General features: G+C 69.8%; 106 protein-coding genes, 1 tRNA gene and 1 pseudogene (1 of these 108 running past the window's edge). 48 read left to right on the top strand and 60 right to left on the bottom strand.

Translation table 11 applies throughout. The features are described 5' to 3' along the window. Positions 1-1203 carry the 3' portion of a succinic semialdehyde dehydrogenase gene (locus RBS12_RS15465; RefSeq protein WP_307967024.1) on the top strand. The gene continues 516 nt to the left of window position 1, outside the view, so the window shows 1203 of its 1719 coding nt (coding positions 517-1719); its start codon lies off the left edge, out of view; the stop codon is at positions 1201-1203. 55 nt (positions 1204-1258) lie between these two features. Further along, positions 1259-1957, top strand: coding sequence for a type 1 glutamine amidotransferase domain-containing protein (locus RBS12_RS15460; protein ID WP_307967023.1), 699 nt, complete (start codon positions 1259-1261; stop codon positions 1955-1957). 120 nt (positions 1958-2077) lie between these two features. On the opposite strand, the gene RBS12_RS15455 is transcribed toward RBS12_RS15460, so the two are convergent. From RBS12_RS15455 to RBS12_RS15435, 5 genes are all read right to left on the bottom strand, one after another. Beyond that, entirely contained in the window at positions 2078-3946 is a 1869-nt protein-coding gene (locus RBS12_RS15455) for an ABC-F family ATP-binding cassette domain-containing protein (RefSeq protein ID WP_307967022.1), read from the bottom strand. A 73-nt stretch (positions 3947-4019) separates the two neighbouring features. Then, positions 4020-4979 carry a 4-(cytidine 5'-diphospho)-2-C-methyl-D-erythritol kinase gene (locus tag RBS12_RS15450; RefSeq protein ID WP_307967021.1) on the bottom strand — a complete coding sequence of 320 codons (960 nt, stop codon included), beginning with the start codon at positions 4977-4979 and terminating at the stop codon, positions 4020-4022. Between the two features lie 91 nt (positions 4980-5070). Next, positions 5071-5928: a 16S rRNA (adenine(1518)-N(6)/adenine(1519)-N(6))-dimethyltransferase RsmA gene (gene rsmA / locus RBS12_RS15445; protein WP_307967020.1), complete on the bottom strand. Its 858-nt coding sequence runs from the start codon at positions 5926-5928 to the stop codon at positions 5071-5073. A 126-nt stretch (positions 5929-6054) separates the two neighbouring features. After that, positions 6055-7167, bottom strand: a complete 1113-nt coding sequence (locus RBS12_RS15440) for a transglycosylase family protein (protein ID WP_307967019.1) — start codon at positions 7165-7167, stop codon at positions 6055-6057. A gap of 261 nt (positions 7168-7428) precedes the next feature. Further along, positions 7429-8394: a TatD family hydrolase gene (locus RBS12_RS15435; RefSeq protein WP_307967018.1), complete on the bottom strand. Its 966-nt coding sequence runs from the start codon at positions 8392-8394 to the stop codon at positions 7429-7431. 130 nt (positions 8395-8524) lie between these two features. Here RBS12_RS15435 and RBS12_RS15430 point away from each other — a divergent pair, with 130 nt between their 5' ends. The 4 genes from RBS12_RS15430 (at position 8525) to RBS12_RS15415 (ending at position 13737) form a co-directional block, all read left to right on the top strand. Next, positions 8525-8728 carry a hypothetical protein gene (locus RBS12_RS15430; RefSeq protein WP_307967017.1) on the top strand — a complete coding sequence of 68 codons (204 nt, stop codon included), beginning with the start codon at positions 8525-8527 and terminating at the stop codon, positions 8726-8728. Positions 8729-8867: 139 nt separating this feature from the next. Further along, positions 8868-9905 carry a MoxR family ATPase gene (locus RBS12_RS15425; RefSeq protein ID WP_307967016.1) on the top strand — a complete coding sequence of 346 codons (1038 nt, stop codon included), beginning with the start codon at positions 8868-8870 and terminating at the stop codon, positions 9903-9905. A gap of 5 nt (positions 9906-9910) precedes the next feature. Next, a complete protein-coding gene (locus RBS12_RS15420; protein WP_307967015.1) occupies positions 9911-11287 on the top strand; it encodes a DUF58 domain-containing protein in 1377 nt (458 codons plus the stop codon). Further along, positions 11281-13737 carry a DUF3488 and transglutaminase-like domain-containing protein gene (locus tag RBS12_RS15415; protein ID WP_307967014.1) on the top strand — a complete coding sequence of 819 codons (2457 nt, stop codon included), beginning with the start codon at positions 11281-11283 and terminating at the stop codon, positions 13735-13737. The genes RBS12_RS15420 and RBS12_RS15415 overlap by 7 nt, the downstream gene beginning before the upstream one ends. Positions 13738-13874: 137 nt before the next feature. Here RBS12_RS15415 and RBS12_RS15410 read toward each other — a convergent pair whose 3' ends face one another. Continuing rightward, a complete protein-coding gene (locus tag RBS12_RS15410; protein WP_307967013.1) occupies positions 13875-15368 on the bottom strand; it encodes an NAD-dependent succinate-semialdehyde dehydrogenase in 1494 nt (497 codons plus the stop codon). 323 nt (positions 15369-15691) lie between these two features. After that, positions 15692-16543 (bottom strand): 16S rRNA (cytidine(1402)-2'-O)-methyltransferase, encoded by an 852-nt coding sequence (gene rsmI / locus RBS12_RS15405; protein ID WP_307967012.1) that lies wholly within the window; start codon positions 16541-16543, stop codon positions 15692-15694. 32 nt (positions 16544-16575) lie between these two features. Between rsmI and RBS12_RS15400 the strand changes: the two genes are divergently transcribed. After that, on the top strand, positions 16576-18249 hold the full coding sequence (locus RBS12_RS15400; protein WP_307967011.1) for a phospholipid carrier-dependent glycosyltransferase: 1674 nt from the start codon (positions 16576-16578) through the stop codon (positions 18247-18249). 4 nt (positions 18250-18253) lie between these two features. On the opposite strand, the gene RBS12_RS15395 is transcribed toward RBS12_RS15400, so the two are convergent. The 5 genes from RBS12_RS15395 to RBS12_RS15375 all read right to left on the bottom strand — a co-directional run bounded on the left by RBS12_RS15395 (position 18254) and on the right by RBS12_RS15375 (position 22887). Beyond that, the gene (locus RBS12_RS15395) at positions 18254-19303 is read right to left on the bottom strand and encodes a TIGR01906 family membrane protein (protein ID WP_373886536.1); all 1050 of its coding nucleotides are present in this window, start codon (positions 19301-19303) and stop codon (positions 18254-18256) included. A gap of 198 nt (positions 19304-19501) precedes the next feature. After that, positions 19502-20755, bottom strand: coding sequence for an Ig-like domain-containing protein (locus RBS12_RS15390; protein WP_307967009.1), 1254 nt, complete (start codon positions 20753-20755; stop codon positions 19502-19504). Between the two features lie 15 nt (positions 20756-20770). After that, the gene (ahcY, locus tag RBS12_RS15385) at positions 20771-22264 is read right to left on the bottom strand and encodes an adenosylhomocysteinase (protein ID WP_307967008.1); all 1494 of its coding nucleotides are present in this window, start codon (positions 22262-22264) and stop codon (positions 20771-20773) included. Next, positions 22265-22462 (bottom strand): hypothetical protein, encoded by a 198-nt coding sequence (locus tag RBS12_RS15380; RefSeq protein WP_307967007.1) that lies wholly within the window; start codon positions 22460-22462, stop codon positions 22265-22267. Between the two features lie 35 nt (positions 22463-22497). Next, positions 22498-22887, bottom strand: a complete 390-nt coding sequence (locus RBS12_RS15375; RefSeq protein WP_307967006.1) for a DUF3499 domain-containing protein — start codon at positions 22885-22887, stop codon at positions 22498-22500. 104 nt (positions 22888-22991) lie between these two features. Here RBS12_RS15375 and RBS12_RS15370 point away from each other — a divergent pair, with 104 nt between their 5' ends. Next, the gene (locus RBS12_RS15370; RefSeq protein WP_307967005.1) at positions 22992-23555 is read left to right on the top strand and encodes a metallopeptidase family protein; all 564 of its coding nucleotides are present in this window, start codon (positions 22992-22994) and stop codon (positions 23553-23555) included. Positions 23556-23605: 50 nt separating this feature from the next. Here RBS12_RS15370 and RBS12_RS15365 read toward each other — a convergent pair whose 3' ends face one another. Genes RBS12_RS15365 through RBS12_RS15355 form a run of 3 tightly spaced genes read right to left on the bottom strand, consistent with a single transcriptional unit; the run spans position 23606 to position 29230 of the window. After that, positions 23606-25195: a DUF5719 family protein gene (locus tag RBS12_RS15365; protein WP_307967004.1), complete on the bottom strand. Its 1590-nt coding sequence runs from the start codon at positions 25193-25195 to the stop codon at positions 23606-23608. Continuing rightward, positions 25179-28652: a glycosyltransferase family 2 protein gene (locus RBS12_RS15360; RefSeq protein ID WP_307967003.1), complete on the bottom strand. Its 3474-nt coding sequence runs from the start codon at positions 28650-28652 to the stop codon at positions 25179-25181. Before RBS12_RS15360 ends, RBS12_RS15365 begins: the two co-directional genes overlap by 17 nt. Positions 28653-28663: 11 nt before the next feature. After that, the gene (locus RBS12_RS15355) at positions 28664-29230 is read right to left on the bottom strand and encodes a WhiB family transcriptional regulator (RefSeq protein ID WP_307967002.1); all 567 of its coding nucleotides are present in this window, start codon (positions 29228-29230) and stop codon (positions 28664-28666) included. Between the two features lie 249 nt (positions 29231-29479). On the opposite strand from RBS12_RS15355, the gene RBS12_RS15350 reads away from it, so the two are divergent. Beyond that, positions 29480-30199: a TIGR03089 family protein gene (locus tag RBS12_RS15350; protein ID WP_307967001.1), complete on the top strand. Its 720-nt coding sequence runs from the start codon at positions 29480-29482 to the stop codon at positions 30197-30199. A 5-nt stretch (positions 30200-30204) separates the two neighbouring features. Here the strand turns inward: RBS12_RS15350 and RBS12_RS15345 are convergent, their stop codons facing one another. After that, entirely contained in the window at positions 30205-30759 is a 555-nt protein-coding gene (locus RBS12_RS15345; RefSeq protein WP_307967000.1) for a GtrA family protein, read from the bottom strand. Between the two features lie 213 nt (positions 30760-30972). On the opposite strand from RBS12_RS15345, the gene RBS12_RS15340 reads away from it, so the two are divergent. From RBS12_RS15340 to manA, 3 genes are all read left to right on the top strand, one after another. Next, positions 30973-32166: a 5-(carboxyamino)imidazole ribonucleotide synthase gene (locus RBS12_RS15340; RefSeq protein WP_307966999.1), complete on the top strand. Its 1194-nt coding sequence runs from the start codon at positions 30973-30975 to the stop codon at positions 32164-32166. Next, positions 32163-32744 carry a 5-(carboxyamino)imidazole ribonucleotide mutase gene (purE, locus tag RBS12_RS15335; protein ID WP_307966998.1) on the top strand — a complete coding sequence of 194 codons (582 nt, stop codon included), beginning with the start codon at positions 32163-32165 and terminating at the stop codon, positions 32742-32744. The genes RBS12_RS15340 and purE overlap by 4 nt, the downstream gene beginning before the upstream one ends. A gap of 64 nt (positions 32745-32808) precedes the next feature. Continuing rightward, the gene (gene manA / locus RBS12_RS15330; RefSeq protein WP_307966997.1) at positions 32809-34086 is read left to right on the top strand and encodes a mannose-6-phosphate isomerase, class I; all 1278 of its coding nucleotides are present in this window, start codon (positions 32809-32811) and stop codon (positions 34084-34086) included. Positions 34087-34154: 68 nt separating this feature from the next. On the opposite strand, the gene RBS12_RS15325 is transcribed toward manA, so the two are convergent. Together RBS12_RS15325 and glpX are read right to left on the bottom strand one after the other, a co-directional pair. Next, positions 34155-35258, bottom strand: coding sequence for a peptidoglycan bridge formation glycyltransferase FemA/FemB family protein (locus tag RBS12_RS15325; protein ID WP_307966996.1), 1104 nt, complete (start codon positions 35256-35258; stop codon positions 34155-34157). A gap of 89 nt (positions 35259-35347) precedes the next feature. Next, positions 35348-36385, bottom strand: a complete 1038-nt coding sequence (gene glpX / locus RBS12_RS15320) for a class II fructose-bisphosphatase (protein WP_307966995.1) — start codon at positions 36383-36385, stop codon at positions 35348-35350. 269 nt (positions 36386-36654) lie between these two features. Between glpX and RBS12_RS15315 the strand changes: the two genes are divergently transcribed. The 4 genes from RBS12_RS15315 (at position 36655) to RBS12_RS15300 (ending at position 40139) form a co-directional block, all read left to right on the top strand. Beyond that, the gene (locus RBS12_RS15315) at positions 36655-37242 is read left to right on the top strand and encodes a DUF4245 domain-containing protein (protein WP_307966994.1); all 588 of its coding nucleotides are present in this window, start codon (positions 36655-36657) and stop codon (positions 37240-37242) included. Between the two features lie 103 nt (positions 37243-37345). Continuing rightward, positions 37346-37948, top strand: a complete 603-nt coding sequence (locus RBS12_RS15310; protein WP_373886535.1) for a carbonic anhydrase — start codon at positions 37346-37348, stop codon at positions 37946-37948. A gap of 48 nt (positions 37949-37996) precedes the next feature. Next, positions 37997-39427: a class II fumarate hydratase gene (locus tag RBS12_RS15305; RefSeq protein WP_307966992.1), complete on the top strand. Its 1431-nt coding sequence runs from the start codon at positions 37997-37999 to the stop codon at positions 39425-39427. A gap of 232 nt (positions 39428-39659) precedes the next feature. After that, a complete protein-coding gene (locus RBS12_RS15300; RefSeq protein WP_307966991.1) occupies positions 39660-40139 on the top strand; it encodes an NUDIX domain-containing protein in 480 nt (159 codons plus the stop codon). A 43-nt stretch (positions 40140-40182) separates the two neighbouring features. Here RBS12_RS15300 and RBS12_RS15295 read toward each other — a convergent pair whose 3' ends face one another. Together RBS12_RS15295 and RBS12_RS15290 are read right to left on the bottom strand one after the other, a co-directional pair. Further along, entirely contained in the window at positions 40183-40467 is a 285-nt protein-coding gene (locus RBS12_RS15295) for a hypothetical protein (protein WP_307966990.1), read from the bottom strand. A gap of 3 nt (positions 40468-40470) precedes the next feature. Next, a complete protein-coding gene (locus RBS12_RS15290; RefSeq protein ID WP_307966989.1) occupies positions 40471-40986 on the bottom strand; it encodes an A24 family peptidase in 516 nt (171 codons plus the stop codon). A gap of 86 nt (positions 40987-41072) precedes the next feature. Here RBS12_RS15290 and RBS12_RS15285 point away from each other — a divergent pair, with 86 nt between their 5' ends. After that, positions 41073-41774, top strand: a complete 702-nt coding sequence (locus tag RBS12_RS15285; RefSeq protein WP_307966988.1) for a GNAT family protein — start codon at positions 41073-41075, stop codon at positions 41772-41774. Positions 41775-41777: 3 nt separating this feature from the next. Here RBS12_RS15285 and RBS12_RS15280 read toward each other — a convergent pair whose 3' ends face one another. The 4 genes from RBS12_RS15280 to RBS12_RS15265 form a co-directional block, all read right to left on the bottom strand. Then, the gene (locus tag RBS12_RS15280) at positions 41778-43112 is read right to left on the bottom strand and encodes a PhoH family protein (RefSeq protein WP_307966987.1); all 1335 of its coding nucleotides are present in this window, start codon (positions 43110-43112) and stop codon (positions 41778-41780) included. A 227-nt stretch (positions 43113-43339) separates the two neighbouring features. Continuing rightward, on the bottom strand, positions 43340-44101 hold the full coding sequence (locus RBS12_RS15275; RefSeq protein ID WP_307966986.1) for an isoprenyl transferase: 762 nt from the start codon (positions 44099-44101) through the stop codon (positions 43340-43342). A 29-nt stretch (positions 44102-44130) separates the two neighbouring features. Further along, positions 44131-45504 (bottom strand): GGDEF domain-containing phosphodiesterase, encoded by a 1374-nt coding sequence (locus tag RBS12_RS15270; protein ID WP_307966985.1) that lies wholly within the window; start codon positions 45502-45504, stop codon positions 44131-44133. Positions 45505-45542: 38 nt separating this feature from the next. Next, positions 45543-47354 (bottom strand): EAL domain-containing protein, encoded by a 1812-nt coding sequence (locus RBS12_RS15265; protein ID WP_307966984.1) that lies wholly within the window; start codon positions 47352-47354, stop codon positions 45543-45545. Between the two features lie 325 nt (positions 47355-47679). On the opposite strand from RBS12_RS15265, the gene RBS12_RS15260 reads away from it, so the two are divergent. Genes RBS12_RS15260 through RBS12_RS15250 form a run of 3 tightly spaced genes read left to right on the top strand, consistent with a single transcriptional unit; the run spans position 47680 to position 50078 of the window. Beyond that, entirely contained in the window at positions 47680-49131 is a 1452-nt protein-coding gene (locus RBS12_RS15260; protein ID WP_307966983.1) for a glycosyltransferase family 2 protein, read from the top strand. Further along, on the top strand, positions 49128-49358 hold the full coding sequence (locus RBS12_RS15255; protein WP_307966982.1) for a hypothetical protein: 231 nt from the start codon (positions 49128-49130) through the stop codon (positions 49356-49358). Before RBS12_RS15260 ends, RBS12_RS15255 begins: the two co-directional genes overlap by 4 nt. Positions 49359-49406: 48 nt before the next feature. Then, entirely contained in the window at positions 49407-50078 is a 672-nt protein-coding gene (locus RBS12_RS15250) for a hemolysin III family protein (protein ID WP_307966981.1), read from the top strand. A 2-nt stretch (positions 50079-50080) separates the two neighbouring features. Here the strand turns inward: RBS12_RS15250 and RBS12_RS15245 are convergent, their stop codons facing one another. Continuing rightward, complete coding sequence (locus RBS12_RS15245; protein ID WP_307966980.1) at positions 50081-52186, bottom strand: thioredoxin domain-containing protein; 2106 nt, start codon at positions 52184-52186, stop codon at positions 50081-50083. A gap of 182 nt (positions 52187-52368) precedes the next feature. On the opposite strand from RBS12_RS15245, the gene RBS12_RS15240 reads away from it, so the two are divergent. The 3 genes from RBS12_RS15240 (at position 52369) to RBS12_RS15230 (ending at position 55603) form a co-directional block, all read left to right on the top strand. Next, positions 52369-52830, top strand: coding sequence for a hypothetical protein (locus tag RBS12_RS15240; protein ID WP_307966979.1), 462 nt, complete (start codon positions 52369-52371; stop codon positions 52828-52830). Positions 52831-52973: 143 nt separating this feature from the next. Next, positions 52974-53438 (top strand): hypothetical protein, encoded by a 465-nt coding sequence (locus RBS12_RS15235; RefSeq protein WP_307966978.1) that lies wholly within the window; start codon positions 52974-52976, stop codon positions 53436-53438. Continuing rightward, a complete protein-coding gene (locus RBS12_RS15230) occupies positions 53435-55603 on the top strand; it encodes a bifunctional polysaccharide deacetylase/glycosyltransferase family 2 protein (RefSeq protein WP_307966977.1) in 2169 nt (722 codons plus the stop codon). The genes RBS12_RS15235 and RBS12_RS15230 overlap by 4 nt, the downstream gene beginning before the upstream one ends. Positions 55604-55609: 6 nt before the next feature. Here RBS12_RS15230 and RBS12_RS15225 read toward each other — a convergent pair whose 3' ends face one another. Continuing rightward, positions 55610-55996: a hypothetical protein gene (locus RBS12_RS15225; RefSeq protein WP_307966976.1), complete on the bottom strand. Its 387-nt coding sequence runs from the start codon at positions 55994-55996 to the stop codon at positions 55610-55612. 36 nt (positions 55997-56032) lie between these two features. After that, entirely contained in the window at positions 56033-56932 is a 900-nt protein-coding gene (mca, locus tag RBS12_RS15220; protein ID WP_307966975.1) for a mycothiol conjugate amidase Mca, read from the bottom strand. 18 nt (positions 56933-56950) lie between these two features. Here mca and RBS12_RS15215 point away from each other — a divergent pair, with 18 nt between their 5' ends. Together RBS12_RS15215 and greA are read left to right on the top strand one after the other, a co-directional pair. Further along, positions 56951-57400, top strand: coding sequence for a DUF4307 domain-containing protein (locus RBS12_RS15215; protein WP_307966974.1), 450 nt, complete (start codon positions 56951-56953; stop codon positions 57398-57400). A 210-nt stretch (positions 57401-57610) separates the two neighbouring features. After that, positions 57611-58102, top strand: coding sequence for a transcription elongation factor GreA (greA, locus tag RBS12_RS15210; RefSeq protein ID WP_307966973.1), 492 nt, complete (start codon positions 57611-57613; stop codon positions 58100-58102). A 163-nt stretch (positions 58103-58265) separates the two neighbouring features. On the opposite strand, the gene RBS12_RS15205 is transcribed toward greA, so the two are convergent. The 3 genes from RBS12_RS15205 to RBS12_RS15195 form a co-directional block, all read right to left on the bottom strand. After that, positions 58266-58862: a rhomboid family intramembrane serine protease gene (locus RBS12_RS15205; protein WP_307966972.1), complete on the bottom strand. Its 597-nt coding sequence runs from the start codon at positions 58860-58862 to the stop codon at positions 58266-58268. Between the two features lie 4 nt (positions 58863-58866). Further along, positions 58867-60120 carry a threonine ammonia-lyase gene (ilvA, locus tag RBS12_RS15200; RefSeq protein WP_307966971.1) on the bottom strand — a complete coding sequence of 418 codons (1254 nt, stop codon included), beginning with the start codon at positions 60118-60120 and terminating at the stop codon, positions 58867-58869. 148 nt (positions 60121-60268) lie between these two features. Continuing rightward, a complete protein-coding gene (locus RBS12_RS15195; protein ID WP_307966970.1) occupies positions 60269-61222 on the bottom strand; it encodes an aldose 1-epimerase family protein in 954 nt (317 codons plus the stop codon). A 137-nt stretch (positions 61223-61359) separates the two neighbouring features. Between RBS12_RS15195 and RBS12_RS15190 the strand changes: the two genes are divergently transcribed. From RBS12_RS15190 to galK, 3 genes are read left to right on the top strand one after another with little or no spacing between them, the layout of a single operon-like run. Beyond that, positions 61360-62142: a DeoR/GlpR family DNA-binding transcription regulator gene (locus tag RBS12_RS15190; RefSeq protein WP_307966969.1), complete on the top strand. Its 783-nt coding sequence runs from the start codon at positions 61360-61362 to the stop codon at positions 62140-62142. Continuing rightward, positions 62139-63272 (top strand): galactose-1-phosphate uridylyltransferase, encoded by a 1134-nt coding sequence (gene galT, locus RBS12_RS15185; protein WP_307966968.1) that lies wholly within the window; start codon positions 62139-62141, stop codon positions 63270-63272. Before RBS12_RS15190 ends, galT begins: the two co-directional genes overlap by 4 nt. Continuing rightward, complete coding sequence (gene galK / locus RBS12_RS15180) at positions 63269-64426, top strand: galactokinase (RefSeq protein ID WP_307966967.1); 1158 nt, start codon at positions 63269-63271, stop codon at positions 64424-64426. The genes galT and galK overlap by 4 nt, the downstream gene beginning before the upstream one ends. Positions 64427-64495: 69 nt before the next feature. On the opposite strand, the gene RBS12_RS15175 is transcribed toward galK, so the two are convergent. Next, a complete protein-coding gene (locus RBS12_RS15175; RefSeq protein WP_307966966.1) occupies positions 64496-65395 on the bottom strand; it encodes a Bax inhibitor-1/YccA family protein in 900 nt (299 codons plus the stop codon). A gap of 171 nt (positions 65396-65566) precedes the next feature. On the opposite strand from RBS12_RS15175, the gene RBS12_RS15170 reads away from it, so the two are divergent. The 9 genes and pseudogenes from RBS12_RS15170 to RBS12_RS15130 all read left to right on the top strand — a co-directional run. Further along, a complete protein-coding gene (locus tag RBS12_RS15170; RefSeq protein ID WP_307967042.1) occupies positions 65567-65905 on the top strand; it encodes a co-chaperone GroES in 339 nt (112 codons plus the stop codon). Between the two features lie 290 nt (positions 65906-66195). Next, positions 66196-67500, top strand: coding sequence for a branched-chain amino acid ABC transporter permease (locus tag RBS12_RS15165; protein ID WP_373886534.1), 1305 nt, complete (start codon positions 66196-66198; stop codon positions 67498-67500). A gap of 9 nt (positions 67501-67509) precedes the next feature. Continuing rightward, entirely contained in the window at positions 67510-68478 is a 969-nt protein-coding gene (locus RBS12_RS15160; protein WP_307966965.1) for a branched-chain amino acid ABC transporter permease, read from the top strand. Then, entirely contained in the window at positions 68475-69593 is a 1119-nt protein-coding gene (locus RBS12_RS15155; RefSeq protein ID WP_307966964.1) for an ABC transporter ATP-binding protein, read from the top strand. Before RBS12_RS15160 ends, RBS12_RS15155 begins: the two co-directional genes overlap by 4 nt. A 3-nt stretch (positions 69594-69596) precedes the next feature. After that, a complete protein-coding gene (locus RBS12_RS15150; protein ID WP_307966963.1) occupies positions 69597-70385 on the top strand; it encodes an ABC transporter ATP-binding protein in 789 nt (262 codons plus the stop codon). A gap of 212 nt (positions 70386-70597) precedes the next feature. Further along, entirely contained in the window at positions 70598-71254 is a 657-nt protein-coding gene (locus RBS12_RS15145; protein ID WP_307966962.1) for a hypothetical protein, read from the top strand. A gap of 130 nt (positions 71255-71384) precedes the next feature. Next, positions 71385-71735 carry a metalloregulator ArsR/SmtB family transcription factor gene (locus RBS12_RS15140; RefSeq protein ID WP_307966961.1) on the top strand — a complete coding sequence of 117 codons (351 nt, stop codon included), beginning with the start codon at positions 71385-71387 and terminating at the stop codon, positions 71733-71735. Beyond that, on the top strand, positions 71732-72250 hold the full coding sequence (locus RBS12_RS15135; protein ID WP_307966960.1) for an SRPBCC family protein: 519 nt from the start codon (positions 71732-71734) through the stop codon (positions 72248-72250). The genes RBS12_RS15140 and RBS12_RS15135 overlap by 4 nt, the downstream gene beginning before the upstream one ends. Positions 72251-72279: 29 nt before the next feature. Further along, positions 72280-72372 (top strand): annotated as a pseudogene (locus tag RBS12_RS15130) (recombinase family protein); the annotation flags it as partial. A 115-nt stretch (positions 72373-72487) separates the two neighbouring features. Here RBS12_RS15130 and RBS12_RS15125 read toward each other — a convergent pair. After that, positions 72488-73852 (bottom strand): ABC transporter substrate-binding protein, encoded by a 1365-nt coding sequence (locus RBS12_RS15125; protein WP_307966959.1) that lies wholly within the window; start codon positions 73850-73852, stop codon positions 72488-72490. 218 nt (positions 73853-74070) lie between these two features. On the opposite strand from RBS12_RS15125, the gene RBS12_RS15120 reads away from it, so the two are divergent. The 3 genes from RBS12_RS15120 to RBS12_RS15110 all read left to right on the top strand — a co-directional run bounded on the left by RBS12_RS15120 (position 74071) and on the right by RBS12_RS15110 (position 75065). Then, a complete protein-coding gene (locus tag RBS12_RS15120) occupies positions 74071-74349 on the top strand; it encodes a DUF3892 domain-containing protein (RefSeq protein WP_307966958.1) in 279 nt (92 codons plus the stop codon). Positions 74350-74544: 195 nt separating this feature from the next. After that, entirely contained in the window at positions 74545-74811 is a 267-nt protein-coding gene (locus RBS12_RS15115) for a type II toxin-antitoxin system Phd/YefM family antitoxin (RefSeq protein WP_307966957.1), read from the top strand. After that, complete coding sequence (locus RBS12_RS15110) at positions 74775-75065, top strand: type II toxin-antitoxin system RelE/ParE family toxin (RefSeq protein WP_373886533.1); 291 nt, start codon at positions 74775-74777, stop codon at positions 75063-75065. Before RBS12_RS15115 ends, RBS12_RS15110 begins: the two co-directional genes overlap by 37 nt. 41 nt (positions 75066-75106) lie before the next feature. Here the strand turns inward: RBS12_RS15110 and RBS12_RS15105 are convergent. Continuing rightward, a tRNA-Leu gene (locus RBS12_RS15105) sits at positions 75107-75180 on the bottom strand. Between the two features lie 137 nt (positions 75181-75317). On the opposite strand from RBS12_RS15105, the gene RBS12_RS15100 reads away from it, so the two are divergent. Then, positions 75318-76673: a hypothetical protein gene (locus RBS12_RS15100; RefSeq protein ID WP_307966955.1), complete on the top strand. Its 1356-nt coding sequence runs from the start codon at positions 75318-75320 to the stop codon at positions 76671-76673. 114 nt (positions 76674-76787) lie between these two features. Here the strand turns inward: RBS12_RS15100 and RBS12_RS15095 are convergent, their stop codons facing one another. The 17 genes from RBS12_RS15095 to RBS12_RS15015 all read right to left on the bottom strand — a co-directional run bounded on the left by RBS12_RS15095 (position 76788) and on the right by RBS12_RS15015 (position 96463). Continuing rightward, a complete protein-coding gene (locus RBS12_RS15095; protein WP_307966954.1) occupies positions 76788-78206 on the bottom strand; it encodes an NAD(P)/FAD-dependent oxidoreductase in 1419 nt (472 codons plus the stop codon). Positions 78207-78238: 32 nt separating this feature from the next. Next, complete coding sequence (locus tag RBS12_RS15090; protein ID WP_307966953.1) at positions 78239-79621, bottom strand: S8 family serine peptidase; 1383 nt, start codon at positions 79619-79621, stop codon at positions 78239-78241. A gap of 3 nt (positions 79622-79624) precedes the next feature. Beyond that, positions 79625-80596, bottom strand: a complete 972-nt coding sequence (locus RBS12_RS15085) for a Ppx/GppA phosphatase family protein (RefSeq protein ID WP_307966952.1) — start codon at positions 80594-80596, stop codon at positions 79625-79627. Next, positions 80593-81306, bottom strand: coding sequence for a DUF501 domain-containing protein (locus RBS12_RS15080; protein WP_373886532.1), 714 nt, complete (start codon positions 81304-81306; stop codon positions 80593-80595). The genes RBS12_RS15085 and RBS12_RS15080 overlap by 4 nt, the downstream gene beginning before the upstream one ends. Positions 81307-81336: 30 nt before the next feature. Beyond that, complete coding sequence (locus RBS12_RS15075) at positions 81337-81957, bottom strand: septum formation initiator family protein (RefSeq protein ID WP_307966951.1); 621 nt, start codon at positions 81955-81957, stop codon at positions 81337-81339. A 221-nt stretch (positions 81958-82178) separates the two neighbouring features. Beyond that, positions 82179-83459 carry a phosphopyruvate hydratase gene (eno, locus tag RBS12_RS15070; RefSeq protein WP_307966950.1) on the bottom strand — a complete coding sequence of 427 codons (1281 nt, stop codon included), beginning with the start codon at positions 83457-83459 and terminating at the stop codon, positions 82179-82181. Positions 83460-83574: 115 nt separating this feature from the next. Beyond that, a complete protein-coding gene (locus RBS12_RS15065; RefSeq protein ID WP_307966949.1) occupies positions 83575-84321 on the bottom strand; it encodes a MazG nucleotide pyrophosphohydrolase domain-containing protein in 747 nt (248 codons plus the stop codon). Between the two features lie 26 nt (positions 84322-84347). Next, positions 84348-85490: an adenosine deaminase gene (locus RBS12_RS15060; protein ID WP_307966948.1), complete on the bottom strand. Its 1143-nt coding sequence runs from the start codon at positions 85488-85490 to the stop codon at positions 84348-84350. Further along, positions 85483-86256, bottom strand: a complete 774-nt coding sequence (locus RBS12_RS15055; RefSeq protein ID WP_373886531.1) for a DedA family protein — start codon at positions 86254-86256, stop codon at positions 85483-85485. Before RBS12_RS15055 ends, RBS12_RS15060 begins: the two co-directional genes overlap by 8 nt. A gap of 169 nt (positions 86257-86425) precedes the next feature. Then, the gene (locus tag RBS12_RS15050; protein ID WP_307966947.1) at positions 86426-87730 is read right to left on the bottom strand and encodes a thymidine phosphorylase; all 1305 of its coding nucleotides are present in this window, start codon (positions 87728-87730) and stop codon (positions 86426-86428) included. Positions 87731-87759: 29 nt separating this feature from the next. Further along, positions 87760-88182, bottom strand: a complete 423-nt coding sequence (locus RBS12_RS15045; protein WP_307966946.1) for a cytidine deaminase — start codon at positions 88180-88182, stop codon at positions 87760-87762. Continuing rightward, positions 88169-89641: an ABC transporter permease gene (locus RBS12_RS15040; RefSeq protein WP_307966945.1), complete on the bottom strand. Its 1473-nt coding sequence runs from the start codon at positions 89639-89641 to the stop codon at positions 88169-88171. Before RBS12_RS15040 ends, RBS12_RS15045 begins: the two co-directional genes overlap by 14 nt. 19 nt (positions 89642-89660) lie before the next feature. Further along, complete coding sequence (locus tag RBS12_RS15035; RefSeq protein WP_307966944.1) at positions 89661-90938, bottom strand: ABC transporter permease; 1278 nt, start codon at positions 90936-90938, stop codon at positions 89661-89663. Beyond that, on the bottom strand, positions 90931-92571 hold the full coding sequence (locus RBS12_RS15030) for an ABC transporter ATP-binding protein (protein ID WP_307966943.1): 1641 nt from the start codon (positions 92569-92571) through the stop codon (positions 90931-90933). The genes RBS12_RS15035 and RBS12_RS15030 overlap by 8 nt, the downstream gene beginning before the upstream one ends. 157 nt (positions 92572-92728) lie before the next feature. Beyond that, positions 92729-93844 (bottom strand): BMP family ABC transporter substrate-binding protein, encoded by a 1116-nt coding sequence (locus RBS12_RS15025; RefSeq protein ID WP_307966941.1) that lies wholly within the window; start codon positions 93842-93844, stop codon positions 92729-92731. A gap of 185 nt (positions 93845-94029) precedes the next feature. Beyond that, a complete protein-coding gene (locus RBS12_RS15020) occupies positions 94030-95229 on the bottom strand; it encodes an amidohydrolase (RefSeq protein WP_307966940.1) in 1200 nt (399 codons plus the stop codon). A gap of 79 nt (positions 95230-95308) precedes the next feature. Next, positions 95309-96463, bottom strand: coding sequence for a sugar phosphate nucleotidyltransferase (locus tag RBS12_RS15015; RefSeq protein ID WP_307966938.1), 1155 nt, complete (start codon positions 96461-96463; stop codon positions 95309-95311). Between the two features lie 252 nt (positions 96464-96715). Between RBS12_RS15015 and sdhC the strand changes: the two genes are divergently transcribed. From sdhC to RBS12_RS14995, 4 genes are all read left to right on the top strand, one after another. Continuing rightward, on the top strand, positions 96716-97093 hold the full coding sequence (sdhC, locus tag RBS12_RS15010; protein WP_307966937.1) for a succinate dehydrogenase, cytochrome b556 subunit: 378 nt from the start codon (positions 96716-96718) through the stop codon (positions 97091-97093). Positions 97094-97098: 5 nt separating this feature from the next. After that, positions 97099-97584, top strand: a complete 486-nt coding sequence (locus RBS12_RS15005; protein ID WP_307966936.1) for a succinate dehydrogenase hydrophobic membrane anchor subunit — start codon at positions 97099-97101, stop codon at positions 97582-97584. A 73-nt stretch (positions 97585-97657) separates the two neighbouring features. Continuing rightward, on the top strand, positions 97658-99445 hold the full coding sequence (gene sdhA, locus RBS12_RS15000) for a succinate dehydrogenase flavoprotein subunit (protein ID WP_307966935.1): 1788 nt from the start codon (positions 97658-97660) through the stop codon (positions 99443-99445). Next, the gene (locus RBS12_RS14995) at positions 99445-100227 is read left to right on the top strand and encodes a succinate dehydrogenase iron-sulfur subunit (protein WP_307966934.1); all 783 of its coding nucleotides are present in this window, start codon (positions 99445-99447) and stop codon (positions 100225-100227) included. Before sdhA ends, RBS12_RS14995 begins: the two co-directional genes overlap by 1 nt. Positions 100228-100287: 60 nt before the next feature. On the opposite strand, the gene RBS12_RS14990 is transcribed toward RBS12_RS14995, so the two are convergent. From RBS12_RS14990 to RBS12_RS14955, 8 genes are read right to left on the bottom strand one after another with little or no spacing between them, the layout of a single operon-like run. Then, positions 100288-101658 carry a YihY/virulence factor BrkB family protein gene (locus RBS12_RS14990; RefSeq protein ID WP_307966933.1) on the bottom strand — a complete coding sequence of 457 codons (1371 nt, stop codon included), beginning with the start codon at positions 101656-101658 and terminating at the stop codon, positions 100288-100290. After that, positions 101576-102166 (bottom strand): 2'-5' RNA ligase family protein, encoded by a 591-nt coding sequence (locus RBS12_RS14985; protein ID WP_307966932.1) that lies wholly within the window; start codon positions 102164-102166, stop codon positions 101576-101578. Before RBS12_RS14985 ends, RBS12_RS14990 begins: the two co-directional genes overlap by 83 nt. 4 nt (positions 102167-102170) lie before the next feature. Then, a complete protein-coding gene (gene trpS / locus RBS12_RS14980) occupies positions 102171-103229 on the bottom strand; it encodes a tryptophan--tRNA ligase (protein ID WP_307966931.1) in 1059 nt (352 codons plus the stop codon). Positions 103230-103247: 18 nt separating this feature from the next. Beyond that, a complete protein-coding gene (locus tag RBS12_RS14975; protein ID WP_373886530.1) occupies positions 103248-104105 on the bottom strand; it encodes an exodeoxyribonuclease III in 858 nt (285 codons plus the stop codon). Positions 104106-104114: 9 nt separating this feature from the next. Next, positions 104115-104624: a hypothetical protein gene (locus RBS12_RS14970; protein WP_307966930.1), complete on the bottom strand. Its 510-nt coding sequence runs from the start codon at positions 104622-104624 to the stop codon at positions 104115-104117. Between the two features lie 53 nt (positions 104625-104677). After that, positions 104678-105508, bottom strand: coding sequence for an ABC transporter permease (locus RBS12_RS14965; RefSeq protein ID WP_307966929.1), 831 nt, complete (start codon positions 105506-105508; stop codon positions 104678-104680). Then, on the bottom strand, positions 105505-106347 hold the full coding sequence (locus RBS12_RS14960) for an ABC transporter permease (RefSeq protein WP_307966928.1): 843 nt from the start codon (positions 106345-106347) through the stop codon (positions 105505-105507). Before RBS12_RS14960 ends, RBS12_RS14965 begins: the two co-directional genes overlap by 4 nt. Continuing rightward, complete coding sequence (locus RBS12_RS14955) at positions 106340-107266, bottom strand: ABC transporter ATP-binding protein (protein WP_307967037.1); 927 nt, start codon at positions 107264-107266, stop codon at positions 106340-106342. Before RBS12_RS14955 ends, RBS12_RS14960 begins: the two co-directional genes overlap by 8 nt. A gap of 242 nt (positions 107267-107508) precedes the next feature. On the opposite strand from RBS12_RS14955, the gene RBS12_RS14950 reads away from it, so the two are divergent. Beyond that, positions 107509-107958 carry a CHRD domain-containing protein gene (locus RBS12_RS14950; RefSeq protein WP_307966927.1) on the top strand — a complete coding sequence of 150 codons (450 nt, stop codon included), beginning with the start codon at positions 107509-107511 and terminating at the stop codon, positions 107956-107958. Between the two features lie 80 nt (positions 107959-108038). On the opposite strand, the gene RBS12_RS14945 is transcribed toward RBS12_RS14950, so the two are convergent. Then, positions 108039-108944 (bottom strand): bifunctional methylenetetrahydrofolate dehydrogenase/methenyltetrahydrofolate cyclohydrolase, encoded by a 906-nt coding sequence (locus tag RBS12_RS14945; RefSeq protein WP_307967036.1) that lies wholly within the window; start codon positions 108942-108944, stop codon positions 108039-108041. 8 nt (positions 108945-108952) lie between these two features. Beyond that, the gene (gene glyA / locus RBS12_RS14940) at positions 108953-110260 is read right to left on the bottom strand and encodes a serine hydroxymethyltransferase (protein WP_307966926.1); all 1308 of its coding nucleotides are present in this window, start codon (positions 110258-110260) and stop codon (positions 108953-108955) included. Positions 110261-110562: 302 nt separating this feature from the next. Between glyA and RBS12_RS14935 the strand changes: the two genes are divergently transcribed. Both RBS12_RS14935 and purU read left to right on the top strand, forming a co-directional pair. Next, a complete protein-coding gene (locus RBS12_RS14935) occupies positions 110563-111711 on the top strand; it encodes an NAD(P)-binding domain-containing protein (protein WP_307966925.1) in 1149 nt (382 codons plus the stop codon). A 19-nt stretch (positions 111712-111730) separates the two neighbouring features. Then, entirely contained in the window at positions 111731-112579 is an 849-nt protein-coding gene (purU, locus tag RBS12_RS14930; protein WP_307966924.1) for a formyltetrahydrofolate deformylase, read from the top strand. Positions 112580-113144 lie beyond the last annotated feature (565 nt).

Here is a 113144-nt window from a genome sequence, read left to right as displayed (position 1 = left end):
TACGCCCGCACCGCGCCGGGCCTGCTCGCCCCGAAGCGGCGCGCGGGCGCATTCCCGATCCTCACCCACACCACGGAGCTCAGACACCCGAAGGGCGTCGTCGCGGTCATCTCGCCGTGGAACTATCCGCTGAGCATGGCAGCGGGAGACGCAATCGCCGCCCTCATGGCGGGGAATGCGGTCGTGCAGAAGCCCGACACGCAGGCCGGCCTCACCGCGCTGTGGGCCGCGGATCTGATGCGCGAAGCCGGACTCCCGGCGGGGCTGTGGCAGATCGTGATCGGCCCGGGCAGCAGCATCGGCGGGGCGCTCATGCAGAACGCCGACTACGTCATGTTCACGGGGTCGACGGCGACCGGCCGGCAGATCGCCCGCGACGCCGGGGAGCGGCTAATCGGCGCGTCGCTGGAGCTCGGCGGCAAGAACGCCATGCTCGTGCTCGACGACGCCGACCTCGACCGTGCCGTGGACGGGGCGATCACCGCGTGCTTCCCGTCCGCCGGGCAGCTGTGCGTGTCCATCGAGCGCCTCTATGTCGCCGACGCCGTGTACGAGCAGTTCGTCTCCGCGTTCGCCGCCCGCACCCGCGGGCTCTCCATCGGCGCCGCGTACGACTACAGCAAGGACGTCGGCAGCCTCACCACCCCGTCCCAGCTCGAAACCGTCACCGCCCACATCGCGGATGCCGTCGGCAAGGGCGCCCGGGTGCTCGCCGGAGGCCACGCCCGCCCGGACCTGGGTCCGCTGTTCCACGAACCCACGATCCTCGAAGGCGTCACGGACGAGATGACCTTGTTCGGACACGAGACCTTCGGCCCTGTCGTGTCCGTCTACCGCGTGCAGGACGACGACGAGGCGATCGCCCGCGCCAACGCTTCCGTCTACGGCCTCAACGCCTCCGTCTGGTCCCACAGCTCCGCCCGAGGCCGTGCGGTCGCCGCCCGGCTGCATGCAGGAACGGTGAACGTGAACGAGGCGTTCGCCGCTGCCTGGGGCAGCGTCGACGCGCCGATGGGCGGCATGGGCGACTCCGGCCTCGGCCGCCGTCACGGTGCCGACGGCCTGCTCAAATACACCGAGGCGCAGACCGTCGCCCAGCAGCGCCTGCAGGGCTTCGCGCCTCCGCCCGGCATCGTCTGGGACCGCTGGGCGCGGATCCTCACGAGCGCCCTTAGGGCGATGAAGGCCTTCCGCCGCCGCTGACCGCCCCCGTCACAGAACGCCGTCACAGAACCCCTCACGAGAAGGAGCCACTCTCATGACCACCGTGCTCATGGTCCTCAGCGCCGCCGACCGCTGGACGCTCAACGACGGAACCATCCACCCCTCGGGGTTCTGGGCCGAGGAGTTCGTCATCCCCTACGAGACCTTCACGGCCGCCGGGTGGGACGTCACCGTCGCCACCCCGGGCGGGGTCCGTCCCACCGTCGACCGGCTCAGCCTCGGGATCTCCGGCGGCCTGCCCACCACCACCCGCAAACTCGAAGCGAAGCTCGATGGCCTCGCCCGCGTGCTCGACGCCGTCCGCAACCTCTACGAGCTGAACGCCGACGAGTTCGATCTCGTCTTCTACCCCGGCGGGCACGGCCCCATGGAGGACCTCGCCTATGACGCCGTCTCCGGAGCCCTGCTCACCCGCCGGCTCCACGAGGACAAGCCGCTCGCGCTGCTCTGCCACGCCCCCGCCGCGATCCTCGCCGCGACCAACCCGGACGGCAGCAACTCATTCGCCGGACGGAACATGACCGGGCTCTCCAACCGCGAAGAACTCCTGAACCGGTTCGCGAGGAAGGCCCCCTGGCTGCTTGAGGACCGGATGAAGGAGGTCGGCGTGAACTACGACAAGGGGTTCCTGCCGCTGCGCCCCCACACGATCAAGGACCGCAACCTCTACACCGGGCAGAACCCGCAATCCTCGAAAGAGCTCGCCGAGCGGCTCGTGAAGGACCTCGGCTGAGCCTGGGCCACTGGATGCGTCCCTGCCAAGAATCGACTGCTCCGTAGCTGTCGTTACGAGACCTCAAAACGACAGTTACGGAGCAGCGGATGGAGGTGGGGCTGCCAATGATTCGTTGGACTACTCAAGCACCTCGGACGCCTCGAGCCACACGAGCTCAAGCTCCTCCTTCTCGGCAAGGAGCGCCTGAAGCTGCGCGTTGAGCTCGCCGAGGCGTCCGTAGTCCTCGGCGACGCGGGCCATCTCCTGGTGGAGCTTCGCCTCCTGCTCGCCGAGCTTCCCGAGCTGGCGCTCGACCCGGTTGAGGTCCTTGCGAGCTTGGCGCTTCTCGGCCTCGCTCGCGCCGGATCCGGTGGCCCCCCGTACGCCTTCCGCGGCAGCCGACGCCCCGCCGTCGCCCGTTCCGGTGCCCGCCGCGGCCGCCCCCGAAGCGGCGGCGGCTCCCGAGGCGAGCGCCGCTGTCTCCTGCTCCGCACGGAGGCGCAGGTACTGCTCGACTCCGCCGGGCAGCGCCCGCACAGCGCCGTCGCCCAGGAGCGCGAGCTGGTGGTCGGTCACGCGCTCGAGGAGGTAGCGGTCGTGGCTCACGACGACGAGCGTCCCCGGCCACCCGTCGAGCACGTCCTCGACGGCCGCGAGGGTGTCGGTGTCGAGATCGTTCGTGGGCTCGTCGAGCATGAGCACGTTGGGCTCGCCGACAAGCAGCCGGAGGAGCTGGAGGCGGCGCCGCTCGCCGCCCGAGAGCTCGGACACGCGCGTCCACTGCTTCTGGTTCGTGAAGCCGAGCTGCTCGACGAGCTGCCCCGCCGTGAGCTCCTTGCCGCCGACGGCGAACGTCTGCTTCTCCCGCTGGATGACCTCGACGACGCGCAGGTCCGCGACGTCGTCGAGCTCGCGCACGTCCTGGCTCAGGACGGCGGTGACCACGGTCTTGCCGCGCTTGACCCGGCCGGACGTTGGCTCGATATCCCCCGAGAGGAGGCGGAGCAGCGTCGACTTCCCCGCACCGTTGACGCCGACGACGCCGACGCGCTCGCCGGGCGCGAGGCGCAGGGTCACGTTGTCGAGGAGAGGCTTGTACCCCGACGACGCGGGGTCGCCGTACGCGAGCGTCACGCGCTCCAAATCCACGACATCCTTGCCGAGCCGCGCCGTCGCCATCTTGGACAGCGCGACGGCGTCCCGGGGCTCGGGCACGTCGGCGATGAGCGCATTCGCGGCCTCGATGCGGAACTTGGGCTTCGACGTGCGGGCGGGGGCGCCGCGGCGAAGCCACGCAAGCTCCTTCTTCATGAGGTTCTGCCGCTTGGTCTCGACGACGGCGGCCATGCGGTCGCGCTCTGCCCGCGCGAGGACGTACGCGGCGTACCCGCCCTCGAACGGCTCGACGATGCCGTCGTGGACCTCCCACGTGTCGGTGCAGACCTCGTCGAGGAACCAGCGATCGTGGGTCACGACGAGGAACGCGCCCTCGTTCGCCCGCCAGCGGCCCTTGAGGTGCCGCGCGAGCCAGGCGACGCCCTCGACGTCGAGGTGGTTGGTGGGCTCGTCCAGCATGATGACGTCGTGCGGCTCGATGAGGAGCTTCGCGAGGGCCACGCGGCGCCGCTGGCCGCCGGAAAGCGAATTAACCCGGGCGTGCCAGTCGACATCTTCGACGAGGCCCGCCATGATCTCTCGGATGCGAGGATTCGCGGCCCATTCGTAGTCGGCGCGGTCGCCGACGATGGCGCGCCCGACGTCGAGGTCGCCGTCGAGCACGTCGCCCTGGTCGAGGTAGCCGACGTTTAGCCCTCGCCGCCATGTGACCCGGCCGTCGTCGGCCGCGACGCGCTGCGCAAGGAGACGCATGAGCGTCGACTTGCCGTCGCCGTTCCGCCCGACGACACCGATCCGGTCGCCTTCGTTGAGCCCGACGGTCACGCCGTCGAGGACGGTCCGGGTGCCGAAGGAGATGCTGAGGTTCTCGCCGCCGAGCAGATGTGCCAAGGATCGCTTCCGGGTGGGGGGTGGGTGTCTAGACGTGGGTGGGTGTCTAAAGGGTGGGCGGGTGCAAAAGTATCTACAGCAGGGTATCGCTCAGGATCCGCGCGCCGGGAACCGGGCCGTGCACGGCGAGCGCCTCGACGCCCCGGTGCGCGAGCGCGTCGGCAAGCTCCGCCGCGGAATCCGCGTCCTCGGCGAGGAGCGCGACGGTCGGCCCGGAGCCCGAGACGAGCGACGCGAGGGCGCCGTGCGAGTCCCCCCATCCGAGGGTGTCGCGCAGGTCTGGGGCGAGCGAGACCGCGGCCCGCTGGAGGTCGTTGAGGAGCACGTGGCTCAGGGCGTGCGCGTCGCCCGCGCGGACAGCCGAGAGGACGCCGGCCTCGACGTCGGTCGGCTCCTCGGCCTCGATGCCCTCAGCGGCACGGAGCCGGTCCAGCTCGCGGAACACCGCGGGCGTGCTGAGCCCGAAGTCCGCGAGGACGAGTACCCAGTCGAGGCGTTCGGTCGCGAGCGCGGGCGAGAGGCGGTCGCCGACGCCGAGGCCGACGGCGGCGCCTCCTAGGAGCGCGAACGGCACGTCGGCGCCGAGCTCGGCGGCGAGATGTGCGAGCTCGTCGCGCGAGAGCCCGCCGTCCCACAGCGCGTTGCACGCGAGGAGGGCGGCTGCGGCGTCGGCGGATCCCCCGCCCATGCCCCCGGCGACGGGGACGCGCTTCGTGATCTCGAGGTGAACGCCGGTCGGACGTTCGGAGACCTCCGCCATGAGCGCAGCCGCCCGCACCGCGAGGTTGCGCTCGTCGAGGGGAATCTCGAGTTCGTCGATGTCGAGCGTGCTCTCGGGGCTCAGGCTCACCGTGATGCCGGGGGCCTCGGTCGCCGTCGCCCGGACTTCCTCGAAGAGCGAGACCGCGAGGTAGACACTCGCAACGCTGTGATATCCGTCGGGCCGCGGCGGCCCGACGCGGAGCGAGACGTTGACCTTGCCGGGCGCCTTGGCGCGGACCGATCGACGGCCGCTCCCGCTTCCTGAACGCATGTGCCCTAACCTACTAAACGTCTCGGCAATTGTTGGCTTGAGCAGGGTCACGGGACCCGCCACCCTGCTCAAGGCAACAATTCCGCCATGGTCACAGCGCGGCGTGTCGCTGTTCGGCGATGCGCACGAACGCATCGATGCCGAGGGTCTCGCCGCGCGCGCTCGGATTGACGCCTCCTGCGACGAGGATGCGCTCGGCCGCGGGCCCACCTCCCGCCCAGCCGGAGAGCGCGGCCCGGAGCGTCTTGCGGCGCTGGGCGAACGCGGCGTCGATGACGGCGAAGACTTCGGCGCGCGTCGCCGTCGTCTGCGGGGGTTCGCGGCGCTCGAAGGCGACAAGGCCCGAATGGATGCGCGGAGCGGGCCAGAAGACGTTAGTTCCGATGACGCCGGCCTTGCGCATCGTCCCATACCACGCGGCCTTGACGCTCGGAACCCCGTAGATCTTGGAACCGGGATCGGCGGCGAGGCGGTCGGCCACCTCGTCCTGGACCATGACGAGGCCGTGGCGCAGGCTCGGGAAGTGCTCGAGCAGATGGAGCACGACGGGCACCGCGACGTTGTAGGGGAGGTTGGCGACGACGGCGCTCGGCCGGGCGGGGAGGTCGGTCACTTTGAGCGCGTCGGCGAGCACGAGATCGAAACGGCCGACGGCGTCGGGGCGCCAGTGCGCGACCGTCTCCGGAAGCTTGCGCGCCAACGTTGGGTCGATCTCGATCGCGACGACCCGTTCGGCGGCATCGAGTAGCCCGAGGGTGAGCGAGCCGAGGCCGGGCCCGACCTCGAGGACCGTCTCCCCGGCGTCGAGCTTCGCGGCGGCGACGATGCGGCGGATCGTGTTCCCATCGATGACGAAGTTCTGGCCGAGCGTCTTGGTGGGGCGGACGCCGATCTCCTCGGCGAGGGCCCGGATGTCGGCGGCTCCGAGGAGGTGGGCGGGTTCAGTCACCAGAGAATCCTATCCGGAGCGGAGAATCCCGTCCGGGCGGGGCACCAACCCGTTGCGCCGCCACGTCCAGAGGGTCTCAACCCGGCGGACGTGACGGCGCAAGCGGAGGAAAGCCTTACGGACGCGTCAGCGAGACGCCGCCCAGGCGCAGCCCCACGGGGAGAGGCCGGCCTTCGCGTAGTACGTGTTCGCCACGGCGATCTGCTGCTCCCTCGTCGCGAGGGACGCGTTGGGCGCGTACGCCCCGCCGCCGTTCGCCATCCACGACGAAATGTTGAACTGGAGGCCGCCGTAGTAGCCGTTGCCCGTGTTGATGGACCAGTTGCCGCCCGATTCGCACTGGGCGATCTTGTCCCACATGGCCGCGTTCATCACGGCGGGCGCCGCCGCGCCGGTGTTGGCGCCCGGGTCCGGCTGCTTCGTGCCGACGAGGATCTTCTGTGAAACGGGCTGGACCGTGACGTTCTGGGAGGTGAGCGTGCGGCCCGCCTCGTGGCCGTCGACGGTCACGACCTGGTAGGTCTTGACGATCGTTCCGGCGACACCCTGCTGGACGACCTTCGTCTGGCCGACCGGGAGATCCGGGGCGTCGGTCTTCTCCGTGCTGAAGGGGAGGGACTCCGTCACGGTGTCCGCCTTGCCGGCGTCCACGCGTGTCACCTTGAGGACCATGCCGGAGACGACGGGTGCATTGCCCGGGAGCGAGACGTGGTCCTTGTCGGTGAGCGTCAGGCCGAGCTCGTTGAGGAGGTCGGCGACGGTCGGGGCCGCGGTCGTGCGGGTCACCGACTGGCCGTCGACGAGGATCGTGACGTCCTTGGGGGTCGTGATGTTCACGACGCTGCCCACGGGCTCGAGGGACGTCGATCCCGCGAGGGAGACGACGCTGTTGGAGGCGACGCCGAGCTCGTGCACGAGGGCGTCGACGGTCGGGACGGTCGTCTCGACCGTGCGCAGGGCGCCGTCGAGCTTGACCGTGACCTCCTTGGTGCGGTTGACCGTGATAACGGCGCCGCTCGCGACGGCATCCGTGAGCGCGGGCTGGACGGCGTCCGCCGCGTGGACCTCCACATTGGCGCCTCGGACCACCTGGTCGACGGTGGAGGCGAAGGTCGAGATGGTGCTGGTCTTTCCGTCAACGCTGAGCGTGACGGTCTTGGCATTCGCAACGAAGGCGGTCGTGCCCAGCACGAGCGCGCCGACAACGGCGACCTGACCGGCGATCCTGAACGGCTTCACCGTGGCGCTTTCAGCGGAGTATCTGCTCACATGTGCCCTAACCTCGCAGGTCCGGGCACGGGCGGGTCGGACGGGGCACACGGGTGGGCCCGACCCTTCGGCATCGCAGCGTTCAGGGCCTTGTCTCGTCCGTGGGCCTTCCCCGACCCCGGCTGTTGAGTATCGACTGTAATCGAAGCGTTATCAAAACACAAGAAAAAATTACGTTTCCATCACAGCACGGGGCTTTCGGGGCCGCCCGAAGGCCCCGAGGGGCCGCCCTCAGTCCCAGCTTCCGTACGCCGAGACGGTGTTCTCGCCGAGGCGCGTGCACAGCTCGGCGAGGTCCGATCCGAGCACCTCGGCCATGGCGCGGACGGTGTACGGAACCATGTAGCTCGCGTTCGGCCGGCCGCGGAACGGCTGCGGCGTGAGGAACGGCGAATCGGTCTCGACGAGCACCCTAGACGGCTCCGCGATCGCAAGCGCGCGGCGGAGGTTGTCGGCGTTCTTGAACGTGAGCGTGCCCGCGAATGAGAGGAACCAGCCGTTCTCGTTGCAGATGCGTGCCAGCTCCTCGTCGCCCGAGAAGCAGTGGAAGACGACCCGTTCCGGCGCGCCCTCCTCGCGGAGAAGCCGCACGACGTCGTCGTGCGCCTCGCGGTCGTGGATCTGCAGCGTGAGGCCGAGGCGCTTGGCGATGTCGATGTGGCGACGGAACGACTCGCGCTGAATCTCGAGCGCGTCGCCGTGCGTGCGGTAATAGTCGAGCCCCGTCTCCCCGATCGCGCGCACGCGCGGGTGCGCCGCGAGCTCCTCGATCTCGGCGAGCGCCGACTCGAACTCCCCGCGCGCCGCATAGCGCGGCGCGTCGTTGGGGTGGAGGGCGACGGCGCCGAGCAGGCGATCGTCGGCGTCGAGCGCCTCGACGGTAAAGCGCGACGACGGAAGATCGCACCCAACCTGGACCGCCCGGTGCACGCCCACGGCCTCGGCCGCATCCATCGCCTCGCGGACGCCGACCTCGACGAGACCGTCGCGGAAGTTCAGGTGCGTGTGGTTGTCCGCCACGGGAACCGGAAGCGGCTCGGGAGCGGGCGGGTACTCGAGGCGGCGCTTGCGTCCGCTCTCGTCATGCGCTGCCCGCACCTCGCCGGCCACGCCGCGGGGTCCGTCGGCCCCGGCGAGGGGCGCGACGTCGTCGTCCTCGGTCCATCGGTACGCGGCGGGGGGAAGCGAAGCACACATGCCCCCACTCTATGGCGGTTCCGCGGCCGTCAACGCAGGCCTTCCGCGTCATGGATCCCACCCTCGCGCCTCTTGTGAAGCGTGGGCGCCTGCCCGACGTCCGCACCCTAGGCAAGGATCGAGGCTACTCATGGGCGACGTCATCACATCGTGTACCGACTTGGGGATCGGCGAATGGGTCACTGCCGGCCTGCGCGGATGCAGGGTCCGCTTCGCGGGCCGCGTCACGGGCCTGTTCCCCGCTTTGGACCTGTTCTGGGTCCTGGGCGAGGACGGGCTGCGCAGGGCCGTGGACTTCTCCCGCTTCGAGGTCCACCGCGCCGCCGCGCCGTAACCCGTTCCGCGCAATAGGTCACAGGAAGGTCACAGAATCGGTCCGCCCAACTCCGCTCGTTGCGGGTAACGTGGACAGCACACAGGTGTGACCGAAATCTCTCTGGGAGTTTCGGCACCATACGGTCCAAGGGGGACGCATGGACGTGCACCGCACTGGGGTGACCGCGATCACGCCGCTGCGTGCGGGCCCACCGCCCCAGCCCATGCCGCCCACGCGGTTCCGGGCAACGTGCGAGCGGATCCTCGCCTCCGTCGATCGCGTGATCGACGGCAAGGCCGACGCGTCCCGCACGGCCCTCACGGTCCTACTCGCGCAAGGCCACCTCCTCGTCGAAGACGTGCCCGGGGTCGGCAAGACCATGCTCGCGAAGACGCTCGCGCGCACGATCGACTGCTCGGTGAGCCGCATCCAGTTCACCCCCGACCTGCTGCCCAGCGACGTCACGGGCGTATCGATCTACAACCAGGCCACGCGGCAGTTCGAATTCCGGCCCGGCGCCGTCTTCGCGAACATCGTGATCGGCGACGAGATCAACCGTGCCTCGGCCAAGACGCAGTCCGCGCTGCTCGAGTGCATGGAGGAGCACCAGGTCACGGTGGACGGGACGTCGTACGCCATGAGCGAGCCGTTCATGGTCATCGCGACCCAGAACCCGATCGAGATGGAGGGCACCTACCCGCTGCCCGAGGCGCAGCGCGACCGCTTCATGGCCCGCATCTCGATGGGCTACCCGGACGAGGCCGCCGAAGCGCTCATGCTCGAGAGCCATCAGTCCGAATCGCCGCTCCTCTCCGTGCAGCCCGCAGCGGAGGCCTCCGAGGTGCTCGGCATGATCGGGACCGTCAAGTCGGTCTACGTGTCAGACCCGGTGAAGGAGTTCACGGTAGCGCTCGGCCGCGCGACGCGATCGAGCGAGCGGCTCCGGCTCGGGGCCAGCCCCCGCGCGGTCCTTCAGCTCCTGCGGGCCTCGAAGGCCCGCGCCGCACTCGACGGGCGGGACTTCGTGCTGCCCGACGACGTCGCCGCCATGGCGCCTACGGTGCTCACCCACCGCCTCATCCTCGACCGCCGGGCTGCAGGCGCCGGGCTCACGGCGGGCGGCGTGCTCGACGCGATCATTGCCGCCGTCCCCATCCCGTCCGACGGCGCGGCCCGCCTCCGCCGGCAGGACTGAGTCCCATGGCGCTCCCCTCATCGCGCTGGCGCAACGCGGCGTGGCAGGGGTCGCTCACGGCCGCCGGCTGGGGATTCGTCGGCGCGGGCGCCGTCGTGCTGCTTGCCGCGCAGCTCTTGGGGCGCCGGGATCTCCTTCACCTCTCCGTCTTCTTCCTCTTGGTCCCCGCGGCCGCGTGGATCGCGAACCGCCTCTTCCGCCCGGGCCTCATGGTCGACCGCGGGAGCGACCCTCCCGTCGTCCAAGCGGGGCACGACGCCGAGGTGCGCCTCGCGGTGCGGCACGCGGGCGTCCTCGTCGGCCGGCTGACGATGGCCGAGCACCTCCCGGCGTCGCTCGGCGCAGGCCCCGACTTCGCGTACCCGGGGCGCTACGTGAGCGACGACGGCGCGAGCCGCTACCGATACCAGCTCTCGTGCCCGCGCCGCGGCCTGTACGTGCTCGGCCCGGTCGAGGCACGATCGACCGACGTCTTCGGACTCGCCGAACAGCGCACCCGGATCGACGCCGGGACCCGGCTCACCGTCACGCCCGCCCCGGTTCCGCTCGCGGCCTCGGTCCTCTCGGGGCTGCGCGGCATCGAGGGGAGCATCGCGACGCGCATGCAGGCGAACCCGTCCGAGGACGACGTCATGACGCGCGAATACCGCCACGGCGACCCCATGCGTCGCGTGCACTGGGCCGCGACCGCGCGGCACGGCCAGCTCATGGTGCGGCAGGAGGAATCTGCGACGTCGCCCGAGGCCACGATCATCCTCGACCTGCGCCGCGAAGCCTTCCCGATCGCGACCGGGCGGCCAGCTCCCCCCGGCGAATGGGCACCGGGGCCGCCCGAATTCGAATGGGCCGTGACGGCCGCGATGTCGGTCGCGGCCCACCTCGCCGACCTCGACTACACGCTCCGCCTCCTCGACGCAGACGGAAGCCTCGCGCTCTCGCACTCGCCGTCGTCGCCCGAACCGGACTCGCCCGACTACACGGGGCGCACAGGCCTCGCGGTCGTCGCCGCGGGACTCGCGGCGATCCTCCCCCGCTCGAACGAAGCGCAGGCCCATTCGCCGGCGTTCCATGCGCCCGGGCACAGCACGCGAAACGGCGAGGGCTTCGGGGACCTCCTCCTCGACCGCATCGAGGCGCATCGGCTGCGCGGACCGCTCGTGGCGATCCTCGGCCGCACGAGTGCGCAGGACGCGCGGGTTCTCGCGCCCGCCGCGGAGTCGACGGAACGCGCCCTCGCGCTCGTCGTCTCCGACCGGCCCGGGGCGTCCCGCGCCGCCGTCCAGACCCTGCGCTCGGCCGGCTGGCTCGCGGTCGAGGCAACCGCGCGCACGCGTGTCGATGCCGCATGGCTCGCGCTCACGGAGGAGGGAACACCGTGGTGACCGCGCCGCCGCGCCCCGCCCCCGCGCGTCCGGTGCCGCCCCGGCGGGGTCCGCGCTGGAATCCCCGCGGGCTCGCGTGGAAGCCCGCGGCCGTGGGGATGTTCCTCGCCGTCTCGATCGTCGGCGCGTCCGTCTCGTACGACGGCGTGCTGCGCGGCTGGGCGTGGCTCTACCCCATCGTGGTCGTCGTGTTCGCCACGGCGGCCGCAATCGCCGTCGGGCGGCTCGCGCGCCTTCCCGTCGTCGTGCCCTCGGCCGTCGGCCTCGTCGTCTGGGCCTTCTCGCTCACGTTCATGTTCCTGCGGGACACGGCCTTGCTCGGCGTCATCCCGACCGCGCACACGCTCGAGGCCGCGCGCGAGGCGCTCGACGAGGCGTGGAACACCGTTGCGTACGAGGCCGTGCCGGCCGGGCCGAACGTCGGGGTCGTCGCCCTGCTCGCGGGCGCCCTCGGGCTCACGGCCATCGTCGGCGAAGCCATCGCCGTCCCGTGCCGGCTGCCCGCCATCGCGGGCGTCGCACCGCTCTCCGTGCTGGCCGTCCCCGCCCTCCTCAAGCCGTCCGGGCCAGGGGCGTGGGGCTTCGCGGCCGCCGCGGCAGCCTACCTCGCGGCCCTCGCCGTCGCGCGGGCGGACGGGGCCTCGGACCGCACGTCCCGCGAGCGCCGCGCCGGGTCCCCGGAACCCGGCCTGGCGCCTGCGCCGTTCCGCGCGCGACGGGCCGGGTCCGCGGTCTCGCCCACCGGCGTCGTCGCGATCGTGGCCGCGATTGTCGCGGGCTCGCTCGTGCTGCCAGTGCTCATTCCCGGCTTTGAGCGGGGCGCCTTCCCCGAGGGCTCGCGGCTCAAGTACTTCGGCCAGAACGTGGGGCTCAACCCGTTCATCAGCCTCGGAAGCGACTTGAGGAGCGCGCAGGGCGTCGGCATCATCCGCTACGCCACCGACTCGACGAAACCGGTCTACCTCCAGACAGTGACGGTCGACTCGTTCGACGGAACCACGTGGGGTCCCGACAACCGGGACGACACCCGGCAGGGCAACCTCACGGCGATCACGCCCGGGACCGCCCAGACGGCTCCCCTCGTCACGACGACTACGGTCATATCGACCGGAAGCTTCACGAGCCCGTACCTGCCTACGCCGTATGCCCCGGCGTCGATCACGGGCGTGCGCGGCCACTTCGGCTGGGATCCGCTCAACCTGAGCCTCAAGGGCGAGCCGGGCGCGAGCCTGGACCAGGACTACGTCGTCCGATCCGTCATGCCGGACGTCACGCCCGATGTGCTCGACAAGGCGCGCTCCTCGGCGCGCGGCATCGGGCGCGAGAACGGGATCGTGCCGAGCGCCATACCCTCCTTGGTGCGGACGACGGCGGAGACGGTCACGAAGGGTGCCGCGTCCCAGTACGCGAAGGCCATCGCCCTCCAGACATACCTCCGCACGTTCACGTACTCCGAGCAGGCCCCTGTCAACGAGGGCTACGACGGAACGGGCATGGACGTCCTCGAGAAATTCCTCGAGAAGAAGTCCGGGTACTGCATCCACTTCTCGGCCGCGATGGCCGTCATGGCCCGTCTGGTCGGGATCCCGAGCAGGATCGCCGTCGGCTTCGCCCCAGGGCACCCGACGGGCGGATCGGTCGCCGTTTCGGGCGTCGGGGTGCTCCCCGAGTTCGAGGTCGACGCGCGCGACGCGCACGCGTGGCCCGAGCTGTATTTCGAGGGCCTCGGGTGGATTCCCTTCGAGCCCACGCCGTCGCGCGGGGTTCTGCCCGCGTACGCCCAGACGGACTCGCCCTCGGGCGGAAGCACGAACCTCGACAACCTCAACGACGGTCTCCGGCCGAGCGTCGGGCCGACTCCAGCGAGCAGCCCGAGCGCCGCACCGGCTCCCCAAGTGGCCGCGCCCGGCGAGGCCCCCTGGGAACCCGCTGCCGCTCTCGCGGCGGGCGTCCTGGCTCTCGCGGCGCTTCTGGTCCTCCCCGCCGCGGTGCGTGCGGCGCAGCGGCGGCGGCGCCTCGCCCAGGGCGTCGACGGAGCGTGGGAGGAACTTGAGGCGATCGGCCTGGACCATGGGATTCCCCCTAGCCCGTCAGACACTCCGCGGGCCTACGCCGGCCGGCTCGCGGCGTGGGAGGCTGACGACGGCGGCACGGTCCACGAGGCGCTCGCGACCCTCACGCGCGAATACGAGCGCCACGAGTACGGGCGCCCCGGCTATCGCGCCGACGAGGACGCCGCGCGCGCCGCGATCTCGACTCTTTCGCGGGCGAGCCGGGCCGCGAGCTCGCCCGCGGCCCGTGCGCGCATCGCGGCGCTCCCGCCGTCGGCCTTCGCGCGCCCACGGAACGCACTCGGGCGCGCCTCGCAGCGTGCGAGGCGCGCCCTCCGAGAACTCGCAGCGAGGGGCGGACGCCTGTGGCGGGGCCTCAGGAACCGACCGCACCGCTAGCCGTCCAAGGGTCACCACCCGTGGGTGCCCGACCATCCAAGGGTCACCACCCGTGGGTGCGACCCGCGTAAGGTGACCCCTGAACGGTGGCGCACCCGCGTTATGTGACCCCTGAACGGTGGCGCGCGGGCGGATTCCTAGCCCGCGTACGGGTCCGCGATGCCGATGTACTGCGTCGTCGTGTACTCCGCGATGCCTTCGGAGCCGCCCTCCCGGCCGAGGCCGGACTGCTTGACGCCACCGAACGGGGCAGCGGCGTTCGAGATGACCCCGGCGTTGAAGCCGACCATGCCGTACTCGATCTGCTCGGCGACCCGGAACATCCGTGCGTAGTCGCGGGTGAACAGGTACGAGGCAAGGCCGTATTCGGTCGCGTTCGCGAGCCGGATCGCGTCCTCCTCGGTCGCGAACGTCGTGATCGGGGCGACAGGGCCGAAGATCTCGTTCTTCAGGATCTCGGCGTCGTTCGGGACGTCCGCGAGGACAGTCGGGGCGTAGAAGTAGCCGTCGCCCTCGATCGGGGCGCCGCCCGTCGCCACGCGGGCGCCGGACTCGACGGCCTCGGTCACGAGCGCGTGGACGTCCTTGCGGGCGCCGCCGTCGATGAGCGGGCCGACCTTCGAGTCAGACTCGGTGCCGCGGCCCGTCTTGAGCGCAGCCATGGCGGCCGCGAACTTCGCGGTGAACTCCTCCGCGACCGATTCCTGCACGAGGAAACGGTTCGCGGCCGTGCACGCCTCGCCCATGTTCCGCATCTTGGCGGCCATGGCGCCCTCGACGGCCTTGTCCAGGTCCGCGTCCTCGAAGACGATGAAGGGCGCGTTGCCGCCCAGCTCCATCGACGTCCGCAGGACGTTCTGGGCCGCGTCCGCGATGAGGCGGCGGCCCACCGGAGTCGAGCCCGTGAACGAAACCTTCCGGAGACGCGAGTCCTTCATGATCGGGCCCGAGATGCTCGACGCGGACGACGACGAGACGACGTTGAGGACGCCGGCCGGGAGGCCCGCTTCCTGCATGACGGAGGCGAAGAGCTGGGTCGTGAGCGGCGTGAACTTCGCGGGCTTGACGACCATGGTGCAGCCCGCTGCGACGGCGGGGCCGATCTTGCGCGTCGCCATGGCCAGCGGGAAGTTCCACGGCGTGATGAGCAGGCAGGGGCCGACCGGCTTGCGGTGGACGAGGATCTTGTTCTTGCCCTCGGGCGTCGTGACGTAGCGGCCGTAATCGCGCACCGCTTCCTCCGAGAACCAGCGGAGGAACTCGGCACCGTACGTGACCTCGCCGCGGGACTCGGCGAGGGGCTTGCCCATCTCGAGGGTCATGAGCAGGGCGAAGTCGTCGGCGCGCTCGGTCACGAGCTCGAACGCACGGCGCAGGATCTCGGCGCGCTCGCGCGGGGCCGAACGGGCCCAGGCTGCCTGAGCGCCGTCGGCGGCATCCAGCGCGGCGAGGGCATCCTCGCTCGTTGCATCGGCGATCTCGAGGAGGGTCTTCCCGGTCGCGGGATCCTCGACGGCGAAAGTCTTGCCGCCGGCGGCGCCGCGCCACTCGCCGTTGATGAGAAGGCCGGTAGGCACGCGGGCGAGCAGTTCCGCTTCGCGCTCGGGGGTGACAGACGTGACGTCAGACATGTCGGCTCCTTTCGCCGTGCGGGACTCAGCATCGAGTCCCTGGGTTCCCCTCCACGCTAGGCCGGGCGCAGGCCGAGTGTCTACGCACGCCTGCACCACAGAACTACTAGTTCGCTGTACGGCTGCACAACCTGGTCCCGCGAGATTTCGGGGATTCCGCGTGAAAGCCTCCGCGCATCGCCGCATGGCCGCGGCCGACGGCGCGTTCCCGGCCGCCGCCGCCAGCACGACCGTCCCTAGTGCGCATGACCGTCCCTCTTGTCGCGGCGCAAGGGACGGTTATGCGCATGAGGGACGGTCACCGCGCCGCCCCGACGACGAGGTCAGCGGGCGGCCACGACGGCCGCGTAGAGCTCGCGCTTGCTCGCCCCGGCATCGCCTGCGACGGCGGCGACGGCGTCCTTGAGCCGCACCCCGCCGGACACGAGCCGATTCACGGCCTGCACAAGATCCTCGGTGCGGGCGGGGGCGGCCTCGCCCGCACCTTCGACGACGACCGCGATCTCGCCGCGCACTTCGCCGTCCGCGGCCCACGCGGCAAGCTCGGCGGCCGTGCCTCGCAGCACCTCTTCGTAGGTCTTGGTGAGCTCCCGGCACACCGCGACGCGCCGATCCGCGCCGAGCCCCTCGGCGAGCGCGGCGAGCATCGCCGGGAGCCGATGCGGCGCCTCGAAGAACACCATCGTCCGCCGCTCCCCCGCGAGCTCGGCGAAGCGCGCGGCCCGCTCACCCGCTTTGCGAGGGAGAAAGCCCTCGAAGCAGAATCTGTCCGTCGGCAGCCCCGAGAGCGCGAGGGCCGTGAGCACGGCCGACGGCCCGGGCACGGCAGTCACCGTGAGGCCCTCCGCGACGGCCGCCTCGACGAGGCGATATCCGGGGTCCGAGACACTCGGCATCCCCGCGTCGGTCACCAGCAGCACAGTGCCCCCCGCGCGAACGTCGCCAAGGAGCTCGGCCGTCTTCGACGCCTCGTTGTGCTCGTGATAGCTCACAACCCGGCCTACCGGCTGCACGCCCAGGCCCTGGACGAGGCGGTGAAGGCGGCGCGTGTCCTCGGCGGCGATGACATCGGCCTCGCCGAGGAGCTCGACGAGCCGCCGGCTCGCGTCGCCGAGGTTGCCGATCGGAGTCGCCGCCAGCACAACGCGTCCGGGTCCGGCCTCTGTTTCACGCACCAGCCCAGCCTACGCCGGTAGCATGGGCCGAGATGAGCGCCGCCACGGACACCCGCGAACCGCAGCTCGGGTGGAATGCCCGCAAACGGTGGATCACCGCCCCCATGCCCGCCCCGGAGACCGTGCGCGAACTGCGCGAGCGCCTCCTCGGGCCCCTCGACCGCTGGCGCGACTGGCCCCGCCTCGAACGGACCCTCTACTGGGCCGTTCCGCTTGCGACCGCCATCATCGCCGGGATCCTCCGGTTCACCGACTTGGCCCGCCCGCACTCCCTCATCTTCGACGAGACGTATTACGTCAAGGACGCCTACTCGTACCTCCAGTCCGGCTACGAGCGGAACTGGGGCGACAACGCAAACGAGAAGTTCCTCGTCGGCGATTTCAGCGCCCTCCAATCGACGCCCGAGTACGTCGTTCACCCGCCCGTCGGCAAGTGGATGATCGCGTTCGGCATGTGGCTATTCGGCCCGTCGAGCTCGTTCGGCTGGCGCTTCTCGGCAGCCCTCATTGGAACCCTCTCTGTGGCCCTCACGGCGTGGGCGGCCTACAAGCTCTTCCGCTCGGCGGTCCTCGCCGGCACGGCGGGTCTTCTGCTCGCCGTCGACGGCCACCACATCACGATGTCCCGCATCGGGATCCTGGACATCTTCCTCTCCTTCTGGCTCCTCGCCGCCTTCTGCGCGCTGCTCAAGGACCGCGACGACGGACGACGGCGGCTCGCGGCGCGGCTCGGAGCGCTCGCGAGGGTGGGCGGGCGGGATCCAGGGCACGCGCGGCTTCCCGCGACGGCGCTCGCCGCGGGGCCGTGGCTCGGCGTGCGCTGGTGGCGGATCGCCGCGGGCGTGTGCCTCGGGCTCGCCGTCGGCGTGAAGTGGTCGGCCCTCGCCTTCGTCGCGGCCTTTGGGCTCCTGACCGTGCTGTGGGACGCCTCCGCGCGCCGCAGGGCGGGAATCCGCGCGTGGCTGCCGGCCGCCGTCGTCCGCGACGCACCCCTCGCGGCGGTGAGCATCGTCGTCGTCGGCGGACTCGTCTACCTCTCGACGTGGACGGGCTGGTTCCTCTCCTCGGACGGATACTTCCGGCATTGGGCGGACACGCACCCGGATCCGCTGTGGTCGTGGGTGCCCGGCTCGCTGCGTTCCCTCGCGCACTACCACCTCGAGGCGTACGCGTTCCACACCGGCCTGAGCGCATCGCACCCCTACGCATCGAGCCCGTGGAGCTGGCTCGTGCAGGGGCGGCCGACGTCGTTCTACTACGTCGAGCCGAGCGACGGCTGCACGGTGGGCCACTGCAGCTCGGCCATCCTCTCCGTCGGGAACCCGCTCATCTGGTGGGCCGCGACGGCGGCCCTGGCCGTCGCCGTGCTCGTCTGGGCCGGGCGGCGGGACTGGCGCGTCGGCGCCGCGCTGTGCGGAGTCGCGGCAGGCTACCTCCCGTGGTTCATGTACCCCGAGCGGACGATGTTCGCGTTCTACGAGGTCTCGTTCGAGCCGTTCCTGATCCTTGTGCTCGCGTATGTGATCGGACACGTGCTCGGCCGCCCGTCGGACCCGCTGTGGCGCAGGCAAGCGGGAGTCCTCGGGGTCGGGATCTACCTCGTGCTCGTCCTCGTCGTCTCGGCGTACTTCATGCCGATCTGGACGGCCCAGACGATCCCTTACGTCGAGTGGCGCCTCCACATGTGGATGCCGAGCTGGGTGTGAGAACCTACTCCTGAATCGGGGCGCCGTCGCCGTCCGCCGAGCGCCTCTTCATGGGCCACGCGAAGATGATCATGAGCGAGCTCGCGACGAGCACGAGCACCCCGATCGCGATCGCCGAATCCATCCAGAACTGCGACGGGAAGAGCCGGATCAGGGTGTCGGAGAGCTGGAAGCTCCAGTTCCCCTGCGAGAAGAAGATCCGGTGGAAGTCGGTGAAGAACTGCTGCCAGCCGAGGAACGCGAGCACGGCGAGACCGACGACGACGACGAACGTCACGATCGCCCCCGCGAAGAGTCCGCGTCCGAACGCGCCCCGGCGCTTCCGCAGGACCAGATACGCGACGACGAAGAACGCAAGCAGCACGATCCCGGCGCCGTACGCCGAGAGGATGACGAGCTTGACGTCGGCCATGTGGCTGACCTCGGACTCCGTGAAGAGGGAGCTTCCCGACGGCAGAACGAGATCGCCGAGGTAGCGGCGGCCCGCGAAGTTCGAGAGATAGTCGACGGCGTAGGAGCCGTACGTGAGCCGATCGTCGGCAGAGAAGCCGTAGCCGTCCCCCGGGAAGCCGGGGCGGAAGTACTCGAGCCAGAGGAACGCGGGCGTCGCGATGACCCGCACCGCCGCGATGAGCAGGAGGAACGGGAGGAAGATCGCCATGAGCACCTGGAAGACGCGCGGCGCGACCGGGCGGGCGCTCGCTGCCGCATCGCGCTGGGCGGCACGGCGTGCCACCTGGTCCTCGGGGGGACGGACCTGGAGGGCAGTCGTGGGCGACGGCTCCAGATGCGCGGTCGCGGGCGTCTCGGCGGCCGTGGCCTCGGCCGCTCGCCGCCCCTTGCCGGCAGAATCGGCAGAGACACCCTCCCCAGCGGGAGCGGCGTCACCCTCGGCAGAGGGGGCAGTGCGTGAGGGCTCCGCCAGATGAGAGGCCTGAGCCGACGTCGAGGCTGCTGCGGTCCTCATCCATTCGAAGGCGGGATCCTCGGTGTCCTGGGACTCGTCCAGGTTCACCTCCGGCCGCAGCTCATGCCTGTCTTCAGTCACGTCCATCATCCACTCACGCTTCTGTGGGGCCCGCACGCCGCGAGCCCGGTTGGGGGTCTGTCCTGTGTCCCACGGTAGCCGCTTGCGCCCGCCCACAGCGGGCAGGAAGCAGTCCTGTAGCCGAAGCGTTATCGGTATCACGGGCCAAGTGGGCCCAGACTCAGCGTCTCGTCAGCGCACGCCCAGCGTCAGCCGTTGGCGTACTCAGCTGTTCGCGTATTGGGCCCACGGGATGTTCCAGTCCCCGAAGCCGTCGTCGAAGTTGGCGAAGTCGCCCTGCGTGTTGATGATCTGGACGACGTCGCCCGAGGTCATGTTGTTGAAGACCCACGCGGCTCCGTCCGGCCCGAGTCCGATGCAGCCATGCGAGACGTTGATCTGGCCGAGATATGGGATGGCGGTGTCCGTTGCCTGATGGATGAACTCGCCGCTCGGCGTGAGGCGCGTCGCGTATTCGACGTCGAGCTCGCCATAGTTGGCCGGGTCGCCCGGCTTGAGGCCGATCGACGCCGCGACGAAGTGCGCCTTGCGCTGCTTCTCCATGAGCACGAGGTAGCCGCGGGCCGAGGGGAAACGCGTGTCCCCGAGGGTCGCGGGCCACGTGCGGACGGGCTGATCGTTGATGTACGCCGTGAACGTGTGCGCCTGCGCGTCGGCCACGGCGGTGCGCTTGTCGCCGATGTGCACGGTGTTGGTCTTCGAGAAGTTGCCGATCTGGCCGTTCCCGAGATCCACGCCGAAGAGGTCCAGCTTGACCGTGATCGTGCTGTTCGCCGACCAGAAGTTCTCGGGCCGGTAGCGCACCATCGTGTCGCTGTACCAGTGGAACGCGCCGGTCTGGCCCGAGGTCGACGTGATCGTGATGGCCTTCTCGACGGCCTTCTTGTTCTTCACCGGCTCGCTGAACGTGAGCTGGATCGGCTGGGCGACGCCCACACTCATGCCGTCGAGCGGGTACATCGCGGCGTCGGCCTCGTTAGCCGTCGAGACGGTCGCGAACGTCGACGTCGCGGTCGAGGTTCGGCCAGCCGAATCGAGCGTCGTGTAGCTGAGCGTGTAGCTCGTGTTGAACGCGAGCTGGCCGCTCGACGTCCACACGGTCCGCGCCGCGTTGAGGGTTCCCTCGACGTCCTGCCCTGCTGACGAGTGGAGGCTCGCATTGTCGAGCGTTCCGTTCGTCACGGTCACCGTCACGGGCGTTCCGGGGTTGACCTCTTTCGCGCCCGCCGCAGGCACAGCGGCCGCCGTGGCCGGGTTGACCACGGGGAAGGCCGTGCCGGACTGGTTCCGCACCGCCGTCGTCGCCTCTGAGCCGATCGGCGCGGCCTGAAGCGGGCCGACGGCCGCAAGCGTCCCGCCGATTCCCGCGACCGCGAGCACGGCCACGAGCGCGACGATCTTGCCAACGCGCCGACGCTGTCGAGTCCCGTGCTCCGGCACGTCCCCCCTCTTATGCATGCCTTCTATGCTAAATCAGTAACGGTAGTGGTCCGCCTTATACGGCCCGGCCACGTCGAGGTCGAGATAGTCGGCCTGGTCCTTGGTGAGCTCGGTGAGCTCGACACCGAGCGCCTCGAGATGCAGCCGGGCCACCTTCTCGTCGAGGATCTTCGGGAGGACGTAGACCTTCTTTTCGTACCCAGCCTCCCGATCGTCGCGCTTCGTCCACAGCTCGATCTGGGCAATCGTCTGGTTCGCGAACGAGTTGCTCATGACGAACGAGGGGTGGCCGGTCGCGTTGCCGAGGTTGAGGAGGCGGCCCTCCGAGAGCACGATGATCGAGCGCTCGCCGCGGCCACCCTGCCCGTCGTGACCCGGTTGGGCCGGGAAGACCCACTCGTGCACCTGCGGCTTGATCTCGACCTTGCGGACCCCGGGAACCTTCGCGAGCCCGGCCATGTCGATCTCATTGTCGAAGTGGCCCACGTTGCCGACGATCGCCTTGTCCTTCATCGCGGCCATGTGCTCGGCCCGGATGATGTCCTTGCCGCCCGTTGTCGTGATAAAGATGTCGCCCTCGTGCACGACGCTCTCGAGGCGCGCCACCTGGTAGCCGTCCATCGCAGCCTGGAGCGCGCAGATCGGGTCGACCTCCGTCACGATGACGCGCGCGCCCTGCCCGCGGAGTGCCTCGGCGGCGCCCTTTCCGACGTCGCCATACCCGCAGACGACGGCGACCTTGCCGCCGATGAGCACGTCGGTCGCCCGGTTGATGCCGTCGGGGAGCGAGTGGCGGATGCCGTACTTGTTGTCGAACTTGCTCTTCGTGACGGAGTCGTTCACGTTGATCGCCGGGAACAGGAGCTTGCCCTGCTCGGCGAGCTGATAGAGACGGTGGACGCCCGTCGTCGTCTCCTCGGACACGCCCTGGATGCGGCCCGCGATGCGCGTCCACTTGTGCGGGTCCTCGGCCTGGCCCGCGCGCAGGACGTCGAGGATGATCCGGTACTCCTCGGGATCCTCGTCGGTGGGCTGCGGGACGGCGCCGGCGGCCTCGAAGTCCACGCCCTTGTGGACGAGGAGCGTCGCGTCGCCGCCGTCGTCGAGGATCATGTTGGGGCCGAGCTCGGGGTTCTCCGCGGCACCCGGCCACGTGAGGATCTGCTCGGCGGTCCACCAGTACTCCTCAAGGGACTCGCCCTTCCACGCGAAGACTGGTACGCCGAGGGGCGCCTCGGGCGTCCCCGAACCCACGACGACGGCCGCCGCGGCCTCGTCCTGAGTCGAGAAGATGTTGCACGAGGCCCAGCGCACCTCGGCGCCGAGCGCGACGAGTGTCTCGATGAGGACGGCGGTCTGCACCGTCATGTGGAGCGACCCCGCGATGCGGGCCCCCTTGAGCGGCTGGGACTCGCCGAACTCCTCGCGAAGTGCCATGAGGCCGGGCATCTCGTGCTCGGCGAGGCGGATCTGGTGGCGGCCGGCCTCGTGAAGCGAGATGTCGGCGACGCGGTAATCAAAGGTCACTTAGGACTCCTGGTTGAGGGCCGGCGGGAGGAGCACGGGGATGCCGTCCTCGATCGGATAGCGCGGGACGACCCCGTTGGGCCCAGCGGCGCTTGCGACGAGTTCCTCCCCTTCCTGCACGAGGGCGGTACCGGTGACGGGGCACCGGAGCACGGCGAGGATCTCGGGGCTGAGCAGCGGCGAGCTGAAGGACGGCATGGGTCCCAGATTACCGCCCACACAGCATCGAGAGATCAGGGCTGGTCCGGCAGCACGCGGAGGTGGCGGCCTGACGCGATGTCGACCCCGGCCGGGGGCGCAAGCAGCGGCTGCGTCTCGCGCGGGGCGCGCTGAGCGGCCTCGGCGGGAGCGCCGTCGTCGTTGCCCTCGCCGCGGACCGCCTCGGCAAGGGCCAGGAGGTCGTCAGTGCTGGGCTGGCGGGCCGGAAGCGCGAGCCGCAGGACTTCCCAGCCGCGCGGGACGGTGAGCTTGTCCGCGTGCTTCGCGCACAGGTCATAGGTGTGCGGCTCGGGGTAGGTCGCGAGCGGGCCGAGCACTGCGGTCGAATCCGCGTAGACGTAGGTCAGCGTGGCCACCGCAGACTCGCGGCAGGCTGATCGGGAACACAGGCGGACTTCACGCACAGCCAGTACCCTACTCCGCGGCGCGCACGCGCACGGGCAACGACTCGGCGTCCGTGTCGGGGACTCGGTTAGCGTGCGGCCGAGGCCCGGACTACAGTCGATATATGCAGGATCGTTCCACCCCGGGCCCAGCCTTCGGAAATCCAGACTCCGGGTCTTCTGGGTTCGGCGCGACCGGTTCCGACGCAGGGCTGAGCATCCGCTTGGTTCCCCCCGCGGGCGAGCCGGGCGCCGGACGTCGTCGCGGCTTCCGCGAGCGGCACCGCAATCGGCACGGACGCGGGCTGCGCGGCGAGATCATGCCTTCGATCCTTCCTGGGAGCCGCACGCGCGGCGAGCGATTCGAGGACTGGGTCCTCGACTCCGCGGACCGGCTTCAGGAGATCCGCGGCAGCGAGCTCGACGACGTCGAATACGTCGTCGAAGAGATCCCCCCGGGCCTCGAGAAGCTGCTTCGCGAAGGCGGGCGCCCGCCCCAGGGCAGCTTCGCCCGCGCGGCGAAGGGCCGCCCCGCCCGCGTCACCATCTACCGGCGCGTCGTCGAAACCGAGGCCCCCACGGCGGCCGAGGCGCAGGACCTCGTGCACGACGTCGTCGTCGAGTACACGGCGGCGCTGCTCAACGTCGAGCCCGAGACGCTCGATCCGTACTACCGCGGCTACCGCTGACGGGGGCGCTCCCCCCGGCTGAACACTCCCCCGGCTGAGCAGCCAGTGGCTCAGTAGCCGAGCGTCACGGGGATCGACTGGCGGCCGCCGGCCGCCGGAAGGATCGACGCGACCGAGATGCCGTTGCCGTCGCCCTCGAGCAGGACCGAGCCGTAGGCCGGATCCCCCGATGCCGAGATCGAGTAGGCCACGGGCTTCGCGCCGTCGACGGCATCGGGGACGCCCAGCGTCGCCGTCGTGCCGCCCGCGAGGTCGAGAGTAACCGATGAATGGAGCTTGCCGTCGGCCGTGACGGGCACCGCGGTGACCTTGGCCCGCCCGTCGGGTGCGGAGAACACGAGCGTGCGCGACCCGGTGTCGCCCACCGGCACGACGTGGCCGTCGCCGAGGCGCGGCTGCGCACCGGAGATCGCGAAGTCAAGCGGATCCTTCTCGCTCGTGCCCTTGACCATCCGGACGCTCGCCGTGAACGAGACGTCGGAGGACGCCGCGACCGAGTATTTGCCCGCCGGCACCCCCGCGAGCGGGATCTCCGTGACGGTCCCGGCCTTCGCCGTGAAGACCGCCCCCGAGGGCAGCGTCACGGGGCCGTTCGGGCCGAAGACCCGTACTTGCACGACGGCATCCGTCGCGCCCGGGACCGTGATCTGGAGGGCAGCCGTCGCGTCGTCGAAGCCGTTGTGGGACGCGAGATCGCGGGCCGCGGCGGGGTCCTGGAGCTCGATGCCCGTCGCGACCTGGCGATTCGAGGGCCCGCCCACGGGAGTCAGGAAGTCGACGCCTCCCGGCGTGAGCCCGCGCAGCGTGCTCTGCTGGATAACGGCGGCCACGGGGCCGCCCGAGCTGCGCACGCGAACCGACACATTCCGCTGGCCGGGAACAAAGCCGCCGAGGACGAAGGACTTCGTGCTCCCGGGCGGGATCTGGATGCCGCGGCTTCCCGGGGGCGCCTGGCCGATGGGCTGGTCGCCGAAGAAGTCCAGATTCACGGTCGACGGCGTGGTCGTCGGGTTCGTGAGGTAAAGAACGGACGTGCGGCCCACGAGCGTGCTGGCCCCGCCGAGCCAGAGTTCGTTCGCGGGCGCGGCGCAGGACGCCGCGGCGAGGCCGCGGAGGTCGCCGTCGGTCGCGCTGTAGCGCATAAGGGCCGCCGCCGATGACGGGCGCCCCTCGAGCGCCGAGGCCGTGAACAAGGCGGGACCGGTCGAGGCGCGGGCCGCGACGGCCGCGGGCGGAGCCGAAGGCGGTGCGGCGGAGGCGTCCCTGCCGTCCGAGACCTTCTGCTGAACCGTGCCGTTGACGCCGAGGATCGCGCTCGAGGGCATCGCGCCGGACGGCTCCCCGATCACGGCCGCGGTCAGCAGGCTCGACGCGGACTTGCTCGCGGGGCTGAACTGCGGGTCCCCCTGAACGGGCGTCCCCCGGAGCAGCTCGGCGGGCCCGGGGCACACCCCGATCGTCTGGCCGACGGGAACGTCGACGGCGGGCGCGGTCCCCGGCGCGAGCCCAGACGACTGCGGCACGGCGCCGCCCGCGACGGCGAGGCCGGTGCCTGCGGCGAGGACGACGACGCCGGCTGCCGCGCCGAGTGCGCGGCGCACGAACCGCCTCGTCGAGGTCGGTTTAGACGCGCGCGTCATCGGTGCTCCTTGCGTTCTCGGAGTAGCCGGTCCCATCACCGGGATCCGCGGGCTCGTGCGACGTCGATGGGCCCGTGGGCCCGTCGGGTTCGGGGATCTGGCCTGCCGCTGCCCCCTCGGCCGCCCGGCGGCGCTCGCCTTCAGGCTTCTTGGGGGCCTTCGCGCGGCGCCTATCCGCGGATCCCCGCCCGCGGCCCGGGCGCCTCCCCACGTCGCCGCGCACGCGGGTCGGCACGGTCGTGAGCAGGGCGATGACGACGATGAGGGCGGCGAGGATTCCAAGCGGCACCGCAGCGGGCTGCTCGTAGCGCACCTCGAGCTTGCCGCCCGAGGCTGGGAGCGTGAACGCCTGCGACCAGCCTTGCGCCGTCGCTGTGAGTTGCCGGCCGTCCACCCACGCCGACCAATGCGGATCGCTGCGCTCGGCGAGCACGAGGAGCCGCCCGTCCGGTCCGGCGGGAACGCTCGCGTCCACGCTTTGGGCCCCCGAGGCGACGTAGCCGAGCACGGCGCCCTTCGCGTCGACGATGCTCGCACGGTGGGCGATCTCGAGCTGGTTCGCCGCCTCCCGGCTGCGCGGCGTCACGCGCCACAGCCAGCCGACGTCGGTCTGGCCGACGGCGACGAGGCCTGGGACGGCGTCCATCTGGCCGGCCGTCACGGCATCCCCGCTGTCCCGCTGCTGGAGCACGACGAAACCGACTCCGAGGGCGTCGAGGTCAGCCCGCGGATCCACGCCCGACGAGCTTGAGACAATCGCGACGACCCGGCGCACGGTCGCGTCCGCGGGGTCGTCCGCCGCGATCCGCTCCGCACCGAAGTCTCCCGTGACGCGGCTCGACGCGGCCACGGCGGAAAGCGCGTCGAGGGTCGTTCCCGAGCCACGCATGAGCGCCGCGGTGAACCCACCCTGCGGGGTGCTCCGCAGCACGAGCGTCTTGGTCTGCTGGACGCCGAGGCCGAGGTCGCTCGCCGTCGCCGGGAGCGTCCGCGTGCGGCTCGGGGCCACGGACAGCGGGCTCCCGACGCTTCCCGCGGGCACGGCGCCGGGCGCGAGGCCTGCCGCGGCCCAGCGGGCCAGATTCGCGGCGGGGCCGGCGATCAAGAGGACGAGCGCGAGGCCGATCACGGCACCGCCGACGGCTGCGTACGACGCGCTGGGGCGCGTCGGGCCGACGTGGGCGTGGGCCTCGCGCCGTTCGAGCACGGCGTCCATGCCGAGCACGGCAGCCGCAAGAAGACCCAGCACGCCCACACTGACGGCGGGTCCCGCGAACGGCGCGACGAGGCTGTCGCCGGAAACGGAGGTCGGGACGTGCCCGAGGGCCCACGCGACGGCGAGCGCAACGACCGAGAGGAGTCCCGCGACGCGCGCCGACGCGCCCCGCCGTCCCGAGAGGCCGACGATCGCGGCTGCCGCCGCGAGGACAAGCGGAGCCCCCAGCGCAAGCGCGAAGACGAGGGCCCACGGCAGGCCCGCAGGCAGCCACGCGAATCCGCGGATCCCCGAGGCCGCGTCGAACGCGGATGCCTGCCCGAGCGCGAGCTGCCACGGGGCGGCGGGCACGTAGCCGAGCGGCACGCCGGGGTCGGCGAGCCACGCGCGCGGATTGTCTGGCGCCGAGACCCACAGCGGAAGGAAGAGGGCGACCGAGGGGAGGAGAGTGAACCACAGCGAGCGCGCGCGCCCACGCAGCCCAAGGCTCGCCACGAGGACGACGACGGCCGCGAGCGCCAAGAGGCTCGGCGAGCCCGCCGTGGCCCCCGCGAGCGCAAGCCCGCCCGCGGCGGCGGCCGTCCACGACGGTACGCCGCCCGAGCCGGGGAACGGGGTGTGGGACGGGCCCGAGGTCCCGCGGATGCGGGCCCCGCCGACGGCGCGCACCATGCCGAGGGCGGCCCACGGCACGAGGACATGGGCGACGACGGCGCCGAGCCGGCCCTGCGCGACGGCCTCCTGGAGGGAGGGCGCGGCAGCCCACGCGAGCGCGGCCACGATCCGCGGCCAGCGATGGGCCGTGAGGGCAGACGTGAAGGCCCATGCGCCGAGCGCCGCGAGCGCCGGGGCGAGGATGAGAGTCCACGCGACGGGGTGGTTCGCGTCGCCGAGGCCGAGGAGTCCGAGGAGCCACAGGACGAGGCTGAACGGACCGGCGTGGCCTGGCTGGCCGGAGCCGAGCGCGACCCACCACGAGGTGGCGTGCTGCCAGACCGTTCCGAGCCCGCTCGCGACGGGCAGGAGGGCGCCGCCCGCGACGGCCTCTGCTCCGAGCAGCGGAAGGAGCGCGAGGATTGAGCTCGCAAGGGCGAGCCCCGTCACGACGACCGCCCCGGTTCCCGCCCAGCCCTTGGCCGAGACCGCGAGGGACGCGAAGTCGTAGTCGGAATCTCCCGTCGGCTCCGAGCGGTCGTCGTCGCTCCCCGTACCGTCGCCGATGATGCGCTCAGGGTCCGCGTAGTCGGCCTCGAGGTGGGCCCGGCGGTACGACCAGATGTCCTCGCGCGAGGCCCGGACGCCCTTCACGGTCCCGCGGGAGACGGCACGAGTCTTCGCGGCCGTGCGACGGCCGCGGGCGAGCGCGCCGATCCCCGCGAGCGCGGCGAGGGAGCCGCCGAGCCGGGCCGCCCCGTCCGCTGGCTCCTTCGTGATGAGGCCCGACACGAGAGTCCACAGCCCGCCGAGCACGGCCGCGACGACCTGGAACGGGAGGGACCAGGGAGCAGCGTGCTTGAGCCGCGAGTAGACCTCGGCGCGCCGCAGCGCAAAGGGGCTCGCGGCGTGGTCCTCGCGGTCGGCGGCGGAGCGCATGCGCGCGGACGGCACGACGACGACGCGGTGCCCCGCAAGGCGTGCGCGCCAGCAGAAGTCGACGTCGTCGCCAGTCAGGGGCAGCGCGGGGTCGAAGCCGCGAAGCGCATCCCACACGTCGCGCCGCACGAGCATGCCGGCCGCGCTGACGGCGAACATGTCGCTCCGGTCGTCGTATTGGCCTTGGTCCTGCTCGTCGTCGTCGATGAGGGACAGCCTCTCGGCCCAGCGGCTCGCGTAGAGGCCTACCTCGAGGAGGCGCCGCGGATCGTCCCACGCGACGTGCTTGCAGCCCGCGACGGCAACGGCCGGGGCGCGCTCCACCGCGAGGAGCAGCTCGGCGAGGGCCTCGGGCTCGGGGGCCGCGTCATCGCGGAGGAGCCACAGCCACTCGTTGCGCGGTTCGGATCCGCCGGTGCGGGGAACGGCAGCAACAGCCGCCGCGACAGCGGCGCCGAAGGGTTCGCCCGCCGCGACGACGGCCCCATCGCCCATCGCAGTGCGCAGGATCTGCCCCGAGCCGTCGCGCGAGCGGGCGTCGGCGCCGACGATGACGTCGGGCCGCCGGCGCTGCGCGCCCACCGCGGCGAGAGTCCGCGGAAGGTAGGCGGCGCCGTCGTGAGCGACAACGACTGCGGTGACGTGCACGCTGTCCAGAATCAAACCGCCCGCTTGCGCAGCCGTCGGCGCTCACGCTCCGAGAGGCCGCCCCAGATCCCAAAGCGCTCGTCGTTCTCGAGCGCGTACTCGAGGCATTCGGAGCGAACCGTGCATGAGCTGCACACCTTCTTCGCGTCCCGCGTCGAGCCGCCCTTCTCGGGGAAGAAGGCCTCGGGATCGGTCTGTGCGCACAGGGCATCCGCCTGCCACGCAAGCTCGCCCTCGACTGGCGTCGACGGGCTCAGAAGGGTGACCCACACGGGCTCGGCCGGGCGTGCGGCCGGCTTGCGGTCGAGGAGGGAGACGACCTCGGCTTCGATCTCGTCGTCGTCCTCATCGTCCGCCGCCTCGTCGTCGGCCGCCTCGTCGTCGGCCGCCGCATGCTCGGCCAGGAAGGCCGTCGCCGCGTCCTCGAGCGCGGCCGCGGACATTTCGCGGTAGCGCTCCTCGGCTTCGGGATCGGCAGGATCCACGTACCAATCGGCGGGGATACCCCGCGACTGATGGGCGCTCATTGCCTGATCGGCCGCCGCTGCGTCATTCTGGAAACGCTCCGTCTGTCCCACGGTGCTCCTCCTCGGTGGTGGTCTGCGCCGGCCTGCCAGTCGGGCCCCTACTGCCGGGAAGGGCTTCCCGGCACGGCCCCCAATCGCCGTCGCAGTTGCTGTCCAGTTCTAATTACACCCGTGTAACTACACGCGGGTCAAGTGCGGGCGGGGAATTGTATCCACCCGAATTCGCGAGCACGGCGCACGCCACGCCCGGGCGCGCGGGACGCCGTGCACGCCGGGCCACGGCCGGGCCAGAATGGATCCATGGAATCGACGGCCCCCGCCACTGTCTCCGCACTGCTCCACCGCCTGCGCAGCGGCAACTCGTCCGCGCCGCGGCTCACGTGGTACGGCCCCGGCGGGGAACGCGTCGAGCTCTCGGGGCGCGTCCTCGACAACTGGGCCGCGAAGACCTCGAACCTCCTCGTCGAAGAGCTCGACGCAGAGCTCGGCACCACGTTCCGAATCGAGGTGCCGGCACACTGGAAGAGCGCTGTGATCGCCCTCGCGGCGTGGCAGACAGGCGGCGTCCTCGTCGACGGGGACGCCGACATCGTCTTCTCGGCCGTTTCCTCGGTGGGGCCGGGTGCGGATCCTTCGGCCGAGACCGCGGCCGCGCGCGTCGCCGTCGCCCTCGGCGCCCTCGAACTCTCGTTTCCGGGAGAGCTCGCGCCCGGCGATCTCGACTATGCAGCGCTCGTGCGCCAATTCGCCGATTCGTTCGACCCGTTCGATCTCCCGTCAGCGGACGACGGCGCGGCTCGCCTCGACGACGTGCATTTCACCCAGGCGGAGCTGCTCGGGCGATTCGCGACGCCTTTCCAGCCGGGAGCGCGGGTGCTTGTCGACGCCTCGCGCCCATTGCGGGAGGTCCTCGCGTCCCTGCTCGGCGCCTGGGCCGCGGACGGCTCGGCCGTCCTCCGGCACCCTGACGTGCCCGACACGCCCCGCCTGCGCGAGACGGAGCGGATCACGGCAGGCTGAGGCGGCTAGCCCTCGAATCGGTCGCCGCGGCCTGCGCCGGGCTTGATGGCCCCGACCGACGCCGTGGGGTGGGGCTCGAAGATCTCGTGGTCGTGGTCATAGCCGGGCTCGGCGTCGAGCTCCTCGTTGAAGACCCAGAAGCGATATGCGAAGAAGCGGAAGATCGTCCCGAGGATGAGCCCCACGATGCTGCCCGCGACGAAGATCGAGACCTTGTCCGTCATGAGGAGGATGTACTTCGTGAACGCGACGCAGCCCGCTGCGATGAGCAGGCCCACGCCGTTCATCGCGGCGAACAGGACGGCCTCGCGGACCACATTGGCCTGCTTCCGGTGCCGGAACGTCCAGTAGCGGTTCGCGACCCACGAGAAGATGCTCGCCACGACGGTCGCGATCGACTTGGCCCAGACTTCGCTGCTGTGGAGGGGGCCGTTGAGGAGCCCCACGAAGACGGCTGAGTCGACGATGAAGGCAACGCCGCCGACGAGCCCGAACTTCGCCACCTCCCGCCAGAAGAGCGAGACAAGGCCGCGCAAGCGATCCGAAATGGCGTTGATCATGTTCCTCCGGGACTGGTTTCTACGGAAGCGGCTGCGCGAGGTTCCGCGGCCTCCTGGCGTCCTCCTCCTGATGTCCGCAAGGCGCCTGGCGGGCCATGGCAAGGCCCGTCAGGCGAGGACGCCCAAGCCACCATTCTATCCTCGCCCCGCATCGGCTACGATGCCGGGGCCCGGATTCACAGGTGGCGCGGCCCGGTTCGGTAGGCTTGGCGGGTGAGTTTCCCTGTGATCGGCGTCGTCGGAGGCGGCCAGTTGGCCCGCATGATGGCCCCTCCCGCAACTGCCCTGGGGCTCGAGCTCCGCATCCTCGCCGAGGCCGAGGACGTCTCTGCCGTGCCAGCCGTCCCCGAGGCTCCCGTCGGCGACTTCCGCAGCCTCGACGATCTGCGCGAGTTCGCGCGGGGCGTCGACGTCCTGACCTTCGACCACGAGCACGTGCCCACCGAACACCTCCTCGCCCTCATGGCGGAGGGAGTCAACGTCCAGCCGGGGCCGGCCGCCCTCGTCCACGCGCAGGACAAGCTTCGGATGCGCTCCGCCCTCGACCGCCTCGGCCTCCCCAACCCGCGCTGGGCCGCCGTCCACCACGTCGAAGACCTCGTCGCGTTCGGCGACGAGATCGGCTGGCCCATCGTCCTCAAGACCCCGCGTGGCGGCTACGACGGCAAGGGCGTTCGCGTCCTCGGCTCCTCCGCGGACGCGGCGGCCTCAATCGACTGGTTCGGCACCATGACCCCGCTGCTCGCCGAAGAAATGGTCACGTTCACGCGCGAACTCTCGGTGCTGATCGCCCGGACCCCGAGCGGCGCGTCCCGCGCCTGGCCGGTCGTGCACACGATCCAGGTGGACGGCGTGTGCGACGAGGTCATCGCCCCCGCACCCGGTCTCGACCCCGCGGTCGCCGAGGCCGCGCAGGCCGCGGCGCTTGCCATCGCGACCGACCTCGGGGTCACGGGCGTCATGGCCGCCGAGCTCTTCGAGACGCCGGGCCGCGGGCCTGGCTTTCTCGTCAACGAACTCGCCATGCGCCCGCACAACACGGGCCACTGGACCCAGGACGGCTGCGTCACGAGCCAGTTCGAGCAGCACCTCCGCGCCGTCCTCGACCTCCCGCTCGGCGGCACGAGCGTGCTGGGCGACTGGGCCGTCATGAAGAACATCCTCGGCGGCGAGAACGCCGATCTCTACGGCGCCTACCCCGCGGCGCTCGCGGCCGACGACGCGGCGAAGGTCCACACCTACGGCAAGACGGTCCGCCCGGGGAGGAAGATCGGGCACGTGAACCTCGTGGGCGGCCCGGGCTCGGACCCCGCGGCCCTCCGCGCCCGGACTTCCCGCGTCGCTGCCGTCATCCGCGACGGCGCAGACGCCCAGGCCAACTCCAACACCGCGAAGGAGATCGCATGAGCACCGCCCCCGAAGGACGGCCGACCCCGTCCGGCCCCTTGGTCGGGCTCGTGATGGGCTCCGATTCGGATTGGAACGTCATGGAGGCCGCCGCCGAGGCGCTCGCCGAATTCGGCGTCCCGTTCGAGGCCGACGTCGTCTCGGCGCACCGCATGCCGCACGAGATGATCGCCTACGGGGCGTCCGCCCGCGAGCGCGGGATCCGAGTCATCATCGCCGGCGCGGGCGGCGCAGCGCATCTGCCGGGCATGCTCGCCTCGGTCACGACCCTTCCCGTGATCGGCGTGCCCGTTCCCCTCAAGACCCTCGACGGCATGGACTCGCTCCTCTCGATCGTCCAGATGCCCGCGGGTGTGCCCGTCGCGACGGTCTCGATCGGCGGCGCGCGGAACGCGGGCCTCCTCGCGGTCCGTCTTCTGGCCTCGGGCACCGACGAGCTCGCCGAGCGACTCGCGGGCGATCTCTCGCGCTTCGCGGACGAGCTCAACGCGGCCGCGTCGCGCAAGGGCGCATCCCTGCGGCAGAAGGTGTCCGAGGTCTTCGGCGCCGAGGCAGGAGCCCCGGAGCAGCCCGCCTGAGGGCCCTGAACCACCCCGATGTGACAATGGACGCGTCCGCCTCGACACGAATCGGAGCACGAGCATGCACCTCCTCCTGAACTCGCTGCGCCCCTACGCGTGGGGCTCCTCGACCGCGATCGCGGAGCTCTTGGGCCGCACTCCCTCGGGTGGGCCGGAAGCCGAGCTCTGGATCGGTGCGCACCCGGATTCGCCGTCGCGCGTCCTCGCGGCACCCGACGACGGCGGGCCGGGCCTCGACGACGTGATCGCGCAAGACCCCGAGGGCCTGCTCGGCGCGGCGAGTGTGGCCGCGTTCGGTCCCCGGCTGCCGTTCCTGCTCAAGGTTCTGGCCGCGGATCGTCCCCTCTCGCTTCAGGTGCATCCAACCCTCCAACAGGCCCAGGCGGGGTTCGCGGCCGAGGAGGCGGCCGGCGTCGACCGCGCGGCCGCGCACCGCAACTACAAGGACGACAACCACAAGCCCGAGATGATCTTCGCGCTCAGCCCCTTCGAGGCACTGTGCGGTTTCCGGGCACCCGCCGAGGCGGCGGCGCGCTTCGAGGCGCTCACGGCGCTGCTCGCAGGGCACGAGGCGGCAGAGGTGACCGAGCAGGTCGCCGAGATCCTCCGCGGCCCTGACGCGGGCGAGGCGCTCCGGACGGCTTTCGCGCGCCTCATCGCGGGCGGCGAGCAGGTCCGCGACGCCGTGCGGGCCGCGGCGGCGGCCGTCGCCCGCGCGGTCGAGGCGGAGGAGACTGACGACGCCGGACTCCGCACCGTTGTGGACCTCGCGCGCGAATACCCGGACGACCCCGGGGTCCTCATCTCGCTCCTGCTCAACCGCGTCTCGCTGGCCCCGGGCGAGGCCCTCGCGCTCGGGGCGGGCAATGTGCACGCGTATCTCTCAGGCCTCGGGATCGAGGTCATGGCGTCTTCGGACAACGTGCTGCGCGGCGGCCTGACGCCCAAGCATGTCGACGTCGCCGAACTGCTCGAGACCGTGGCGTTCGAGGCGCTCCCGGTCCCGCTGCTCGCGTCCGCCGAATCGGAGCTCGGCCAGGAGCTCTACCGGCCGCCGTTCGCCGAGTTCCAGCTCCAGCGCATCCACATCCCCGCGGGCGCAGGAGCAGGTGCAGCCGAGGTCCGGCCCGAGCCCGTGCCCGTCGCGCAGGCGGGGGCCGCCGTCGTGCTCGTCCTCGACGGCTCGCTCACGCTCGACACCCCGAAGGGCGACCTCGTCCTGACCCGCGGCGACGCGGCGTTCGTCCCGGATGCGGAGGCGCCCGCCCTCGCTCATGCGGGCGACGGCGGGGTGCTCGCGTTCGCTGTCACGACGGGGCTGGGGGCCGGGATCGGCTGACGCCGAGATCGGGCCCCCTGACGCCGAGATCGGGTCACCTGACGCCGAGATCGGGTCCGACGTGGCACCTACCGGCGCGCGGCCTGACGCGCGCGGCCCACGGCACTCCTCGCGCCGACGAGGGCAGTTTTCGCCGCTGCGCGCCCCTTCTGGAGCACGCGACGCGCGATGGGCATTCCGGTCGAGTAGGCGGGATACAGCGGGGAGAGCGGAAGCTCCCACGTCCCGGTGAGCAGATTCTCGTGTGGCGCGAACTGCTTCTTGAAGTCCGAGATGCCGTCGTTGAGCAGTCCGTTGAGGTCGTAGCGCGTGCACCCGTCGGCCTTCATCGCGGCGAACGCGGCCCACTTGACGCCGTAGTTCGCACGGGCCTTCTGCCCCGCGGCGTTCACTCCGCCGTAGAGCTCGAACGCCGTCCCGGCGCTCTTGGCGATCCACACGAACGCGACGACCTGATCGCCGTCGAACGCCGCGACGATGGGCGAGTCCTGGCCGAGGAACCGCCAGATGTCGCGGTAGTACCGGTCCTCGTGGATCCCGAACCCCGCACGCTTGGCCGTCTCTGCGTAGATCGTGAGGACCTGCTCGAGCTCCGCCCCGGTCGCGACCTTCCGGAACTCGAGACCACCCTTGAGGTTCTTGCGGACGTTGGCGCGCGTGGTGCGGGACATCGCGGCCATGAGCTCGTCATCGTTCTGAGTCAGGTCGAGGATCAGCGTGCGCCGGATGAGGATCGTGCTCTCGGTGCGCGCAAAGCCCGCGGCGGCGAGACCCCGCTCCCCCGCCGATTCCGCGCCCTCGGAGCCCGCGTCCCAATCGGGTTCGGCGACGAGCGCGACGGAACCGCGCGTCGTCCGCACGTGGCGGGCGACGGCGTCGAGCACCGCCCGCGCGTCCTCCGGCGCGCAAGCGGGGCCGCGCGATAGGTACGCGAGGGATTTGAGGGGCCATGGAAGGGCCCGATAGAGAACCTGCGCCCCACCGACGACCTCCGCGCCGTCGCCCACGATGAGCCGCTCGACCTTCCAATGGTGTGCGGCCTTGACCTCTCCCCAACCCCACAGCTGGAGCGGATGGCCGTCCCTCGAATTGACGAGGGCGTCCCACTCGGAACGATCGGTGCACGCGCGAACGGTCAGCTCGCGGCCAGGCAGCTGGCTCTCGGCGGTCATGGTCCTCCTGGGGCGGGTATGGCTTCGCTGTGGCCGCAGGCAAGTCTAGTCGTGTTCGTGACGTCGCCTGCCCGGACCCGGGCCGGAGATCAGGCCTGGCGCGCCCAGGGCTCCCACTTGCTCGCGTGGTGCTCGGCGTCGACGAACCGGACGGTGCCGGACTTCGAGCGCATGACGATCGACTGGGTCTTGACCCGGTCCTTCGAGTAGCGCACGCCCCGGAGCAGGTCGCCGTCGGTGATGCCCGTCGCGGCGAAGTAGCAGTTGTCGCTCTTCACGAGATCGTTGGTCGTGAGGACGCGGTCGAGGTCGTGGCCGGCGTCGAGTGCCTTCTGCTTCTCCTCGTCGCTCGTGGGCCACAGGCGGCCCTGGATGACGCCGCCGAGGGACTTGATGGCGCAGGCCGCGACGATGCCCTCGGGCGTGCCGCCGATGCCCATGAGCGCGTCGACGCCCGTGCCGGAGCGGGCGGCCGCGATCGCGCCCGCGACGTCGCCGTCCAGGATGAACTTCGTGCGGGCGCCGGCCGCGCGGATCTCCTCGACGAGCGGCTTGTGCCGGTCGCGGTCGAGGATGCACACGTTGATCTGGTTGACCTTGACGCCCTTGGCCTTCGCGATGAGGTGCAGGTTCTGCTTGACGGGGAGGCGGAGGTCGACGAGGTCGGCGGCCTCCGGCCCGGTGACGAGCTTCTCCATGTAGAACACCGCGGACGGGTCGAACATCGCGCCGCGTTCCGCGACCGCGAGGACCGCGAGGGCGTTGTTGATGCCGAGGGCGGTCAGTCGCGTTCCGTCGATCGGGTCGACGGCGACGTCGACCTCAGGGCCGGTACCGTCGCCCACACGCTCCCCGTTGTAGAGCATCGGGGCCTCGTCCTTCTCCCCCTCGCCGATCACGACGACGCCGTTGAAGTGGACCGTGTGGAGGAAAGAGCGCATCGCGTCGACCGCGGCGCCGTCGGCCTTGTTCTTGTCGCCGAAGCCCACCCAGTGGCCGCCCGCGATGGCGGCAGCCTCGGTGACGCGCACGAGTTCGAGCGCGAGGTTCCGATCCGGCTCGTCTGCTCCCACGGTCAGAGCGCTGGAAAGGGTCGAGTACTGGCTGACGTTCGGCTCAGGGGACACAGTGACCTCTTCTTCGAGTCGGATTTGCTTCGATCATAGTCTGCGGGCTGCGCTCGAGGACTGCGATGACCGCGGTCACATGCGCGCAAATGTGACCGCGCGCCGTCGCCCGCCCTTCGGCCGGCGGCGCCGCCGGCGTCTCGGCCCACCGCCCGCGTCTCGGCCCCCCGCCCGCGTCTCGGCCCGCCGCCCGCGTCTCGGCCCCCCGCCCGCGTCTCGGCCCGCCGCCCGCGTCTCGGCCCGCCGCCGGCGTGCGGGACAATAGAACAGTGAGCAGCACGCATGAAGAATCTCCCTCCGCCTCCTTCAAGCCGGTCCTGACGCCCGCCGCCGCGAAGCGCGCGAATGCGTCCGTCATCGGCATGATCATGGCGCTGGCCGTCTCGCTGCTCGTCCTCCTCCCTGTCGTCCTCTTGAGCGCGACCCCACAGAACCCCGTGAAGCGGCCCACTGTCGATGTCTCGGCCGTCGCCTCGGACGCGAAGGGCGTCGCGGGCTTCTCCCCCGCCGCCCCTGCGCTGCCCGCGGACTATTCGGCGAACTACGCGCGGTGGGAAGGCGGCGCTGCCGACGGCGTCGCCCATTGGGACGTCGGGTGGGTGACGCCGAAGCAGCAGTTCGTCTCGATCGTCCAGACCGCCTCGGCGAACCCGACCTGGATCGCCCAGCAGGTCAAGCAGGCGCCCAAGACTGGGACGCGGAGCGTGGGAGGAGTCGAGTGGACGCTCTACGACAAGCCCGGCGTCGAGAAGAGCTACGTGGCGGCGATCGGCGCGACAACCGTGATCGTGAGCGGTTCCGCCGACTTCGCCGAGTTCGACGCCGTGGCGTCGGCCATCGCCGCGACAGCCCACTGAGGCGACGCCCCGCCGTCGTCATTCCGGCCCTCGCCCCGTCATGTGACGCGTCGGGCGCCGAGGGTAGAACGGGTGGTCTACAGTGGGAGCCGTGCCTGCATCCATGAGCCCTGCCGAGGCCTGGCGAACGCTGCGCGAGGGAAACCAGCGCTTTGTCGACGGGACGTCGAGCCATCCCAATCAGGACTCGTTCCGCCGCAGCGAGCTCGTCTCGACCCAGAACCCGTTCTGCGTGATCTTCGGCTGCTCCGACTCGCGTCTCGCGGCCGAGATCATCTTCGACCTCGGACTCGGCGACGCGTTCGTCGTGCGCTCGGCGGGCCAGGTCATCGACGAGGCGGTCCTCGGGTCCCTCGAGTACGCGATCGACCCGCTTGAGGTCCCCCTCATCGTGATCCTCGGGCACGACAGCTGCGGAGCGGTGATGGCCACGATCGACTCCTACACGACGGGAACCATGCCCCAAGGCTTCGTCCGGGACCTCGTCGAGCGCATCATGCCCTCGGTCATCACGGCGCAGCGCAACGGCGTCACGGACGTCAACGAGACGGTCGTCGAACATGTCAAGCAAACCGGAAAGAGGCTGCTCGAGACCTCGCAGGTCATCGCCCGGGCCGTCCACGAGGGCCGCACGGCCGTGCTCGGCGTGTGCTACCGCCTCGGGGAAGGCAAGGCCGAGCTCGTGTCCGGCATCGGGAACGTCTAGCGCGCACCCGGTTCGGAGCCTCCGCGGCGGGGGTCTAATCTGGGTGCCATGACTGACTCTGCCGCGCAGGATTCTGCCGACTACCGAATCGAACACGACACGATGGGCGAGGTCCGTGTGCCGGCCAACGCCCTGTATCGCGCCCAGACCCAGCGTGCCGTCGAGAACTTCCCGATCTCGGGCAAGACGCTCGAGCGCAAGCACATCGAGGCGCTTGCCCGCGTCAAGAAGGCGGCGGCCCGCGCCAACGAAGAGCTCGGCGTGATCGACGGAGATCTCGCCGATGCGATCGCCGAGGCCGCAGACCGCGTCGCGGCCGGCGAGTTCGACGCGCACTTCCCCATCGACGTCTTCCAGACGGGCTCCGGCACATCCTCGAACATGAACATGAACGAGGTCCTCGCCGAGCTCGCAAGCCGGGCTCTCGAGGAGAAGGGGATCGACAAGGTCGTCCACCCGAACGACCACGTCAACGCCTCGCAGTCCTCGAACGACGTCTTCCCGACCTCGGTCCACGTCGCCGCCACGAACGCGCTCCTCAACGACCTCATCCCCGCGCTCACGCATCTGGCGTCCGCGTTCAGCCGCAAGGCGGACGAGTTCAAGGACGTCGTGAAGTCGGGCCGCACGCACCTTATGGACGCGACGCCCGTGACGCTCGGCCAGGAGTTCTCCGGCTACGAGGCCCAGATGCGCTACGGCATCGAGCGCATCGAGGCCTCGCTTCCGCGCGTCGCGGAGGTCCCGCTGGGCGGCACGGCCGTGGGCACGGGCATCAACACGCCGGCTGGCTTCCCGCAGCGGGTCATCGCGTTCCTCGCGCAGGACACGGCGCTGCCGATCACCGAGGCGCGCAACCACTTCGAGGCGCAGGCGAACCGCGACGGCCTCATCGAGGCGTCGGGCCAGCTGCGCACGATCGCCTACTCGCTCATGAAGATCTGCAACGACCTCCGCTGGATGGGCTCAGGCCCGAACACGGGCCTCGGCGAGATCGCGATCCCGGACCTCCAGCCGGGCTCGTCGATCATGCCGGGCAAGGTCAACCCCGTCATCTGCGAGGCCGCCATCATGGTCGCCGCGCAGGTGATCGGCAACGACACGACGATCGCGCTCTCCTCGACGAACGGTGCGTTCGAGCTCAACGTCGGCATTCCAGTCATGGCCGCGAACCTGCTCGAGTCGATTCGCCTCCTGTCCAACACGGCGCGCGTCGTCGCGGACAAGATGGTGGACGGCATCTCCGCGAATGTCGATCGCGCGCGCTTCCTCGCCGAGGCCTCGCCGTCGATTGTGACGCCGCTCAACAAGTTCATTGGCTACGAGAACGCGGCCAAGATCGCGAAGAAGGCCGTCAAGGAGGGCCTCACGATCCGCGAGGCCACGCTCGCCCTCGGATACGTCGACCGCGACGAGCTCACGCTCGAGCAGCTCGACAAGGCGCTCGACGTCACGACGATGACAGGCCCGAAGGCGTAGTCGGCCAAGCTCCCAGCGGGGAGGCTCCCAGCTGGGGGCCTCCCCGGTTTCGCGCCCCGCCAGGCTCCCCAGCTTCACCGCCGAGCTCCCCACCTTCCGCGTCACGGAGCGCGCCCCCGCCGGCGTGTCGCGAGAATCCGCCGGCGTGTCGCGCCGTCGTACGCCGTAGGGCTGGGGAGCTCGGCGCAAAGGCTGGGGAAGTTGGCCAGCCAACGCAGGTAGCCTAGAGCCCGTGCCCACCCCAGATTTCATTCTCACGCTGCGCGACATGATCGGCGTCCACCCGCTGTGGCTTCCCGGCGTCAAGGCGGTCGTGACGGACGACGGCGGCCGGCTGCTCCTCGTGCGCCGCGCCGACACCGGCCGATGGACCGTTCCCGCGGGGATCGTCGAGCCGGGCGAGGAGCCCGCCGCGACCGCCGTCCGCGAAGTGTTCGAGGAGACCGGCGTGCATGTGGCCGTCACGCACGTCGCGGGTGTCGGGACGACGGCGCCCGTCATCTACCCGAATGGCGACCACGCGCAGTATCTCGACGTCGTCATGGCCTGCGCGTATCTGAACGGCGAGGCCCGCGTGAACGACGACGAGAACCTCGAGGTCGCGTGGTTCGACGCCAGCGAGCTCCCCGACATGCCGCCGCTGCACCGCCGGGCCATCGAATGGGCCCTCGACCCGGAGCGGAGAGCGCATTTCGTGGCCGACTCCGCCTGAGTTCAGGGCCCGCCTGAGTTCCTAAGGCCCCTGTGTGTCGGGATCAAGGGGTCCGCGTGGGGGACGAGCGGGGCTGACACGTGGACCCGCCGTGGCCTCCCGTGACGGGGGCGTGCTGCCCTCCCCCGCCCGTTCCGGTTCCTTCGTCGGCTCCGTGGCCGCCTGAGCCGTGACCCCCACCGCCACCGTGGCCTCCGCCGCCACCGCCGCCCTTCGCGAGAACGTCGACGGCGGCGTGGGCACAGGCGCCCGGGTCGCATGCGACCAGCCCGCCGGTCATGAGCAGGCCCGCAAGGACCAGGGCGGTGCCGCGCGCGAAAGTGTTCATGGCTCAGGCCGCCGGCAATACGAGCACGAGCGCGGCGCCGACCAGCATGAACGGCCCGAACGGGATGGCCGTCTTTCCGGTTCCGCGACGCAGGAGGATGAGTCCGAGGCCGAAGAGCCCGCCCATAAGGAACGCCGCAGCGGTCCCCCAGAGCACGTGCTCCCAGCTCAGGTAGCCCAGATACAGGCCGAGCACGCCCGCGAGCTTGACGTCGCCGAAACCCATCCCCGCGGGATACGCAATGCGCAGAACGAAATAAAGGACCCACAGCACGACGCCGCCGCCGAACACCCGGACGACGGCGGGTATGTCGAGCCCGCCGCCCCCGATGAGCGCGGCGACCGCGAGCGGCACCGCCATCCAATAGCTCGGCAGGACGATGCGGTTCGGCAGGAGATGACTCCGGACGTCGATGACGACGAGCCTCGCGGCCATCCAGACGTAGTACGCAAGGCTCGCTACAACCAGCCAGAACGCGAGAGGGTTCGCGCTCCACAGCTCGGGCAATCGGACGATCACTCTTGGACCCTATCCGACGGAGTGAGATCTGACGCCGAACCGCGAACCGCCGCGCATGCCGGGCTGGCCTACGCTAGCGTGGCGCCATGACCCTCGACGACGTCTGGCCGCTCTTTGGCATCACGCTCGCCACGCCTCGCCTCGTCCTGCGGCCCGTGCGCGACGAGGACCTCCCACACGTCGTCGAGGCCATCGCCTCGGGTCTGCACGATCCTGCCCGCACGCCCTTTGCCGCTCCGTGGGCCGATGCGCCCGCCGATGAGCTCCCGCTCAACACCGCTCGCTGGATCTGGCAGCAGCGCTCCGGGACCTCGCCCGAAAAATGGACCGTCGCCTTCGGCATCTGGACGCACGACGGCGCGCTTCTCGGCGTCCAGGACGTCGCCGCGAAGAACTTCCCGGCCCTCAGGACGGTTGAGACGGGGTCCTGGCTGCGGCAGAGCGAACAGGGACAGGGCGTTGGCACCGAGATGCGGGTCGCCGTCCTCCTGTGGGCCTTCGACCACCTCGGCGCCGAGGTCGCGATGACTAGCGCGTACGAGTGGAATGCCGCATCGCTCGGCGTGAGCCGCCGGCTCGGGTACGCGCCCAACGGCGAGGGGCGGCACTCGCCGCGGCCCGGCGTCGTCGAACGCGAACTCCGCTTCCGGCTCGCGCGCGAGGACTTCAAGCGCCCCGATTGGCAGCTTACGGTCAGCGGCGCGGAAGCGGCCGCCGCCTTCCTCGGCGTGCCCAGCAAGGGAGCCAAGGACGACGGCGGCCGGTTGCCTGCCGAAGGTGACCTCTGAGTCTTAGATCTCGGCGCGCTCGAGAAGCTCGGTCACGAGGGCCGCAATCGGCGAGCGCTCCGAGCGCGTGAGCGTGATGTGCCCGAAGAGCGGGTGGCCCTTGAGCGTCTCGACGACGGCCGCGATGCCGTCATGGCGGCCGACGCGGAGGTTGTCGCGCTGGGCGACGTCGTGCGTGAGGACGATCTTCGAGTTCTGGCCCATGCGGCTCATGACCGTGAGAAGAACGTTCTTCTCGAGGGACTGCGCCTCGTCGACGATCACGAAGGAGTCGTGAAGCGAGCGCCCGCGGATGTGCGTGAGGGGCAGGACCTCGAGCATGCCCCGGTCCATGACCTCGTCGATGACGTCCGTGCTCGTGACCGCACCGAGCGTGTCGAACACCGCCTGGCCCCACGGGTTCATCTTCTCGGCCTCGGTGCCCGGGAGGTAGCCCAGCTCCTGGCCGCCCACGGCGTAGAGCGGTCGGAACACGACCACCTTCTTGTGCTCGCGGCGCTCCATGACGGCCTCGAGGCCCGCGCACAGCGCGAGCGCCGACTTGCCGGTTCCCGCCTTGCCGCCCAGCGAGACGATGCCGACAGCCGGGTCCATGAGGAGGTCGATCGCGAGCCGCTGCTCGGCCGAACGCCCGTGGAGCCCGAAGATGTCGCGGTCGCCCCGCACGAGCCGCACCTGCTTGTCCGCCCCGACGCGGCCGAGCGCCGAGCCGCGCGGCGAGATGATCACGAGCCCCGTGTTGACGGGCATCTCGGCGGCCTCGGGCATGAAGACGGGCTCGTGGCCGTACAGGGTGGCGACCTCTTCCTCGCCCGCCTCGATCTCCGCGACGCCAGTCCAGCCGGAGTCGACGATCTGCTCGTTGCGGTACTCGTCGGCAGCCAGGCCCATCGCGGAGGCCTTGACGCGCATGGGGAGGTCCTTCGAGACGACCGTGACGGAACGGCCCTCGTTGGCGAGGTTCTTCGCGACGGCGAGGATCCGTGCGTCGTTCTCGCCGCTGCGGAAGCCTGCGGGGAGCACCTCAGCGGAGATGTGGTTGAGCTCGACGACGAGCGTGCCGCCCACGGTGCCGAGGGGAATCGGAGTCCCGAGGCTCCCGTGCTCAACGCGGAGGTCATCGAGGAGCCGCAGCGCCTTGCGCGCGAAGTAGCCGAGTTCGGGGTCGTGCCGCTTGCCCTCGAGTTCGGTGATCACGACGACGGGGATCACGACCTCATGCTCGGCGAAGCGCAGAAGGGCCCTCGGATCGGAGAGCAGCACAGAGGTGTCCAGCACGTAGGTGCGGCGGCCCTCCGCGGCGGTGGGCTCTTCGGGCAGTACTCCAGTGGTCGTCACGTCGACTCCAGCCCCCGGGATTCCCCGGCATCTCCAGTTCCTGCCGGCTCGGCCGCGAGGCCGGTACCGGCCTCCTGGAGCTGCTGCAACGCAACGCCCATACTCGGCCTCCCCGCTCGGGTGGCGGTTGCCTCCCGATGGCGTCAATCTACGCCGCTAGAGATGACGGGCGGGTTACGTCTGAGGGAGTGTCGGGTAAATCACAGGAATGTAATTTGTGACCGTGGTCACGCGCCGAAGCGGCGCTGCCGGCCGGCGTAATCGCGCAGGGCGCGGAGGAAGTCGACGCGGCGAAACGCGGGCCAGAGCGCCTCGCAGAAGTAGAACTCGCTGTACGCGCTCTGCCACATGAGGAAGCCCGAGAGCCGCTGTTCGCCCGACGTGCGGATCACCAGATCGGGATCAGGCTGGCCCGCCGTGTAGAGGAAGCGCGAGATGTCGTCCACGTCGAGCCGCTCGGCGAGCTCGCCGATGTCTTCGCCGCGGGAGAGGGCGTCGCGCAGGAGCTCGCGCACGGCATCCACGATCTCGCGCCGGCCGCCGTAGCCCACGGCGACGTTGACGTGGAGGGGCTCCGACGGGCTCGGCTTCGCGGTGAGGCGCGCGAGCCGGTCGGCGAGGTGGTCTGGAAGGAGCTCGGGGACGCCCATCGCATGGACGGAGACCGTGGGGTCCTCGTCAAGCCGATCGAGCGTTTCGGCGATGATGTCGGTGAGCTCCTTGAGCTCGTCGCTCGAGCGGTTCATGTTGTCCGTCGAGAGCATGTAGAGCGTCACGACGCGGATGCCCAGCTCGCGGCACCAGCCGAGGAATTCGTGGATCTTGTCGGCGCCGGCCCGGTGGCCCTGGCTCGACGGCGCATTGAACTGACGGGCCCAGCGGCGGTTGCCATCGACCATGACGCCAATGTGACGCGGGATGCTGTCCGGCCGGAGCTCACGCGCAAGACGTCGCTCGTAGTAGCCGTACAGGAATCCTGGCAAGTCCATGGTCGTCTCCCGCCTCACTCGAGGACAGCCTATCGTCGCGCGGATCGCTCCGGCCCCTCCGAGAACGGAGCGAGCGGGTGGTCGAGGGCGTCCTCGAGGAATGCCGTCATCTGCTCCGCCGGGAGTGGCCTGCTGAAGTGGTAGCCCTGGCCGGCGTCCGCGCCGAGCTCGGCGACGACGAGGGCCTGCTCGGCGGTCTCGATGCCCTCCATGACCACCGAGAGCCCGCACGCCTCGACGAGCCGCAGGACGGCCCCGAGGAATCGCCGCTGCGCGGGGTCCTCCGCCACGTCGCCGAGGAGCGAGCGGTCGATCTTCACGCGGTTCACGGGGAGCCTGCGGAGGTAGCTGATCGACGAATAGCCGGTCCCGAAGTCGTCGATGTCAAGGCCGACCCCGAGCCGGCGGAGGCCCAGGAGCGAGTAGGTGTCCACGTCGTCGCCCGCGACGAAGGATGCCTCGGTGATCTCGAGGACGAGCGCGCCGGCGGGCACCCCGGCCTCGCTGAGCGCGCGCCGCACGCCGTCGATGTACTCGAGGTGCGCCAGCTGCGACGCCGTGATGTTGACGCTCACGCTGAAGTCCGGCTCGAGAGGGAGGTCACGCAGCCACGTGCGGGTCTGGGCGAGCGCCGTGGTGAGCACGTGGTGGTCGAGCTCCCCGGCGATGCCGAGCTCCTCGGCGAGAGGCAGGAACTCGTCAGGCCGGATGGGCCCGAGGGCGGGATGGGCCCAGCGCGCGAGCGCCTCGACGCCCTGCACCCGGCCCGTCTTGAGGCTCACGATCGGCTGATACGCGACGGTGAGCGCACCCTCCCGCACCGCCTCGGCGAGGTCGCTGCTGAGCCGGTGGCGGACCTCGAGGGCGTCGAGCATGAAAGGTTCGAAGAGTTTGAGCTTGCCGCGGCCGCCCGCCTTCGCTGCCTCGAGGGCTACTCCCGCGGTCGCGATGACCTCCTCGGCGCCCTCCCCGGCGTCGGCCGTCCGAGCGCCGACACTCACGCTCAGGAGGGGCCGCGTGAGACCGCATTCGACGCCGCGTGCGCGGCCTTGGATTCCCAGCGCTACGCGCCGGGCCTCGTTCGCGTCGGCGCGGCGGAGGAGGACTGCGAACTCGTCCTGGCCGGAGCGCAGCACGAGGCCGTTCTCCCCCACGAACTCCGTGAGCGTGCGCTGGACCTCGTCCAGGACCAGATCGGCCTGGGCCTGGCCAAGGTTGTAGGTGATCCGGGGGTAAGCGTCGAGGCTTACGAGGAGCAGGGCGCGACCGTCGGGACCTTCTTGGTCCGGCGCGCGCCCGTGCTCGAGGTCAGGCTGCAGGAGCCGCTCAACTTCGAGCGTCAGGCCCCGCCGGTTGTCGGGCCAGATGAGCGGAGCCGCCAAGATCCAGTACTTCCCATTCACTCGTGCCACAGTCCGGACCGAGGAGCCCGACCGTTACCTCAGGAAACGTTAGAGGCCGCCTCGCCCGCGAGGCAAACCTGCCGCGCCTGGCCAGGTTCGCTCGGGTCGGAGCCGAAGCGCCGCACGAGTTCCTCGGCGCTCATGGGCCCGCCGATGAGCTCTCCTCGGACGGCGTCGCAGCCGAGCTCGCGCAGCAGTCGGAGCTGGGGTGCACGGGTCGCCCCAGAGGCCATGACCCGGAGCCCGAGGGCGTGGCCAGTGTTGACGATCCCGGAGAAAATGGCGGCGTCCGCGTGGCTCGAGTCGATGTGCGCCACGAGGTCCGACGTCACCTTCAGCATCGTGAACGGGAGCGCCCTGAGGACCGCGATCGTGCCGTGCTCGCTCCCGTAGCCATCGAGCCCCACGTCCACACCGGCGTCGCGCAGCTCTGCGAGCTGGGCTTTCGCGTGGGCCATGTCGGAGAGTGCGAACCGCCCGCCGACGTCGATCCGCAGCCCCTCGCCGTCCAGCTCGTGGGCCGCGAGCGCGGCCTTGACGTCCGCCGCGAGCTGCCCGCCGGCGAGCCACGTCGGGACGGTCCGCAGCCCGACCCGCCACGCGTGGCCATCGCGACGCCATGCGGCGGCCTGCGCACACACCTCGTCGAGAATCCGCAGCGCGATAGGGGCCAGCTGACCGCTCCGCTCCGCCACCGGGAGAAACTCGTGGGGTTCGACGCTTCCGAGCTCGGGATCGTCCCAATGGAGCACCGCTTGGACGCTCGTGCAGCGGTGGCTTGCGAGGTCCAGGATCGGTTCATACCGGACCGTGAGGGTCCCATCCTCGAGGGCGCCGAGGAACCGCCGCCGAATCTGCGCAAGCCGCGCGAACGGGTTGCCCGCCTGGCCATCGAGTCGCTGGACCCGCTGCTTACCGAGCTGCTTGCCGGTCAGCATCGCCCCGTCCGCGTGGCGGAGCAGGACGTCGAGGGGGCCGAGCTCCTCGTCCCACGCGATGTCCCGCGCCATCGCGAGGCCGATCGTCGCTGAAAGCGCCAGGGCGTGCTCGCCGTGGACCATCGGCTCTTGGGCGGCCTCGAGGACGCGCTCGGCGACCTTCTCGGCGTCGGCCTCGTCGATGTCGGCGAGGAGGGCCACGAATTCGTCGCCGCCGAGCCGGACGGCGGCGTCCTCGATCCGGAGGCATTCGCGCAGCCTCCGGCCGAACTCGACGAGGACCGCATTGCCCGCATCGTGCCCATGGGTGTCGTTGACCGCCTTGAAGTGGTCCAGATCGATGTAGAGGAGCGCAGTCCGGTCCGGGTTGGACCGGGCCAGAACCGCGGGCCCCTCCTCGTCGAGCCAACGCCGGTTCGGCAGCCCCGTGAGGTCGTCGTGCCATGCCGCGTGCCGGAAGGAGTGCGCGAGCGCCTCGAAGATCTCAGAGACGCTCACCACCTTGGGCCCGTCAGAGGCGAGCATGAGCAGATCGTCGTAGCGGACTTCCTCGGGGCGGCCCAGGGCGATCTTCGCGGCCTCATCGAGGCTCATGCCGGGCCGGCACACCACGCGATACTCGGGCAAGAGCTGACCCGCGGTTCGGCGGGCGTTGAGGGCGCGCCCATAGCCCAGACGGCCCGAGAGGTGGGTCTCCACGAGCCGGCGCGTCAACAGGACGAGCTGGCGCGGTCCGTCCTGAACCGCAACGGCTCGCAGCGCTGGATCCATCCGGAACATGCCGTCAACGGTGCCGACCGGGGTGTCTGCGGGAACGGTCGGGATGTCAGTTCCCAGCCGGTCGATGGTCGCGGCCATCGCTGGGAACCGGCGGTTGGCCCGACGGTCCTTCAGGTGGCTAGCCCTGTCCACGGCGAATTCCAAAGCCAAGGTGTACGGATTGCAACCCACCGGTCTGTCCCTCGCCGCAGCGCGGCAGAACACCCCGGAGCTCGGTGCGCCTTCGAGCCAATCGGACACGCTCCTGTAGTCGGGCTCGCGCTCGGTTCCGGGCACACACTGGTCACCCGGCGGCGAGGCGTGAGGCCGTCGGCAAAGCCATCCATGGGGTCAGCTGCGAGGGGCTCTCCCCTCGGCCGGCGCATCCCAGCGCCAGCACTAGCCCAAAGTGTATCGGGAAATCCAGTCAACCTTGTACATGTCCAATCTCACACCGAAATGCCGATACCCTTGATCCGTGCGCACGGACTGGTTCCAACGGCTGGTTGGGCTACTCATCTTCCTGACCGTCAGCGGGGCGGCGGCCCTGCTGTGGTGGGCGGTGTCCGCAAGCCACCCGCCGAGGTTCTGGTCGCCGGTCGAGGTCACGGTCGCCGGGATCTGGAAGGTCCTGTACGACGCCGACGCCCCGAGCACTCAGGTCATCCTCATGGCCGCGGCGACGTCGGCACTCCTCGGCGCGGGCGTCGCCCTGCTCGAGCGCTACGTTGCCGACCGCTACCGCCGGTCGAGCGTCCACCTCCCCTCGCGCCCTCTCGCGCCGAAGGTCATCATGGCGGCGACGCGGGGAATCTTCGCCGGTGAGGTCACCGTGACCGTCCTCATCCCGGCACACAACGAGCAGGCCTCGCTGCCGCAGACGCTCGCCTCGCTCGCCCGGCAGACCCGCCGGCCGGACCGCGTCATCGTCGTCGCCGACAACTGCACCGACGGCACCGTAGACGTGGCCCGGGACGCGGGGGCCGAGGTCTTCGAGACCGTGGGCAACACGGAGAAGAAGGGTGGCGCGCTCAACCAGATCCTGCGGCTCATCCTCCCCCACCAACGCGACAACGACGTCGTCATGGTCATGGACGCCGACACGATGCTCGGCCCGCGCTTCCTGGCCACGGCGGCAAGCCGCTTCTCCGACGACCGCGCCCTCATGGCCGTGGGCGGCCTCTTCTTCGGCGAGTCTGGCCCCGGGCTAATCCGGCAGTTCCAGCGGAGCGAGTACGTTCGCTATTCACGCGACATCCGGCGCCGCAACGGCCGCGTCTTCGTCCTCACGGGAACGGCGTCGATCTTCCGCCCAGCCGGGCTGCGCGCCGTCGCAAGCAGCCGTGGCGTTCAGATCCCGGGCCGGACCGGGGACGTCTACGACACGGCGGCCCTCACCGAGGACAACGAGCTCACGATCGCCATCAAGTCGCTCGGCGGGCTCATGATCTCGCCGGCCGAATGCACGGTCGTGACGGAGCTCATGCCCTCGTGGCGCACGCTCTGGGCGCAGCGGCTGCGCTGGCAGCGCGGCGCGCTCGAGAACCTCGGCGCCTACGGCGTGACGCCCCAGACCACCCGCTACTGGGCGCAACAGATCGGCATTGGGTACAGCGTGATCGCGCTGGGCTCCTACCTGCTGCTCATGGCGCTCATGGCGCTCTCACTCGACACGTGGGTGTGGTTCCCGTTCTGGCTGAGTCTCGGATCGCTCTTCGCCCTCGAGCGCGTGTTGACGGCGTGGGCCGGAGGATGGAGCGCGAGGCTCCTCGCCGCACTGATCCTCCCGGAGCTGCTGTACGACATGTTTCTCAACGTCGTCTACGTCAAAGGCATCGTCGACATCACGCGCGGCCGCCAGGCCACGTGGACCCACCTCACCCAGACGTCCCAGGTCGCACCGCCGCAGAAAGAGCCGGTGGTCCGATGACGCACCTCCTGGCCCCGCTCCACGGGATCGCGGACCAGGGGATCCTCTTCCCCCAGGAACTCCTGCAGAGCGAGGCGTTCAACGTCCTCGCAACGTTCGTGGCCATCAACACGCTCCTGTACGGGACACTCGCCGTAGCCAAGATCCTCCCGCGGCCCCGCCTGCCCCGACGCCGTCGGTACACGCGCCGCGAGACCCGCAGCATCTACCCCGACGGGCCGATCTAGCCAACCTACCCTCAGGTAACTTACCAAACCGTAAGTTAGACTGGGCGAATGCAGCAGAACGTGCTCTCGCGCACCGAGCTCCTGGCCCTCAAACCGTCATGGCGGGGCTGGATCCACGCCGCCTCGACGCCGATCGCCCTCGCGGCGGGCATCGTCCTCATCGCCCTCGCGCCGGGCGCGGACCGCAAGGTCGCCTGCGCAATCTACGCGCTCACGGGGCTCACACTCTTCTCGGTGTCCGCCGTCTACCACCGGGGCAACTGGTCGCCTCGCGTCAAGGCGGTGCTCAAGCGCATCGACCACGCGAACATCATGCTCGTCATCGCGGGCACGTACACCCCGCTCTCGTGGGTGCTCCTCCCCCGCGACAGTGGCATCCTCCTGCTAGCCCTCGTCTGGTCAGGTGCCGTGCTCGGCATCCTGTTCCGCGTCCTGTGGGTCCGGGCTCCGCGCTGGCTCTACGTGCCCATCTACGTCGCCCTCGGGTGCGCGGCATTCCTGTTCCTGCCCAAGTTCTTCGCCGCGAGCATCCCCGCCGCGATCCTCATCTGCGCGGGCGGCGCCCTCTACATCGCGGGCGCGGTGTTCTACGGGATCCGCCGACCGAACTTCAGCTGGCGCCACTTCGGCTTCCACGAGTTCTTCCACGCGTTCACGGTCGGCGGCTTCACGGCGCACTACATCGCGATCATGTTCGCCGTGCTCGCGACGCCCGCCTGAGGTCACCCGTGCGCGAGCACGTCGCGCAGTTCCTCGGGCGAGCTGACAGGGAGCCGGCAGGCAAAGTCCCGACACACGTAGGCGAGGGGCGCGCCGTCGTCCGCCGCGGCTCGGAAGGCGAGCAGCGGCACACGAGCCTCGCCCTCCGCCGCCTCGCCGACTGCGATGACAGCGCCCGGGCTCGCCGAGGCGAGCGCCTCGCCGTGCAGACGACGGCGGTCCTCCCCCGGGGCGCCGACGACGGCGACCTCGAGCGGGCCCACGAGCGCGGCCTGCGCGACGGCGAGAAGCCAGCCGACGACGCGCGGGCCCTGGGCCGCGAGGTGCGGGAGCCCGGCCAGGATCGAACCCGCGAGGACGCGATGCTCGCTCGAGCCGCTGTAGGCCGCGTGGGCCAGGAGCGACCCCGCGAGGAGGGACGCGCCGCTCGGCGCCTCGGCGTCGTGTGGTTCGAGGGAGCGCGCCCCCGCGAGGGCCGAGCGCACGCCCGGGCCGGCCGTACCGCCCCCGGCGGGAGCGTCCGAGAGCAGGCCGCCCTCCACGAAGCGCTGTGTCGCGACCCCGAGCAGCTCCTCCGCCCACACGTACCAGCGTTCCTCCCCCGTCGCCGCGTACAGCGCCAAGGCCCCTTCGGCGCAGCCCGCGTAGTCGGCGAGGAGCCCCTCGACCCCGGCTGCCGCGCCCTCGTGCGAAACCCGCAGGAGCCGCCCGCCGTCCCAATGGACCGTTCGGAGGAGCTCGGCCGCGCGGCGCGCGTCGTCGAGGAGCTCCGGCCGGCCGAGGGCCCAGGCCGCGTCCGCGAGCGCCGCGACGGCCAGACCGTTCCAGCCCGCCACGACCTTGTCGTCCCGCGCGGGCGGCATGCGGCGGGAGCGCTCGGAAAGCAGGGACGGACGGAGCCGTTCCCACAGGTCTCGCTCGTCCGGCTCGAGGGCGCGCCCCGCGTGTAGCGGCGCTGCGTGCCCCGCGCTGGGGAGGCCGAAAATTCCCGCAAGCCGCGCGCCGTCGTCCTCGCTGTCCCTGCCGGCCGCGCCGACGCCGCCGACGGCGGTAGTCAATTCGGCGCGCGTCCACACGTAGAAGCCGCCCTCGAGGCTGCGGCCGTCCCGCTCAGAGTCGGCGTCGAGCGAGGACGCGAAGCCGCCCTCGGGAAGCCCAAGCTCGCGCACGAGCCACTCGGCGGTCAGGCCCGCGGCCGTGCGGGCCTCGTCGGCCGGGAAGTCAGCCGAGCCGCCGAGGCGCACCCAGTGGGCGAGGACGCGGAGCAGCTGGGCGTTGTCGTAGAGCATCTTCTCGTAGTGCGGGAGCGACCAGTCGGCGGTCACCGAGTAGCGCGCGAAGCCGCCGCCGAGGGCGTCGAAGAGCGCTGAGCGGCACATCGCGGCGAGCGTGCGGCCCGCGAGACCGCGCGCGACGGCGGAGGTCTCCCCGGCCGCCGCCGCGTGCCGGACAAGGAATTCGAGGACGGGCGACGGCGGGAACTTGGGGGCGCGACCGAAGCCCCCATGCTCGCGGTCCTCCGAGCGGGCGAGCTCCGTCACGGCAGCCGACAGCAGGCCTGCGTCGACGGGAGCAGCGGGCGCCCCGACGTCAAGGAGCTGCGACGAGAAGACGCCGCCGAGCCCCTCGGCCAGCGCCGCCGCCTGCCGCTCGACGCCGTCGCGGCGCTCGGTCCAGGCCTCCCACACGGCGTCGAGGATCTGCCGGAAGCTCGGTCTGCCGGGCTGGCCGGCAGGCGGAAAATACGTCCCCGCGTAGAAGGCTCGGCCATCCGGGAGCGCGAAGATGCTGAGCGGCCAGCCGCCCTGGCCGGTCATGGCCTGGCACGCGGCCATGTAGACGGAATCGACGTCTGGCAGCTCCTCGCGGTCCACCTTGACGCTCACGAAGCGCGCGTTAAGGGCCTCCGCGATGGCCGGATTCTCGAAGGATTCGTGCGCCATGACGTGGCACCAGTGGCACGCGGCGTACCCGATCGAGATGAACAGCGGAACGTCTCGCTGGGCCGCCTCCGCGAAGGCCTCGTCTCCCCAGGGATACCAGTCCACGGGATTGTCCTTGTGCTGCAGGAGATAGCGGCTGTAGGCGCTGGCCAGGCGGTTTGCCACAGTGTCACTCCGATCCTGTGATAGCTGCATCATAGGGCCCTTGTGATGCGCGGCGGTGATGCAATAGGCAAGGTGATCAGCTCGGCCTAGAGGTCCATCAAGGGACCGCGCCATGCGAATCGAGGTCTGCGAGCTTACCTACCACAGTGCAAACACCCTCAACCAACTGATATGGGACCTTTATGACCAACACAAACCCAGCGCGGTCTGGTGGGCGCTCAGGACCTGATGCCGTCGTGTGGGTCTTGGGGTTCCTGCTCTTCGTGATGACCGCCTGCGGCGCTCCCGGCCCTCCGGGCACGCCGCCGCCCTCAGGCAGCCAGAAGGCGTTCGCGGAGCATGTCGTCGAGGTGGCGGCCTCGGGCGATGTCGACCAACTGGTGAAATTGGCGACCCCGCGCCATACGGGCATCCGGCCTGATGCCGAAGCATTCGCTTCGTTCGCCAAGGGATGGGACACCAAGGCGGACACCCTCGATATTCCCTCTGCCTACAGCTTCCCGGAAGCCGCAATCCTCGAACTAACGCGGGCAAGCGGAGCAAAGAAGAAGGTCCATATCGGGTGGCTGTACGACGAGGGAAAGTGGACCGTGGTGCTCGGGCAGCCGATCAAGTCCGGCTCAAGCGACTCTGCCCGGCCCTGATCCAGTAGCGCGCTATCCTCACCCGCTCCAGCAGTGGCGGATCTACTTCTGCTGCGCGTCGCAGCGCCAAACTCGGTTTCCCGGAGCAACCATCGCAGGGGCCCAAGGTTCCCTCAAGGTGCCCCGGCTACAATGTGTGCTCGATGACAGAGCTCCGCCACGAATCCCCGCGTCCTCAAACGGCCCCCGCCCATGGGCCGATCTTCGTCGACGCCTCGGGGCGCAGGCTCCGCAGGGTCCGGATCGCGGGCGGCATCTTCTTGGTGCTTGTGGTCGGCTACGTGGCGCTCCTCGCCGTGGCCCTCCTCGGCGGCCCCAATATCGCGGCCCCCTATCTGCCCCTGCCCGCGCAGACGACGGCGACCGCGGACCAGGGTCCCGCCGCACCTCCGTGGACGGGACCCTCCGCGGCACCCGCCGCGGGAAACGAAGGCACCGGGCTCTCCGCGGTCCTCGCCGCGCACACAGCGGCCGCACCTGCCGGAAGCGGCGCCGTCCAGGCGCCAGCCGCCCCCGCCCGGCCCGTCGCCCCGTCGCCGTCGCCGACGTCGCCCGGCAAGAGCGGGACCGCGCCCGGCCAGTCCGACCGGCCGCACCCGCACCCGTGAGCCCGGCGGGCCAGCCCACGACGAGGAAACCTCGCCGCGTCAGAGCCCATTGGATCGCGCTCGCCGCGGTGCTCGTGGGCCTCGCCCTCGCGCTCACGATCCAGGGCTACATGCGCCACCTCGCCGGGATCGGAGACGACTCGGTGCCCTCGAGCGGCCAAGCCGGAAGCGTCCCGCAGGCCGTCTCCCAGGGCGGGCCCATCGTCGATGCCCGGGGCGGCACCGTGCGGGCCGTGCGGCCGCCCGAGCGCACGCTCGCGCTCACGTTCGACGACGGCCCCGACCCGACCTGGACGCCCCAGATCCTCGACGTGCTCGCCAGGCACCACGTGCACGCGACCTTCTTCGTCGTCGGGGCGGCGGCCATCGAGAACCCCGGCCTCGTGCAGCGAATGGTCGCGGAGGGCCATGAGCTCGGCGTCCACACCCTCACCCACGTCGACCTCGGCACGGCGCCTGCGTGGCGCCGCCAGCTCGAGATCGCGGGGGCCCAAGAGGCCATCGCCGGCATCACCGGGCGGGCGGCCACGCTTCTCCGCCCGCCCTACAGCTCGGAGAACGACGCCGTCACGGATGGGACGTGGGCCGCGATGCAGACCGCGGCCCAACAGGGCTACCTCACCGTCCTGACCACCCTCGACGGCGAGGACTGGCAGCGCCCCGGCCAGTCGGCCATCGAACGCAACCTCACGCCGTCGAACGCGCAGGGCCAAGTGCTGCTCCTGCACGACGGCGGCGGCGACCGCGCTCAGACGGTCGCCGCGCTCGACTCGCTCCTGGGCACCCTCCCCGGCCAGGGCTACCACGTGACAACCGTCGGCGACGCCGTCGGCATTTCGTCCATGCGCGCGGCGAGCCCGGCCGAGCGGGTGAGCGGGACGGCCTTCGTGTGGGGCATTCAGCTGAGCGACGCCGTGATCACAGCGGTTTCGTGGACACTCCTCGCGAGCGGCGTCGTCACCTTCGTCCGCGCCGTGCTCGTCGTGGGCTTCGCGGCGCGTCACCGCCGAGCGGCGCGGCGCGCGTTGGGAGCGGTACGCGGACGACGGCGGATCAACGCGCCGCTGCGCCACGGCGTCGTCGAGCCCGTGAGCGTCATCGTCCCCGCCTACAACGAGGCGGCGGGCATCGAAGCCGCCGTCCGCTCGATCGCCGCGTCGACGCACCCCGTCGAGATCATCGTCGTCGACGACGGCTCGACGGACGCGACCGCAGACATCGTCGCTTCCCTGGACCTTCCCGCGGTGAAGCTCATCCGGAAGCAGAACGGCGGCAAGCCGTCGGCGCTCAACGAGGGGCTGCGGGCGGCTTCCCACGACATCGTCGTGATGGTCGACGGCGATACCGTCTTCGAGCCGGACACGGTCCGGGCGCTCATCGAGCCTTTCGCGGATCCCCACGTCGGAGCGGTCTCGGGCAACACGAAGGTCGCGAACCGCGGCGGCATCCTCGGAGCGTGGCAGCACATCGAGTACGTCGTGGGCTTCAACCTCGACCGCCGCCTGTTCGACGTCGCCGAGTGCATGCCGACGGTTCCCGGCGCCATCGGGGCGTTCCGACGCGATGCGCTCGTGCGCGTCGGCGGCGTGAGCGACGACACGCTCGCGGAGGACACCGACCTCACGATGGCGCTGTGCCGGGACGGCTGGCGCGTCGTCTACAAGGACGACGCGCGGGCCTGGACCGAAGCGCCGGCAACGCTCGGGGCACTCTGGAAGCAGCGCTACCGGTGGTGCTACGGGACTCTCCAGGCCATGTGGAAGCACCGCGGCGCCGTCGTCCAGGGCGGGCAGGCCGGCAAGCTCGGCCGCCGCGGACTCGGCTATCTCCTCGTCCTCCAGGTGTTGCTGCCGCTCTTCGCCCCAGTCGTCGACGTCTTCGCGGTGTATGGCCTCATCTTCCTCGACCCGATCCGCATCGCCGCCCTGTGGCTCGCGTTCCTCGCCGTGCAGCTGCTCATGGCTGGCTACGCGTTCCGCCTCGACCGCGAGCCGTTACGGCCCCTGTGGACCCTTCCGCTCCAGCAGTTCGTCTACCGGCAGCTCATGTACCTCGTCGTGATCCAGTCGGTCGTGACGGCGCTCGCGGGCGTCCATCTCCGCTGGCACCGCATGGAGCGGTACGGGAGCCTCCGCGTGCCGCCCGCGCCCGAGAGCCCGGCCTGACCTCTGTCAGGGGGTGGCGCCGTTGCCCGCGCCGTTCGCGGCGTGGCCCTCCCGGCCGCCCGCCGGGGGCGTATCCCCGCCGTCGTGCCCTTCACTGGGGTGCTCGCCGCCGTCGCCCTCGCCCGACTCCTCGGCCTCCCCCTCGCCGAGCGCTTCTGCTTCGCGCCGCTCGCGCTCCTCCTCGACCTGCGAGCGGTAGCGGACACGGCGAAGGCGCCGAACCATGTCGACGATGATGAAGACGCTCAGGAGAACCACGAAAGCCGTCGCGAGGAAGCCCCAGAGTCCTGGGGAGACCTGATCCTCCGTGAGGCCGGGCTTGAGGGTGCCAGCAGGGGTCGGATCGGGTGTCACGGCGCCGGACGCCATGACGGCGAGGAGGAGGGAATGCACCCATCTATCCTAGCCCGCGGGCCATCGCCGCCCGGCCTACCGCAAGCCGGCGAAGAGGTCCGGCTCGATCTCGCCCGGCGCCGGGAAGCCCACGCTCGACGAGATGAGCGAGTAGTCCTCCCACGGCCACAGCCGTTGGCGCATGCCCAGCGACACCGCGAAGAACGAGCCCTTCGGGTCGACCTGGGATGCGTGCGCGGCGAGGGCGCGGTCGCGGATGTCGAAATACTCGGCACAGTGGACCTGGGTCGTCACCGGGTGACGCGCGGCCCAGGGGTGGTGGCCCTCGCTGTCGTCCTCCGTCGTCGAGGCAACCCAGCTCGCGTACGGCGATTCGAGCCCCGCCTCGAGGAGCGCGCGGTGGAAGGCCTCGTATTTGCCCACGTTGAACGGGACGTCGTAATAGAGCTTGGCCGGGGCCCACGGCTCTCCGGCATCGGGGTACTCGTCCGCGAGGGGCGCGGCCCGGAAGGCCTCCACTGCGACGCGATGCGCCATGATGTGGTCGGGATGCGGATAGCCGCCGTTCTCGTCATAGGCGACCACGACATGCGGCCGGAATTCGCGGACAAGCCGCACGAGCGGCGCGGCGGCGCGGTCCAGCGGAAGGGTAGCGAAGGCGCCCCACGGCAGCGGCGGCAGCGGATCGCCCTCGGGAAGCCCCGAATCGGTGAAGCCGAGCCAGCGGTGCTGCATCCCGATGACCCGCTGGGCTTCGGCCATCTCGAGCCGCCGGGCACCGGCCATGTCCCGCGACGCGTGCGGGTCGCCGAGGAGGGCGGGATTCTGGACGTCGCCGCGCGATCCGTCGGTGCAGCTCACGACCATGACTTCGTGGCCCTCGGCAAGGTATTTGGCCATCATGGGCGCGCCCTTGCTCGATTCGTCGTCGGGGTGGGCGTGGACCGCCAGGAGGCGCAGCGCGTTCTCGGACACGACTCCTAGAATAGACGGGTGACTCAGAACCCCGGAGCAGCCCCCGCGCACGGCGCGCAGCCCAACGCAGGGCGCTACGCCGGGCGGTACGGCGCCCCGCGCCGGCGGCTCGGCCGACGCGCCGCGGCGATCCTCGTCGCCGCCGTGCTCGCCGTCGTCGTCGCCGGGGTCGCGGTGTTCGCGTGGAGCGGAAACGTCAAGACCGCAACGTTCAAGGATGTTGGCTTCACGACCCCGGATGCGTGGCACGCGACCGAGGATTTCCAGGTCACGAAGGAGGCTTCGCAGACCGCGTACTGCGCGGTCAAGGCACTCAACAGCGCCTTCGGCGTCGTGGGCTGGAAGCAGCTCGAATTCGGCCCGACGAGCGGTTCGGGCATGACGACGACGAATGCGCACGTCGCGCTTCGCACCGAGAGCCTAGCGGTGTCCGTGAGCGTCGATACGTGCTGGATTGCCGGGACCTGACGCCCTCAAGCACCCTTCCGGGGACTGTCAATGTGACACGGGCCTCACACGACTTGGGTTCGCCTGTCATGGTCACTACAATGGACTAATACCCAATGCCCCGTCGGTGGCAGCAGGCGGACCGGGTCGGCACCCGGATCGCAGCACCCCGGCGGGGTCTTTGCTTGAAGGCCGTGCCGAATCCGGGCACGGAATTACTGAGGAGACGAGATGACCACCACCCACCATGGCGGCGCCTGGCTCACGCAGGAGGCGTACGACCGCCTGAAGGCGGAGCTGGACCACCTTTCCGGTGCCGGCCGTCACGAGATCGTCGAGAAGATCGAGGCCGCGCGCCAGGAGGGCGACCTCAAGGAGAACGGCGGCTACCACGCCGCCAAGGAGGAGCAGGGCAAGATCGAAGCCCGCATCCGCCAGCTCACCGAGCTCCTGCGCAACGCCCACGTGGGCGAGAAGCCCGCCGATGACGGCGTTGTCGAGCCTGGCATGCTGGTCGTGGCCAAGATCGCGGGCGACGAAGAGCGCTTCCTTCTCGGCTCGCGCGAGATCGCGGGCGATTCGGACCTCGACGTGTTCAGCGAGAAGTCGCCGCTCGGCGCCGCGATCATCGGGCATAAGCAGGGGGACAAGCTGTCCTACACCGCGCCCAACGGCAAGGAGATCCCGGTCGAGATCATCTCGGCGACCCCCTACGCGGGCTGACCAGCTCGCGGGCCCGTACCTGACGACGACGGCGCCGCTCCCCACGCGGGGGGCGGCGCCGTCGTCGTTCGTCCAGTTCGCGACGCTTCACGATCGAAACGTGAGCTCTCGACGGATTGGGGGCTTCTTTGCGACGAGAGCTCACCTCTCGCGCAACCGGCAGTCAGCGTCCCCGGCGACGGAGGACGACGGCGGCCAGCACCCCGCCGACGAGCCCGAACAGGTGCGCTTGCCACGAGATCCCCCGGCCGACCGACGGCAGCGCCCCGAGCAGCACGGACCCGTACACGAGGAACAGTGCCACGGCGAGGATCACCTGCCCCCAGCTCCGATTGAAGAACCCGCGCACGAGGAGGAATCCGAACAGCCCGAAGATCACGCCCGAGGCCCCGACCGTTACCGTTGGAGCCCCGAAGAGCGAGCCGCCGAACAGCCACACGCCAAACCCGGAGGCAAGCCACGAGAACACGACGGCCGTGAGGAACTGGCGTGCCCCCGCGAGAAACGCGAGGTATCCGAAGACAACGAGCGGGAGCGTGTTCGCCAGGAGGTGGCTCCAGCTCGACGCGTCGTGGACAAGGGGCGCCGTGAGGATGTCCGGAAGGCTCGCGGGGTCGCGAGGCCGGATGCCGAACTCGAGGGTGAGCAGCCCCGCGGTCGCGATATTGACGGCCTCGATGATGTAGAGGACAGCCGTGACAACGGCCATCGTCGCGAGGCCGGCGCGTGCCCGGCCGGCGAGACTCTCGCGAACGCCCATGTGCCTAGAGGTGCATGACGATCGGCTGGAAGCCCTCGGCCCGGAGCGCGCGGAGGACCTGCTCGCAGTGCTCGTGGCCCTTCGTCTCCATGTCGATCGTGATCGCGACATCCCCCATCGCGATCGAGCCGCCGACGCGCGTGTGGTCGACGCCCGTGACGTTGGCGTCGTTCTCCGCGATGATGCGGGAGATGGTCGCGAGCGAGCCGGGGCGGTCGTCGAGCATCATGCGCACGGTGAAGAAGCGGCCCGCGGCGGAAAGGCCTCGCTGGATGACCTTGAGCATGAGCATCGGGTCGATATTGCCGCCCGAGAGGATCACCGCGGTCTTCTTCGGGTGGATCCCCAGCTGGGCGAGCTTGCCGTCCAGGAGGGCCGCGACGCCGACGGCGCCCGCCGGCTCGACGACGAGCTTGGCCCGCTCGAGCAGGAAGATGAGCGCGCGGGCGAGCGAATCCTCGCTCACGGTCACGACGTCGTCGACGAGCTCGCGGATGATGCTGAACGGAAGCTGGCCGGGAAGCCCGACGGCGATGCCGTCTGCCATCGTCGCGACCTTCTGCAGCGGCACGAGAGCGTCCGCGGCGAGCGACGGCGGGTAGGCGGCGGCATTCTCGGCCTGCACGCCGATGACTCGGATCTCGCGTCCAAGCTCCGCGGCCTTGGCCTTGACGGCGACGGCGACGCCCGCGAGGAGCCCGCCGCCGCCGACGCCCATGAGGATCGTGTCGACGTCCGGGACCTGCTCGAGGATCTCGAGGCCGATGGTGCCCTGCCCCGCCACGACGTCGACGTTGTCGAACGGATGCACGAACACCGCGCCGGTCTCCTCGGCGTAGCGCTTCGCCTCGGCGAGCGCCTCGTCGACGTTGTGACCGTGGAGGACCACTTCGGCGCCGTGGCTGCGCGTGGCCTGGAGCTTGGGGAGGGCGACGCCGAGCGGCATGTAGATGCGCGCGCGGATGCCGAGGCGCTTGGCCGCGACGGCCACGCCCTGTGCGTGGTTGCCGGCCGATGCGGCGACGACGCCGAGGGCCTGCTCCTCGCGGCTCAGGCGCGCCATGCGCACGTACGCGCCCCGCACCTTGAACGAGCCGGCCCGTTGGAGGTTCTCGCACTTGAAGAAGACCTCGCCGCCGACCATCTGCCCGAGAGCCCTCGACGTCTCGATCGGCGTCTTGGCAATAATGCCCTCGAGCAGCTCCTGTGCGGCAAGGACATCGTCCAGCGTTACAGCGAGGGTCGAGAGGGCATTCACGGGTCGCGCTCCTAGGGGGCTCGGAGGATTCTGCTGCGCCCGTGCCCGCTGGAGGAGTCTCGGCGGGAGCCACGGGCGCACTATCAGTCTCCCACGCCCGAGCGGGAAGTGGCGCATCGCCGACTTCACGACGGCGTCGGCAGACGGATCAGAGGGACGCGCCGATCCCCCATTCCATCGAGGCCTCCTCGCGGGGCTCGATCCAGCCAAGATCGTTGCCGCTGTTGAAGGCGTTGGCCGGCCCGGTCTGAGGCTCGAGGGCGACGGCGACGTCGCGGCCCGGGAAAGTCCGCGTGACGAAGACGTGGGTGTAGGGGCAGCGCTCGTCCTGCCAGAGCCACACCGATCGGCCGTCGGGCGCCGTGAGCGTCGCCCTGGCGTGCGCAGCGCCGCCGGACGGGCTGGCGTCGCCGAACGCGAGGTCCGTGTACGCGGCATCGAGGTCGAGGTCTCCGACCCGGCGGCCGGACGAAAGATCCCACTCGCCCACCGCCGGCGCCGTCTCGCGCGGGATGAGCCGTTCGTCGGCGACGAGCCGCGTCGAGGCGCGCACGGCGAGCGTGAGCTCGCCCGTCGGCACGTCGCCGAGGCGCAGATAGGGGTGGGCCCCGAGGACGAACGGCGCGGGGCGGGAGGAGTCGTTGGCGAGGGTCTGGCGCACGCGGAGGCCGCCGTCGTCGTCGATCGCGTAGTCGACGCGGTGCCGCACGAGGAACGGGTAGCCGTGCTGCGGGAAGACGACGGCCTCGAGGGAGACGCGATCCTCGGCCGCGTCGAGCACCGCGTATCCGGTGTTGCGCAGGAGGCCGTGGCTCGCGTTGCCGCGCGAAGGCTCCGTGATGTCGAGCTGCTGCACCTTGCCGTCGAGGGTCCACCTGCCGTCCTCGACGCGGTTCGCCCACGGGGCGAGCGTGATGCCTGTCGCGCCGGGCGGGATATCGCCGTCGCCGAACGTCTCGGTGAGCAGGACGCTGTCGGCCTCGAACGAGCGGAGCGCCGCGGCGAGCTCCGTGACGACGGCGGTGCTGCCGCCCCGCGCTATGCGGAACTGACGGCCGGTTGCGGCGGAACGGGGCGTGACGGCAGGGCTCGGAGCGCTCATGGAGCCCCACGTTAGCCTCGCCGCGACCGCACGCGAAAGCCCCTCCCGACCCCTTCCCTGCGGACACCAGAAATGTTATGTTTTGTTAGAAAAGTTTTGTTGATGTGATGTGACTCTCGAGAACAGGGGGAAGGGCCGTGCTTGCTGCCGAGCGCCACGCGCGCATCTTGGCGGAGCTCGACAAGAGGGAGGCCGTGCGGGTCGCGGAGCTTGCAACGTCCCTCGCGGTGTCCGAGATGACGATCCGACGAGACATCGAACAGCTCGAGCACCAAGGTCTCGCGAGGCGGGTCCACGGCGGAGCGGCACGCGTCGTGGACTTCGCGTTCGCCGAGCCGGGATTCGAGGTCAAGTTCGGGCACCACACGGACGCCAAATCGGCGATCGCCCGCGAGGCCGTCAAGCTCGTCCGCCCCGGGTCCACGCTCTTTGTCACGGCCGGCACGACGACGTTCGCCCTCGCGAAGCTCCTTCCGACCGTCCCGGACCTCACGGTGGCCACGAACTCCATCAAGGTCGCCGAAGCCCTCGGCCACTCCGTCCGCACGATCCTCACGGGCGGCGAGCGGACGCCGTCGGAGGCGCTCGTGGGCCCGCTTGCGACGGCATCCCTCGCCCAGCTGCACGTCGAGCTGTGCTTCATGGGCGTCCACGGGCTGCACCCCCGCGGTGGCTACACGACCCCGAACCTGCTCGAGGCGGAGACCAACCGCGCCGCCGCCGAGTCCGCGGCTCGGCTCGTGGTCCTCGCCGACAGCTCGAAGTACGGACTCCTGAGCCTCGCGCAGATCGCCCCGATCGAGCGCGCCGACACCCTCATCTCCGACACAGGCCTCTCGTCTTCCGCGAGACGCGAGCTCGACGACCGCATCCCCCACGTCATCCTTGCCGACCTCTCCACCACCGGGAGCCCCGAATGACAGCCCTCGCCGACTTCTCCCCCACCATCACGCGAAGCACGCTCGCGGACGGCCGCGACCTCGTCTACTTCGACGATCCCGGCGCCGAGCCGCGCATCCCCGCGCGCGACGGCCGTGAGCTGCCGGAGCGTGCCGAGCCCGGCGAGCTCCGCTTCGACGCGCTGAGCGGCGACTGGGTCGCCGTCGCCGCACACCGCCAGGCGCGTACCCACCTCCCGCCCGCGGACGCGTGCCCGCTGTGCCCCACGACGCCGTCGAACGCCTCCGAGATCCCGGACTCGAACTACGACGTGGTCGTCTTCGAGAACCGCTTCCCCTCCCTCGGGCCGGTCCTGGCCGAACTTCCGGGCTCGCTCGCGTGGGGCGAAGGCGTGCCCGCGGCGGGCCGCTGCGAGGTCGTCTCGTTCACATCCGAGCACACGGGGTCCTTCGGCGGGCTGCCCTATGTGCGCGCCCGCACGGTCGTCGAGGCGTGGGCGCACCGCACGGCCGAGCTCAGTGCGCTCAAGGGAATCCGGCAGGTGTTCCCGTTCGAGAACCGCGGCGCCCAGATCGGCGTGACGCTGCACCACCCTCACGGCCAGATCTACGCGTACCCGTACCTCACGCCGCGCGGCGCCCAGCTCGCGGCGGCCGCGCAGCGCCATTTCGAGGCGACCGACGGCACGCAGACCCTTCTCGGCTCCCTCCTCGACCGCGAGCGCTCGGACGGGAGCCGGATCGTGCTCGAGGGGCGGCACTTCACCGCCTTCGTGCCATTCGCGGCCCGATGGCCTGTCGAGGTGCACCTCGTCCCGCATCGGGACGTGCCGGACTTCGCGGGGCTGACCGGCGAGGAGAAGGACGAGCTCGCCGATGTGTACCTCCGGCTGCTCGCGGGCGTCGACACGCTCTACGACACCCCGACGCCGTATATCGCCGCGTGGAATCAGGCGCCGCTCGACCCCGCGCTGAGGCCCGCGTCCCGCTTCCACCTCCAGCTCACGTCGCCGCGCCGCGCCGCGGACAAGCTCAAGTTCCTCGCCGGTTCGGAGGCCGCCATGGGCGCCTTCATCAACGACACTCGAGCGGAGGACGTCGCTGCCCGCCTGCGCGAGGTCGTCGCATCTGCGTCCGGGGCCGCGCGATGAGCGCGGGGCTCACGAACCGCGCGCTGGCCGCGTTCCGGGAGACGTTCGGCGGCGAACCCGACGGCGTGTGGGCGGGGCCGGGGCGAGTCAACCTCATCGGCGAGCACACGGACTACAACGAGGGCTTCGTCCTGCCCTTCGCGATCGACCTCGCCGCTGCCGTCGCGCTGCGTATCCGCGCCGACGGCGTCATCCGGCTGTTCTCGACGGCGGGGACGGCGAGCGTCACGGAGCTCGCCGTCCACGGGCTCGACCGCGAGAGCGCCGCGGGCTGGAGCGTGTACCCGGCGGGCGTCGTGTGGGCCTTCCAGGAGCGCGGGATCGAGGTGCCGGGCTTCGACCTGGCACTCGACTCGACCGTGCCGCTCGGTTCGGGACTCTCGTCCTCGCACGCGATCGAGTGCGCGGTCGCGACGGCGCTCAACGAGCTCACGGGAGCCGGCCTCTCGACGTCCGACCTCGTGCTCGCGACCCAGCGGGCGGAGAACGCGTTCGTCGGCGCGCCGACCGGGATCCTGGACCAGTCCGCGTCCCTGCGCGGCAAGGCAGGCCACGCGATCTTCCTCGACTGCCGCGACCAGAGCGCCGAGCTCGTTCCGTTCGACGCTCCCGCGGCCGGACTCGTCACGCTCGTCGTCGACACCCGGGTCGCCCATTCCCACGCGGACGGCGGCTACGCGAGCCGACGCGCGGCCTGCGAGCTCGGCGCGGAGATCCTCGGAGTAAAAGCCCTGCGCGACGTCTCGGTCGAGGACCTCGAGGAGGCACGCGGGCTCATGGACGACGTGACGTTCCGACGCGTCCGCCACATCGTCACGGAGGACGAGCGGGTCCTCGACACCGTGGCGGCCCTCCGTGCGTCGGGCCCGGCCGCCATCGGACCGCTCCTCGACGCGAGCCACGCCTCCATGCGCGACGATTTCGAAATCTCGTGCCCCGAGCTCGACACGGCCGTCGAGGCGGCGCAGGCGGCGGGCGCGATCGGGGCCCGCATGACGGGGGGCGGCTTCGGCGGCTCCGCGATTGCGGTCGTCCCGGCCGACGACGAGGCCCGGGTGCGCGATGCCGTTCTCGACGCGTTCGCGGGGCGCGGCTTCCGCGAACCCCGCCTTTTCACGGTGTCCCCGGCCGACGGCGCGCGGCGGCTCGCGTAACGTCTGCCTACGCGAGCGGCCCGGGCAGGATTCCCTGCCCGGGCCGCTTCACGACATCGCGCCGCAGGGCTAGTCGTTGCTGTTGAAGATCGCGAGGATCCGCAGGATCTCGGTGTAGAGCCACACGAGGGTCACCGTGAGGCCGAAGGCGGCGGTCCACGCGACGCGGCGCGGAGCCCCCGCACGGACGGCCTTCTCGATGCTGTCGAAGTCGAACACGAGCGAGATCGCCGCGAGCACGACGGCGACGAGCCCCACGACGACCCCGAGCGGGATCCCGAAGAGGTGCACGCTGCTCCGGAGGCCCCACGCGCCGAGCCCGGGGTTGAAGAGCATGACGAAGAGGTTGACCACGCTGAACGCGAGGTACCCGAGGACCGCGATGAGGAAGAACCTCATGAGCCCGGGCGTCGCGCGGACGCGGCCGCTCTTGTAGAGGAGCAGCGTGACGCCCGCAACCGCGAATGTCCCGAGCACGGCCTGGAAGCCGATGCCGGGCGAGAACGCGTCGAGGAGACGCGTGAGCCCGCCGAGGAAGAGGCCCTCGAGCGCGGCGTAGGCGAGGATGAGCGCGGGGACCGGCTCGCGCTTGAACGTGTTGACGAGCGCGAGGACGAAGCCGCCGATCGCGCCGAGCGCTGTGAGCCCGAGGGCGGCGCCGAGCGGGAGCGCGAGCGTCACCGCCGCGCCCACGACGACGAAGCCGAGGCAGGCGAGCGTCTTGACGATGACGTCGTCGTACGTCACGCGCCCGGTCTGGGCGGGGCCGGCCGCCGGGGAGCGGTACAGCTCGTCGAGCTGCTCCGGCGTCATGGCCGGTTGGCCGTACTGCGCCCTATACTGTGCCGTGCCGTACGGCGCGGTGCCGTACTGTGTCGTGCCGTACGGCGATTGCGGAATGGGCGGCACCGTCGCGACGGCGCTCTTGAAGTTCTTGCCCCGGAAGACGGGGTTGCCACCGAAAGCCATGCGGATGACTCCTGTACTCATTGGGTGCTGGTGCTAGTGCTGGTGCTGGTGCTGAGGGAAACGCTACCAAGAGCACGACGGCGGTGGGCCGGGAGTTCCCGTCGAGGGCGCCATCGCGGCCACTAGACTGAGTTCGTGCCCCACCCCGACTCCCCCGACCAGGACACGTCCATGCCGCCGGCAAGCTCGGCCCCCGCCCGTCTTCCCCTGCGCATGCTGCACGACCGGATCCTCGTCGAGCTCGACAAAGACGCGAGCGAGCGCCGTTCGGCGTCTGGGATCGTGATTCCGGCGACCGCGACGCTGGGCCGGCGTCTCTCGTGGGCCAGGGTCGTCGCGGCCGGGCCGAACGTGCGCCAGCTCTCGGTGGGAGACCGGGTCCTCTTCGACCCCGAGGACCGTGCGGAAGTCGAGGTCTCGTCGAAGGACTACATCCTGCTCCGCGAGCGCGATGTCCACGCGGTGGCCGAGCCCGAGGGCCGCGACAGCGAGCTCGGCCTCTACCTCTGAGCCCCGGCCTCAAGGCCCCGCCCGGTTCTGGGCCACGTCCCGTGACGGCGCACCTGCGGCGTCCGTGAGCGAGTCGTTACACGATCACAACCTCGACAGTCGCACTATCCATCTTGTGACGGGCTTCCGCCGAGTAACATGGCGTTCCAGCAGGTGAGATGCGTCACATTCGCACGGGACGCCCTGCCTGCGGTCCAGACCGCATCGCTGGCCTCGGCCAGCAAACCCCCGGATCCACGGAGGTCCACATCGTGAATAGACCAGCTCCAGCCGCACACCCCCAGCGGCTCGTGCGGGCGCTTTCAGCGGCAGGCGCGCTCATCGGCGTCGTCCTGGCCCTGTTCCTTGCGCTCGCCCCCGCAGCGGAGGCGACGACGTCGCCGTCGCCCGCGCCAAGCGGCAGCTCCCAGCAGGAGTTCCCGAACTCCATCTCGGGCATTCTGCGCAACGCGGGCCAGCCGCTCTCAGGCGTCAAGATCACCGCGAAGGGCAATGGGTTCGAGGGAAGCGCCACATCGTCGCCGACCGGCGCGTGGAGCATCTCCGTCCCGACCCAGGGCAGCTATCAGGTCACGCTCGACGAGTCGACGCTCCCTTCGGGCGTCAAGCTCGCCGAGGGGGAGAAGAACCCCCGCACCGTCGTGTTCGCCGGGACTTCGAACCTCAGCACGATCTTCGCGTTCGGCGCCGGGATCGTCGTCCATCAACCAAGCTTCCTCGAGAGCCTCCTCAACCGACTCGTCGCGGGGCTCAGCTTCGGGCTCCTGCTCGCGCTTTCCGCCGTCGGCCTCTCCCTCATCTTCGGCACAACGGGCCTCACCAACTTCGCGCACGGCGAGATGGTGACGCTCGGTGCCGTCATCGTCTACACCCTGAGCGCGATCGGGCTGCCGTTCTGGCTGGCGATCATCGCGGGGCTCCTCTCGGGCGCTGTCTTCGGATTCGTGCAGGACGCCTTCCTCTGGAAGCCGCTGCGGCGCCGGGGAACGGGCCTCGTCCCGATGATGATCGTGAGCATCGGCCTGGCCCTCGCCGCCCGATACGTCATCCTGTTCTTCTTCGGCGGGGCGACGCAGCAGCTTCCGGGCGCGCAGACCGAGGACATCGACCTCGGCGTCGTCTCCGTCTCGCCCAACAACCTCATGTCGCTGCTCATCTCGGCGGTCGTCATCGCGCTCATCGGGATCCTGCTCCTCAGGACGCGGCTCGGCAAGGCCACTCGGGCGGTCGCCGACAACCCCGCCCTCGCGGCGGCGAGCGGGATCGACGTCGACCGGGTCATCCGGATCGTCTGGGTCACGGGTGGCCTGCTCGCCGCCCTCGGCGGGATCCTGTGGGCCTACTACCGCCCAGGGGTGACGTTCAACATGGGTCAGCAGATCCTGCTCATGATCTTCGCCGGCGTCACGCTCGGCGGCCTCGGCACCGTATTCGGCGCGCTCGTCGGATCGGTCGTCGTCGGGATTTTCGTGGAGCTCACGACCGTGTTCGGCCTGACCTCCGATCTCAAGTACGTCGGGGCGCTGGTCATCATGATCCTCGTGCTCCTCTTCCGGCCGCAGGGCATCCTGGGCCGCCGCGAGCGAGTGGGCTAGGAGGCACCCATGGATTTCGGAGAGATCTTCAACGAGGCCATCGGCGAAATGGTGAGTCCGACGACGGCGGCCTACGCGCTGGCCGCACTCGGCCTCGCCGTGCACTTCGGCTACTCAGGCCTCCTCAACTTCGGCCAGGCGGGCTTCATGGCCGTCGGCTCCTACGCGTTCGCGATGTCCACGATTCTCCTCGGTGCGCCGTGGTGGATCGGGCTCCTCATTGCCATCGTCGCGGCGTCGGCCTTCGCGCTCCTCCTCGGCATCCCGACGCTCCGGCTGCGCGCGGACTACCTCGCCATCGTCACGATCGCGGCGGCGGAGATCATCCGCTACGTCGTCACGACGAACAGCCTCACGAAGGTGACGGGCTCGGCGAACGGCCTCGCGGGCTTCCGCCAAGACTTCCTCAGGCTCAACCCGTTCCCGCCCGGGAACTACCTCGGCTACAGCAGCCCCGACTTCTTCTACCGCTTCTTCGGCTGGGGCCTCGTCATCATCTTCGGCCTCGGGGTGTGGCTCCTCATGCGCAGCCCGTGGGGCCGCGTGCTCAAGGGGATCCGAGAGGACGAGCTCGCGGTCCGCTCGCTCGGCAAGAACGTCTACGCGTACAAGATGCAGTCGCTCGTGATCGGCGGCGGGTTCGGCGCCCTTGCGGGCCTGGTGTTCACGCTTCCCCGCGACGTCGTGCAGCCCGCGAACTATGGCACGGAGCTCACGTTCTTCCTCTGGACGTGCCTCCTCCTCGGCGGCATGTCCACGGTATTGGGCCCCGTGATCGGCGCGATGCTGTTCTGGGTCGTCCTCTCCCTCACCCAGAACATCCTCTTCGGACTCATCGGCGTCGGCGCGCTCCCGTGGCTCAACCCATCCCAGGCCGGGCAGCTCCGCTACATCCTCGTGGGAGTCGCCCTCATGCTGCTCATGATCTTCAGGCCACAGGGAGTCTTCGGCAACAAGAAGGAGCTCGCGTTCTCATGAGCGAACCCCAGCTGACGGCCGACGCCGTCGACTACATGACCGACACCCGACCGATCGCCGAGGGCCCGGCCGGGCCCGGCTGCGCGAAGCGGGATCCGATCGTCGTCGCGGACGACGTGAGCCGCCGCTTCGGCGGCATCACCGCCGTCGACGTCGAACATCTCGAGATCCCCCGCCACAAGATCACGGCCCTCATCGGCCCCAACGGGGCCGGCAAGACGACCCTCTTCAATCTCCTGACCGGCTTCGATACCCCGAATTCCGGGACGTGGCAGTTCGAGGGCACCAACCTCGAGGGGATGTCCTCCTACAAGGTGGCGCGCCTCGGCATGGTCCGCACGTTCCAGCTCACGAAGGTCATGGGCAAGCTCACGGTCCTCGAGAACATGCGCCTCGGCGCCTCGGCGCAGCCGGGCGAGAAGCTCCGCAACGCGCTCTTCCAGGGCATCTGGGGCAAGCGCGAGAAGGACATCACGGCCCAGGCCGACGTGCTCCTCGCGAAGTTCAAGCTCGACACGAAGCGCGGCGACTACGCGGCGTCGCTCTCCGGCGGCCAGCGCAAGCTGCTCGAGATGGCCCGCGCGCTCATGGTCAACCCCAAGCTCGTCATGCTCGACGAGCCCATGGCCGGCGTCAACCCCGCCCTCACGCAGAGCCTCCTCGACCACATCAAGAATCTCAAGGCCGAGGGCATGACCGTCCTGTTCGTCGAGCACGACATGCAGATGGTGCGGCACATCGCCGACTGGGTCGTCGTCATGGCCGAAGGGAAGGTTGTCGCCGAGGGGCCGCCCGCCGAGGTCATGCGCGACCAGGCGGTCATCGACGCCTACCTGGGTGCGCACCACGACGTCGACCTTGGCGCTGCAGGCGGCGTGCAGGAGCTCGAGGAAGTGCTCGCGGCGGACGAGGAATCCGTGGTCGGCACGGAGGACGCCGGAATACTTTCCGAAGAATCCGTCCTCTCGGAGGACAGCGAGATCCTCGCCGTCCGGCCGCCCGACGACGAGGACGACGACGGCGACGGCACACGGGAGCGGCGCACGGGCCGCCGGGCCGCCGATTCGCCGCCGGACGTCGTGCCCGGCACGAGCCACGACTCACGGGAGGATTGAGGCATGAGCGAGCAGACAGCGTCCCCTGAGGCCGCGAAGGCGCCGGCGGACGGCGAGGCCGTCGTGACCGTCACGAAGCTCGTGGCGGGCTACCTGCCGGGGGTGAACATCCTCAACGGGTGCAGCATCGAGGCCCTAAAGGGCGAGCTCATCGGCATCATCGGCCCCAATGGCGCCGGAAAGTCGACGCTCCTGAAAGCGATGTTCGGGCTCGTCAAGGTCCACTCTGGTTCCGTCGTCGTCCATGGCCAAGACCTCACGGGCCTCAAGGCGAACAAGCTCGTGAGCCGCGGAATCGGTTTCGTCCCGCAGACGAACAACGTGTTCACGACGCTGACGATCGAGGAGAACATGCAGATGGGGCTGTTCCAGCAGCCCAAGGTGTACAAGGAGCGGTGGGCGTTCGTCACGGAGCTCTTCCCCGAACTGGGCAAGCGCCGCGCACAGCGTGCGGGCTCGCTCTCGGGCGGCGAGCGGCAGATGGTCGCGATGGGCCGGGCCCTCATGATGGACCCCGCGGTCCTCCTCCTCGACGAGCCCTCCGCGGGCCTCTCCCCCGTCAAGCAGGACGAGACCTTCCTGCGCGTGCACGAGATCAATCGCGCCGGGGTCTCGGTCATCATGGTCGAGCAGAACGCACGCCGCTGCCTCCAGATCTGCGACCGGGGCTACGTCCTCGACCAGGGGCGTGACGCGTACCACGGCACGGGACGGGAACTGCTCCACGACCCGAAGGTCATCCAGCTCTACCTCGGCACGCTCGCCGAAAGCAACGACGACGCGGGGCGCTGACCGTGCGCGGTGAGCTGTGGATTTGATCGCTTTGTGGCGGTGTTCTGTGGTCGCTAAATAGCGGTTCGACCGGCACGCAGTGCTCGTGGGGCATCTTTTGCCACAACGACGGGGACCTCGTGAACCCGGCGGCGGATGCGACAGGGAGCGCGGGAGGTCAGGTGAGTAGAACGGGACCGGATGCCGGTCAACTGGCGGTTAGACCGCGGCTGGTGGGCTTCGTCGGACTCGTCGGTGCCCTGCTCTTCGGGTTCTACTTCGGCGTTCCTGCGCTCTTCCCCCGCATGGAGGCGCTCGTGTACTCGTCCCGGCCGGTTACCAGCGAGGTCCTGGCGGTCGGGGCCCAGTATGAGCAGCTGGTCGTATTCGGCACCTGGCTACAGGCCACCGGCGCCACGCTGTGTGTCATCTTCTTCATCGGGTTGCTCTTCGTCTCCGCATCGACCGGCACCCTCCCCGCGTACATGGTTCTTCTCGGCTCGGCCCTGCTGGTCGCCCTGGTACTGATGGAGGGCGTGTTCACCCTCACCTGGGTGATCTCCTCCGAGGCCGGCGTCGTGGAGAGCGCTCGGGCCGGATACGATCTGATGTCGCGATTCATCCAGGTCTTCCCGCTGGTACCGGCGCCCGCGGTCTATCTGCCGCTGGGCGTGATCCTGCTGCGAAGGCGCATCCTGCCGACGTGGCTGGGTTGGATGGCGCTGGCTCTCGGCGCGGCATTCCTCCTCGTCGGCCTCCTCGAGGTATTCCTCCCTCTGGCGCAGGCCTTCGCGGCCGGACTCGCCGGCCTGCAGGACCTGTGGATCCTGACCGCGGCGATCATTCTGATCGCACGGCCGACGCGGAATCTGAGCGCTCCGCCCGCCTGACCGCTCATGGGGAGGGGCCAGTCTGGGCGCTCGGGCGGAGGCTAGATGACGGTGCGCGTTCCGTTCAGTTCGGCCTCGAAACAGCTTCCATCTGCTTGAGCATATATAAGCGATGACATACATTAGTGGCGTGACATCGACCACTGTCCTGGAAGCCATCGCCGAGCCGACTCGGCGACGAATCCTTGACGCCGTGCGCGTCGGCGAGCGCTCGGTCGGAGATCTCGTCGAGATCGTCGGAATGCACCAGCCCGGCGTCTCTCGGCACCTCAAGGTGCTGCGCGACGCCGGACTCGTCGACGTCCGACGCGAGGCGCAACGGCGGCTCTACCGACTTCGTCCAGGGCCCCTCATGGAGCTGGACGAGTGGCTGGAGCCTTACCGGCTGGAGTGGTCCAACCGACTCGACGCCCTGGAGCGCCATCTCGAACGCACTGCCACACCGATCACGGGCACCCGCCCAGCAGAGGAGAGGTCATGAGCCCCAGCCCCACCGGAACTATCGAACGCACCCCTGAGGGCGGTCAAGTTCGTTTCGAACGCTCCCTCGCCTTCCCGATCGACGAGGTGTGGGCGGCGATCACCGAGCCCGAGCGACTGGGCGATTGGTGGCCGCCGATGGCCGCTCAGATCACAGTCGACCTCCGCGAGGGCGGCAGGATCGTCTTCGGCTGGCCCGACACAGACTTCCCGACCATGGAATTCACGATCATGCGCCTCGATCCGCCGACGCTGCTCGAGCACACCCACACGAGCCCCGGCTCGTGGATGCGCTGGGAATTGGAGGCCATGGACGGGGGCACGCGGCTGCTTGCAACATATTCCGTGCCCGACATCGACATGGCGATCGAGCGTGGCGACCTCGTCGGCCTGCACTACTCGCTCGACCGCCTCGTGCCCGCCCTCGCCGGGAGCCCGGTCGGCTGGGACAATGACGCGTTCCAGGAGCTGATCGCCGCGTATGCGCAGATCGGCTCTGGCAGCCCACACGCCTGAGAGCAAATCACAAGAGATCGGCGCAGTCCGTGGCGAAGCTGATCGGCTACGCACGCGTTTCGACCCGGCAGCAGTCCACCGACCGGCAGCGGGCAGACCTCCTGGCCGCCGGCGTCCGCCGCTCCACCACACGGTGAGCTCCGCCGTCGTCGGCCTTGGCTCGACAGGCAAGAAGCCCCGGCCCCCTCTCGAGGGGACCGGGGCTTCTCCTTGGCGGTCAGGGCGAGGGTGGCAGGCTCACGAGAGCTTGCCGTATTCCTCGCTCACCGGCTGCGGGACATTCTTGTCGTCGAACTTGTAGATGCCGATGTACGCCTCCTGCGGGTCACCGTTCTTGGCGAACGAGACCGGGCCGGACTTGCCGAAGTAGTGGATGTCCTTACCCTGCCGGATGAGCGTCACGCAGCTCGCGAAGTCGGAGCACTTCTCGCTGCCGTGCGTGATCGCCACGAACTGCGCAGCAATGTCGGTTCCCTTCGTGCTCTTGGCCTTTTCGGCAGCGAGCGCGATGAGGTTGACCGCGTCCCACGACTCGCCAGCGTAGCTGTAGTCCTTGAGGCTCGGATCAATCGTCTTCAACTGGGCCTTGAACGCGTCCTTGGCGAATGTGCCCGGGATCGTGCCCCGAGCGCCCGTGAGCGTTCCGGGGTTGAGGTCCTTGCTGTAGTCGGACGTGTTGCCGTCCACGAAGAACATCTGCGTCGGCTTGACTCCCTTCGCCGCGAGCAGCGGGATGATCTGCTTCGCCTGGTCGAACGAGATGACGGCGATCGCATCGGGCTTGGCCGCGACGACCTTGTCGACCTGGCTGCTGAACTGCGAATCGCCCTCGTTGAAGAGCTCCTCGTCCACAACCTTGCCGCCGGCCGATTCGAAAGCCTTCTTGACGTTGTCGCGAAGGCCCGTGCCGTAGGCGTCATTGAGCACGACCATGCCGAGCGTCTGGGCGCCACACGAAGCCATGTAGTTGCCGAGGACTCGGCCCTGCAGGACGTCGGACGGTGCCGTGCGCCAGTACAGGCCCTTTGACGGCCACGTGCTGAAATCGGGCGAGGTGTTCGCGGGAGAGAACTGGACAACGCCCGCACCCGTGATCTGGTTGATGACGGTCTTGGACACGCCCGAGGAGGCCGCGCCGACAATCGCGCTGACTCCCTGGCCGAGGAGGTTCGTGACCGACTGGGTCGCGATATCCGTTGTCGTGTCACCCGAGTCGCGGTGGATCACCTCGATCGGATGGCCCAAAACACCGCCGGCGTCGTTGACCTGCTTGACGGCGAGGTTCACACCCGCGATTTCGGGCGGGCCAAGGAACGCGAGAGCACCGGTCTGCGGCAAGAGCGAGCCGAGCTTGAGCGGCGTTGGCGAGACGGTCGTGGCCTTGGGAACATCGCCCGGGGCGACGGTCGTCCCTACCGGGGATGCGCCAGCGCCGGCACCTGCACTCGGCGACGGGCACGCGATGGCACCCGGTGCCGGGCTCGAACTGCTGCCCGACGGTGTCCCCGACGTGCCCCCACACGCTGTTGCGAGCAAGGCCACCCCGACGCCAAGGACTGTGAGCTTGGCGACGCGGGGAATTGCATCATGACGTCGAATCATTCGATATCTCCTCCATCGAAGGGCGGGCCGCCCCAGATGCGATGGATCAGGTGATCCTGATCACAACGTCAGGCTAATCGAACGTTTAATGTCACAGAAGTGGTAGAGGTCACAGCCTTGTAACGGCTTTGTGACACTTTGTCGTGGCTTTCCTTCCGATCGCCCCGCGCCTAGGCTCGTCTCGACCGAAGCGCTCAACGGCGAAGGAAGGCCACCCCATGCCCGTGCAAATCACCCATATCCGCGTGGAAGGGCCCATTCCGGCCCACGAGTACGTCTCTGGCCTGTACTGGGTGGAAGACGGCACCGGGAAAACCGGGACAGCCACGAAAGCAGAAATGATCGAGTGGATCGCGCAGGGGAATACTGCATATGTGAGCGACGGGCAGACGGCCGCGATCATCCATGTGGTGCGGCCCGAAGGGGTTCAGCCCTTCCTGCGCACGCAGGCCGACGGCGACTGGTCGGACAACCTGCTCGCCCTGCCTCGGTTCTGAGCGGAGAGCCCGCGAACGACGCGCGGGCGGCCTGGGTATGGAGTCATCCCAGGCCGAGGAAGTCCCGCAGCATCTCGCAGTGCCTTGGCGCTGATGGTGGACAATCAGTTTTTGCTCTGAACGTTCGATTATCGACGAAAACGTACGGAAGTACCGATCTTGCCAATTATGTACATCATGGTTAGCATGCCGTACATGAGCGAAGTGACGATCACCGATGCCCGTGGGCGGCTCTCCTCACTGGTGGACGAGGCGCACCGGGCCCACGAGCCTGTGTACCTGACGCGCCGGGACCACGCCGTCGCAGCGATCGTCGACGCCGACCAGCTGCGCCAGCTCCTAGAGGACGCCGAAGAACTCGCGGACATCCGCGCCGTCGACGCGGCCTGGGAAGAGACCGAGCGCCTCAGCGAGACCCCGGTCCCATGGGAGGACGTCAAGCGGGACCTCGGCCTCGAGTGAGCCCCTACCGGGTCGAGGTCCTCCCCGCCGCCGTCCGCTCGATACGAAAGCTCCCGCCAGAGGCCAAGCGCCGGATCCAGGCCGCCGTCGAGCTCCTCGCTGAGGACCCGCGCCCGCCCGCGGCGAAGAAGCTCACCGGGCGCCCTGAATGGCGCATCCGCACCGGCGACTGCCGCATCCTCTACCGCATCCAGGACGACTTTCTCCTCGTGGTCGTCGTCGACGCCGGCCATCGCCGCGAAATCTATCGCTGAACCTCCCGATGCGTTCGAGGATCTGGGCCATCCGTGCACTGTGCCCCAGCAGGGACTCGAACCCTGACTTGGCGGATTTTAAGTCCGCTGCCTCTGCCGATTGGGCTACTGGGGCGCCCGGTCAGCCTATCTCCAGCCGAGCCGTCCCGGGACCACAGGTCCGGCTACAGCACACGCGATAGGGAGTTCGCTTAATAGGAATCATTCTCGTTATGCTGTCGGGGTCCGCACCCACAACTCCGATGGAGACTCATGCGTTTCTCTCCTTCCAGCATCGCCGTCGCCGCGACGCTTCCCATCGCTCTTCTGCTCGGCGGCTGCGCGAGCAACCGGGCTTCGGCGGAATCCACGTCCGTGACCAACAGTCGGCAATGGCTTCTGACCGCCGACACCTCCGAAAAGGCTCTCTATGTCAACAGTGTGGCCGACGGAAAGCGTACGGGCGTGCTCGACAACGTCCGACTCGGCGCTCACGCCGGCGCGATCCAACTAGGCGGCGGACGACTCGCGTTCGTCGACGAGTCGGTGCCCTGCCTCGACATCTTGGCGATCGACGACGGCGGAACGCCCAAGATCGAGCACAGCTACGTCATCCCGCCCGGGAACGAGAAGTGGGAGCGCGCCGGCTGGATCGCGACGGATCCGACCAAGCATTACATCGCCGTCGGCTCCGACTTCGATGGCTCGACCACTCAGCAGGTGACGCTCGTCGACCTGACTCGCAACGCCCACTGGACCGTCCCGCTGCACATCAACGAAGTGACCCTGGCCACCACCGGGAAGACCGGAACCGAGGAAATGCACACGTTCCTCGCCGGCGACCCACTCCGGCTCGTTGTCACGTCCGGCGGACGACTCGACGCATACCTCGTCTCGGACATCACGAGCGGGAACCCCGCGCCGGTCCCCTACGGCTCCACCGCACTTGGCGCATACCCGCACGGGCCTCTCGCAACTGCCAAGGGCGACCGGATCGCCTCGACTCTGCGCACGGGAATCGCGAGTGTTGCCCTGACGTCGGACGGATTCGGGGAATCATCGACGACCGACTATCCGGCGGGGCACGCTCAGAACTATCGGCCCCGCATCGCGCCAGACGGAACAACCTATCTGGGCACCCAGGCGGGAGTCGTCCCCAAGGAGACCAGCTGGGACCGCACGCCTGCGTACCTGCTGTCAGGATCGATGGCTGGCGGACCTGCCGCAACGGTTGCACTCGGCGAAGGGATCTTTGCGCGAGCATCCGTCAGCAGCCACTTTGCCGCAACGTCGATGGCGGAAAGCAGCGGGGACAGTCTGGTACTGGTGGCACGAAACGAGAAGACGGGCTTCTTCGACGGCCGGGTGTCCAAGATCAAGTTGACTCCGCTCGCGGCCGGACCGGTCGTGGGACAAGACGCCAAGAAGGCGGAGGCTCGATTCGTTGCGGCGACGGATGACGGCTTGTCGGTGTTCGTCACACGCGGCGGAGAAGGGAAGGTGACGCAAGTTGACACTGCCAGCTCACGCGAGCGGAGGACCATCGACTACCCGACCAAGCTCACGGGCGGCGGCTACATCACGGTCGTCGACGCGGCCGTAGACGGCTACGATCTCAACGGCCGCTGACCTCTTAGTGCGGGCGGGCTGCTCGACAGGGTTCGGGTCCCGCAGATCGATGAACGAGCGACGGCGGCCGCCTCCCGGAGGAGGCGACCGCCGTTGCGCTGTGGTCCGGTAGGACTACTGAGCCGGGACCTTGGCCGGCTCGACCGGCGGCGCCGGGGTCTGCGGCTTCGGGCTCGCGGCGGCAATGAACGCGGCACGCGGGTTGTCGAGGTTCTCGAGCGGCGTGTTGTCGCGGCCGGCGAACAGGGCCGAGAGCCAATCGAGGCCCACGCGGAACTTGCGCTCGACGGTCGGGATCGCGAGGCCGTGGTAGCCGCGGTGAGCAACCCACGCGAGCGGGCCGCGAAGGCCGATGTGGCCCACGATGTTGATGTTCGCGACACCCTTCCACGGGCCGAAGCCCGCGACGGCGCCGAGGTTCTTGTGCCGGTAGTCCTCGAGGGGGCGGTCCCAGCGGGAGGCCCAGAGGTTCTTCGCGAGGACCTTGGCCTGGCGCAGAGCGTGCTGGGCGTTCGGGACGCACGTTCCGTCCGGGAGGCCCTTGCCCGTGAGGTCCGGGACAGCCGCGACGTCACCGGCGGCCCACGCGTTCTCGACGATGCCCTCGTCGCCGGCGACGCGGAGGTCCGGGAGCACGCGGACGCGGCCGCGAGGCTCGAGCGGGAAATCGGTCGACCGGACGAGCGGGTTGGCCTGGACGCCCGCGCACCAGATGAGGGTGTCCGCGGCGAACTCCTGGGCCGGGGACTTGTCCGGCATGTTGATGAGCTTGAGCGTGCCCTCCGCGTTCGCGAGCGACGTGTTGAGGAGAACCTCGATCCCACGGCTCTGGAGGTGCTCGACGACCCACTCAGCCTGCTCGGGCGTGACCTCGGGCATGATGCGGCCCATGGCCTCGACGAGGACGAAGCGGACGTCTTCCTGCTTGACGCGGTCGTTCTTCGCAACCGTCGAGCGCGCGAGGTCCTCGAGCTCCGTGATCGTCTCGATGCCCGCGAAGCCCCCGCCGACGACGACGAACGTGAGGGCGGCCTCGCGCTCGGCCGGATCGGCGGCCGTCGAGGCGAACTCGATGCGCTCGAGCACCTGGTTGCGGAGGGCGATGGCCTCCTCGATCGTCTTGTTGCCGATGCCCTTCTCGGCGAGGCCAGGGATCGGGAAGGTGCGCGTGATCGCGCCCGCCGCCACGACGATGTCGACGTACGGGATTTCGACGGTGCCCTCGTTGCCCGGTAGCTGGACCGTGGCGGAGCGGTTGGCGTGGTCGACGGCGACGATCGAACCCTGGATGACCTCGGCCTGGGGCAGGGTCCGGCGCAGGGGAACGACGACGTGGCGGGCCTCGATGTTGCCGCCGGCCACCTCGGGGAGGAACGGCTGGTAGGTCATGTACGGCATCGGGTCGACGACGGTGACGATACCGCCGGCCTGGGCGATCTTCTTCTGCAGCCCGAGAGCCACGTAGAGACCAACGTAACCGCCGCCGGCGACGAGAACGCGCGGGCGGTCGACAAGCTCAATGGAGGAAGGCATATTCCTACTGTAGCAACTTGTGAAAACTTTCACTAGCTCTCTTCGGGACTCGATTCCTCCATGACGTCGGACTTGGTCTCGCCGCCGTCGTCGGCCTCCGGTACCGCCGCCCTTCGAAGCCTGAGGACGTGCCATGTCCCTCCCCCGAGGATCGCGAGGATGAGCGCGCCGAACCCGAGCACGACGACGGCGGGCCACGGGTTCGCGTCGGCCGACGCCACCGGCGCCGGGGCCGTGGCTTCGGGAAGGGGAGCGTCCTCGGCCGGGGCCTTGGCGGGGCCTGTCGGGCTCGGGGCCGCGGTTGCCGGGGCCGAGCGGCGGTGCACGCGGATCCAGTCCGCGATCGAGCCCAAGGGGTTCGCCGTCGCCTCGGGCACGTTGGCCGTGAGGGCGGCGCCGGCGTCGAGGATCCCGTAGCCGTAGATCGGATCGTGCCCGTGCGCCCCGGCGTCCTTGGCCGTCGAGATGATCCGGTTGATGACCTGCTTCGCGCTCATCTGCGGCCACTTCGCGCGGATGAGGGCCGCGACGCCGGCCACGATCGGCGTGGCCCCCGACGATCCCTCCCACTGGGCGTAGCTTCCATCCGGGAGACCGCCGAGGAGCTGCTCCGCGGGGGCCGAGACCCCGATGCTCACTCCCTGCGAGGACGCGTCGACGCTCGCGTGCTCGTGCCTGTCAAGCCCCGCCACAGTGAGCACGCCCGGAATGGTGGCGGGCGCCCCGACCTGGACGTTCCCAGCGGCGCGATTGCCCGCGGCCGCGACGATGACGACGTCCTTCTGTTCGGCGTACAGGAACGCGTCGTCCCAGCTCGTGGGCCAGTCCGGGGACGAGCTCCCGAGGGACATGTTGATGACCTTTGCGCCGTGGTCCACGGCCCAGCGCACCGCGGCGGGAATCTGGTCCGAGTCCGGGCGGCCGGCCGGATTCGGCGAGCCGAGCCACGTCGAGACCGTCAGGAGCTGAGCCTGCGGCGCGACGCCCACGATCCCGTCCGAGCCGGCTGACCCGCTCGCGACCGGGGACCCGTCGGGATTGTGCCCCCGCCCGGCCAGGACCGTCGCGACGAGCGTCCCGTGGACGGGCTCGGAGCCGAGCGGTCTCTGGCCGTCCGCCTGCCCCGCGCCCGAGACGTCCGATCCGCCCGCTATTGTGCCCTTGAGGTCCGCGATGCTCCCGTTCACGCCGCTGTCGATGACGGCGACCGTGACGCCGGCCCCCTTCGAGACGTCCCAGGCCTTCTGGATCCCGTACTCCGAGAGCCAGTACTCGCCGTCGCGGATGCTGTCGGCGTGCGCCGGCGCACTGGGCACCAGGAGCGTCAGGCCGACGAGGCCCAGGCACCCGAAGGCCGCGACGACGACAACAAGGAGCTTTGTGGCGCGACGGAGCACGCGTTCCCTGACCGGCATGCCTCAGCCCGCGGCGTGGCCGAGCGTACTCAGCGCGATGCCGTCGAGGATGTCGTGCTCGCTCGTGGTCGCCATGGCAACCCGGCCGCCCGTGATCTCTGCCATCCGTTCGAGGATGCGTCGCCACACGAGCGCGCCCGCCCCGATGACGTCGGCCCGGCCGGGATGCATGTACGGGAGCGCGGCCCGCTCGCTGCGGCTCAGTCCGATGAGCGACCAGCACGCCGCCTCGATCTTCGCGAGCGACAGCTCGGCGCCGTGGATCCGGTCCGGCTCGTAGGCGGGCAGGGCGAGGGCGTGCGCCGTGATCGTCGTAATCGAGCCGGCGACGCCGATGACCGCCGTCGCCTGGTCGAGCGGCACCTCGGCGAGAGCTTCCTCGAAGCCGCGGTCGACGTCGTCCTGCGCCTCGGCGATTTCGGCCGCCGTCGGCGGATCGCTGAGCAGGTGCCGCTCGGTGAGGCGCACGGCTCCCATGTCGATCGAGCGCGCGGCGATGACCCCGTCGGCGTCGCCCAGAACGAACTCGGTGCTCCCTCCCCCGAGGTCGACGACGACGACGGGCCGTCCCGCTTCGAGCGGAAGGACGCTCGCGGCGCCGGCAAAGCTCAGCGCCGCCTCCTCGACGCCCGCCACGACCTCTGGCTCGACGCCGAGGCGGGCCCTGATCCCGTCGACGAACTCGCTGCGGTTCTTCGCATCGCGCGTCGCGCTCGTCGCGACGAAGCGCACCCGTTCGGCACCGAGCTCGCGGATGATCGCCGCATAGTCTTCGACCGCGGCGAACGTCCGTTCAAGCGCCTCGGGGGCCAGCATCCCGGTCGCGTCCACGCCTTGGCCCAGACGGACGATCCGCATCTCGCGGTGCACGTCGGTCAGGCGCGCGTGGCCCGCCCCGGCCTCATCCACGCCCGCCGCATCGGCCACGAGCAGACGGATCGAATTCGTTCCGCAGTCGATCCCAGCAACCCTCATACGTCCTCCCCCTTGGTGTACTCCCCCTCGTCCCCGCCAGCCGCGCCAGCCCCCTTCCGGACCGGTGCGGGCCGGCCCGTCATCGCAGGGAGCCCCTGCGGGCCGTGTCGGCTCAGCTCACGGCTCGGCGTCGGCGACTCGGTGTCCCACGCGCCCGTGCACATGCAGCGGCCACGGGTCCACCATGCGGAGATGAGCTCGATGGCCTCGTCGCCGAGCGGGTTGACGCCGGGACCCATCGCGAGGGACTGGCCGACGAGGACGTGGAGGCATTTGACCCGCTCCGGCATGCCGCCCGCCGAGACGCCGTCGATCTCGGGCACCGGACCCGTCCCGGCTCGCTCGCCGATGCGTGCGCGCTCCGAGAGATACGCCTCGTGCGCGGACCGATATGCCTTGGCCAGCTCCGGATCCTCGGCGAGGCGCGCGTTCATCTCGTTCATCGTGCCCCCCGCCTCGAGCCGCGAGACCGCGGACGTGATGACGGGGTGCGTGAGATAGAACGTCGTCGGGAACGGCGTGCCGTTCGAGAGCCGGGGTGCCGTCGCCGCGACGAGCGGATTGCCGCACACACAACGCGCGGAGATCTCGACGACGTCCCGCACCGGCCGGCCGAGCTGGCGGCTGATGACCTCGAGGTCGGCGGGCGTGGGCGCGCTGCTGGCCGGCTCGCCCGCGGCGGGGTTCGGGCCGTGGCTGGGGTCGGTCACGATGTCCTTTCTCACGCGACGCCGGGTCGCCTAGTCCGTCGCAGCGCGGCGCACCGAGTCCCACAGGGACTGCGTCCACGGGACGCTCGACGACGCCTTGCCCGGCGAGGTGCCGGTCGCACCGCTCGAGGCGGACGACGACGCGGAGTCGCCGAAGACCCAATACGAGGTCTCACCCGGCATCACCATGTTAATGCGGTCCCTCGCCTGCTGCTGGATGAACGCCGGATCCTGCCACCGGGAGATGAGCGACTTGAGGTTCGCCTGATCGCTCTGCTTCGCCGCGATATCGGCCTGGATGGTCTGGATCTCCGAACGCTGGCTCAGGAAGACGCGCACGGTCGGCGCGAGCATGACGGTCACCGCGACGAGGACGAGGACGAGTGCAACGATCCGCCCCGAGAAGGCCCGCGCCGGGACGGGCGCGGCGTCGGCGTGATCGCGCGCTGCCGCTCCGGCCTTCGCCGTCGTCGCGGGCGACGGCGCGGATCTCGCCACGCCGCTCAGGGTCGGCTTGGCCGCGTGCTTCGGTTCGAGAGCCGGCTTCGGGACCGCCGCAACGGCCTGCCTCGCCTCGGGTGCCGGATGCGGCCGCGCGGGCGTGCCCGTGCCCCGGGAGGCCCGGGGTACCTGGGGGCGTCGCGTGGCCATGGGAATCCTTTCGCCCGAGGGCAGGGCATAAGCCTGTGGCGGCTATGGTCTCGTTCAACCATAGCCGCCACTGAGGTGAATCCCCGCGAGGCACCTGCCGTTCAAGGGTCACATCCCGTCGGTGCATCGCGCTCCAAGGGTCACGTGCCCCGCTGGTGAAACCCGCGGGACGTGACCCCTGAACGGACGCGCACCCGCGGGACGTGACCCCTGGACGGGTGTCAGGCCTTGAAGCGCGGGAACGCGCTGCGCCCTGCGTAGCGGGCAGCGTCGTCGAGCTCTTCCTCGATGCGCAGGAGCTGGTTGTACTTCGCGACGCGCTCCGAGCGGGCCGGGGCACCGGTCTTGATCTGGCCGGCGTTGGTCGCGACCGCGATGTCCGCGATCGTCGTGTCCTCCGTCTCGCCCGAGCGGTGCGAGGTGATGGTCGTGTAGCCCGCGCGCTGGGCGAGGGACACGGCGTCGAGCGTCTCGGTGAGCGAGCCGATCTGGTTGACCTTGACGAGGAGCGAGTTCGCGGTCTTCGCGTCGATGCCCTGCTGGAGGCGGGCGGGGTTGGTCACGAAGAGGTCGTCGCCCACGAGCTGGACCGCGTCGCCGATCTCGTCGGTGAGGATCTTCCAGCCCTCCCAGTCGTTCTCGTCGAGCGGGTCCTCGATCGAGACCAGCGGGAAGTCGCGGACGAGCTCGGCGTAGTAGGCGCTCATCTCGGCGGCGCTGCGGGCCTGGCCCTCGAACTGGTACGCGCCGTCCTTGAAGAACTCGGAGGACGCTACATCCAGGGCCAAAGCCACGTCCTTGCCGGGCTCGTAGCCGGCCTTCTGGATGGCCTCGGTGATGAGCTCGAGGGCAGCACGGTTCGAGGGGAGGTTCGGCGCGAAGCCGCCCTCGTCGCCGAGGCCGGTCGCGAGGCCGCGCTCGTTGAGGACCTTCTTGAGCGCGTGGTAGACCTCGACGCCCCAGCGGAGGCCCTCGGAGAAGGTGTCGGCGCCGAGCGGGACGACCATGAATTCCTGGATGTCGACGTCGGAGTCCGCGTGCGAACCGCCGTTGAGGATGTTCATGAGCGGGACCGGGAGGACATGCGCGTTCGGGCCGCCGAGGTACTTGTAGAGCGGGAGGTTGGACGAGTCCGCGGCCGCGTTCGCGACAGCGAGCGAGACGCCGAGGATCGCGTTGGCACCGAGGTTGCCCTTGTTCGGGGTGCCGTCGAGGTCGATCATCGCCTGGTCGATCGCGCGCTGGTCGGTCGCGTCAAAGCCCTGGAGGGCCGGCGCGATCTGGTCGATGACAGCCTCGACGGCCTGCAGGACGCCCTTGCCCAGGTAACGGCCCTTGTCGCCGTCGCGGCGCTCCACGGCCTCGAACTCGCCGGTCGACGCGCCCGAGGGGACAGCGGCGCGGCCAAGCGAGCCGTCGCTCAGAAGAACCTCGACCTCGACCGTGGGGTTGCCGCGGGAGTCAAGGATCTCGCGGGCGTGGATGGCATCGATAAGGGCCATGGATGAACTCCTTGCAGGATGGAACGGAGCGATCACGGATTGTTGCTCGTGGATGACCTCGTTGTCACGCACAGCCTAGTGGGCGCGAGGGGGCGGCGCGACACTGTGACTATCGCTACGCGGGGAGGCGGCGCACGGCCGACCGGAGGGCCCGCTCGGCGTCGAGGCCCTTCGAGCGCGCGACGCGGACGACGGCGAGCAGCAGCTCCCCGAGGTCGTCCTCCGTCGCGAACTCCGCCGAGATCGGGCCCAGTGACGCCGAGGTCGGGCCCAGTGACGCCGAGGTCGGGCCCAGTGACGCCGACGTCGGGCCATCGAGCGCACGACGGCGCTCGGCGCGCCCAAGTGCCTTGTCCGCGAGCGCAAGCGCCGGGAGGTGGCGCGGCAGGCCCTCGACGGCGTCCGATGCTTCCCCTCCGGCCGGGGCCAGGTGCGAGGGCAGCACGTCGTCCCGCGCCGCACTCGCCGCGAGTGCCTCCTTCTCCTCGCGTTTCGCGGCGTCCCACGAGGCGATGATCTCCTCGACGGTCGCGGGGAAGCTCAGCTGCAGGCCGCCGTCGGCCGTGAAGACGTGCCGGTTGCGCCGGACCATCTTCGCGGTGAGCGCTTCGGCGACGGCGTCGAAGTCGAACGCGCCCCGCTCACGCGCGATCTCGGAGTGAAGCACGACTTGGAGGAGCACGTCCGCGAGCTCGCCCTTCAGCTCGCCCTCGGGCTGCTCGTCCTCGATGGCCTCGACGAGCTCGTAGGACTCCTCGACGAGGTACTCGACGAGCGAGGCGTGGGTGAGCGCCGCCGTCCACAGGCAGTGCTCCCGCAGAAGGCGGACAACCTCGACGAGGCGGTCGACCGCGGCGCTCACCTTGGTTCGCTTCCCTGGCGCTGCCGCTACTCGCCGAGGTTCGCGTAGGCCTCGTTGATGTACTCGACCAGGTCCTCGCGGTCCTCGAGGGGCAAGAACGCCGCCTCGGCCGCGTTGAGGGTGAGGTCGAGGAGGTCGTCGAGGTCGTAGTCGAAGGCCTCGACGAGCAGCTCGAACTCGTCCGTGAGCGTCACGCCGCTCATGAGCCGGTTGTCCGTGTTGACCGTGACGTTGAAGCCGAGCTCGTTGAGCATGTCGATCGGATGGTCGAGGATGTCCTCGCCCCACTGGGAGATCGCGCCGGTCTGGAGGTTCGACGACGGGCAGATCTCGAGGGCGATGCCGCGGTCGCGGACCCACGCGGCGAGCTCGCCGAGCGTCACGTCGAGGATCGGCACGCCGTCCTCGTCCACCTCTCCGGACTCCTCGACCTCGATGTCCTCCGCGATCCGGACGCCGTGTCCGAGGCGCAGGGCGCGGCCGTCGACGAGGGCGGACTGGATGCTCTCAAGGCCCGCGGCCTCGCCCGCGTGGACGGTCGCCGGGAAGTTGTTGCGGGCCAGATACGTGAAGGCGTCCGCGAAGCGCGACGCCGGGAAGCCGTCCTCGGCGCCCGCGATGTCGAAGCCCACTGCCCCGCGACCGCGGTGGCGGACGGCGAGCTCGGCGATCTCCTGGGCACGGTCGGCATGGCGCATCGCCGTGATGAGCTGCCCGACGGCGATGACGCGGCCGGACTCCTCGACCTTCGCGATGCCCTCTTCGAGGCCCGCCTGCACGGCCTCGACGGCCTGATCGAGAGAGAGGCCCTTCGTGAGGTGCTGCTCGGGCGCCCATCGCACCTCGCCGTAGACGACGCCGTCGTCCGCGAGGTCCTCGACGAATTCGCGCGCGATCCGGCGCAGCGCGGGCTCGGTCTGCATGACCGCGATCGTGTGGTCGAACGTCTCGAGGTAGCGCGGAAGCGAACCGGAGTCCGCGGACTCGCGGAACCATTCTCCGAGCGCCACTGGGTCGGTCGAGGGGAGCTCGTGGCCGATTTCGGCCGCGAGCTCGATGATCGTGGCGGGGCGCAGCCCGCCATCGAGGTGGTCATGGAGGGAGACCTTGGGCAGGGCCCGGAGGTCGAAGGTCAGATCGGGTGCGTCATCGACGAACGGCTCAGTCACGGTCCAACTCTAGAGAAGGGCCACGGTGCACACCAGCCGAGCTCTCCTCGTGGCGCGGATGCGGGGCGTAGTCGTCTGCCTCGACCTCTTCCGGGTGCTGGCTGAGATGCGCCCGGTGGGCCACCGCAGCGCGCACGGCCGCCCGCTCGGCATCCTTCGCGTCGCGCCAGCGGTGGAACACCGTGATCGAGTGGTCGAGGACCACGCCGAGGACGAGCGCGAAGGCGACGGCGACGACGACGCTCAGGAGCGGGTTCTTGTGCAGCCACGGGAAGGAGCTCGCGAGCAGCCCCACTCCGAGGGAGTACCCGACCCACGCGACACACGCGAACGCGTCGAGCCAGAAGAACGTGCGGTGGCGGAACCGAGTCGAACCCGCGACGTAGTTGACGGCGACGCGGCCCCACGGGATGTAGCGCGCCGTGAAGATGAGGACGGCGCCGCGCTTGTCGAGCTCGTGGCGCGCCCAGCCGAAGACCTTCTGCACCCTGGGCCGGCGCATCCACTTCCAGCGGTCCGTGCCGATCCGGCGCCCCAAGAGGTACGCCATGTTGTCCCCCGCCATCGCGCCCGCGAGAGCCGTGAGCCCGAGGATCCAGAGGTTCGGCTGGCCGGTGTGGCGCCAGTAGGCCGCGAGCGCAACGATGAGCGTCTCGCTCGGGACGAGCATCGCGAAGCCATCGACGAAGAAGAACCCGAGAAGAATCGGGTAGATCCACCACTGCCCGGCGGCATGCAGAATCCAGTGGTCGATGACTTCCAGCATGCGGACGGTGCTCCTTGAAAGAGGTGGCTCCCCGGAAGAGTGGGCCTTATCCAGTGTCGCACGCCGCTAGACGCGGGGCCATCCGCCCGCAGACGCAGAACGACATCTGGGTATCAGCCCTGAGAACTACGTGGCACCGCGCTCTCTAGCCTCAGTGGTGCGCCGAGATCTAGGCGATCCGATCGATCACGAGCTGCTGCGCCGGACGGGAGCCCGCCGGGGCGATCATCGCGGCGCCCTCGAGCGCCTCCTTGGCGCGATCGAAGCGCTCGGGGGTATCGGTCAGGAGCGTCATGAGCGGCTCACCCGCCCGGACGACAGCGCCCGGCTTGGCATGCAGGCGCACGCCCGCGGCGGCCTGGACAGGGTCCTCCTTGCGGGCGCGCCCGGCACCGAGGCGCCACGCTGCGACGCCCACCTTGAGGGCGTCGAGCTCGACGAGGACGCCATCCGCGGGGGCGTAGACCATCTCGGACTCCTTCGCGACGGGAAGCGGGGCGTCGGGGTCCCCGCCCTGAGCCGCGATCATGCGCCTCCAGACGTCCATCGCGCGGCCGTCTTGGAGCGCTTGGCGCGGATCGGCGTCGTGCACTCCCGCGCACCCGAGCATCTCCTCGGCGAGGCGCACCGTGAGCTCGACGACGTCCTCGGGGCCGCCGCCCGCGAGCACCTCGACCGACTCCTCGACCTCGATCGCGTTGCCGGCGGTGAGGCCGAGCGGGGTCGCCATGTTCGTCAAGAGCGCAACGGTCGTGACGCCGGCATCCTTGCCGAGCGCGACCATCGTCTCGGCGAGCTCTCGAGCCTGCGCGGCGTCCTTCATGAATGCGCCCGAGCCGACCTTGACGTCGAGCACGAGCGAGTCCGTGCCCTCGGCGATCTTCTTGCTCATGATCGAGGACGCGATGAGCGGAATGGCCTCGACCGTGCCCGTGACGTCGCGCAGGGCGTAGAGCTTCTTGTCCGCGGGCGCGAGGCCGCTCCCTGCGGCGCAGATGACGGCGCCCACGTCGGCCAGCTGGGCCATCATCTCCACGTTCGTGATCGACGCGCGCCAGCCGGGGATCGACTCGAGCTTGTCGAGCGTGCCGCCCGTGTGGCCGAGCCCGCGGCCCGAGAGCTGCGGGACCGCCACGCCGAAGACGGCGACGAGCGGCGCGAGCGGAAGCGTGATCTTGTCCCCGACGCCTCCCGTCGAATGCTTGTCCGCCGTCGGCCGCGCGCGCCCGTCGCGCCCTCGGAGGCCGGCGAAGTCGAGCCGCTCCCCGGACGCGATCATCGCGGAGGTCCAGCGCGCGGTCTCGCGGTGCGTCATGCCGTTGAGCAGGATCGCCATGGCGAGCGCGGCCATCTGCTCGTCCGCGACGGCGCCGCGGGTGTACGCGTCGATGACCCAATCGATCTGGGCGTCGGCGAGCTCGCGCCGGTCCCGCTTGGCGCGGATGACGTCGACGGCATCGAATTCCTCAGCCACGGTGTTTCCCTCCGATGGATGTCGCGGGTTCAGTCGGTTTCGAGATTCTCGGGGCCGAAGGCGTCGGGAAGCACCTCGTCCATCGTCCGCACGCCGCGCGTCGTCATGAGCTGCATCCCGGGCGCGCGGAATTCATAGAGGAGCTGGCGGCAGCGTCCGCACGGCATGAGCGCATCGCCGTTGCCGTCGACGCACGCGAACGCCCGGATGCGGCCGCCGCCCGTGAGCTGGATCTGGCCCACGAGCGTGCACTCGGCGCACAGCGTGAGGCCGTACGAGGCGTTCTCGACGTTGCACCCGGACACGGTCCGCCCGTCCTCGAGGAGCGCGGCCGCCCCGACGGGGAAACGCGAGTACGGCGCATAGGCCCGCAGCATCGCCTCGCGCGCGAGCGCCGCGAGCGCGTCCCAGTCGACGGTCTCCCCCGACACCGGCGCGTCAGCCCTTGACATACGGGATGCCCTCCATGGCCGGCGGGCGCGATCGGCCGACGAGGCCCGCGACCGCGAACACGGTCACGACGTACGGAAGCATGGCCATGAACTGGCTCGGCAGGGGCGAGCCGATGATCGTGATGACGCTCTGGAGGTTGTCGGCGAAGCCGAACAGAAGCGACGCGAGGAACGCCCCGATCGGATTCCAGCGCCCGAAGATGAGCGCCGCGAGCGCGATGTAGCCACGGCCGGCGGACATCTCCTTGCTGAACGCGTCCACCGCGACGAGCGTGAAGAACGAGCCCCCGATCCCGGCGATGGCGCCGCCGAGGATCGTGTTCCAGAACCGGGTCCGGTTGACGTTGACGCCGAGCGTGTCCGCCGCCTGCGGATGCTCGCCGACCGCGCGCACCCGCAGGCCCCACTTGGTGTGGAACAGGCCCACGTACACGACGATCACGGCGATGTACATGAGGTAGCCCACGAGCGACTGACGGAACAGGATCGGGCCGATGAGCGGAACGTCGGCGAGCACGGGGATCTCGATGCTGCCGAGGTGGGGCGGCTTGTTGAGGCCCTCGGGATTCGCCGTGAGCAGCGTCGAGAAGAGGAAGTTCGTGAGCCCGACGACGAGGACGTTGAGCACGACGCCGACGATGATCTGGTTCACGAGGTACTTGATGCTCACGACCGCGAGGACGAGGGACACCAGTGCGCCGGCGACGGCGGCCGCGATTAGCCCCGCGTACACGCTTCCCGTCACGGTCGCGCCGACGGCCGCGCTGAACGCGCCCATGAGGAGCTGGCCCTCGATCGCGATGTTCACGATGCCCGAGCGCTCGCACAGCACGCCCGAGAGCGAGCCGAAGACAAGGGGAACCGCGAGCGTCACCGCGCCGGCCAGAAGCCCCGCGAGGGAGATGTACGGCGTCGCGTCGCGGCCGCCCGCGACGATCCACACGAGAAAGCCGACGAGGAACGCGATCGCGAACGCGGCGACGCCCCAGCGCGGGAGCTTGTGGCCGCGCGGCGCGAGCCACGCCGACCAGCCGGCGAGGGCGAGCATCACGACGGCGGAGAGCCAGCCGATGAGCCGGGCGCCGAGCGTGATGACGGTGACTCCCGCGACGCCGAGGACCGCGAGCACGAAGACGACGACGGCGGCAGCGAGAGCGGGCGGGATCCACCCGGCGGGGCCGTGGCCCGCCCGGCGGGCCCGGAACCACGCGTAGCTGAGCCATGCGGCGGCCAGGATCGCGACGGCGAGCGCGAGCCACGCCGCAACGGCGGAGGCCCCTCGCCCCGTGTCGACAAGCCCGAACGCCGCGCTCTTCCCGCCCGAGAACACGCCGAACATGACGGTCCCGACGACCGCGAGAATCCCGAGGCCGATCGGTGCTTTCCAGCTCACGAGGGGCGCAAGGACTTCCTCGGGCGCCTCGTCCGGGCGCGTCGTCGCCGTCGTCGCCGTGCTCATGATCCTGCTCCGCTCGTGCTCATGACGCCGCTCCGCTAGTACTCATGGGTGCTTTCGCTCTTGGAGGCTCTTTGGCCTTCTTGGGCCGTCTGGGATTGAGGCCGAACACGGCCCGGACGAGCGGCGGCGCCGCGATGAACAGGACGATGAGCGACTGGATGACCAGGACGATGTCGATCGGAGTCTGGGTCACGGCCTGCATCGAGACGCCGCCCGCGCGGAACGCACCGAAGAGCAGGCCCGCAAAGAGCGTGCCCCACGGCGTCGAGCGCCCGAGCAGCGCGACAGTAATCGCATCGAAGCCGATCGATGCGGCCACGCCGCCGGAAAGGTACTTCTCGGTGCCCGCCACCTGAGCGATGCCGGACAGCCCGGCGAGCGCTCCCGCGAGGGCCATGACAAGAACCGTCGCGCGGCCCACGTTGACGCCCGCCGTGCGCGCGGCGTTCGGGTTGGCGCCGACGGCCCGGAACTCGAAGCCGATCGTCGAGCGGTTGAGGATCCACCACACGCCCCACGTGACGAGGATCGCGAGGATGAAGCCGGCGTGGATGCGGAATTGGGGGCCGAGCAGCGCGGGGAAGAGCGCATCCTCGTCGAGGAACGGCGAGATGGGATTGGTCGAGCCCTTGCGCTGGAACGCGGGCGTCGTGAGGAGGAAGAGCAGGAGGAAGCTCGCGACGTAGTTGAACATGATCGTCACGATGACCTCGTGGGCGCCCGTGCGGGCCTTGAGGAAACCGACGAGGCCGCCCCAGAGCCCGCCTCCGACAATGCCGGCGAGGATCACGACGAGCAGGTGGAGTCCCGGCGGCAGGTGCCACGTGAAGCCGACATACGCCCCGAGGAGCGCGCCGAAGATGAGCTGCCCCTGGGCACCGATGTTGAACAGGCCCGCGCGGAACGCCAGCGCGACGCCGAGGCCCGCGAAGATCAGCGGCGTCGAGACTGTGAACGTCTCCACGAGCGGATAGATCTGGGCCGTGAAGTCGGCGCCCTCCCAGTTGAAGATCGAGCCTTGGACGAGCGCGGCGTACGGACGGAAGATCTCGGCGATCGTGTCTCCGGGCCGGCCGAAGAAGTAGCCGGCTGCCGTTGCGACCTTGGGGTTGGTGACCGCCATGAGGATGCCGCCGATCACGATCGCGAGCACGACCGAGAGGAGCGAGACCATGGGAGTGCCCGTCACGATGCGCCGCAAGAGCGTCGCGCCCGCCGGGGCGCTCGGCGTGGGCTGCGACGGCCCGGTCGGCAGCGGAGCTTGGGCCGTTTCGGGTACCTGCTGGGCCTCAGCCATGGGTGTCTCCTGAATCGCTGTCATCGGTGACCACGTCGATGCCGAAGCTGCTCGCCGCGCGGTGAGCCCCGTCGTCGTCCGCTCCGGCTGCCCCGGTGCCAGCTGCCACCGGCGCCTCGTGCGCCGCCGCCTCCTCGGCGGTCATCCCGGCCATCATGAGACCGAGCATGTCCCGCGGTGTGCCTCCCGGGACGATGCCCATGAGCCGGCCGCGGTAGAGGACCGCGATGCGATCGGCGAGTTCCATGATCTCGTCGAGCTCGGTCGAGACGATCATGACGGGCGTCCCGTTGTCGCGCTCGGCGATGATGCGGCGGTGGAGGAACTCGATCGACCCGACGTCGACGCCTCGCGTCGGCTGCGAGGCGATGAAGAGCCGAAGCGGACGCGAAAGCTCTCGGGCCATGACGACCTTCTGCTGGTTGCCGCCGGAGAGGGTCGACGCCGGGACGTCGGCCGAGGGTGTGCGGATGTCGAACTCGGCGATCTTCTCGGCCGCCTGGGTCGCGACGCGCGACGGGCGCATCCCGAGCCCCCGCGCGAACGGCGCGCGGTCGTAGAGGTCGAGCACGAGGTTCTCCGCGACGGTGAACGCGCCCACGAGGCCATCGTGCGAGCGGTCCTCGGGCACGAAGCCGACGCCCGCGCCGAGCACGTCCTTGACCGACCGGCCGAGCAGTTCGTTGCCGTCGAGGGTCACCGACCCGCTCGCGTGCTTATAGAGGCCGAGGATCGCCTCGGTGAGCTCCGTCTGTCCGTTGCCCTGAACGCCGGCGACGGCGAGGATCTCGCCCTGCGCGATATCGAACGTCACGCCGTCGACGACGCGCTGGCCGTTGGGCGCGGCGACCGTGAGGTCGCGCACCGCAAACGTCGTGTCCTTCGGCTCCGCGGGCGCCTTGTTGAGGGTCAGGCTCACGGGCCGTCCCACCATCATCGACGCGAGGTCGGCGGGAGCGGCCGACGGCGGGGCGTCGCCGACGACCTTGCCGCGCCGGATCACCGTGATGACGTCGGCGACGGCCTTGACCTCGCGGAGCTTGTGGGAGATGAAGATGATCGACTTCCCCGAGGCCTTGAGCTCGCCGATGATCTCCAGGAGCTCGTCGGTCTCCTGCGGCGTGAGGACCGCAGTGGGCTCGTCGAGGATGAGGATGCGCGCATCGCGGACGAGCGCCTTGATGATCTCGACGCGCTGCTGAACGCCGACGGGGAGATCCTCGACGAGCGCGTCAGGATCGACGTCGAACCCGTAGCGCTTCGAGATATCGCGGATCTTGGCGCGCGTCGCATCGAGATCGAGGAAGCCCGCCGCCTTGGTGGCCTCGGCGCCGAGCGCGACGTTCTCCGCGACGGTGAAGACCGGGACGAGCATGAAGTGCTGGTGGACCATGCCGATGCCGGCCGCCATCGCGTCCGAAGGACCCCGGAACGCAACAGGCTTGTCATCGACGAGGATCTCGCCCTCGCTCGGCTCGTAGAGGCCGTAGAGGACGTTCATGAGGGTCGACTTCCCGGCGCCGTTCTCCCCCAGGAGGCAATGCACCTGGGAGTCTTCGACGACGAGGTCGATGTGGTCGTTGGCAACGAGCGCACCGAAGCGCTTGGTGATGCCGCGCAGTTCGAGTTTCATCGGAATCTGAGTTTCATTCGAGGGATCCGATCAGCTTCGCCGGGTCGGGCCGGGTGTCCACAATGCGGCGCCGCCCGCCCGAGGCGGGCGGGCGGCGCTGCACAGCGTGCCCTGAGGGCCAGACTACCGGTCCAGCGAAGGGATCGGGTCTGGGACGCTACTTCTTCGGGCTCGACTGAGAGGTCACCTGGACGGTGCCCGAGATGATGTCCTTCTTGAGCTGGTCGAGCTCGCCCTTGAGATCCGCCGGAACCGCGGAGTCAAGGTCGTGGAACGGCGCGAGCGCGACGCCGCCGTTCTCGAGGGTGCCGATGTACGGGGCCGAGTCGAACTTGCCGTCCTTGTCGTCCTTGAGGACCGCCTCGACAGCCTTGGTCATGGTCTTCTGGACCGAGCTCAGGATGACCGACTTGTAGTCGGGAGCGGTGAGGTAGCCGTCCGAGTCGACCCAGAGGAGCTTGCCGCTCGCGCCCGTCTTGTTGGCGTCGAGGATCGCCGAGCCGGCGCCCTGCCCGACGGGGCCGGCAACGGGAAGCACGATGTCAGCGCCCTGCTGGAGGAAGCCCTGCGTGAGGACCTTGCCCTTGTCGATCGACTTGAAGTCGCCGACGAACACGCCGTCCTGCTTGTCCTTGTCCCAGCCGAGGACCTGAACGCTCTTGCCCTTCTTCTGGTTGTAGTACTTCACGCCGTCCGCGAAGCCGTCCATGAAGATGGTCACGGTCGGGAGCTTGATGCCGCCGAACGTCGCGACCTTGCCGGTCTTCGAGACACCCGCGGCGAGGTAGCCGGCGAGGAACGCCGCCTGAGCCGTGTCATAGACGATCGGCTTGACGTTCTTCGGGAAGGTCGGGTCGTTGTAGTCGATGATCGCGAAGTGGCTGTTGGGATTCGCCGTCGCGATGCTCTTCGTCGCGTCGCCGAGCAGGAAGCCGACCGTCACCGTGAGCTTGCAGCCGGCCGAGACCATCGAGCGGAGGTTCGGGTCGTAGTCGGTGTCCGCCTTGGACTGGACGTGCTTCTCCTGGATCCCAAGGTCCTTGACAGCGGCCTGGAGGCCCTCGAAGCCGGACTGGTTGAAGGACTTGTCATCGAAGCCGCCCGAGTCGGAGACCATGCAGCCGAGGTAGTTCGAGGTGGTCGCCGAGGTGCCGCCCGAGGATCCGCCAGAGGGCGGTGGGGCGCCGCAGGCGCTCAGGATGAGTGCCGAAGCACCGAGCGCGGCAACGCCGGCAAGGCTGCGAGTAGCGAGCCGGTCACGAAGCGAGGTCACATGTTCCTCCACAGAAGCGCGAACGACGCCCAGGCCGGATCAAAGGGCGCGGGCGGTACCGCAGGCCGCACGGTACAGGAGAACCATAGAGGGAAACATCACTTTCAGATAGGGTGCGACCCGCGCGTGAGGGCATTGTTCGCTATTCGTTACCGGCGGGTACCCGCCCGCCGGCGACAGGTGCGTCAGAGATCGCGGATGCTCCGGAGGGCCGCCGCCGCGAGGACGCGCACGCCGCACGAGATCGCCCCTTCGTCGACCACGAGATCGCCGCGATGCAGGTCGTACTCCTCTTCCCCCGGCACGTGGGTTCCAAGGCGGAACATCGACCCGGGGACCTCCGCGAGGAACCACGCGAAGTCTTCGCCCCCCATCGACTGGGGCGTGAGGACAACCGCGTCCTCGCCGAGCTCGGCGCGGGCGGCGGCCTCGATGAGCGCCGTCTCGTGCTCGGAGTTCACGACCGGCGGAACGCCGCGCGTGTGCTCGAGCCGCACGTCGACTCCGTACGGTGCCGCCACCTGCTCGACGACCTCGTCGAGCAGCTCGCCGGCACTGTGCCAAGCCTCCCGGTCGAGGCAGCGCATGGTCCCCGAGAGATGGCCGACGGCGGGAATTGCGTTGGGTGCCGCGCCCGCCGAGATGTGACCCCACACCATCGAGACGCCGCTCCGGACGTCGACGCGGCGTGAGAGGACGGCCGGGACGTTGATCGCGATCTGCGAGAGCGCGAAGACGAGGTCTTCCGTGAGGTGTGGCCGCGACGTGTGGCCGCCGCGGCCCTGCAGCTCGATCCGGATCGTGTCGGAGGCGGACGTGATCGAGCCGATACGCGTGCCGATCTTGCCGACCTCGATCCGCGGATCGCAATGGAGCGCCATGATGCGTGGCACGCCCGAGAGAACCCCCTGATCGATGCACGAGAGGGCGCCGCCCGGCATCGTCTCCTCGGCCGGCTGGAACACGACGCGCACGGTCGCCCCGAGCGGCTCCACGCGGTGCTGTTCGGCGAGCACGAGCGCGGCACCAAGGGCGCATGCGGTGTGGACGTCGTGGCCGCATGCATGGGTCACGCCGTGGTTGAGGGAGGCGAACGGGAGCCCCGACTCCTCGATGATGGGCAGCGCGTCGATGTCGCCGCGCAGCGCCGTCGCGATCGGGCCCTCGCCGATGTCGACCACGACGCCCGTGCCCTCGAGCCGCTTGGGCGCGAGCCCGGCGGCCTCGAGCCGCTCGACGATCCGGTCCGTCGTACGGAATTCCTGGAAGCTCAGCTCGGGGTGCGCGTGGAGGTCCCGGCGGAAGGCGATGAGCTCCGGAAGAAGGCTGTCGAGTCGGGGCCCGACAAGCGGTGTCGGGTCCGCCTCGGTCGTGTAATTGCGCACCAGATCACTCTAGCGCGAGGCGATTTGCCCAGACGGTCACCGTTCCGTCGCGTTACGGACACCCCGCTCCGCGACACTGCTAGAGCACGTCGGTGTCGCCGCTCGCCTTGAGTGCGTCGACCGCGCCCTTGACCTTCTGGGCGTGTTCCTTCGTCGTCACGAGGAGCGCGTCGGGAGTGTCGACGATGACGACGTCCTCGATCCCGATGAGCGCGATGACGCGCTTCGTGTCCGAGACGACAATGCCGCTCGCGTCCTCCGTGAAGACGCGAGCGCCCTCGCCCAGGACCGTGACAGCGTCCCCCTCGCGCGCGCTGTTGAGACGGCCGATCGCGGCGAAGTCACCGACGTCGTCCCACCGGAACGCTCCAGGCACGACGGCGACGTCCCCCGCCGCCGCGGCCGGCTCGGCGACGGCGTAATCGATCGCGATCTTGGGAAGGGTCGGCCACACGCGGGCGGTGACGTCGTCACGCTGCGGGGTGTCCCATGCCGCGGCGATCTCGGTCAGGCCCGCGTGGAGCTGGGGCTGGTTCGCCGCGAGATGTTCGAGCATGAGCGCGACCGGCGCGACGAACATGCCCGCGTTCCACAGGTATTCGCCCGAAGCGAGGTACTTCTCGGCCACCTCGAGGCTCGGCTTCTCGACGAACTCGACGACCTCCCGCGCGCTCGGCGCGCCGTCGACGTCGAGCTCCTGGCCGCCGCGGATGTAGCCGAAGCCCGTCGAGGGGTGCGTGGGCTGGATCCCGATCGTGACGATCTTGCCGCGGGCGCCGGAGGCAGCCGTGTGGATGGCCTCGAGGACGGCCGCCTGGAAGACGTCGTCCGGGCTGATGACCTGGTCCGCCGCAAACGAGCCCATGATCGTGGCCGGATTGCGTCGGTAGAGGATGGCCGCGGCGAGGCCGATCGCCGCCGCGGAGTCCTTTGGCTCGCTCTCGAGCACGAGATCGGCGGCGTCGAGTTCCGGGATCTGGTGGCACACGGCTGCGCGGTGCGCTTGCCCTGTCACGACCAGGAACCGATGCCGCGCGAGCGGCGAGAGGCGATCGTAGGTCGCGCGGATGAGCGTGCTGCCCGAGCCGGTCAGATCATGGAGGAACTTGGGTGCCGCGGCGCGCGAGAGCGGCCAAAGCCTCGTGCCCACGCCCCCGGCGGGAATGACCGCGACAAAACGGTCGAGGGCCTCGTCGCGGAGCGCCTCGGGAACAGGCAGGGATTCAGTGCTCATCGCCCCTACTGTAATGGAGCGGGCCGACTACGGAGCGAGAACTTATTGGTCCCCTCCGTGGTGGGTGTGATAATCCCCACTCCGCCTGCCGGGGAACGGCAGGCAAATTGAATAAGCTGTGGGCGAAGCCTAGATTTAGGCTGGAGCTCGACAGAGTACGCGTCCGCCAGCAGAGACGGGCGCCTTCTGCATCGGTGCCCGCGCCACCGTGTCGGTGAGTGCCCGCATCGGTGCCCGCAGGGAGGTTTATCAGTGCCGACAAAACCAGCTGGCACCCTGTACCGCGGCCGTGAAGGCATGTGGTCCTGGGTCGGGCACCGTATCACCGGTGTCGTGATCTTCTTCTTCTTGTTGGTGCATGTGCTGGACACCTCATTGGTGCGTGTGTCCCCTGACGCCTACAACGCCGTGATCGGCGAATACAAGAACCCCCTCATGGGGCTCGGCGAGACCGCCCTCGTCGCGGCGATTCTCTTCCACGCCTTCAACGGCCTGCGCATCATCGCCGTCGACTTCTGGAAGAACGGGCCGAAGTACCAGCGGCAGATGCTCTGGACGGTCCTCGGCGTGTGGGTCGTCGTCTTCGCGGGCTTCGCCATCCGCCATCTCTCGATCGTGTTCGGAGGCTGACCGCGATGAGCACCTCTTCTGACCTCCGCTTCCCGCGCAGCGCATCCACCACCGGACGGGTTGCCCCGAAGTACATCCGACACGGCAGCGGCACCCGGGGCGGGTTCGAGATGGCGGCGTGGCTCTTCATGCGCCTCTCGGGCATCGTCCTCGTCGTGCTCATCTTCGGGCACCTGTTCGTCAACCTCATGCTCGGCGACGGCGTGCACGCCATCGACTTCGGCTTCGTAGCCGGCAAGTGGGCCAGCCCGTTCTGGCAGTGGTGGGACCTCGCGATGCTGTGGCTCGCCATGCTCCACGGCACCAACGGCGTGCGGACGATCGTCAACGACTACGCGGAGCGCGCAGGCGTCCGGCTGTGGCTCCTCGTCGTCCTCTACGCGGCAGCTGCCGCGATCGTCATCCTCGGCACGCTCGTGATCTTCACGTTCGATCCGTGCCCCGTCGTCAATGGCGTCCCGACCGGCGCCGACTTCTGCCCCAAGCCGTAGCAGGCAGTCCGGACGGTGCCCGTCCGTTCACGAACGGCACCGCAGACTTGCTCGAGAGAGAGAAGCATCCAGTATGCAGGTCCACAAGTATGACGTGGTGATCGTCGGCGCCGGCGGCGCCGGCATGCGCGCGGCCATCGAGTCCGGCCAGCGCGCTCGCACTGCCGTGCTGACCAAGCTCTACCCCACGCGTTCCCACACGGGCGCGGCCCAGGGCGGCATGTGTGCCGCTCTGGCGAACGTCGAGGAAGACAACTGGGAGTGGCACACCTTCGACACGATCAAGGGCGGCGACTACCTCGTCGACCAGGACGCGGCCGAGGTCATGGCCAAGGAAGCCATCGACGCGGTCCTCGACCTCGAGAAGATGGGCCTCCCGTTCAACCGCACGCCCGAGGGCCGCATCGACCAGCGTCGCTTCGGCGGCCACACGCGTGACCATGGCAAGGCGCCCGTGCGCCGCGCGTGCTACGCCGCGGACCGCACGGGGCACATGATCCTCCAGACGCTCTACCAGAACTGCGTCAAGCACAACGTCGAGTTCTACAACGAGTACTACGTCCTCGACCTCCTCATCGTCGAAGAGGACGCAGTCCGCGAGGACGGGACGCCGTACCAGCAGAAGCGCGTGGCCGGCGTCGTGAGCTACGACCTTGCCTCCGGCGAACTGCACGTCTTCCAGGCCAAGGCCGTGGTGTTCGCCACGGGCGGCGCCGGCAAGGTCTTCAAGACGACGTCGAACGCCCACACCCTCACGGGCGACGGCATGGGCATCGCCTTCCGCCGCGGCCTCCCGCTCGAGGACATGGAATTCTTCCAGTTCCACCCGACCGGTCTGGCGGGCCTCGGCATCCTCCTTTCGGAGGCCGCTCGCGGTGAGGGCGCGATCCTGCGCAACTCGGAGGGCGAGCGCTTCATGGAGCGCTACGCGCCGACGATCAAGGACCTCGCACCGCGCGACATCGTGGCCCGTTCGATGGCCAACGAAGTCCGCGAGGGCCGCGGCGCGGGCCCCAACAAGGACTACGTGCTGCTCGATCTGACCCACCTCGAGCCCGCGCACATCGACGCGAAGCTCCCGGACATCACGGAGTTCGCCCGCACCTACCTCGGCGTCGAGCCGTACACCGAGCCGGTCCCGGTGTATCCGACTGCCCACTACGCGATGGGCGGCGTGCCGACGAACATCAAGGGCGAGGTCCTTCAGGACAACGACACGGTCGTTCCCGGGCTCTTCGCCGCCGGCGAGGTCGCGTGCGTCTCCGTGCACGGCTCGAACCGCCTCGGCACGAACTCTCTCCTCGACATCAACGTCTTCGGCAAGCGCTCCGGCATCGCCGCGGCGGAGTACGCCAAGACCGCGGAGTTCGTCGAGATCCCGGAGAACCCGGCCGCGGAGACGGTCGCGCTCCTCGACGCCGTGCGCAATTCCTCGGGCACCGAGCGGATCGCCTCGATCCGCGCGGACCTTCAGGAGACGATGGACGCGAACATGCAGGTGTTCCGCACGGCTGACTCGATCGCCACGGCCCTCGCCGACATCGAGAAGCTGCGCGAGCGGTACACGAACATCAGCATCCAGGACAAGGGCAAGCGCTTCAACCTCGATCTCCTGGAGGCCGTCGAGCTCGGCTTCCTCCTGGATCTCGCCGAGGTTATGACCGTCGCGGCCCTCCACCGCAAGGAATCACGCGGAGGCCATTACCGTGAGGACTTCCCGGACCGTGACGACGTCAACTTCATGAAGCACTCGATGCTCTACCGCGATGCGAACGCGGAGACCGAGGGCATCAAGGGCATCCGCTTCGGCACGAAGCCGGTCGTCTTCACCCGTTACGAGCCGATGGAGCGTAAGTACTGATGAGCGCGTCAACCGCAGAGCCCGCATCGAAGGTCGAGCTTCCCGCGAGCATGGGCGGCGGGGGCGAGATCCCCACGTTCGATATCACCCTCAAGGTTCGCCGCTACAACCCCGAGGTCTCGGACGAGTCGCACTGGGACGAGTTCAAGCTCACGATGTACGGCACGGACCGCGTCCTCGACGCCCTCCACAAGGCCAAGTGGGACATCGACGGCTCCCTCTCGTTCCGCCGCTCGTGCGCCCACGGCGTGTGCGGGTCCGATGCCATGCGCATCAACGGCCGCAACCGCCTCGCGTGCAAGACGCTCCTCAAGGACCTCGACACGTCCAAGCCCATCACGGTTGAGCCCATCAAGGGCCTGCCGGTGGAGAAGGACCTCATCGTGGACATGGAGCCGTTCTTCCAGTCCTACCGCGAGATCATGCCGTTCCTCATTACCAAGGGGCACGAGCCGACCAAGGAGCGCCTCCAGTCCGCGGAGGACCGCGAGCGTTTCGACGACACCACGAAGTGCATCCTGTGCGCCGCGTGCACGTCGTCCTGCCCGGTCTTCTGGACTGACGGCCAGTACTTCGGCCCGGCGGCGATCGTCAACGCGCACCGCTTCATCTTCGATTCGCGCGACGACGCCGGGGACCTCCGCCTTGAGATCCTCAACGACAAGGAGGGCGTGTGGCGGTGCCGCACGACCTTCAACTGCTCGGAGGCGTGCCCCCGCGGCATCCAGGTGACGCAGGCGATCGCCGAGGTCAAGCAGGCGATCCTCGCCCGCCAGTTCTAGCCTGACGCTCCGAAGGGGCTCCGCTGCGAAACGCAGCGGGGCCCCTTCGCGTTGTGGGCGCTAGCCCCGCGCTCCGATCACGCCGATCGCGCGGAGCATCTCGAGGTGCCACGGCTCTCGGCGCGGGCGGCGACGCGGCCGCTTGAGCTCGCCGCCGGGCGTCGCCGTCTCGCCATCCGGGGTCGGCGACGGCACGACGGCGGGCGGCTGGGCGTCGTCGGCCGGGCGGGTACCGCCGTCGTCCTCCGGCGTCGCCACGGGTGCGGGGCGCGCGCTCGGGGCCAGCCCCGAACCCGGACGCGCGGCGGCCAGGGCGCGGGAAGGCCGCCGACCGGGTCGCGCATTCCGGAAGCCCGCCATGGGACGCCGGTCGGGCACCGCCGCGTCCGCCTCGCGGATCGCCGACCAGGACGCGGACGCGAGATAGACCTGGCTCACGAGGTTGAACCAGATGAGCAGCCCAATGATGATCGCGAAAGGCGCGAGAAGAGGGTTCGCGCCCGCCCGGGCGAGGAGCTGACTGCTGAAGATCTGGAGGATCGACGTGCCGAGCCCCGCGATGAACGTTCCCTCGACCATGGCCCGTCGGCCGAGCCTGAGGCTGCCGGCGAGGCGGAACATGATGAAGGCCGTGAGCCAGTTGAGCAGGAGCGGCACGACGACGCCGATGAGCCAGCCGATCGGCTCGACGATCGCCCGATCGAGGTGCAGGAGGCCTGCGATGAAGCCGAGCGCCGCCGTGAACACGAGGCTCACCGCGGACGTCAGCACAAGGGCGACCCCCAGCAGGACGAGCGTGCCCACGTCTCTCAATCGCTGGGCGATCGCGTTGACCTTGAGGGGCGGAAGGCCCAGGATTCCACGCAGGCCGCTGCGCAGGCTTGTGATCCAGCCGAGCGACGTGAAGACGGTGACAACGGCGGCGACGACTGCCGTGAGCCCCAGTCCAGCAGGGTTGAGGAGCGCGGTGGGGTCGGCGAGGCCGTCCTTTCCGTCGACTTTGAGGAGACCGGGCGCCGACTGGGCGACGCCGTGCACGACCCGGTCGACGAGCTCGGGTTGCTCCGCAAGAACGAGACCCGCGATCGAAAAGCCCGTGGCGAGGAGGCCCAAGATCGAGAAGAACATGTTGAAGCCGATGCCCGCGCTCATGAGCGGGCCGTGCCTGAGGGTGTAGTGCTGCCACACGCGCACTGGCCGGAACGCATTGAGTCGTGCGAGGAGCCATTTCGCCAGGGCCAGGAGACTCTTGAGCCGGCCTCCGCTGGACCTGCGGGCTCGACCCCACGCCTGACGTTCGCGGAGCACGTTGAGCTTGAGTTTGGCGAGCTCGGTGGGCAGCGGCTGCTCAGGCGCCGTCGAGTTCTGACCCGTCCTGCGTCGTCGCGATTCCGCCAAAACCCAGCTCTTCCCGTAATTGCCAGAGGCCATCGGCATCGTGCTCGTACAGGCCCATGCTAGCCACGGTGAAGGTGGTGCTGTAGTTTTTCAGGGCTTCCTCGGCCGCGTCGAGGCGGTCCACCTCGACGTCGTGGGCCACCGTTACGTGCGGGTGGTACGGGAACGGAAGCTCCCTCTCGAGCGGTCCCCGCTGGAGCTCGGCGTGGAGGCGCACGCACTCCTCAAAGCCCTCGGCCACCTTGAGGAACACCACGTCGGAGACGGGACGGAACGACCCAGTCCCGGCGATCGTCACGCGGAACGGGGCCTGTCGGGACGCGATGCCGCGCACGTGGTCCGCGGCCGCGTCCCAGTCGTCCGTCGCCGTCGTCGTCACAAGCGTGATGTGGGCAGGGATCAGCTTCGCCTTGGGGTCCCCGAACGACGCGCGCCAGCCGCGCAGCTCCTCGGCGACGTCCTCCGGGAATCCAAGGATGACGCCGACGAGTGGCGGGTGACCGTCCTGAGCCCCGAGCTCCTCAGACCTGGCCTCGGTCATGGCCTCAGACGGACGCCGCGGCCGGGGCCATGGCCGGAAGGAAGCCCACCTTCCGATACACGTCGGCGAGCGTGTCGGCCGCGATCTCACGGGCCTTCGCGGCGCCGACGGCCAGGAGTCGGTCGAGCTCCGCGGGGTCCTCGAGGAGCTCCTCGGTGCGGGCCTTGACCGGGGCGAGAGCGTCGACCACGGTCTCGGCGACATCGACCTTGAGGTGCCCGTACATCTTGCCCTCGTACGAGGCGACGAGGTCGTCGATGCTCCGGCCCGTGATCGTCGAGAGGATCGTGAGGAGATTCGACACGCCGGGCTTCGTCTCGCGGTCGAAGCGGATGACGGTCTCGGTGTCCGTCACCGCCGACTTGATGCGCTTGGCCGTGACCTTCGGATCGTCGAGCAGGTTGATGAGGCCGTTGGGAGAATCCGCGGACTTCGACATCTTGGCCATCGGGTTCTGCAGATCGTAGATCTTGGCGGACGTCGGCGGAATGAGCGGCTCGGGAATCACGAAGGTCTCCCCGAACTTCGTGTTGAAGCGATGCGCGAGCGTCCGCGCGAGCTCGAGATGCTGCCGCTGGTCCTCGCCCACCGGGACGCCGTACGGCTTGTACAGCAGGATGTCGGCGGCCATGAGCATGGGGTACGTGAAGAGCCCCGCGCTCGCCACGTCCTGGCCCTGGCGGGCCATCTTGTCCTTGAACTGCGTCATGCGGGAGGCCTCGCCGAAGCCCGTGAAGCACATGAGGACCCACGCGAGCTGAGCGTGCTCCACGACGTGCGACTGCACGAACAGCGTCGACCTCTCGAGGTCGATCCCGCCTGCGAGGTATTGCGCCGCCGTGAGGCGAGTGCGGTGCCGGAGCTCCGCGGGGTCCTGCGGGACCGTGATCGCGTGGAGGTCCGGGATGAAGTAGTAGCAGTCGTACTGGTCCTGGAGCTTGACCCAGTTCACGAGCGCGCCCAGATAGTTCCCGAGATGGAGCGAGTCGCCGGAGGGCTGCATGCCGGAGAGGAGCCGCTGGCGTCCCGCAGGGGCGTTCGACGGCGGAGTGGAGTCAGTCATGTCGAGGTCTTCCGAGATCTAAAGCTTGTAGTCGATGACGAGCGGGGCATGGTCCGAGAACCGCGTGTCCCACGCGGTGGCGCGGTCGACGACGGCGATCTTCGCCGCCGCGGCAAGCGCCGGCGTCGCCATCTGGTAGTCGATGCGCCACCCGGCGTCGTTGTCGAACGCGCGGCCGCGCTGCGACCACCACGTGTAGGGGCCGTCCATCGGCCCGGAGAGGTCACGGTGGACGTCCTTCCACCCGATCTCCTCGCCGAAGAAGCGGTCGAAGTACGCGCGCTCCTCGGGGAGGAAGCCCGCCCGCTTCTGGTTCGCCTTCCAGTTGCGGATGTCGAACGGCGTGTGCCCCACGTTGAGGTCGCCCACGACGAGCGCGTAGTCGCTCAGCTGTGCGAGTTCGGGGAGGCGCTTGATCATGACTTCGAGGAAGCGGTATTTGTCGACTTGCTTCGGCGTATCCACCTCACCCGAATGCACGTACGCGCTCACGACCGTGAGCTGCTTTCCGCCGTCGAGCGCGAAATCTGCCTCGACCCAGCGGCCCGCCGCCGCGAAGTAGTCGTCGCCGATGCCCACCCGGGTCGCCGTCGGCTCCTTCCGGGAAACCACCGCGACGCCCGCACGCCCCTTGTCCTCGGCCTCGGCGTGGAGGATGAACCAGCCTTCGAAGATCTCGTTGACGACGTCGTCCGGCGCACGGACCTCCTGAAGGCACAGGATGTCGAGGTCGCGGGGCTCGAGCCATTCCGGCATCCCCTTGCGCCACGCCGCGCGCAGCCCGTTCACGTTGACGGTGGCGATGCGCAGCGCCCCGTCCTTGGGCGCATACGCTGTGGCAGTGGCGGCGGCTGTGGTGGCAGCTTCGAGGGTCACCTAGACACTCTACCCTTCGTCGACGACCGTCCCCGAGACGGGCTCCCCGCCGTCGGGGCGGAGCATGTCACGCGCGTTGGCCGCGGTGATCTGGATGGTCTCGAGGGCGCGGGCGACCCGTTCGGGATCCGTCCCGAGGTTCTCGCGGACCACGCGCTCCTGCACCTGGATGATCTTGAACGAGTGGTCGAGCTTGAGGTCGCGGACGTCGTCGACCGTCCGGGCCTCGCTCGCGCTTTCCGACGCCATCGACGGCGCTCGGCCGCCGAACTGCCGCGCGGCCTCCTCGAAACGGGCTTGGGCCCGTCGCCCTGCTCCGCGCACCGTCGCGAAGACGAAGACCGCGAACAGCAGCCAGCCGAGCGAGATGACCGCCACGATCCAGCCGATGACCTCGTTCCGGTTCGCGGCGAAGATCACGGCGACGAGGAAGGCAAGAACGAGCACGGACAGGCCGAGCGCGCCGACGCGGAACCCCGAGCGCGTCGGGGTGGGGTTCTGTGAGCCGAGGGACTGCATGGAAGCCATTCTCCCAGACGTCCCGGGCCCCTTTCGCGGCGCCGCCCTCGTGGTCAGCGGAGGAACAGGGCGCGCAGGCGGCGAGTCGTGAACGCGAGGCCGACGACGATCATCACGAGGTAGTACGCGAGGTGCACGAGCGTGGCCGGGCTGAACGCGCCGATGCTGATCTGCCGCATGAGCTCCACCCCGTGCCAGAGGGGGAAAGCCTCAACGATCCACTGGATGGGTGCGGGATAGACGCTGAGCGGATAGAACGTCGCCGAGAAAAGGAACATCGGCAGCATGACGAACGTGATGATGTCCATCTGCTGGAACGTCTTCATGTAGCTCGTGATCGCCATGCCGAAGCTTGCAAAGCCGAACGCCACCATGACGGACGTCGGGACGAGGAGCAGCGCCCACGGCGTCGTGATGAGGCCCATGATGCCCATGACCCCCGTGAACCCCAGCGCGTAGAGGAAGCCCCGGAAGAGCGCCAGCGCGATCTCCCCCACCGCGATGTCGAACGGACCGAGCGACGTGTACAGCATGCTCTGGTAGAGCTTTCCGAAGTGCATCTTGAAGAAGATGTTCCACGTCGAGTCGTAGATCGCCCCGTTCATCGCCGAAACCGCAAGCAGCGCCGGGGCGATGTACGCCGCGTAGCTGATCGGCGCGCCGCCCGGCCCGTCCACGGCACCCACGAGCCTGCCGAGGCCCACGCCCATCGAGAGCAGGTAGAAGACGGGCTCGAAGAAGCCCGAGACGAGGATGATCCAGTTCTGGCTCCTGATCACGCGGGCACCACGCTCGATCACGGCACGGGCATTGCGCGAATAGAGCGCGCCGAGGGGCCGCTCGTCGGCGGACAGGACGTAGTCGTCGTCGGTCAGGGCCTTCATGCGTCCATTCGCTTCGTGTAGCTGCGGCGCGCCAAGACGATCCCGAGGACGACGAGGACCGCGAGATACGCGATGTGGACGACGACGAGCCACGCGGGCTCGCTCGCGCCGATCGAGACGAGCCGCCCGAGCTGATTGCCGTGCCACAGGGGCGAGATCCACCCGATCCACTGCATCGCGGCGGGCATGGTCTCGAGCGGATAGAACGTCCCCGAGAACAGGAAGAGCGGCATGATGACGAATCGCTGGATCATGGAGAACTGGAAGTTCTCCTTCTGGATGCTCGCTGCGTAGGCCATGAGAGGCGTCCCGAACGCCATGCCCGCGAGGACGCCCACGGGAACGAGCAGCCAGGCCATCGGGCTCAGGGCCGCGCCGAACGCAAGCATGATGAGGAAGAACACCGTGCACTGGACCAAGAGGCGCACGCTGACCGCCATGACGTGCCCGAGGGCGAGCTGGCCGGGAACGAGTGGCGTCACGTGGGGCCCGTAGTAGACGCGGCGCCATTTGAAGCCGTCCATGACGGGGAACATCATCTCGTTCGCGCACGTCATGACGGCACTCGAGACGAGCAGCGCCGGAGCCGCGAACGCGAGGTAGCCGATGCCCTCGAAGTGCGTCGACTGGCTGCGATCCACGATGGTCGCGAGTCCGACTCCCATCGAGAACAGGTAGAGGAGCGGATTGCCCACGCTCGTGACCACGATCGTGACGAGATACGCGCGCATCCCGCGGAGCATGTGCTCCATGAAGTAGAACGAGCCCCAGCGCCTCGCCCGCGCCGCCGAGACTTCCGGCGCATGGGCGTGGAGGCGTTCGGACCGGACCTCAGTCAACGAGAGACCGTCCCGTCAGCCTGAGGAAGACGTCCTCGAGCGACGCGCGCCGGACGAGGGACGTCACGGGGTGCAGCCCGCGGTTCCGGATCTGCTCAAGGGACCCCTCGCCGTCGTCCGTGTAGACCAGAATCCGGTCCGGAAGGGCCTCAAGCCGCTCCCCCACCCCGTCAAGGCGCGGGACGACGGCGGCATTGCGGTCCGCGCCGAAGCGCACCTCGAGCACTTCCCGGCTCGAGTGCTCGCGGATGAGCGCGGTCGGCGAGCCCTCGGCCATGATCTTGCCTTTGTCCACGACGATGAGCCGGTCGCACAGCTGCTCGGCCTCGTCCATGTAGTGCGTCGTGAGGACGAGCGTGACGCCCTGCTCCTTGAGCCGGAACAGCCGGTCCCACAGGACGTGCCGCGCCTGGGGGTCGAGGCCCGTGGTCGGCTCGTCGAGGAGGAGGATCTTCGGCTCGTTGATGAGCGAGCGCGCGATCGTGAGCCGTCGCTTCATGCCGCCCGAAAGGGAGTCGACGCGAGCTTTGGCCTTGTCCTCGAGCTGGGCGAACTCGAGCAGTTCGTCGGCCCGCTGCTCGAGGTACGCCCGCGGGAGCCCGAAGTACCGGCCGTACACAATGAGGTTGTCCCGGACACGCAGCTCCTCGTCGAGGTTGTCCTGCTGCGGCACGACGCCGAGGTGCGCACGGACTTCCGGACCCTGGTGCTCGGGGTCGAGGCCCATGATGTCGAGGTGCCCTGAGGTGCGCTGGGTGACGCCGCCGATCATCCGCATCGTCGTGGATTTTCCGGCGCCGTTGGGGCCGAGCAGGCCGAATGACTCGCCGGCGGGAACGTCGAAGCTGATCCCATCGACGGCGTTGAAATCGCCGTAGGTCTTGACGAGATCGCGTGCGCTGATCACCCGACGGCGCATCGCCCGCACCCCGGCCACTGCGATCCCCCCAGAGCTGTCTGGTGCTTGTTGTGACACTCATCGCACACTAGTCGACAGCCATGGCACGGGGAAGGGATTTTGCGGATTTTCTGCAACGGCTCTTTCATAACGATCCTGTCGCGACCGTCTCCGAGCCCGGCCATTCGACTGCTCGACGCGTTGTTGCCCCGCAGGGGCCGAGCGTAGCGTGAAATGCGTCACACCCCAGCAAGGAGGATCCCATGAGCACGCGAATTTCCCGTCGGAAGAGCGTCGCAGTCGCCGCCGCCGTCGCCCTGCTCGCGTTGACGGGCGTTCAGGCCGCGGTCGCCAACCCAGGCGGCGTCCCGGCCATCCCGCTCAACTCGGAACAGGAGACCACGGGCTCGACGAGCGACGCCTCCGGCTTCTTCAGTTTCACGATCAACGGAACCCAGTTCTGCTACACACTTGAGGTCCGCGACCTCACGGGGCCGGCCTTCGGAGCGCACGTCCATGTGGCGCCGCGCAACGTCCCGGGCCCGATCGTCATCCCGCTCACCGTCGGCGCCGGCACGACGTGGACTTCGAGCGCATGCAAGACGGTCAGCGCGAGCCTGCTTTCGGCCATCACCGCGGATCCGGACGCGTACTACGTCAACGTCCACACCCACATGTGGCCCGGTGGCGAGATCCGGGGGCAGCTCAAGTAGACCTCAACGGTTGCGCCGCCACCTCACGCGGGTCTTAACCCTGCGGAGGTGACGGCGCAGCGCGAGACACAGACGCCGCCTCAGCCTCGGGCGGCGACCCGCTCGGCGGCCTCGACCACATTGGTCATCAGCAGGGCCACCGTCATGGGGCCCACGCCCCCGGGGTTCGGCGACAGGTAGCCGGCCACGTCGGCGACGCGCGGATCGACATCGCCGTAGACCTTCGGCCTGCCGCCCTCGGGGTCGTCCTCACGGGTCACGCCGACGTCGAGCACGGCCGCACCAGGCTTGACGTCCTCGGGCTTGACGATGTGCTTGACGCCCGCGGCCGCGACGATGACGTCAGCCTTCCGCAGGTGCTCCGAGAGGTCGCGCGTGCCGGTGTGCGTGAGCGTGACCGTCGCGTTGATCTCACGCCGCGTGAGCAGGAGCGGGATCGAGCGGCCGATCGTCACACCGCGCCCCACGACCACCACGTGCTTGCCCTTGAGGTCGTAGCCGTTGCGCACCAGCAGCTCGATGACCCCGCGCGGCGTGCACGGAAGCGGCGTCTCGATCTTGCCGTTGACGTTGAGCACGAGCCGCCCGAGGTTGGTCGGGTGGAGCCCGTCGGCGTCCTTGGCCGGGTCGATGCGCTCGAGGATCGCGTCGGTGTCAAGGTGCTTCGGCAGCGGCAGCTGCACGATGTAGCCGTGGCACGTGGGGTCCGCGTTGAGCTCGTCGATGAGGGCCTCGACTTGCTCCTGCGTCGCGTCCGCGGGCAGTTCCTTCTGGATCGAGTTCATCCCGATCGCGAGGGACTGCTTGTGCTTCATGCCCACGTACAGCTGCGAGGCCGGGTCGGCGCCTACGAGCACCGTCGCGATGCCCGGAGTGATGCCCTTGGCTTTGAGGGCCGCGACCCGCTCCGTAAGCTCGGCCTTGATGGCCGCCGAGGCGGCCTTGCCATCAAGAACGACGGCTGCTCCGTCTACATGCGACGTCATCGTGCCGCTCACCACTCCTCGTGGCCCGGGTAGAGGGGGAAGTCGGCGGCAAGCTTGTCGACGCGGGCTCGGAGGGCGGCAAGGGCGCTCTCGGCAAGGCCAGCACCGCCCTTGAGGGCCGTTGCGATGATGTCCGCGACCTCGGTGAACTCGGTCGCGCCGAAGCCGCGCGTCGCGAGGGCCGGCGTGCCGATGCGCAGGCCGGACGTGACCATCGGCGGGCGCGGGTCGAACGGGACGGCGTTGCGGTTCACCGTGATGCCGACCTCGTGGAGGAGATCCTCGGCCTGCTGGCCGTCGAGCTGCGAGTTGCGCAGGTCGACGAGAACGAGGTGCACGTCCGTGCCGCCCGTGAGAACCGAGACGCCCGCGTCTGCGACGTCCTTCTGGTTGAGGCGGTCCGCGATGATGCGGGCACCCTCGAGGACGCGCTCTTGGCGCTCCTTGAACTCCGCCGAACCGGCAATCTTGAACGCGACGGCCTTGGCGGCGATGACGTGCATGAGCGGGCCGCCCTGCTGACCCGGGAAGACGTTCGAATTGAGCTTCTTGCCGAACTCCTCCTTCGCCAGGATCACGCCGGAGCGCGGGCCCGCGAGGGTCTTGTGCACGGTCGAGGTCACGACGTGCGAGTCCGGGACCGGGCTCGGGTGGAGGCCCGCCGCGACGAGGCCCGCGAAGTGCGCCATGTCGGTCCAGAGGTAGGCGCCGACCTCGTCCGCGATCGAGCGGAACGCGGCGAAGTCGAGGTGGCGCGGGTACGCGGACCAGCCGGCGATGATGACGTTCGGGCGCTCGGCAAGGGCCTGCTCGCGCAGCTTGTCCATGTCGACGCGGAACGTGTCGGGCTCGACCTGGTACGCGGCGACCTCGTAAAGCTTGCCCGAGAAGTTGAGCTTCATGCCGTGCGTGAGGTGGCCGCCGTGCGCGAGCGAGAGGCCGAGGATCTTGTCGCCCGGGTTGATGAGGGCCGAGAGGGCGGCGGCGTTGGCCTGCGCGCCCGAGTGCGGCTGGACGTTCGCGAACTCGGCCCCGAAGAGCTCCTTGACGCGGGAGATCGCGAGGTTCTCGGCCACGTCGACGTACTCGCACCCGCCGTAGTAGCGCCGGCCCGGGTAGCCCTCGGCGTACTTGTTCGTGAGAACAGAGCCCTGCGCCTCCATGACGGCGCGCGGCGCGAAGTTCTCGGAGGCGATCATCTCGAGCGTGCCGCGCTGGCGGCCCAGCTCCTGCTCGAGAACGGCCGCGATCTCGGGATCGACGTCGGCGAGGGGGAGGTTGCTGACGGAGGACACGGTGGGATTCGTGGTGGTCACGGGAATCTCCTGGATTGGGCTCGGCTGCTACTGGTCAGGCTACCGGCCGCCCCACCCCGGCTGGAACTTGCGTTCGGGGCATGACGACGCGGCGTGCTCGACCCCCGGCCCAGGCGTACGACCCGCGGTGTCCCGTGTGCGCTGCTTCCGCCGGACTCGCCCGACGCCACAGCGCGCGCCGCTCCCCGGTGGTGACCCACCCAACGCCAGTCGCGACAGGCCAAGTCTAGCGTGGCCGAACGGGGAACAGTCGAGCGAGTCGCGCGGTTACAAGGTTAGTTGACACGTCAGGAAAGGTTGGGATGGAAGCGCTCAAGGCGGTCGTGATCGGCGCGGGGCAGGCCGGGCTCAGCGCCGCGTATTGGCTTCAGCGCAAGGGCCTGCGCGCGTGGGAGGACTATGTGGTCCTCGACGCGAACGAGGGTCCTGGCGGCGCATGGCGGCACCGCTGGCCGTCCCTCACGTTCGACGCCGCACATGGCCTGCATCCCCTGCCCGGGCTCCCCCTCGAGGCGCCCGACCCGCACGAGCCGAGCTCCGCCGTCGTCAGCCGCTACTACGGCGCGTACGAGCGCGAGTTTGCGCTGCCCGTCGTGCGGCCGGCGCGCGTCGCCTCGGTGACGCACGCGAACGACGACGAAGCCTTCCTCGTGCGCGCGGACGACGGCCGCGAGTGGCTGGCCGGTTCGACCGCCGAAGCCAGTCCTCTCCTCGTGCGTACGGACGACAGTAGGTCTTGGGTAGCCAACACAGTCATCAGCGCCACCGGGACGTGGGACCGCCCGCACTGGCCGCACTACCCGGGCCAGGAGACGTTCCGCGGCCGCCAGCTGCACACGCACGACTTCCGCAGCGCCGACGAGTTCCGCGGGCAGCGGGTGCTCGTCGTGGGAGGTGGCACGTCCGCGCTGCAGTTCCTGCTCCAGCTCGACGCGGCCGGCGCCACGACGTTCTGGTCCACCCGCCGCCCGCCCGACTTCCGCGCGGTGACGTTCGACGCGAACTGGGGCGTCGACGTCGAACGCCGTGTCAACGAACGCACGCGCGCGGGGCTGCCGCCGCTCAGCGTCGTCGCGGCGACCGGCCTGCCGCTCAGTGCGCAGTACCGGGCCGGGATCGACTCGGGGGTCCTCGTGTCGCGCGGCCCGATCGAGCGCATCACGCCCGACGGCGCCGTCCTCGCCGATGGCGCGGCGCCTCGACTCGACGCGATCCTGTGGGCCACGGGCTTTCGGGCGTCACTCGGGCACCTCGCGCCGCTGCGGCTGCGCGAGCCGGGCGGCGGGGTGCTCATGGGCGACGACGGCGTGAGCGTCGTGCGCGAACCGCGATTATTCCTCGTGGGGTACGGCGCGTCCGCCTCGACCATAGGGGCCACGCGCGCGGGGCGGGCGGCCGCCGTCGCCGCGGTCAAGCGGCTTGAAGGGCTCCGGGAGCCGGCGACCGTCTAGGCCTAATACCCTAGGAGGCGTGGAACGCAACTCCTTCATCGTGACGCTCTCCTGCCCGGACCGACCCGGGATCGTGCACGCCGTCTCCGGCGCCCTGCTCGAGGCGGGCTGCAACATCGTCGAATCGCGCCAGTACGAGAGCCGCGAGACCGGCACGTTCTTCATGCGCATCACGGTCGAGACGGCCGCTTCGCAGGCCGAGCTCGAAGGCTCCCTCGTGCCCGTCGCCGAGGCCTTCGGCATGAAGCTCGGACTGTTCACCGACGGCGAGCCTGTGCGCACGCTCATCATGTGCTCGAAGGACGGCCGCACGCTCAACGACCTCCTCTTCCAGCAGAGGACGGGGACGCTCCCGATCGAGGTTCCCGTGATCGTCTCGAACCACACCGAGCTCGCTCCCATGGCCGAGTTCTACGGCGTTCCCTTCGTGCACCTTCCCGTCACGTCCGCAACCAAGGAGGAGGCCGAGGCGAAGCTGCTCGCCCTCGTCGAGGAGCACGGGATCGAGCTCGTCGTGCTGGCGAGGTATATGCAGATCCTCTCGGACGACCTCTGCCGCGCGCTCGAGGGCCGCGCGATCAACATCCATCACTCGTTCCTGCCCTCGTTCAAGGGCGCGAAGCCGTACCACCAGGCCCACGCGCGCGGCGTCAAGATCATCGGCGCGACGGCGCATTACGTCACCGCGGCGCTCGACGAGGGGCCGATCATCGAGCAGGAGGTCATCCGCGTCGACCATGCCAAAACGCCCGAGCAGTTCGTGCAGCTCGGACGCGACGTCGAGGGCCGGACGCTGTGCCGCGCGGTGCAGTGGCACGCCGAGCATCGCGTGCTGCTCGACGGGACGCGGACGGTCGTCTTCGACTGACCCTCCTCTCCCTCCAAGGGTCACGTCCCGCGGGTCCCGAACCATCCAGGGGTCACGTCCCGCGGGTCCCGAACCATCCAGGGCGCACGTCCCGCGGGTCCCGAACCATCCAGGGGTCACGTCCCGCGGGTCCCGCACCATCCAGGGGTCACGTCCCGCGGGTCCCGCACCATCCAGGGGTCACGTCCCGCGGGTCCCGAACCATCCAGGGCGCACGTCAGCGTGCTGACCCACGGGGGGGGTGTGACCCTTGGAGCGAAGCCGCGGCGCCGCCGTCGTCCGTTGGCCCCCCCAAACGCTCCCCCACCCACGGGAGGTGACCCCCAAACGCTCCCCCACCCACGGGAGGTGACCCTTGGAGCGAAGCCGCGGCGCCGCCGTCGTCCGTTGGCCCCCCCAAACGCTCCCCCACCCACGGGAGGTGACCCCCAAACGATCCGCCACCCGCGGGAAGTGACCCCCAAACGCTCCCCCACCCACGGGAGGTGACCCCCAAACGATCCGCCACCCGCGGGAAGTGACCCCCAAACGCTCCCCCACCCACGGGAAGTGACCCCAAACGCTC

Source organism: Sinomonas sp. ASV322 (assembly GCF_030908245.1).
In the GTDB taxonomy this organism is placed as follows: Bacteria; Actinomycetota; Actinomycetes; order Actinomycetales; family Micrococcaceae; genus Sinomonas.
This window is presented reverse-complemented; position numbering and strand designations above follow the sequence as displayed.

What these genes read in the sequence shown, in the direction of transcription:
- RBS12_RS15410 (WP_307967013.1), bottom strand. Translation starts at nt 15,368, where the DNA reads ATGTCTGACGTCACGTCTGTCACCCCCGAGCGCGAAGCGGAACTGCTC.
- RBS12_RS15175 (WP_307966966.1), bottom strand. Translation starts at nt 65,395, where the DNA reads ATGGCTTTCGGTGGCAACCCCGTCTTCCGGGGCAAGAACTTCAAGAGC.
- RBS12_RS14955 (WP_307967037.1), bottom strand. Translation starts at nt 107,266, where the DNA reads ATGCGCCGTCGGGTGATCAGCGCACGCGATCTCGTCAAGACCTACGGC.
- sdhA (WP_307966935.1), top strand. Translation starts at nt 97,658, where the DNA reads ATGCAGGTCCACAAGTATGACGTGGTGATCGTCGGCGCCGGCGGCGCC.
- RBS12_RS15035 (WP_307966944.1), bottom strand. Translation starts at nt 90,938, where the DNA reads ATGGCTGAGGCCCAGCAGGTACCCGAAACGGCCCAAGCTCCGCTGCCG.
- RBS12_RS15195 (WP_307966970.1), bottom strand. Translation starts at nt 61,222, where the DNA reads ATGAGCGCTCCGAGCCCTGCCGTCACGCCCCGTTCCGCCGCAACCGGC.
- RBS12_RS15040 (WP_307966945.1), bottom strand. Translation starts at nt 89,641, where the DNA reads ATGAGCACGGCGACGACGGCGACGACGCGCCCGGACGAGGCGCCCGAG.
- RBS12_RS15325 (WP_307966996.1), bottom strand. Translation starts at nt 35,258, where the DNA reads ATGACCGCCGAGAGCCAGCTGCCTGGCCGCGAGCTGACCGTTCGCGCG.
- RBS12_RS14945 (WP_307967036.1), bottom strand. Translation starts at nt 108,944, where the DNA reads ATGACGTCGCATGTAGACGGAGCAGCCGTCGTTCTTGATGGCAAGGCC.
- greA (WP_307966973.1), top strand. Translation starts at nt 57,611, where the DNA reads ATGACCACCACCCACCATGGCGGCGCCTGGCTCACGCAGGAGGCGTAC.
- RBS12_RS15170 (WP_307967042.1), top strand. Translation starts at nt 65,567, where the DNA reads ATGCCGCCGGCAAGCTCGGCCCCCGCCCGTCTTCCCCTGCGCATGCTG.
- RBS12_RS15430 (WP_307967017.1), top strand. Translation starts at nt 8,525, where the DNA reads ATGGGCGACGTCATCACATCGTGTACCGACTTGGGGATCGGCGAATGG.
- RBS12_RS14995 (WP_307966934.1), top strand. Translation starts at nt 99,445, where the DNA reads ATGAGCGCGTCAACCGCAGAGCCCGCATCGAAGGTCGAGCTTCCCGCG.
- eno (WP_307966950.1), bottom strand. Translation starts at nt 83,459, where the DNA reads ATGGCCCTTATCGATGCCATCCACGCCCGCGAGATCCTTGACTCCCGC.
- RBS12_RS15305 (WP_307966992.1), top strand. Translation starts at nt 37,997, where the DNA reads ATGACTGACTCTGCCGCGCAGGATTCTGCCGACTACCGAATCGAACAC.
- RBS12_RS15075 (WP_307966951.1), bottom strand. Translation starts at nt 81,957, where the DNA reads ATGGCCACGCGACGCCCCCAGGTACCCCGGGCCTCCCGGGGCACGGGC.
- manA (WP_307966997.1), top strand. Translation starts at nt 32,809, where the DNA reads ATGCACCTCCTCCTGAACTCGCTGCGCCCCTACGCGTGGGGCTCCTCG.
- RBS12_RS15255 (WP_307966982.1), top strand. Translation starts at nt 49,128, where the DNA reads ATGACGCACCTCCTGGCCCCGCTCCACGGGATCGCGGACCAGGGGATC.
- RBS12_RS15085 (WP_307966952.1), bottom strand. Translation starts at nt 80,596, where the DNA reads ATGAGGGTTGCTGGGATCGACTGCGGAACGAATTCGATCCGTCTGCTC.
- RBS12_RS15275 (WP_307966986.1), bottom strand. Translation starts at nt 44,101, where the DNA reads ATGGACTTGCCAGGATTCCTGTACGGCTACTACGAGCGACGTCTTGCG.
- RBS12_RS15285 (WP_307966988.1), top strand. Translation starts at nt 41,073, where the DNA reads ATGACCCTCGACGACGTCTGGCCGCTCTTTGGCATCACGCTCGCCACG.
- RBS12_RS14970 (WP_307966930.1), bottom strand. Translation starts at nt 104,624, where the DNA reads ATGCAGTCCCTCGGCTCACAGAACCCCACCCCGACGCGCTCGGGGTTC.
- RBS12_RS15110 (WP_373886533.1), top strand. Translation starts at nt 74,775, where the DNA reads ATGGGAGGACGTCAAGCGGGACCTCGGCCTCGAGTGAGCCCCTACCGG.
- RBS12_RS14950 (WP_307966927.1), top strand. Translation starts at nt 107,509, where the DNA reads ATGAGCACGCGAATTTCCCGTCGGAAGAGCGTCGCAGTCGCCGCCGCC.
- RBS12_RS15160 (WP_307966965.1), top strand. Translation starts at nt 67,510, where the DNA reads ATGGATTTCGGAGAGATCTTCAACGAGGCCATCGGCGAAATGGTGAGT.
- RBS12_RS15370 (WP_307967005.1), top strand. Translation starts at nt 22,992, where the DNA reads ATGCAGGATCGTTCCACCCCGGGCCCAGCCTTCGGAAATCCAGACTCC.
- RBS12_RS15100 (WP_307966955.1), top strand. Translation starts at nt 75,318, where the DNA reads ATGCGTTTCTCTCCTTCCAGCATCGCCGTCGCCGCGACGCTTCCCATC.
- RBS12_RS15345 (WP_307967000.1), bottom strand. Translation starts at nt 30,759, where the DNA reads ATGATCAACGCCATTTCGGATCGCTTGCGCGGCCTTGTCTCGCTCTTC.
- RBS12_RS15205 (WP_307966972.1), bottom strand. Translation starts at nt 58,862, where the DNA reads ATGGGCGTTCGCGAGAGTCTCGCCGGCCGGGCACGCGCCGGCCTCGCG.
- RBS12_RS15350 (WP_307967001.1), top strand. Translation starts at nt 29,480, where the DNA reads ATGGAATCGACGGCCCCCGCCACTGTCTCCGCACTGCTCCACCGCCTG.
- RBS12_RS15115 (WP_307966957.1), top strand. Translation starts at nt 74,545, where the DNA reads ATGAGCGAAGTGACGATCACCGATGCCCGTGGGCGGCTCTCCTCACTG.
- RBS12_RS15400 (WP_307967011.1), top strand. Translation starts at nt 16,576, where the DNA reads ATGAGCGCCGCCACGGACACCCGCGAACCGCAGCTCGGGTGGAATGCC.
- RBS12_RS15390 (WP_307967009.1), bottom strand. Translation starts at nt 20,755, where the DNA reads ATGCATAAGAGGGGGGACGTGCCGGAGCACGGGACTCGACAGCGTCGG.
- RBS12_RS15420 (WP_307967015.1), top strand. Translation starts at nt 9,911, where the DNA reads ATGGCGCTCCCCTCATCGCGCTGGCGCAACGCGGCGTGGCAGGGGTCG.
- RBS12_RS15365 (WP_307967004.1), bottom strand. Translation starts at nt 25,195, where the DNA reads ATGACGCGCGCGTCTAAACCGACCTCGACGAGGCGGTTCGTGCGCCGC.
- galT (WP_307966968.1), top strand. Translation starts at nt 62,139, where the DNA reads ATGACAGCCCTCGCCGACTTCTCCCCCACCATCACGCGAAGCACGCTC.
- trpS (WP_307966931.1), bottom strand. Translation starts at nt 103,229, where the DNA reads ATGACTGACTCCACTCCGCCGTCGAACGCCCCTGCGGGACGCCAGCGG.
- RBS12_RS15295 (WP_307966990.1), bottom strand. Translation starts at nt 40,467, where the DNA reads ATGAACACTTTCGCGCGCGGCACCGCCCTGGTCCTTGCGGGCCTGCTC.
- galK (WP_307966967.1), top strand. Translation starts at nt 63,269, where the DNA reads ATGAGCGCGGGGCTCACGAACCGCGCGCTGGCCGCGTTCCGGGAGACG.
- RBS12_RS14935 (WP_307966925.1), top strand. Translation starts at nt 110,563, where the DNA reads ATGGAAGCGCTCAAGGCGGTCGTGATCGGCGCGGGGCAGGCCGGGCTC.
- RBS12_RS14990 (WP_307966933.1), bottom strand. Translation starts at nt 101,658, where the DNA reads ATGGCCTCTGGCAATTACGGGAAGAGCTGGGTTTTGGCGGAATCGCGA.
- RBS12_RS15045 (WP_307966946.1), bottom strand. Translation starts at nt 88,182, where the DNA reads ATGTCAAGGGCTGACGCGCCGGTGTCGGGGGAGACCGTCGACTGGGAC.
- RBS12_RS15125 (WP_307966959.1), bottom strand. Translation starts at nt 73,852, where the DNA reads ATGATTCGACGTCATGATGCAATTCCCCGCGTCGCCAAGCTCACAGTC.
- RBS12_RS15005 (WP_307966936.1), top strand. Translation starts at nt 97,099, where the DNA reads ATGAGCACCTCTTCTGACCTCCGCTTCCCGCGCAGCGCATCCACCACC.
- RBS12_RS15150 (WP_307966963.1), top strand. Translation starts at nt 69,597, where the DNA reads ATGAGCGAGCAGACAGCGTCCCCTGAGGCCGCGAAGGCGCCGGCGGAC.
- RBS12_RS15425 (WP_307967016.1), top strand. Translation starts at nt 8,868, where the DNA reads ATGGACGTGCACCGCACTGGGGTGACCGCGATCACGCCGCTGCGTGCG.
- RBS12_RS15015 (WP_307966938.1), bottom strand. Translation starts at nt 96,463, where the DNA reads ATGAGCACTGAATCCCTGCCTGTTCCCGAGGCGCTCCGCGACGAGGCC.
- RBS12_RS15310 (WP_373886535.1), top strand. Translation starts at nt 37,346, where the DNA reads ATGAGCCCTGCCGAGGCCTGGCGAACGCTGCGCGAGGGAAACCAGCGC.
- RBS12_RS15030 (WP_307966943.1), bottom strand. Translation starts at nt 92,571, where the DNA reads ATGAAACTCGAACTGCGCGGCATCACCAAGCGCTTCGGTGCGCTCGTT.
- RBS12_RS14985 (WP_307966932.1), bottom strand. Translation starts at nt 102,166, where the DNA reads ATGACCGAGGCCAGGTCTGAGGAGCTCGGGGCTCAGGACGGTCACCCG.
- RBS12_RS15135 (WP_307966960.1), top strand. Translation starts at nt 71,732, where the DNA reads ATGAGCCCCAGCCCCACCGGAACTATCGAACGCACCCCTGAGGGCGGT.
- RBS12_RS15450 (WP_307967021.1), bottom strand. Translation starts at nt 4,979, where the DNA reads ATGCGTTCAGGAAGCGGGAGCGGCCGTCGATCGGTCCGCGCCAAGGCG.
- RBS12_RS15435 (WP_307967018.1), bottom strand. Translation starts at nt 8,394, where the DNA reads ATGTGTGCTTCGCTTCCCCCCGCCGCGTACCGATGGACCGAGGACGAC.
- RBS12_RS15120 (WP_307966958.1), top strand. Translation starts at nt 74,071, where the DNA reads ATGCCCGTGCAAATCACCCATATCCGCGTGGAAGGGCCCATTCCGGCC.
- RBS12_RS15250 (WP_307966981.1), top strand. Translation starts at nt 49,407, where the DNA reads ATGCAGCAGAACGTGCTCTCGCGCACCGAGCTCCTGGCCCTCAAACCG.
- RBS12_RS15395 (WP_373886536.1), bottom strand. Translation starts at nt 19,303, where the DNA reads ATGGACGTGACTGAAGACAGGCATGAGCTGCGGCCGGAGGTGAACCTG.
- RBS12_RS15380 (WP_307967007.1), bottom strand. Translation starts at nt 22,462, where the DNA reads ATGCCGTCCTTCAGCTCGCCGCTGCTCAGCCCCGAGATCCTCGCCGTG.
- purE (WP_307966998.1), top strand. Translation starts at nt 32,163, where the DNA reads ATGAGCACCGCCCCCGAAGGACGGCCGACCCCGTCCGGCCCCTTGGTC.
- RBS12_RS15095 (WP_307966954.1), bottom strand. Translation starts at nt 78,206, where the DNA reads ATGCCTTCCTCCATTGAGCTTGTCGACCGCCCGCGCGTTCTCGTCGCC.
- RBS12_RS15235 (WP_307966978.1), top strand. Translation starts at nt 52,974, where the DNA reads ATGACAGAGCTCCGCCACGAATCCCCGCGTCCTCAAACGGCCCCCGCC.
- RBS12_RS15240 (WP_307966979.1), top strand. Translation starts at nt 52,369, where the DNA reads ATGACCAACACAAACCCAGCGCGGTCTGGTGGGCGCTCAGGACCTGAT.
- RBS12_RS14965 (WP_307966929.1), bottom strand. Translation starts at nt 105,508, where the DNA reads ATGAAGGCCCTGACCGACGACGACTACGTCCTGTCCGCCGACGAGCGG.
- RBS12_RS15155 (WP_307966964.1), top strand. Translation starts at nt 68,475, where the DNA reads ATGAGCGAACCCCAGCTGACGGCCGACGCCGTCGACTACATGACCGAC.
- RBS12_RS15090 (WP_307966953.1), bottom strand. Translation starts at nt 79,621, where the DNA reads ATGCCGGTCAGGGAACGCGTGCTCCGTCGCGCCACAAAGCTCCTTGTT.
- RBS12_RS15460 (WP_307967023.1), top strand. Translation starts at nt 1,259, where the DNA reads ATGACCACCGTGCTCATGGTCCTCAGCGCCGCCGACCGCTGGACGCTC.
- RBS12_RS15055 (WP_373886531.1), bottom strand. Translation starts at nt 86,256, where the DNA reads ATGCTGGAAGTCATCGACCACTGGATTCTGCATGCCGCCGGGCAGTGG.